Genomic DNA, 114091 nt, shown 5'->3' on the forward strand with positions numbered 1-114091 from the left:
TCTGCTCCGGCGCCAGCGACTCGGAAATGCTGATCGCCTCGGCCGTCGATGAAAGTGCCGGCGGCAAGTTGTTGATCGCCGCGATTCCCAGCGGGCGCAGCGGCATCACGTTGCACAATGACTGGAACAACATGGGCCAGCGCCAGACCGACAGTGGCAGCGCAACGTTTGAGCGGGTGCGGGTCGAAGAGTCGGAATTGCTGCTGGACCCTGGCCCGCTGAGCACACCGTTCGCCTGCCTGCGCCCATTGATCGCCCAGCTCACGTTCACCCACATGTTCCTCGGCATTGCCGAAGGTGCCTTTGAAGAGGCGCGGCAATACACCCTCACCGAGACCCGTCCATGGCACAAGTCCAGCGCTCCGGATGTGCGCCAGGATCCTTACATACTCGGTCATTACGGCGAGTTCTGGGTGGCCCTCGAAGGTGTTCGTTTGCTGGTGGAACGGGCCGCCGAATTGCTCGACAGGGCTTGGACCAAAGGGCCGAATCTGAGCGCCGAGGAACGCGGACATCTGGCTACCGCGATCGCCACCGCCAAGGTCGCCGCCACGCGCAATGGCCTGGAGTTGTGCAGCCGGTTGTTCGAAGTGACCGGCGCCCGCTCGACTCACGCCTCACTACGACTGGACCGTCACTGGCGCAACCTGCGCACGCAAACCCTGCACGACCCGGTGGATTACAAACTCCATGAACTGGGCGAGTGGGCGCTGAATCAGTCCCTGCCGATCCCGACCTTCTATTCATAGTTTTCCATTCAGGGAGTCTGCCCATGCAACTGCTGACCTTACCACCCTCGCCCGCCCTGGCCACCTCGATTCGCGCCACGGCGCAGGTGTTCGAAGACCCGAAATCCCAGGCCCTGCTCGCTCATTTGCAACAGGTCGCGCCGAGTGAAGCCAGCGTGCTGATCATCGGCGAAACCGGCACCGGCAAAGAACTGGTGGCGCGGCATATCCACAACCTCAGCGCCCGCCGCAACCGCCCGTTCGTTGCGGTGAACTGCGGTGCATTCTCCGAATCGCTGGTGGAGGCCGAGCTGTTCGGCCACGAGAAAGGCGCCTTCACCGGGGCACTGAGCGCCAAGGCCGGCTGGTTCGAGGAGGCCGATGGCGGCACTTTGTTCCTCGACGAAATCGGCGATCTGCCGATGGCTATCCAGGTGAAATTGCTGCGGGTGCTGCAGGAGCGCGAAGTGGTGCGACTGGGATCGCGCAAGAGCATTCCGATCAATGTGCGAGTGCTGGCGGCGACCAATGTGCAACTGGAGAAAGCCATCAATGCCGGGCACTTTCGCGAAGACCTGTATTACCGTCTCGACGTGGTCAGCCTGGAACTGAGCCCGTTGCGCGAGCGCCCTGGCGACATCCTGCCGCTGACCCGGCATTTCATCGAAGCCTACAGCCAGCGCCTGGGTTACGGCAGCATCACCATCAGCAAAGAGGCCGAACACAAACTGCGCAGCTACAGCTGGCCGGGCAACATCCGCGAACTGGAAAACGTCATTCATCACACCCTGCTGATCTGCCGCAACGGAGTGATCGAGCGCGATGACTTGCGCCTGTCGAACATGCGCATCGAGCGTCAGGACGACTACCACGCCAGCATCGACGACTCACCGGAAGCCTTGCTCGATCGGGCCTTTCAAAAGCTCTTTGAGCAACAGGCCGGCGCGCTGCACGAGAAAGTCGAAGATGCGTTGTTGAGGGCGGCTTATCGCTTCAGTCATTACAACCAGGTGCACACCGCCGCGCTTCTGGGATTAAGCCGCAATGTGACGCGCACGCGACTGATCAAGATCGGTGAACTGGCGGTGAATAAACGCCGTCCCACGGAAAACCTGCAGGGTGAGCGTTTAATGCAGTTGTCGATTTAGCCGATCAGTGTGCAGTGCAGCGCGCTGTCGTGGCTCAGGGCCGCGCCGGCTACTCGTCGGGCACTCGGTTGCGGTGAAGGGGTTGACCTATAGTTAATCGACCGGAAAACGGCGAAGGAACACCCTAACTCCACAACAAAACAGGGAGAACCGTCATGAGCGTCAAACCCATTCCAGAGGGCTATCACAGCATCACGCCTTATCTGGGCATTCAGAAAGCTGCCGAAGCCATCGACTTCTACAAGAAAGCCTTTGGCGCCACCGAAGTCATGCGCCTGGCCATGCCCGATGGCGGCATCGGGCATGCCGAACTGCGTATTGGCGACTGCCCGATCATGCTGGGCACACCCTGCGACCAGGGCCCTTTGAGCAACCCGGACAAGTCGCCGTCCGTGGGCCTGCATTTGTATGTGAACGATGTGGACAAGTCCTATAAACAGGCCATCGATGCCGGTGCCACGGTGGTGTCCGAGGTCAAGGATCAGTTTTATGGCGACCGTTCGGGGACGTTGAAGGACCCCTATGGGCATCTGTGGTTTTTGGCCACGCGCAAGGAGGATTTGACTCAGGAACAGATCGAACAGCGGGCTAAGGAGATGTTCAAGCAGGGTTGAGAGCTTCGGTAGGTGATCGGGCCCCCATCGCGGGCAAGCCCGCTCCCACAGGGTTTACGCAATCCTTGTGGGAGCGGGCTTGCCCGCGATGGGGCCATCACATTCGCCATCAATGTTGACCGTCAGACCGCGCCAGCAACCTGCCACCCCACAACGCAGAAACACGAAACATTTACTTTCATATCCCCTTTCGGGATTTCCGATGCTCATACGTCTTATTTAGATGCAGTCGGTCGCGTAGGCAAAAGCCACGACCGACTTTCATGGACCATAACGCTGGGAAGCCCGCAGCAGAGGTCCTCTCATCGAAACAAGACCTTTAATCATGTCGAAGAAATCCCGCTCAAAACTCTGGTTTCTGGTCCATAGCTGGCTGGCCCTGCCCATCTGGTTTTTTGTATTGATCGTCTGCGTGACCGGTACGCTGGCAGTGGTCAGCCAGGAAATCGTCTGGCTGGCCAACCCGCAAATGCGCGCCAGCCCGCCTTCGGATGACGCGCCACTGCTCAGCTATGACCAGATCATCGCCGCCATCAAGAAGGCCGAGCCCCAGACGCTGGTCGAGCGTATCAACCGTCCCGACGAGTCGCATTTCGCCCTGGACGTGAAGGTCAGTTACCCGGACGGACGCTCGGTGACGGTCTATGTAAACCCCTACAGCGGGGTGATTCAGGGCACCGCTCCACCCTTCAACTTCCAGGCCTTTACTCGCGCACTGCATGGCTGGTGGCTGGTGCCGTTCACCAATGGCTACAGCTGGGGCTGGTATCTGGTGTCGTTCCTCGGGTTGCCGATGCTGGCGTCGCTGGTGACGGGGCTGGTGGTCTACAAACGGTTCTGGAAAGGCTTCTTGCGACCGACCCTGCGCATTCGTCATGGCGCGCGGATTTTCTGGGGCGACTTTCATCGGCTCAGCGGCATCTGGTCGATCTGGTTCATTGCGGTGATTTCCGTCACCAGCACCTGGTTCATGTTTGAGGCAATCCTGTTCGATAACCACATTTCGATTTCCACCGCACCGGTCGCCCCCGTCGTCCCGCGTGAGAGCGTGCCACTCACCGTCGATGGCGCACCGGCACCGATGATCAGCCTGGAAAGCGCGATCCGCGAGGCCAAGGAACGCATTCCCGGCCTGGAAGACAGCTCTGTCAGCCTGCCCGCCAATGCCTATAGCCACCTTTCGGTGAGCGGACGCAGCGGGTACCCGTTGATCTACCAGAGCGCCGAGGTCAACCCTTACACCGGTGACATTTCCGCCATGCGCCTGCTGTCGGATCGTTCGGGTCTGGAGCTGGTGACCGAATCCATGCGTCCGCTGCACACCGGCGATTTCGGCGGTATCTGGATCAAACTGATCTGGTTCTTCTTCGGCCTGATCCTGAGCATGATGGTCCTCAGCGGCCTGTTGATCTGGACCAAACGCACCGCCCTGGCCACAGCCAACGCCCTCAAGCGCAGCAACACGCGTCCACGGGCAGCGGTGACCGCTCAGCCCGCCCCGGCCATGAGCCGCGAAGCCACCGAGGGCAGCCGATGAGCCAGGTCGCAGCAGAAAAGCCGCGCTCGCCGCTAAGCCGCTTCTGGCACACATGGCGCTTCCACATCAACGTGCTGCTGGTGCTGGTGCCGCTGGGGTTCATGCCCAAATACTTTGCCGACGCAGCGCTGTTTCGCGGAGACACCGGCCTGGGTGAGCGTGAAGTCGCTGAAGTTCAGGTCGGTCCCTGGAGCCTGCGCCTGGCTGAATTGCGCAATGCAGCCCCGGTATCCGATGGGCCGGCCGGCTACTTGAAGTTCTTCAATGCTGCGCTCTGCGACAGCTGTCGCGATCAGGTCAAGGCGACATACCTGCGCATTGGCAAACCGCGCAGCCTGCGCGCAGCCGGGGTGATTTTTTTCGGTACGCCCTACCACATGGGCGCCGCGTTGCCGGTACCCGAAAAGACCAAAAGCGACGCTGAGCTGTGGATCACCATGGAAGGTTGGGACGGCGCCATGCATCAAGCCTCCATTCCTCTGAGCCAGGCATCCCCGGCCACCATCGCATGGCTGAATAGACAAGGAGGCAAACCATGATCAGCGTTTTTCGCCCCGTTTTACTGGTGCTCAGCGCCGTCTTCAGCGCCAGCGCCCTGGCCCACAACCCGATGTGCGAATGCAAGGCCATCGACGCCGAACAGATCCGCTGCACCGGTGGTTTCTCCGACGGCAGCGGCGCACCGGGCGTGACCCTGGATGTGATCGGCTACGACGAAACCATTCTGCTGCCGGGCAAGCTCGACGCCGATTCGACCCTGACGTTCAAGAAACCCGGCGCCGAGTTCTACGTGCTGTTCGATGCCGGTCCCGGTCACGTGGTCGAGATCGACCAAGCCGACATCGAGGCGCCCTGAACATGAGCATGATCACGCCAACCACCCAAGTGGTGCGCCCGGCCGGTGCCGGCCATGAAACCCTCTATGTGTTGCTGTTGTGCCTGATGATTCTGGCGGTGGCCGGCTCGGTGGTCGCCTGGCGCGGCGAGTCCCGGGAGGTGAGCAACGTTGGCAGCCATCAACTGGATGCCCGTCGTGACTTGAGTGCATCCGAGCAAGGCATTTACGCAGACCTGCGGGTCACACTGGATGAAATCCATCTGTTGCGTCAGGAACAGCAAGCACTGCCCACACCCGCCACCCTCGCCGATGAAGGTTTCGCGCCGTTTGCCCAGGACGCCAGCTCCGTCAGCCGTGGCGGTCATGCCTGGCAGTTGCTGGACGCTAAGGCGTACTTCGGCCAGAGCCAGACACCCACCGTGGCCGGCTCGTTCCTGATGCGTTTGACCGCTGACGACGATGCGCCAGACGTCTGGCTCAATCGCGGCAAAGCCCTCACGCCCCCGACTGATCTGACTGACGCCGCGCTCGAAAGCGCCGGCTGGCAGCAGATCGTCGCGCAATTCGATGCCGGGGTCACCCGCCAGCATCGGCACTGAACCTTCGCCCTCCCCCCGAGAGAAGACCACTTTCCATGCCTAGCTCACCTCAACGTCCTTTTTTGCGCCTGCTGCTGATCGGCCTGCTTGCCTGTTTGCTGACGCCTCTGGCCAGTGCCGACGAAGCCAAGCGCCTGCGCATCGGCATCACCCTGCACCCTTATTACAGCTACGTGGCCAATATCGTCGGCGACAAGGCCGACGTGGTGCCGCTAATCCCGGCCGGTTTCAACCCGCACGCCTACGAACCCCGCGCCGAGGACATCAAACGCATCAGCGGGCTCGACGTGATCGTGCTCAACGGTGTGGGTCATGACGACTTCGCCGACCGCATGATCGCCGCCAGCGAAACCCCGAATATCAAAGTGATCGAAGCCAACGAAAACGTGCCCCTGCTGGCCGCCACCGGCGTCGCCGCTCGCGGTGCCGGCAAAGTGGTGAATCCGCACACGTTCCTGTCGATCAGCGCCTCGATTGCCCAGGTCAACAACATCGCCCGGGAACTGGGCAAGCTCGACCCGGCCAACGCCAAAACCTACACCCAGAATGCCCGCGCCTACGGCAAGCGCCTGCGGCAGATGCGCGCCGATGCCCTGGCCAGACTGACCCAGGCGCCGAACGCCGAGCTGCGCGTGGCCACGGTCCATGCCGCCTACGACTACCTGCTGCGTGAGTTCGGCCTGGAAGTCACCGCCGTGGTCGAGCCGGCCCATGGCATCGAACCCAGCCCCAGCCAGCTGAAAAAGACCATCGATCAACTGCGGGAACTGGACGTGAAAGTGATCTTCTCGGAGATGGATTTCCCATCCACTTACGTCGAGACCATCCAGCGCGAATCCGGGGTGAAGCTGTATCCGCTGTCGCACATTTCTTATGGCGAATACACCGCCGACAAGTACGAAAAAGAAATGACCGGCAACCTCAATACCGTGGTTCGGGCGATTCAGGAGTCAGGCGCATGACGGCTAAAGAAACCCTCCCGCAGGTTTCGGGACCGACGCTGGATTTCGCTGAAATCTGTCTGACCCTTGGCCGCACCACGATCCTCGACAAAGTGACCTTCGAGGTCCAGCCCGGCAGCGTACATGCCCTGGTCGGCCCCAACGGTGGCGGCAAGAGTTCGCTGATCAAGACCCTGCTCGGGCAGATGCCGCATCAGGGGCGCTTGAGCCTGCAATGGCCCGGCGAACCAGGGACCATTGGCTACGTGCCGCAAGCGTTGGAGTTTGATCGCGGCTTGCCGATGACGGTCGATGACTTCATGGCCGCCATGTGTCAGCGGCGCCCTGCGTTTCTCGGGTTGAGCAAGCATTACGCTGCGGCCATCGGCGTGGCGCTGGAACGGGTCGGTATGCAAGGCAAACGCAAACGGCGCATGGGCGCGCTGTCCGGCGGCGAGCGCCAACGCGTTTTGTTGGCCCAAGGGCTGATTCCGGCGCCACAGTTACTGGTGCTCGATGAACCGATGTCGGCGCTTGATGAGGCCGGCATCCAAGTGTTCGAACGGCTGCTGGGCGACTGGCGCCAGAGCGGCATCACCGTGCTGTGGATCGAGCATGACCTGGACGCCGTTGCACGTTTGGCGGATCGGGTCACCGGGCTCAATCGCCGAGTGTTGTTCGATGCCGCGCCGAAACAGGCACTGACCCCGGAGCGACTGCTGACCTTGTTCTCGACCCATCCCCGGAGCGCTGCCTGATGAGTTACGACGCCTTTCGTTTGATGGTCCAGGGTTGGGCCTCGTCGGGTTACCTGCCGGAAGCGCTGGCCTATGGCTTTGTGGTCAACGCCCTGCTCGCCGGATTACTGATCGGCCCGGTGCTGGGCGGTTTGGGCACGCTGGTGGTGGTCAAGCGCTTCGCGTTTTTCTCCGAGGCGGTGGGGCATGCGGCGTTGACTGGCGTGGCGATCGGCATTCTGCTCGGCGAACCCTACACCGGGCCTTACGGCAGCCTGTTCGGTTACTGCCTGCTGTTCGGGATTCTGCTGAACTACCTGCGCAACCGTACGGGACTGGCGCCGGATACATTGATCGGTGTGTTTCTGTCGGTGTCGTTGGCGCTGGGTGCCAGCCTGCTGCTGATTCTGGCGGGCAAGATCAACGTGCACATTCTGGAGAACGTACTGTTCGGCTCGGTGCTGACGGTCAACGGCAACGACCTGCTGGTGTTGGCCATCGTCGGCTCGCTGGTGATGGCACTGGCCCTGCCGCTGTACAACCGCATCATGCTCGCCAGTTTCAACCCGCAACTGGCGGCGGTACGCGGGGTGGCGGTGAAAACCCTGGATTACCTGTTCGTGATCCTGGTGACGCTGATCACGGTGGCAGCAGTGAAAGTCATCGGCGCGATTCTGGTCGGCGCCCTGTTGGTGATCCCTGCGGCGGCCGCGCGCTTGCTCAGCCAGTCGTTGAAGGGGTTCTTCTGGTGTTCGGTGCTGATTGCCACGGTGAGTACGCTGTGCGGCATTCTCGCGCCGATTGTGTTTGACCTGCCTATCCCCTCCGGTGCCGCGATCATTCTGGTGGCCGGTATCGCCTTCGCCCTGGCCGCGATCGCTCGCGGCATCGTCCCCAGTCTGAAAGGGAACCTCGGATAAATGTGTTTTTCTCTGCGTCAACTGACCCTGGCATTGACCTTCACATTGCCCCTGTGCGGCCTGGCCAATACTGGCTTTGCGGCGGACAGCGCCAAACCGCTGCACGTGCTGGCGTCCTTGCCGATCACCTATGGTCTGGGCGAAGTGTTGCTCAAAGGCACCGAAGTCAAACTGGAACGGGCCGCGCCGGACAATCTGCCCGGCAGCCGGCAGACCGCCTATTTCACTGGTCGTGGCGCTCCGGCGCTGGCCAAACTGGCGACCGGAGCCGATGCAGTGATTGGTCTGCGTTCGCTGTGGGCGGATGATCCGCTGTACCCGATATCCCGGCGCAGCAATATTCGTATCGTCGAAGTCGACGCCGCCCGCCCGGTGGACGGCGCCCTGCCCGGCATCGCCGTGCAACCGGACAACCCGGTTGATGGCTTGAACAGTCAGCAGTGGCTTTCCAGCAACAACATGGGGCGCATGGCGGATGTCATGGCGGCGGACCTGGTGCGCCTGGCGCCGGCGTCCAAACCGACCATCGAGGCCAACCTGGCGGCGCTTAAACAGCGCCTGCTCAAACTCAGTGCCGACAGCGAAGCGCGGCTGGCCAGTGCCGACAACCTGAGTGTGATGAGCCTGAGCGATCATTTCGGTTACCTGATCGGCGGCCTCAACCTGGAGCTGATCGGCCTCGATGCACGGCCGGATGCCCAGTGGACGCCTGAAGCGCTGAAGCAGTTGAGTGTGACGCTCAAGGACCATGACGTGGCGGTGGTGTTACATCATCGCCAGCCATCGGACGCGGTGAAAGCGGTGATTGCCGGGGCGGGTAGCCGGTTGGTGGTGTTGAGTGTCGATGCGGCGGATCCGGTGGCCGAGTTGGAAGGGAATGTGGATTTGGTGATCAAGGGATTGAGCGGGGTGTAACGTCAGTTGGACCGCGTTATCGTTCTTCGCGGGCAAGCCCGCTCCCACAGGGGGTTGTGCCACACCGTAGGTCCAATGTGGGAGCGGACTTGCCCGCGATGGCGATCTGACAGGCGACATATACCTCCGGGCCTGAAAAAGCCCGCTGACCTTACCGGTTCAGCGGGCTTTTCGTTCCCACGCTCTGCGCGGGAATGCAGCCAGAGACGCTCCGCGTCTCACTTGACAGCTCAGTGAGCCACGGCCGCCTGCTCTTCCATTTTCTGACGCAGGCTTAGCGGACGCATGTCGGTCCAGACCTCTTCGATGTAGGCCAGACAGTCCTTTTTCAGGCCGCTCTTGCCCACGGTGCGCCAGCCTTGTGGCACGGTTTTGTAGTCGGGCCAGATCGAGTATTGCTCTTCGTGGTTGACCACGACCTGAAAGAGGATGTCCTCACGGTCGAATACTGACGTCATGCTGTCTCTCCATCACTATCGGGTGGGCTGCACGCCGTGCGCAGCCGTTATGTAAAAAGAACGTTCGAGGCGCCGGAAAATTTAGAGGCTGGCGGTGGCCGCGACCATCGCCCTGCCGAAAATGTCGGCCACCCGATCGATTTCGGCGCCGGTGATCACCAGTGGCGGCAGAAAACGCACCACACCGCCGTGACGCCCTCCCAGCTCCAGGATCAACCCGCGCTTGAGGCATTCGCGCTGCACCAGCGGCGACAGACGACCGAAGATCGGTGGATGACCTTGAGCGTCCGGCGCACCCGTCGGATCGACCAGTTCGACACCCAGCATCAAGCCACGTCCACGAATGTCGCCCAGCTGCGGGAAGTCCCGCTGCAGGATGTGCAGGTGTTCGCTCAGGCGTTCACCCATGGCGGCGGCGTGCTCGCAAACATTGTGCTCGGTCAGGTAGCGCATCACTGCAGAGCCTGCGGCCATGGCCATCTGATTACCACGGAAGGTCCCGGCATGGGCGCCCGGCAGCCAGGTGTCGAGCCAGTCGCGATAGACCACCACCGCCAGCGGCAGACTACCGCCAATGGCCTTGGACATCACCACCACGTCCGGAATGATTCCGGCGTGCTCAAAGGCGAACATCTTGCCAGTGCGGGCAAAACCGCTCTGGATTTCATCGACGATCAGCGCCACGCCGGCCTTCTCGGTAATGCGCCGCAAACCGCGCAGCCAGTCGAGATCGGCCGGAATCACCCCGCCCTCGCCCTGCACCACCTCGACGATCACCGCAGCGGGCAATTGCACGCCTGCCTCTGGATCGTTCAGCAGGTTCTCCAGGTAATTCAGGTTGACCTGCACGCCCTGCGCGCCACCGAGCCCGAACGGGCAACGGTAATCGTAGGGGTACGGCATGAACTGCACGCCATTGCCGAGCAAGGCACCCAACGGTTTTTTCGGCCCCAGACTGCCCATCAGGCTCAGCGCGCCCTGACTCATGCCGTGGTAACCGCCCTGGAATGACAACACCGTGCTGCGCCCGGTGGCGGTGCGCACCAGTTTCAGCGCAGCTTCCACGGCGTCGGTGCCGGTCGGGCCACAAAACTGGATCTTCGCTTGCGCGGCCAACGCCGGCGGCAGCAGAGCGAACAGATCCTGGACAAACTGATCCTTGACCGGCGTGGTCAGGTCGAGGGTGTGCAGCGGCAGTTCATCGCTCAGCACCTGCTGGATCGCTTCGATCACCACCGGATGGTTGTGCCCCAGGGCCAGGGTTCCGGCACCGGCCAGGCAATCGATGAAACTGCGGCCTTCGACATCTTCCACATAAATGCCCTTGGCACGCTTGAGTGCCAGGGGAATGCGTCGCGGGTAGCTGCGGGCATTCGATTCCTGCTGGCTTTGACGGGCCAGCAGCGGCGATTCGTCGAACTGATAAAGCGTCTCGGCGGGCGTCGGGGCAATCCGGGCCGGCTGATCTTCGATAAGGCTGGTAGCGACTGACATCTCTCGACCCCTCAATACACTGTTGATAGTGACCAAAACTGCACACCGGGCAAATGCGCGTTCCGCTCACGGTGCGCACTTGCAGGTTTTCCTGTTCTGGAAACGCATCAGGACGTCAAGGATTTAGCCCCTCGCCCGGCTTTCTATGCAGGTGGCGACAGTGCCTTGTACATGGGAATAGCAAGGAGTCCCGCCACGCTGAAGGTTTCAGCGCAAGCCCGGTAACCCAAACGCCGATAGAACGCTTCGCCGGTTCGGGTGCTGTTGAGGCGCGCCTGAGGTAGCCCCTGAGCCATCAACCAGCTTTCGAGATCGTGCACCAAGGCTTGTCCGGCGCCTCGTCGAAACCATTCTGGCTGCACATAACAAAACGCGACCTTGCCGCTGATCGCCGCCATGGCGACACCAACCGGTTTGTCCTGTAACAGGGCGATATTCAGGTACAACCGCGGGTCGCCCAGCCAGGGCAGCACGTGTTCGATGGTTTTGTTGTGGGTCCAGGTGGCAACGGTTCGCGGGTCGTTACGGTGGTCGAGCGCACAGCCGACCCGAATGGTACGCTCGACGATCCGGCTGATGATGCCGGCATCGGCAGACGTTGCCTTGCAGATGTGTATCGATGCATCCATGGCGCTGTTACCTCAATCCATTGAGTCAAAGCTGCCGAGGACGATATCGCTGTGGGGATCGGGTGGCTAATGGAGAGACGTTACATTTGGTGTGTGACACAGAAACAGTGTGGGAGCGGGCTTGCCCGCGATGAGGCCATAACATCCAACATCTATGTTGACTGTTATACCGCCATCGCGGGCAAGCCCGCTCCCGCAGGGTTTTGTGTTGTTGGTTAGACCGGTTGCAACGGCATCGTCAATTCAACCCGCAACCCATCTGGCCGGCTGTCGAAATGCAACGTGCAGCCGCAGCGCTGGACGATGGCCTGGACAATCGCCAGGCCGAGGCCGCAACCGGTGCTCTGGCCGTTGCGCCAGAAGCGCTGGGTCAGGTGTTGCAAATCGTCTTTGGCAATTCCCGGGCCGTGGTCGCGGACCAGAAAGCGCACACGATTGCCATTGGTTTCCAGGCTCAACTCCACCGCGCCATCGCCCGGCGTATGGCGCAGGGCGTTGTCGAGCAAATTGCGCAATGCAGCAATCGATAGTACGGCGGGCATTTGCAACGGCGCATCGGAGAATTTGGCCGGCACCTGAAACTTGATTCGCTGACGATCGCCGCTGGCCGCATCCTGAATCGCCAGTTTCGCCACCTGCTCGGCGCTGCACTGCACGCCATCATCGAACGACAGGCTGCCCTCGACACGCGCCAGCAGCAGCAATTGTTCAAGGGTACGGTGCAGACGGTCCGCGCCCTCTTCGGCCCGGGCCAGCGACTGATCCCGAGCGGCACCGTCGGTCATGCGTGCCACTTGCAGATGGGTTTTGATCGCGGTCAGCGGGCTACGCAATTCGTGCGCAGCATCACCGGTCAGGCGCCGTTCGCGTTCGATGGTCTTGCCGATGCGCTGGAACAACTGATTCTGGGTTTCCAGCAGCGGTTGCAATTCGCTGGGCAACGGCTGGATCTGCAATGGCTCCAGAGAATCGGCGCTGCGTCGCATCAACGCATCGCGCATCCGATTGAGCGGTGCCAGCCCCTGACCGATGCCGAGCCACAACAGACACAGGCAGCCAAGCAGCGCCACGCCGACCGGCACCGAAGCCGCCAGCAGAATGGACATGTTCAGCGCTTCGCGCTCGATCTGCCGGTCAGCGGTAGTGATGCGCACATCGCCCCGCGCCAGGGTGAAGCTGCGCCATGGCGCGCCGTCGATGATCTGATCGTGGAAGCCCATTTTTTCGGCTTCCAGCGTTTGCTCGGGATTGCTGTGGCTGCGAGCCAGAATCTCGCCGCGCAACGAGCTGACCTGACAGGCCATGCCGCCGGGGATATTCAGCTGTTCAGCGCTGAAATGGGTGCCCTCGCCTTTGCTCGGCAACGCCGGCAGTTGCTCCAGTAGCCCGGCGACCATCCGCGCCGAGGCAACCAGCCGCTGGTCGAGGGAAAACATCATCTGGTTGCGCAGATCGCTGAGCATCCAGGCTGCCGCCAAGGCCCAGATCAGCGCGAATGCAGCGCCGAGGGTCAGGCTCAGGCGCAGACGCAGGCTCATCACTTCGATTGCTCCCCGCCATCGGCCGGCCCCAGGCGATAACCCAGGCCGCGTACGGTTTCGACGATGCCGTTGCCGAGTTTACGCCGCAGGTGATGGATATGGACGTTAAGGGCGTTGCTTTCCAGCTCATCGTTGAAGCCGTAGACGCAGTCTTTCAGTTGCTCGGTTGAGAGTACGCGACCCCGGTTGTGCAGCAAGGCTTGCAACAGCGATTGTTCACGGCGCGAAAGATCCACCGGCTGGCCGCCGAGCAGGGTTTCGCGGCTGCTCGGATCGTAAGTCAAACGACCGTGCTCGATCAGATTCACGCTGCGCCCCGCCACTCGTCGCAGCAAGGTGTGCAGGCGCGCAGCCAGTTCACGCAGGTCGAACGGTTTGAGCAGGTAGTCGTCGGCACCGGCTTGCAAGCCGTCGACCCGGTCGGTGACCGAATCCCGGGCGGTGAGAATCAGCACCGGGATTTCCAGGCCATGCTGGCGTAACTGCTGCAACAGCTTGAGGCCGTCTTCATCGGGCAGGCCGAGATCGAGCACCATGACGTCGAACTCCGCGACTTTGAGCATCGCTCGAGCCTTTGAGGCAGACGCAACGTGCTCAACCGTCAGACCCTGGGCGGTCAGGCCGGCAACAATACCACTGGCGATCAGCTCATCGTCTTCGCAAACCAGTACGTGCATGGGAGCTCCGTGAGCCAAAAACGCGAGTTAAACAGAGGAAGATTAAGCCGCAATTATGGCAAGCATCATCACTGACGAGAAGCAGGTCGCGAGTATCGCTCCTTTCAGAAACGCGTCAACCCATTGACTGAGGAATCGCACATTGTCGTGTTGAATCATTCAGCCGAAACAAAATGCCTTATAAATCGAATTTAACACCTCACCACTTAAAGCTAGTCTAGCCCCGCAACTAACCAACCCATATTCATTAAAAGGACTTAATTAATGCCGCAATTAAAAAACTTTGTCGCCGTCGACTGGCGCTCGGGCCCGGATCGCATTTTTTTCTTCTTCAAGAACACCAATACCTACTCTCGGTTTAACATTGGCGACAATGAAGTACCGGCAGGATATCCGACTTCTGTCGCCGGCAGGTGGGACACTATTGACCAAATTGAAGAGTTACGCTTTGGCTTCACGACTACTTCGATAGGTTGGGGTACTGGCACCGACGAGGATATTGCATGGTTGTTCTATACTAAAGACGGCACCCCCATGGTGTGCAAATACGATCAGGATACCGACAAGGTCGCCAATGTTTCCAAGGTGGCCAGTTCAATCTGGGCCCCGATCCTCCCGTACTTCAACAAAATAGTTGCCGGAACATGGTGGCAAATCACCGGACACCCGAAGTTATTTAAATTCCTTCTGAATGACGGATACTATCTAAACTTCGATTACCGCAAACAAAAGCTGACTCACGAAGCCATTACTTACAACACGATGCCTGGGCTGGAGCACTATAAAGACCGAATCATCACAGCCGCACAAAACGACCGAACTTTCGCAGACAGCTACTGGTATATCTTTCTGACCAACAACCAGTACTTGATTTACAACATCCAGCAAAACCGGCTGATCCAAGGTGCGACCACCATCACTCACTCAAACTGGCCCGGGCTGTTGCGCGACTGAATGCCGACAGAGATCCGAAACATTGGAGTGAAGACTCATCCTGTCGACGTACAAACGGGAGGTGGTTAATCATTGGTTAATCGCCGCTCGCCACTGTGCACCTCACTTGCACAGGGACGGGGTTTCATTCATGCGTCATTTTTTTCTGTTGTTGACTCTGTTGATGTCGGCCCTGGCTCAGGCCGCCAATAATCCTTTTGACACCAAACCTGAGTTTCTGCCGGTCGACAAGGCGTTCACTCTCGCCTCCGAACGTCTGGAATCCGGTGAGACCCAGCTGTTCTGGCAAATTGCCGACGGCTATTACCTGTATCAAAAGCGTTTGAAGTTGGACGGGCTCGCCATAGAAAACACTCCGGCATTGCCCGAAGGCGAGTCCCACAGTGACGAGTTTTTCGGCGAGCAACCGGTCTATCGCCAGGGACTGGAGTTGAAAATTCCGGCGACGGCCAGCGGCCAGATCAAGGTCGGTTACCAGGGCTGCGCCGACGCGGGTTTGTGTTACCCGCCGCAGACCCGGGTCATCGACCTCGGTGGCAACGCGACAGCGGCGATGAGCGGCGAAGCACCGGATCAAGCCTTGGCCAGCAACCTGCAGCAGCGGGCGCCAGGCTGGAGTCTGCTGGTATTTTTCGGCCTTGGCCTGCTGCTGGCGTTCACGCCTTGTTCGCTGCCGATGCTGCCGATCCTCGCCGGAATGATTGTCGGCAGCGGCGCCACGCCGCGACGAGGCTTCGTGCTGGCCAGCAGCTATGTGATTTGCATGGCGCTGGTGTACGCAGCGATGGGGGTAGTAGCGGTTTTGTTGGGGGCAAACCTTCAGGCATGGCTGCAGAACCCGTGGCTGCTCGGTGCTTTTGCAGCAGTGTTTGTGGTGCTGGCGCTGCCGATGTTCGGGTTCTTCGAGCTGCAATTGCCAGTGGCGCTTCGTGACCGGCTGGAACATGCTTCGCGCAGCCGCAGCGGTGGCAGTTTGATCGGTGCCGGTGTACTCGGGGCGTTATCCGGCCTGTTGGTTGGCCCGTGCATGACCGCGCCGCTGGCGGGCGCCCTGCTCTACATTGCGCAAAGCGGCAATGCGCTGCACGGCGGGCTGATTCTATTCACCATGGGCATTGGCATTGGCGTGCCGCTGTTGCTGCTGGTGACCGTTGGCAATCGCTTCCTGCCCAAACCCGGCGCGTGGATGAACCTGCTCAAGGGCGTGTTCGGCTTCCTGTTCCTCGCCACGGCTTTGCTGATGCTGCGTCCGGTGCTGGATGAATCGCTATGGCTCGGTTTGTGCGGTGCCTTGCTGTTGATCGCCGCCTACAGCGCCTGGAAGCAGTCGCAAGGGTTTGGCCGAGTTACCCACCTGTTCGGCGCCAGTTCGCTGCTGTTGGGTCTATGGGGCAGTCTGTTGGTGATCGGTGCGGCGGGGGGCAGTGATGATCCGTATCAGCCGTTGCAGGTGTACAGCGCCGGCCGTACCGGCGCTGTCGCACCGAGCGCTCATGATGCATTCACTACGATCAAGGAGCCCGCTGCCTTGCAACGTGAGCTCGACGCAGCCAAGGCTCAAGGCCAGTGGGTGCTGCTGGACTACTACGCCGACTGGTGCGTGTCGTGCAAAGTCATGGAAAAACAGGTCTTCGGCAAACCCCAGGTGCTGGAGGCGCTCAGCGATGTGCGCTTGCTACGGCTGGACGTCACCGCCGACAATGCCGCCAGCCGTGAACTGCTCGGCCGTTATAAAGTGCCGGGGCCACCCAGCCTGTTGTGGCTTGGCACCGACGGCATCGAGCGCCGCAGCCAGCGCATCACCGGCGAGGTCGATGCCGACTCTTTCCTGCAACGCTGGACCACCACCCGAGATGCTCGTTAATGCTGACCTTTACCCTCGGCACCTTTGCCATCGCGCTTAACCATTTGCTGCTGATCAGTGCCCTGGCGCTGGCGACGTTTGTCGGCTGGCGGGTGGCCAAGCGTGGCGGCGAGAACCCGGAATCGGTGCTGTTCAGCCTGTTTCTGCTGGGCATGCTGGCGGCCAGGGTCGGCTTCGTGGTCGCCTACTGGGCGCAGTATCGCAACGATCCGTGGCAGATCATCGACCTGCGCGACGGCGGTTTTCTCGCCTGGCCGGGGGTGGTGGTGCTCTTGCTGGCTGCGTTGTACCGAGGCTGGCGTCGACCGGGCCTGCGTCGGCCGCTGGGCTTCGGCGTAGCCAGCGGTTTGGCATTCTGGCTGCTGGCGACGCTCTCGCTAAGTATTTACGAACAAGGCACGCGCCTGCCGCAAATCACCCTGCGCAATGCCGCTGGCCAGACCATACAACTCAGCGACTACCAGGGCGGCCCGTTGGTCATCAACCTCTGGGCCACCTGGTGCCCGCCGTGCCGCCGGGAAATGCCGGTGCTGGAAAACGCCCAGCAACAGCGCCCGGACCTGACCTTCCTGTTCGTCAACCAGACCGAAAGCATGCAGAGCGTCGCCACCTTCCTTGAAACCCAGGGCCTGAGCCTGACCAACGTGCTGTTCGATGGCAGCGGTCGATTGAGTCAGGCCGTGGGTTCCATGGCATTGCCGACTACGCTGTTCTACAGCCCTGACGGATATCTGCTGGGAAGTCATCTGGGCGAACTCTCTGAAGCCAGCCTGGCCCGCGCCCTGGAAAGCTTCGACACCCCGAACCCGGCCACCTCGGCCACGCCTTCAAGGAAATTGCCATGCTCAGCCTCCGCCACCTGCTGACACTGACCCTGGGTGCTGCCCTGCTGCATTTGCCGTCGGTACAGGCCGAAGAACTGCCTGACGCGATCAAGAAGATCGAAGCCAAGGGCGCCAAAATCGTCGGCACCTTCGACGCGCCCGATGGCCTGCGCGGTTACGCGGCGCAGTACCAGAACCGCGGCATGACGCTGTACCTGACCCCGGACGGCAAACACGTGCTGCTCGGCAATCTGTACGACGCCGACGGCAATGACCTGAGCAGCGCGCCGTTGCAGAAACTGGTCTACGCGCCGATGGCCAAGGAAGTCTGGGGCAAGATGGAAGCGAGCAGCTGGATCGGTGACGGCAATAAAGACGCACCGCGGGTCGTCTACCTGTTCAGCGACCCGAATTGCCCGTATTGCAACATGTTCTGGGAACAGGCACGGCCGTGGGTCCAGGCCGGCAAGGTGCAGCTGCGGCACATCATGGTCGGCATCATTCGCGAAGACAGCCCCGGCAAATCCGCCGCGCTGCTGGCCGCCAAGGACCCGCAGAAAGCCCTGGAAGAACACGAAAAATCCGGCAAGGGCAGTTCGCTCAAGGCATTGAAAGACGTGCCACCGGCGGTTCAGGCGAAACTGGCGGCGAACATGAAGTTGATGGAAGACCTGGAATTGGCCGCCACCCCGGCGATTTTCTACATGGATGACAAGGGCCAGCTGCAACAACAGCAAGGTGCGCCGTCGCCGGACAAGTTGCTGAAGATTCTCGGACCGAAGTAAGTCATTCAGCCGTCGGATTTGTAGTGACGGCGATAACGCCATCGCGGGCAAGCCCGCTCCCACAGGAGGTCGTATAACCCTGTGGGAGCGGGCTTGCCCGCGATGGCGTCTGTATGACCGACTAATTTCTCTGGGCTAGAAATGCCAGCAACGCCTCACTCACAAACTGCGGATTCTCCAGATTGGAGATATGCCCCGCCTCCGGCACCAGCACATACGGACAACCGATCAACTCGGCCATCTCTCTGGTTTCCGACGGCGGCCGCGGTTTGTCCTGGTCGCCGCACATCAACAGCGTAGTTTCAGGGTTCAGCTGAGGCAGGCGCGGCAATAGATCATCACGCCCAAAGGTAATTCGCCCCATCGGCACAATGCTTTCACGCAGACGGTCGGCTGGCAGCGCCGCCAGTTTGGCGTGGAATTCCTGATACAGCGCCGACTGCGGATCGATGCCCGGCCGGAAGAAGATCGGCACAATAATGTCGAGCAGTTGCGGCGAGATTTCACCGCTGTCTTCGATCTGCTTGAACAGCGAAAAATAGTATTGGCGGGTCGGTTCCGGTTCAACACCGACGTAGGTGTCCATCAGCACCAGCCCGTTGAGCCGCTGCGGCGCCGACAGCGCCAGGCGAACGCCCCACATGCCACCGACTGAAAGACCGACCAGCGTGACGCGATCGATGCCCAGGTGATCGAGCAATGCCAGTGCCTGACGCGCCACGTCATTCAGCGACGTCATGCCCTCGGGCATCCGCCCGGATTCACCATGGCCCCACAGGTCCAGGGCAATGACCCGATAGTGCTGCGACAGGGCCACAATCTGCGGTGCCCACATGGCTTGGTCCCACAGGTAACTGCCGGCCAGCAATACCGCCGGGCCTGTGCCTTGATCTATGTAGTGAAGCGCTTGTCCATCAACCGTTACGAAGGGCATCGATTGTCTCCCTGTTGAAGTCGGATCCATTAAAAACCACGGGAAGCCTGAGCCGGCAAGACGCGGCAGTCAACGCGCAAATCGGCGAAAACTTCAATGACGCCTTCGCGCTAAAGAATCAAAGCCCCTCCAGTTCCGCCATCAGGTCATTCAACCGATCCACCTTCTCTTCGGTAATGTCGCTCGCCGCCAACCCATCGATGTACCCGGCCAACTCCGCCACCGTGCTGCACTCGAACATCACCCGCAGCGGAACATTGCGTTGCAGGGCTTTTTGTACCCGCGAGGCGATCTGCGTGGCCAGCAGCGAATGCCCGCCGAGCTCGAAGAAGTTGTCGCGCACGCCGACCTTCTCGACCTTCAACACTTGGGCCCAGATATCCGCCAGGGTTTGCTCCAGCTCATTGCCCGGCGCCTGATAGTCCTGGCTCTGCAACTGGCCGATCTCCAGTGCCGGCAAGGCCTTGCGATCGAGTTTGCCGTTGGCGTTGAGCGGCATCTTGTCGAGCCACACCCAGTGCAGCGGCACCATGTATTCCGGCAACGCGGCACGCAGACGCTGCTTGATCCGCTCCAGGCGTTCGCTTGGATTCAATGCCGAATCCGCTGCCACCAGATAGCCGACCAGATGCTTGCCGTTGACGCCCTCCTGCACCCCGACCGCCGCGTCGCGGACTTCCGGCTGTTCATGCAGACGCGCTTCGATTTCGCCCAGTTCGATGCGGTATCCGCGAATTTTCACCTGATGGTCGATACGCCCGACGTATTCCAGCACGCCATCACTGCGCCGCCGGGCCAGGTCGCCGGTGCGATACAGGCGATCCCCTGGCGCACCGAACGGGTTCGGCACAAACACCTGCGCCGTGCGCAACGGATCGCTCACATAACCGCGACCGACCCCGGTGCCGGCCACGCACAACTCACCCACCGCCCCCAACGGCACCAGCTCCAGCGCGCCATCGAGCAGGTACAAACGGTTGTTGTCGGTCGGCGTACCGATCGGCAGATAACTGCCGCGGGTCGAGGCCAGGTCGACGCGGAAGAACGCCACATCATCCGAGCATTCCGCCGGGCCATAGGCGTTCACCAAACCGATCTCCGGGTAACGCAGCAACCATTGATGCGCCAGTTCCGGCGGCATCGCTTCACCGGTCGGCAACATCCAGCGCAGGCCATCGAGGCTCATGCAGTCCTGGGCGAGCATGCCCTGAATCAGCGACGGCACACTTTCCAGCACGCTAATGCCCTGACTCCGGACGTGAGCCAGCAAGCCTTGAGGATCATGGGCGATGCTGTTCGGCACGATGTCTACCCGAGCACCGAACAACGGCGCCGCGAGGAACTGCCAGACCGAAATATCGAAGCTTTGCGAAGCGGTCTGGGCGATCACATCGGCGTCGCTCAGCTTCAGGTAAGGCACCTTGCTCAACTGGTTATTGAGCATGCCGCGCTGCTCGACCATCACGCCCTTCGGCAGGCCAGTGGAGCCCGAGGTGTAGATCACGTAGGCGAGGTTGTCCGGGCCGCTGTAAATACCCGGATTGGCCACCGAAACGTCGCTCGCCTGCACGTCTTCCCAGACCAGCAATCGAGGCCGGTTGGCACAACCGAATTCCTCCAGCAGCGCGACGGCTTGTTCACTGCACGCCCGAGTGCAAACCAGCAACGGCGTGCGGCTCAGGTCAATGATCCGACTCAGACGCTGACTCGGCAGGCCCGGGTCCAGCGGCAGGTAACCGGCACCGGCCTTGAAGCTGCCGATGATCATGCCCAACAGATCGAGGTTACGTTCGGCGAGCAGCGCCACCGGTTGATCCAGTCCGACGCCGGCTGCAATCAGCGCATGACCGAGACGGTTGCTGCGTTGGTTCAGCTCGACATAGCAGAGTTGCTGATCGAGACAACTGGCGGCAATCCGCTGCGGATGCCGGGCAACCTGCGCTTCGAACAATGAGACATAGCTCTGCTCCAGCGGATAGTCGTGTTGGCTCTGGTTGCAGCCGTGGATCAGGAAGTCCTGTTCCTCTGCGCCCAACAGCGGCAGGTCGGCCATGTCGCCATGGAAGCCTTCGACCAGCGCCAGCAACAGGCGCTTGAACTCACCGAGCATGCGCTCGACGGTAGATTCGTCGAAGTAACGCTGGTCGTAGGACAGGTGCAAACCCAGGTCATCCCCCGGATAGCAGACCGCCGTCAACGGGAAGTTGGTGTGGGTGCGGCCCGAATCCGAAGTGGCATTGAGGCTTTGCGCACGGTCCAGCACCGAGACTTCCACCGGGGCGTTTTCGAACACGAACAGGCTGTCGAACAGCGGTTGGCCTTTCGGCAGTTCGCTGTTTTCCTGGATGCTCACCAACGGCAGGTACTCGTATTCGCGCAGCTGCATGTTGCTGTCGAGCAAACCGCTGAGCCACTGACGAACGCTGCAACGCTGATCGTCCTCGGGCATTTTCACCCGCAGGGCGATACTGTTGATGAACAGCCCGACGGTGCGCTGCATCTCTGGCATCTCCACCGGACGCCCGGCCACCGTGACGCCGAACAGCACGTCGCGATCACCGCTCAGGCGGCGCAGCACCAGCGCCCACGCCGCCTGGGCGAAGGTGTTGATGGTCAACTGATGAGCTTGGGCCAGTTCGCGCAATTGCGCACCGTCACGGGCATCAAGCCTTGTGTAACGGTCGCCGACGATCATGCCGCCGCTGTCCCCGGCGTGTTCACGCAGGAACGGTCGGTCGCTCGGAATCGGTGTGGTGCGCTCGAAACCTTGCAGGTTCTGCCGCCACCACTGTCGCGCCTCGGCCAGGCTCTGGCGTTGCAGCCAGCCGATGTAATCGCGATAACGCGGTGGCACGGCCAGTTGTGCTTCGCGACCTTCGCCAAGGGCGGTGTAAATCTCGAAGAAATCATTCATCAACAACGAACGACACCAGGCATCGATGAGGATGTGGTGGTTGCTCATCATGAACCAGTAGCGCGCCGCGCCCACGCGGATCAAGCGCAGATGGAACGGTGCCTGGTTGAGCAGATCGAACCCGGCCTCGCGCTCGCTTTTCAGCAGCGCCTGCAACTTCGGCTCTTGCTCGGTTTCGGCAACCGCGCTCCAGTCCAGATACTTGATCGGCGTGCTGCCCGGTTTGTGGATCACTTGCAGCATGTCTTCGCCGACGTTCCAGCAGAACGAGGCGCGCAGGGCTTCGTGACGGGCGATCACCGCTTGCCAGGCTTGGGCGAAGCGCGCGGGGTCGAGCTCGCTGTTGATGCGGTAGCGGTCCTGCATGTAATAGAGGCCGGTGCCCGGTTCGAGCAAGGTGTGCAGCAACATGCCTTCCTGCATCGGGGTCAGCGGGTAGACGTCTTCGATCATCGCCGCCGGGACTGGCAATGCGTCGAGTTGCGGCTGAGTCAGTCGGGCCAGCGGAAAATCCGATGGCGTCAGGCCGCCCGCGTGGTCGCTCAGGCAGTGCTGAATCAGGCTGTGTAATTCGCCCAGGTACGCCTGCGCCAGGTCGGTGATGGTTTGCGGGTCGTGGCGTTCGGCGCTGAAGGTCCAGCGCAGCACCAGCTCACCGCCGTACACCTGACTGTCGACGCTCAGCTCGTTAGGCAGCGGCGCATGCGGATCATGGGCCGCGCCGACCGGCCCATCGAGCGGACGGAACAGCGCATCGCTGCCAAAGCTCTGGTCGAACTGGCCAAGGTAGTTGAAGGTGATCGGCGCCACCGGCAGCGCGGCCATGGTTTGCCGACACAAGTCATCGGCCAGGTAACGCAGCACGCCATACCCCAGGCCTTTATGCGGCACCGCGCGCAGTTGCTCCTTGATCGCCTTGATCGACGCCCCCTGCTCATTCGCCGGTGTGAGGCGCAGCGGATACGCGCTGGTGAACCAGCCGACGGTACGGGTCAGGTCGATCTCGTCGAACAGGGTTTCGCGGCCGTGGCCTTCGAGTTGAATCAATGCCGATTCATCACCGCTCCAGCGGCACAACACACGGGCCAACGCGGTCAGCAGCAAATCGTTGACCTGAGTGCGATAGGCCGTCGGCGCCTGTTGCAACAGTTGACGGGTGCGCTCGCTGTCGAGGCGCACGCTGACGGTTTGTGCGTGACGATTCTGCTGCCCGCCCTGAGGCCGATCACACGGCAATTCAGCGCTTGGGCCGGCCAGTTGCGCCTGCCACCAGCTTAATTCCTCACGCAGGGATTCGCTGCCGGCATAAGCCTGCAACCGTGCGGTCCAGTCCTTGAAGCCGCTGGTTTTCGTCGGCAATTTTACCGACTGCCGGGACTCGAGTTGCCGATAGACCGTTTGCAGATCGTCCAGCAGCACCCGCCACGACACCCCGTCCACCACCAGGTGGTGAATGGCAATGAACAGCCGTTGCTGCCCCTCGGGATCATCGACCAGCAGCGCCCGCATCAGCGGCCCTTGCTCAAGGTCGAGGCTGCGCTGGGCCTCGGCGAACAGCACCGCGCTTTTGTCCATTGTCGGCACTTGCACTTGCCACAGCACGGCGGCGTCGGAAACGGCCTGATGCTCGGCTTGCCAACAGCCGGCGACCTCAGTGAAACGCAGGCGCAAAGCGTCGTGCTGCTCGATCACCGCCAACAGCGCTTGCTCCAGGCGATGCGGTTCCAGCGCTCCGGTCGGTTCCAGCAGCAATGCCTGGTTCCAGTGCTGACGCTGCGGGATTTCAGTGTCGAAAAACCAGTGTTGAATCGGCGTCAGACGCGATTCCCCCGTGAGCAAACCTTGCTCGGCGATGACTTGCTCGGTACGAGTCGCCACCGCAGCCAGGGTCTGCACGGTCTGGTGCTGGAACAGGTCGCGCGGGCTGAAGTGAATGCCCTGCTGCCGCGCACGGCTGACCACCTGGATCGACAGAATCGAATCGCCGCCCAGCTCAAAGAAGTTGTCGTTGAGGCCTACCTGCCGCACGTTCAGCACTTCGCACCAGATGCCGGCCAGGGTCAGCTCAAGTTCGTTGCGCGGCGCCACGTATTGCTGACGATTCAACTCCGGATCCGGTGCCGGCAGTGCGCGGCGGTCGAGTTTGCCGTTGGCGGTCAGCGGCATGCTGGCCAGCAGGATCAGGTGCGTGGGCACCATGTAGTCCGGCAGTTGGGCCTTCAAGTGAGCCTTGAGGGTTTCGCGCAGTGCAGTTTGTTGCGCTTCATCCTGCTCGGCCACGTCTGTAACCAGATAGCCCACCAGTTGCTTGCCGCTCGGCGCATCGAGCGCCAGCACGACCGCTTCACGGATCGATTCATGTTCCAGCAGACGGGTTTCGATCTCGCCCAGTTCGATGCGGAAACCACGGATCTTCACTTGATGGTCGATGCGGCCGAGGTACTCGACCAGGCCATCGGCGCGCTGACGGACAAGGTCGCCGGTGCGGTACAAGCGTCCGCCGTTCGCGGCAAAAGGATCGGCGACAAACCGTTCGGCGGTCATCCCCGGACGCTGGTGATAACCCTGCGCCAGACCGGCGCCGCCGACATACAACTCGCCGGTCGCGCCTTGTGGCAGCAACGCCAGATCGGCGTCGAGAATGTACGCCACGCGCGCGCCAATTACGCTGCCGATCGGCACGCTGCCCAGCCCTTCTTCCAATTGCTCGGGCGCCAGGCTGGCGAGCGGCATGACCACGGTTTCGGTCGGGCCGTACGCGTTGAAAAACAGGCTCGGCTTGAATGCCGCGCGAATCCGCTGCAAGTGTTCGCCAGTCAGGGCTTCGCCACCGGTGATGCACATGCGCACCGGCAGGGTTTCGCCCTGGGTCGCCAGCCATTGCGCCAACTGGCTGCCGTAGCTTGGGGTGAAGCCGAGGATGTTGATGTTGTGGCGACGAATCAGCCCGCAGATTTCCTGCGCATCCCACTGGCCTTGAGCGCGAAGGACCACCTGCGCACCGCTCAATAGGGGCACCAGCAGACGCTCGGTCGCGGCATCGAAGTTGATCGAATAGAAGTGCAACTCGCAGTCATCGGGGCGCATGCCAAAACGCTCGATCACCGCACGGCAATGCATGGCGATTTCACCGTGGGACACCACCACACCTTTCGGTTTACCAGTGGAGCCCGAGGTGTAAATCAGGTACGCCTGATGCTGCGGCAAGCTGATAAACGGCAGTTCGCTGGCCGGGTAATTGGCCAGGTCCGCGGCATCGTCTTCCAGGCACCAACGACCGACGCTGGCCGGCAATTCACCGAGCACCGCGAACATCGCCGCATCGCTGAGCAGCAAACCGATACCGCTGTCTTCGATCATGTAGTGCAGGCGATCCAGCGGGTATTCCGGGTCCAGCGGCACATAGGCGCCACCCGCCTTGAGGATCGCCAGCAAACCGACAACCATCTCCAGCGAACGCGCCAGCATAAGGCCGACCCGCACCTGCGGCCCGACACCACGCTCACGCAGCATCCAGGCCAGACGATTGGCGCGGCTGTCGAGCTCGGCGTAACTCAGGGTTTGCCCGGCAAAGGTCAGCGCCGGCGCGTCCTTGCGCACCCGCGCCTGTTCGGCGAACAGCTGATGAATGCACTGGTCGAGGCGATGTTCTCCCGACTCGATGCCGAGGCTGTCGAGCAGGTTTTGCTGTTCGCTGGCGTCGAGCAACGGCAGTTCACTCAAGCGCTGTTGCGGATCGGCCAGCAACGCTTCCAGCAGATTGCGCCAGTGCCCGGCCATGCGCGCGATGCGCGGCTCGTCGAACAAATCGGTGCTGTAAGTCAGGCAGCAACCGAGGCGATGGTCGAGGTCGGTGACTTCCAGGTTGAGGTCGAACTTGGTCGCCCGCGCATCGTTGGCCAGGTACTCGACGGTCATTCCGGCCAAGGTGCGGCGCTGCTGGAATTCCCAGCGCTGCACGTTGCACATCACTTGGAATAGCGGGTTGTAAGCGGCGCTGCGCGGAGGCTGCAAGGCTTCGACCAAGTGATCGAACGGCAGGTCCTGATGGGACTGGCCTTCGATCACCGTGTGGCGAACCTGCTCGAACAACTCGCCGACGGACATCTGCCCGTCGAGCTGGCAACGCAGCACTTGGGTGTTGAGGAACGCGCCGATCAGCCCTTCGCTTTCCGGGCGAATGCGGTTGGCCACCGGCGCACCGATGCGCAAATCGCTCTGGCCGCTGTAGCGGTAAAGCAGCGCCGCCAGCGCGGCAGTCATGGTCATGAACAGGGTCAGACCGTTGTCTGCGTTGAAAGCACAAACCCGCGCCGCGAGGTCATCGCTGAGGTCGAAACGGAACAGTTCGCCCTGATGGCTTTGCACCGGCGGGCGCGGACGATCGGCGGGCAATTCCAGTAGCGGATGTTCACGGCCCAGTTGTGCGGTCCAGTAATCGAGCTGGCGCTGACGCTCGCCGGACTCCAGCCACTGACGCTGCCACACACTGTAATCCAGATACTGCACCGGCAGCGGTTGCAGCGGTGATTCGCGGTCATCGACGAACGCTTCGTAGAGCGTACTGAGTTCCCGGGCGAAGATATCCATCGCCCAGCCTTCGGTGACGATGTGGTGCAGGGTCAGCACCAGGTAATGTTCCTGCTCGGCGGTCTTGACCAGGCAGGCGCGCAGCAGCGGTCCGGCTTCCAGATCGAAAGGCTTGTGCGCCTCGCTGTCGGCCAGTTGCTGGGCGCGCTGCTCACGGGTATCGGCCGCCAGCGCGGAGAAATCCTTCCAGTCCATGCGCATACCGGTGTCCGGATGCACCTGTTGCCGGGCCACGCCGTCGACACTCGGGAACGTCGTGCGCAGGGTTTCGTGGCGCATGATCAGCGCTTGCAGTGCCGCTTCGAAACGCCCGACATCCAGCACCCCGCGCAACCGCGCCATGCCGCCGACGTTGTAGGCCGGGCTGTCCGGTTCCATCTGCCACAGGAACCACATGCGCTGCTGGGAATAGGACAACGGCACCGGTTGGCTACGGTCGACCTTCTCGATCGGTGGCTGCCGGTTGGTTTTGCCGCTGGCCTGGATCAAGCGAACCTGTTCGGCGAATGCACCCAGTTCACTGTTTTCGAACAGCGCCCGCAGCGGTAACTCGACGTCACAGGCCTGGCGGGTGCGGGAGATGATTTGCGTGGCCAACAAAGAATGGCCGCCGAGGGCGAAAAAGTCGTCGTGCAGACCGATCTGCGTCTGGCCCAGCACTTCACGCCAGATACCGGCGATTTGTTGCTCAAGGGCAGTGACCGGTTCGACGTGTTCGCGGACTTGCCAGCGAGGTTCCGGCAAGGCACGACGGTCGAGTTTGCCGCTCGGGCTCTGGGGCATTTCGTCCAGACGCATGAGTTGCGCCGGGACCATGTATTCCGGCAACTCGGCGGCCAGCGCGGCTTTCAGGCGTACGCTTTGAGCGTCGACGTCTTCAGTGGAATCAGTGGCGGTGTAGTAACCGATCAACTGCCCGCCGGCCGCCGTTTCGCGCACCAGCACCACCGCTTGGGCGACACCGGACTGTGCCAACAGCCGCGCTTCGATTTCTTGCGGCTCGACACGAAAGCCACGCAGTTTGACCTGCTGATCGAGGCGACCGAGGTATTCGATCACGCCGTCGGCGGTCCAGCGCGCACGGTCGCCGGTGCGGTACAGACGCGCGCCCTGCTCGCCCAGTGGATCGACCACGAAACGTTCGGCGGTCAGCCCCGGACGGCCCAGATAACCTCGGGCCAAACCGATGCCGCTGATGCACAGTTCACCCGGCACACCGGCCGGAACCGGGTTGAGGTCACTGTCGAGCACCCGGCACCGCACGTTGCCCAATGGCCGGCCAATCGGCGAGCGCTCGCCATCGGCGGTTGTGCAATGCCAATGGGTAACATTGATCGCGGTTTCGGTCGGGCCATAGCGGTTGTGCAATTGCACCGTTGGCAGTTGCGTCAGCACGTGGTTGCGCAGCTCAGCGGGCAAGGCTTCGCCACCGGAGAACACCCGGCGCAGGCTAGTGCATTCGGCGGTCAGCGGTTCGTCGATGAACACGGCAAGCAATGGCGGTACAAAGTGCAGCGTGGTCACGCCGTATTGCTGAACCAGTTGTGCGATGCGCTGCGGATCGCGGTGTTCGCCGGGACCGGCGATCAGCAGGCGGCACCCGGTGATCAGCGGCCAGAAACACTCCCACACCGACACGTCGAAACTGATCGGGGCTTTTTGCATCAGCACATCGGTTTCGTTCAGGCGATAGGTGTTCTGCATCCATTGCAGACGTTCAGCGAGCGCCGCGTGAGTGTTGCCAACACCCTTGGGCTGGCCGGTGGAACCGGAGGTGTAAATCACGTAGGCCAGGTTGTCGCCGTGCAAGTGCAGACCCGGCGCATGGCTTGGCCAGTTCTCCAGGTGCAGGGCGTCCATGGCGATCACACTGACGCCATCGGTGGCCGGCAAGCGGTCGAGCAATTCGGTTTGAGTCAGCAGCAACTCGACACCACTGTCGCTGAGCATGTAGGCCAGGCGCTCGGCCGGGTAATCCGGGTCGAGCGGCACATAAGCGCCGCCGGCCTTGATGATCGCCAGCAAGCCAATCAGCAACTGCGACGAACGCTCGGCGGCGATGGCCACGCACACATCCGGGCCGACGCCTTTGTCGCGCAGGTAATGTGCCAAGCGGTTGGCCTGAGTATGCAGTTCAGCGAAGTCCAGGCTGCCGCCGTCCCACAGCAACGCGGTGCGCTCCGGGGTCTGGCGTGCTTGTTCGTTGAGCAGTTCCGGCAACCACCGCTGCGCCGGGTTGCAGGGGGCAACGCTCCAGTCATTGTGCTGAGCGTGTTCGGCGGCGCTCAGCAGTTGCAGGTCGCCGATCGCTTGTTGCGGGTGCTCGCAAACGGCTCGCAGCAGGTTGGCGAAATGCTCGGCCAGACGCTCGATGGTCGGCGCGTCGAACAGTTCGCTGGCGTAGTCGAATGACAGGCTCAAACGTCCGTTGCGGTCTTCTTCGCTGTGCAGTTGCAGGTCGAACTTGGCTTGGCGGCTGTGCCACGGCAGCTCTTCGGCGAGCAGCCCCGGCAAGCGACGCAGCGCACTGAGATCCCGCTGCTGATGGTTGAACATGACCTGGAACAAGCCTTGTTCGCGGGCCTGCGGGAAAGCTTCGAGCAGTTGTTCGAACGGCAGGTCCTGATGTGCTTGCGCCTCCAAGGCGGCTTGCCGGGTTTGCGCCAGCAACTCAACGAATGGCAGTCGCGAATCCACTTCGGCACGCAGCACCTGGGTGTTAATGAAGAACCCGATCAACCCCTGAGTTTCCAGGCGTGGACGGTTGGCATTCGGCACGCCGATGCGAATGTCGCGCTGGCCGCTGTAGCGATGCAGCAGGCTCTGGAAGGCCGCGAGCAACAGCATGAACGGCGTCGACTCATGGGCCTGGGCGGTCTGGCGAATGGCGTTGCTCAGGCTCGCGTCCAACCGCAGCGTGTGGCGGGCCGCGCTGTAAGTGTGCTGCGCCGAACGTGGGTGGTCGGTGGCCAGGCTCAGGGTCAGATGCTCGTCACCCAACTGCTCTTTCCAGTAAGCGAGTTGCCGTTCGCCCTCCCCTTGCGCCAGCCACTGGCGCTGCCAACTGCCATAGTCGGCGTATTGCGTCGACAAGGCTGCAAGGCTGGCGGTCTGGCCTTGAGAGGCCGCCGCATACAGGCGCGAGAATTCATCGATCAGCACGTTCAGCGACCAGCCGTCGGCGATGATGTGATGCATCGTCACCAACAGTTGATGGTCTTCATCATCAAGGCGCACCAGGGTCACCCACAGCAGCGGGCCGTTCTCCAGATCGAACTGGGTGCGGGCTTCGTCCTCGCGGATTTGTTGCGCGTGGACTTCACGTTCAGCGGCCGGCACGTCGCTGATGTCGATCACTTGAAGATTGAATTCAGCGGCAGCATCGACCTGTTGCAGGGCCACACCGTCGCGCTCGAAAAACCGCGTGCGCAGGGATTCGTGCCGTTCGATCAGTTGCTGGAAACTGGCGCGCAAGGCGTCTTCGTCCAGTTCGCCGCGCAGGCGCAAGGCACCGGGAATGTTGTAGGCGCTGCTCTGCGGGTCGAGTTGCCAGGTGATCCACAAACGGTTTTGCGCCAGCGATTGTGGCAGGGTTTCACTGCGCGACAGCTGAGTGATCGCGCCTTGGGCGAGGCCGCCATCCTGTTGTTGCCGGGCGACTGTGGCGGCGAACGCGCCGAGGGTTGGCGCTTCGAACAACAGACGCAGATTCAGCTCCAGACCCAGCTTCTCACGCAGGCGTGCGACCACTTCAGTGGCGGCGATGGAGTTACCGCCGAGCAGGAAGAAATGGTCATCGGCACTGACTTGTTTGACGTTGAGTTGTTCGCACCATATCTGGCCGATCAAGGTCTGCAGCTCGGAGCCCGATTCAGTTTCAGAGGGGCTTGCGCTGTCTGCCGACGGGAATAGCGCATAGCTGTCGAGGCTGCCATCGGCCAGGCGATTGCGACAGGCCGAGCGTTGCAACTTGCCGCTGGAAGTCTTGGGCAGCGCCCCCGGATTAAGCAACACCACCACGCTCGGCGCTTGCTGATACGCCTCGGCCACTGCCTGGCGGATGGCTTTGATCAGCGCCTCGGGCGGCAGGGTTTTCTGCACGCTGCGGCTGATTTCCGCGGCGATGCCAATGCCTTCCTGCCCCTCAAGGTTGACCGCGAACGCGGCCACGCGACCTTTGCGCACCACCTCCACTTCGCGCTCGACGGTCTGCTCGATGTCCTGCGGATAGAGGTTGTGACCACGAACGATCAGCATGTCTTTCAGGCGCCCGGTGATAAACAGTTCGCCGTCACGCAAAAAACCCAGGTCGCCGGTGCGCAACCAGGTGCGGCTCGCGTGCTGGACGAAGGTCTCGGCCGTGGCTTCAGGGTTGCGCCAGTAGCCATGGGCGATGCTCGGCCCGGCGGCCCAGACTTCACCGACCGCGTTGTCGGCGAGTTCTTCAAGCGTTACCGAATCGACAATCAGCACCGCGTGATCCGGCTGGCTGATCCCGCAACTCATGATCGGACTGCCGTCGCCCGGCTCAGCACGGTTTTGCGCCAGGGCTTGGTCATCCACGCACAGATGTCCAATGCCCCGGCCACGAGGGCTGCCAGCCACGAACAACGTGGCTTCAGCCAAGCCGTAAGAAGCCATGAAACTGTCCGAGGTAAAACCACACGCCGAGAACTTCTCGGCGAAGCGCTCCAGGGTGTCGAGGCGAATCGGCTCGGAACCGGAATACGCCACGCGCCAGCCGCTCAGGTCGAGGCGTTCCAGAGCCGATTCGCTGACGCGCTCGCTGCACAGTCGATAGGCGAAATCCGGCCCGCCGCTGATGGTGCCGCCGTACTCGCTGATTGCTTCCAGCCAGCGCAACGGGCGACCGAGGAAGTACGCCGGCGACATCAACACACACGGCACGCCACTGAAAATCGGCTGCAACAAACCACCGATCAGCCCCATGTCGTGGTACAGCGGCAGCCAGCTGACGATCACGTCGTCAGGATTGAGGTCGATGCCAAAGCCGTGACGAATCAATCGTTCGTTGGCCACCAGGTTGCCGTGGCTGACTTGCACACCTTTAGGCAACGCGGTGGAACCGGAGGTGTATTGCAGGAAGGCGATGTGGTCGCCTTGCAGATCCGGAGCAACCCAGCGTTCGGCCAGGGCGTTGTCGAGGGTGTCGACACACAGCAGCGGCGGCGCTTCGTTGATTGGCAGCAAGGCGTCGCGCAGGTCGGCGCTGGTCAATAGCAGGCGCGGCTCGGCATCGCTGATGATCGACAACAGGCGCTCTTGATGATGACGGCGGGTCGACTCCGGCGGATAGGCCGGCACCGCGATCACCCCGGCGTACAGGCAACCAAAGAACGCCGCGACGTAATCCGGGCCACTGGGAAACAGCAGCACCGCGCGATCACCGAACGACGTCTGGGCCTGCAACGCGCCGGCAATGGTTCGCGCCCGCTGATCCAGCTCACGATAACTGAGCACCACAGCCTGATCCTGGGTTTCGGCAAGAAAACGCAAGGCCACCCGGTCCGGCGTCAGGGCCGCGCGGCGCTGGAGGGCTTGGACCAGTGTGCTGGGGAGTTCGAACGCGTCGGTCATGAGGTTTCCTGCCTGAATTCGGCTTGCAAGTGGAATCGGTTTTCGTACGTCATGCCCGTTCATGGGCATGCAGGACACGGTCTTCGCCGACCGCGCAAGGCATTGGGAATGCTGTTTTGGCCGGGGCTTGCACCCGCAGCCAGTCACCAATGAGAACGGATGAGGTCTGGAAATAATTAGTCGCCGGGCTTGAGCGCCGGCCGGCTTGCGGCCAGTGGGTGAGTCAGCGTGTCGCCGTTCTCATGCCGCACCTTCACGGAGCATTAATTCTCTTTCTCAATTGACAATCATTATCATTCAACATAATTTGTCGCTCGATGTGTAGGACGGCTCCGATCTTCCTGTCGTCCCACGACCCTATGTGCAGCAAGGTGATTTCCATGACGGAACAAGTATCCACAAGCAGGTGCGATTCACCGCTACTTCAGGCCTTCGTCGACAACCGGCTGATTCTGGTCAAGATTGCCGCCCGCATTACCGGCTGCCGATCCCGTGCCGAAGACGTGGTGCAGGATGCGTTTTTCCGGTTGCAATCGGCGCCGCAGATCACGTCATCCATCAAAGCGCAGCTCAGTTACCTGTTCCAGATCGTGCGCAACCTGGCCATCGATCACTACCGCAAGCAGGCGCTGGAGCAGAAATATTCGGGCCCGGAAGAGGAAGGTCTGAACGTGGTGATCCAGGGCGCTTCGCCGGAAACCTCGCATATCAATTTTTCGACCCTGGAAAACATTGCCGATGCGCTGACAGAGCTGCCCAGCCGCACCCGTTACGCCTTCGAGATGTACCGCCTGCACGGCGTGCCGCAAAAAGACATCGCCAAGGAACTCGGCGTCTCGCCCACCCTGGTGAACTTCATGATTCGTGATGCGCTGGTGCATTGCCGCAAGGTGTCGGGCAATCGTGCGGACACCTTCGTCCGTCGTTAAAAGCTTGACCGGCAACAGAGTATCTACAGGACTGTGTCGATTACATTATTTGTAAACGGCACAACACTGCAGGAGCGAGGCTTGCCCGCGAAGACCGATTCAAGACCGCAACAAACCTTGAGCCATACACCTCAAGCCAACGAACACCGATCAAAAAACCGTTCACGCCCCAGCATCATCAGCGCCGCGCGCTTGTGCGGAAAGTCGAACTCTTTTTCGCAGTGAAAACACTGATTATGCAGATGCCCGATCATCTTCGCGTTGTCGGCGCGAGGTTCGGCGACCACCCGTTGAGTACGCGGATCATCGAGAAACAGGTAGTGCACCAGCGCCGATAACCAGCTCGCCACCTTGTGCGGGCCGCGGTGATGTTCTTCGCCCACCAGCATGTGAATGCCCCGGTCGTAATCGCCGGTGTCATAGAACGGCGCAATGCGATCTTCCTTGGCCCAGTAAGCTTCAAAGTAGGCAAACGGCCGATCATCGAAGCAACCGATCAGCGTCAAGGTGTGCGGGTCGGCGTCAAGCTTGCCGAGGTATTCGCGATGCTGCTCAAGGCTGCCCTCCTCCTGCCAGAAACTCGCGACCCGCGGGCTGTTCTGCCAGCGGTTGAAACGCGCCAGGTCATGCTCGATTTCCACCGTGCGCAGGGAGACCCACGCACCGAGCCGCGCATCGAAGCGTCGATAGACCTCACCACGGGGTTTCGCTGCACGCAGGGGATGGCGCTTGCCATCACTGATGACCATCTGCTGTGGATAACTGCCGGTCAACGACTCGCCCAGCCAAGGCTGAGGCAATTGCCAGAACAGCGTGCGTTCACAACGATACTGACCATTGACATCGGTGGGGATCAGCAACCCGCTGAGCAAGGCTTCGGTGGACGCTTCATCGAGGTGCCAGGTCAGACGCTGACACTGCGCATCACGGGCAAACAGCCAATAACAGGCCGCCCAGAATGCTTGACCGTCAGGACGGCCAAAGCGCTCTTCCAGCCGCAGATGCAACTCGGGCTCGCGGGTCAGCCGCAGCTCGATCAGCGGCTGCCCTTCCAGGCTGAGGCTCAGGCGGCTTGCCGTTTCATCGGCTACAAGACGGTTGCCTGACGGCAGGGCCAGGGCGGTCAGGTCGTTCAGATGGGGCATGGGTCGGGCTCACGATAATCGTCGACAGTTAACTGAGGGGACGTGAGCCAACCATGAAAATTTAACGAAAAACACCGCGAACCTTAATCAGCGTTCGCGGTGGCATGCACAGCCTGGATCAGTTCCAGGCCATTGACGTTGCGCAGGTGTTAGATCGACCTGACCCAGATTTCGCGGAAGGCATAGTCGTTCCCGTTTCCGGTGGCGACATGGTTAACGATCTGCAACTCCATCTGTGATGCACTCGCGGTGAAAGTGCCTTTGAGCGGCACCCAGGCCATCGATGAAATTTCCGTCGCGGGGGCAATGACTTGCGCTCCGCTGTTGAGTGACAGCACCGGAACTGAATATTTGTCATTCCACCGGCGCACGGTCAGCCCGAACTCATAGGATCGACCCACTTCCAGCCCCTGAAAGGTCTTTTTCAACACCGTGCCAGCAGAGTTGTTGGTGTAGGTGTTGTCGAATAATACGTAGATATTCCCATCTCTGGTGATGGTGAGATCCCGTGGATCAGCCGCCGCCTCCCCCCTCATCCAGCCATTCCAGTTATTGGTACCGTCTTTTTCCGAGAAGGTCGTTGTATTGTCAAAAGGCGCCTGAACCTCAAGACACAATGTCGGGAACAGCACCGGGCTAGCACAACTGCCTCCATCCAGCGCCGCCTGAAAAACAAACGCGAGATGGCTCCCGTCCTTCAGATTTTGCAAAGACGCCCAGGCAATATTGCGACGCCAGCCCTCTTGGAACTCTTGTTGCGTGACGGGCTCGGCGTCGGCCACTCGCAGCATCACTGGCGAGCCGTCGGCTTGTTGACCGCAGACATGCAGCGTTGTCTTTTGATTGACCACCATGAACGGCCAACGCGCCACCTCGACCGTGACACCGGCCGAATCATCAGGCTTTTTCAGAACGAGTACATCGTTGACGGCTTGTGGTACCACAGGAGCGGGCACACAGGAGAGAGAAACCAACGAGGGGTTTGTCATGGCAGAAATCCTTTCTGAATGAGCGCCAACCCCTCCATGGGGTCGGACACAGGAAAGGAGCTAAGACCACGTTAGGCGAAGCGTCTACTGTCAATTCGACCATTCGAACAACAGAACATGAATACTGGATGAATGGTCATCCGCCGCCCGCCCCGTTAACGCTATCTGTCAGTGCTTGCCCACCGGCACCAGGGCAATTTTGTAGGGATTGAAAATCTTCAGCATCTGGCCGTTGTTTCGCAGGCCTTGCAGCAACTTGCCAAACGCTTCACCCGTAATCGGCGCCTCTGGACGAATCAGCGCGTAATGGTGATAGACCTGATCGATGCGTTGCGACACCAGCAACTGCTCGCCAACTTTTTCGTTGCGCAGCAGGTAATCGCTCAGATAAGAGCGTGTCACCAGGGCAATGTCCGCTCGCCCGCGCAGCACCATCAGCAGGTTGCTGTCGTGGGAATAGGTCAGCGTGGCGTTGTAGGTGTCGGCCAGATACTTGGGATCGGCGTTGAAATTGGCAAACTCGTAGTGATAGCCGCTGTACAGCGCCAGGCGCTTGCCCGCCAGATCCTTGAAGTAGTTCTCATCGCGACCGGGTTGCTTCTGCGCGACAAAGATTTCTGCATCTTCCAGGCCCATGTCGACGTCGGTATGCGGAATGTCCTTCCAGCCCCACTCCGGGTTCTCGAAAATTGCCATATCGACCCGGCCTTCCTTGAAGTCGTTGAAACGCCGGGGAATCGAGGTCGGTACCAGCACAAACTGATAATCGGTTTGCAACTGATTCAGCGCTTCTACCAGCTGCGGTAGCAGACCGGTGTCGGCACCGGACTCCGGGCGCACGGTATAAGGTGGAAAATGCGCGGCACCGACCCGCACCAGTTGCGCGGCCTGAGACGGTAACACCCAGCACACCGCAAGCGCCGCCAGCAAAAGCCGCGACGCCATTCGAATTGGCGAAGACATCAAAACAGCACACTCCCCAAAAAAAATACTCATCAATGCATACAAACTAGGCGGTTTCGTCAACTTAGCCAGTTTCTGGCCGAGTTAGACGCCTCATTACCGTTCTTCAAGCACCAGAATCAGCGCTTCATCAGCCAATTGATCGAGGCTCATGCTGCCATCAGCGCGAAACCAAGTGGTGGTCCAAGATAGCGCGCCCGTCAGGAAACGGCGGGTGATGAACACATCGCCACGGATAAAACCAGCGTCCTTGGCTTCTCCCAGCACCTGCAGCCAGATGGCTTCATAAATATCGCGCAGCGCCAGAACCTGCGCCTGGCCTTCCTCAGACAGCGAACGCCACTCATACACCAGCACCGCCATGGCCTCGCCACTGCCGCCCATGATCGACTGCAATTCGCAGCGAATCAGCGCCAGCACCCGCTCGCGCACACTGCCCGCCTCGGCCAGCGCTGCACGCATCAACGCGGTGTTGTAGCGAATGGTCTCCTCCATCACTGCCCGCAGGATCTCGTCCTTGCTCTTGAAGTGATGAAAAATACTGCCTGACTGGATGCCCACCGCACTGGCCAGATCCCGCACGGTGGTCCGTTCATAACCTTTGTTGCGAAACAGGTGAGCGGCCACTTGCAGCAGTTTGCCGCGAGCGCTGTCGGGGTCGGTCAATTGGCCGCTGTCGACCAATTCGCGCATCACCCTCAGGGCTTTTTGCTCGTCCACCGGTTCTCTCCTACAGTCGATCAATCAAATGCGCCGCTACCCGCTAAAACAGCAGGGTTGCGCGGGCAATTTAAGCTGGCGGGGGCGACCAAGCAAGCGCTCGGGTAGAAGATAATCAATGCATTTACAAACCAAGCGCTTGCTTGGTAGCCTCGAAACACTTCTGTCGCAGGTGGCTATGGAGTTGACTGTGCCGAAAACAATTCGCATCGGTTGCGCCAGTGCATTCTGGGGTGACACCTCGACCGCCGCCGCGCAGCTGGTGGAGGGCGGGCGGCTGGACTATCTGGTGTTCGATTATCTGGCCGAAATCACCTTGTCGATCATGGCCGGGGCGCGGATGAAAGATCCCGCCACCGGCTACGCCTGCGACTTCATCGAAGTCCTCACCCCCCTCCTCGAGCCGCTTGCGAAACAACAGATCCGGGTGATCAGCAACGCCGGGGGGGTCAATCCACAGGCCTGCGCCGCCGCCCTGCAAGCCGCCTGCGACAAGGCCGGGGTGGCGCTGAAGATCGCCGTGCTGTCGGGTGACGACCTGCAACCGCAGTTCAAACAGCTGAGTAGTCTTGGTATCCATGAGATGTTCAGTGGCGCGCCCCTGCCGCCGATGTGCGTATCGACCAACGCCTACCTCGGCGCACCGGGCATCGTCGAAGCCCTGCGCCTGGGCGCCGACATTGTGATTACCGGGCGCGTGGTCGACAGCGCCGTGGTCAGCGCCGCGCTGGTGCATGAGTTCGGCTGGTCGTGGCACGACTACGACAAACTCGCCCAGGCCGCATTGGCCGGGCATCTCATCGAATGTGGCGCCCAGTGCACGGGTGGTAACTTCACCGATTGGCACGACGTACCCGACTATGAGCACATCGGTTTTCCAATCGTCGAAGTCGGCGCCGACAGCCAATTCATCGTCAGCAAACCCGACGGCTCCGGCGGCCTGGTCACGCCCCTGACGGTTGGCGAGCAGATGCTCTACGAAATCGGCAACCCGCAGGCCTATTTGCTGCCCGATGTGGTGTGCGATTTCAGCCAGGTCAAACTCGTACAACAAGGCAAAAACGCGGTTCAGGTGCATGGCGCGAAAGGCTTGCCACCGACCGCTCAGTACAAGGTCAGCGCGACGTACCCGGAAGGTTTTCGCTGCACCGCCAGTTGCCTGATTGCCGGGATCGATGCCGTGCCCAAGGCCCGACGGGTCAGCCAGGCAATCATCAACAAGACCTCGGAAATGTTCAGCCAGCGCGGCTGGGCGCCCTACAGCGAAGTGAACATCGAACTGCTGGGCAGCGAAGCCACTTACGGCCCCCACGGCCAGCGCCAGGACAGCCGCGAGGTGGTCATCAAGCTCGCCGTGCGCCATCCGAGCAAACAGGCCTTGATGCTGTTCTCCCGGGAAATCGCCCAGGCCGCCACCGGCATGGCGCCGGGGTTGACCGGGATCGTCGGCGGGCGGCCGACGGTGTATCCGGTGATCCGGCTGTTTTCGTTCCTGATCGACAAAACCGCCTGCTCCCTGGCCATCGACCTTGCCGGTGAGCGCCATCCGTGTGCCCTGCCCGCCCTCGATGCGCTCAACCCGGCTGACTTGCCGCTACCGTTCGATCCGCCCAAAACCACAGAGCGCGCCGACGCCAGTGTGGCCTTGATCAAACTCGCCGTAGCGCGCTCCGGCGACAAGGGCAATCATAGCAACATCGGCGTCATGGCCCGTCACCCCGATTACTTGCCGTGGATCGCCGAAGCACTGACACCCGAGGTGATGGTCGACTGGATGAGCCATGTCCTCGACCCGATCCACGGACGCGTCGAACGCTGGTATTTACCCGGCACTCAGAGCTTCAATTTTCTTCTGGAAAACGCACTCGGCGGCGGTGGCGTGGCCAGCCTGCGGATCGATCCGCAGGGCAAGGCGTTCGCCCAACAACTGCTGGAGATCCAGATCCCGGTGCCCCGGCGCATCGCCGATCAGTTCAACTAGAGGACTGTCGCCATGGCTTACGACTCGATTTTCAAAACCGACCTGTTCGCCGGCCAAAACATCATCGTCACCGGGGGCGGCAGCGGCACCGAATCGGAAATCAGCGCGGCGATTGTGTTCCTGCTCAGCCCAGCAGCGGCGTTTGTCAGCGGCAGCACGTTGCGCATTGACGGTGCCGCCAGCCTCGGCGGGCGGGCCTGGCCAATGCACAAGGCGCAGAACAGTCACTCGTACAACGGTTTTCACCGCGCCTATTTACCCGAGGTACTTCGACCCGAAGCCTCTAAACCAGACGAGCTCAAGGACAAGGAATAACCCATGCCGGTCATCCAGTCCCAAGTCGACCCGTTCAGCGAACCGTTCGCCCGCAATCGGGCGGCCATGCTGGCCGGCATCGAGCAGGTCCGCCAGCTCGAACAGAACCTGCTGAATAAAGCCGCTGAAGCCAAACCCAGGTTCGACAAGCGCGGGCAATTGCTGCCCCGGGAGCGGCTGAACCTGCTGCTCGACCCCGGCGCACCGTTCCTCGAACTGGCGAGCCTGGCCGGCTACAAGCTGCACGATGACAAGGACGGCAGCGCGGCCGGCGGCGGTTTGATCGCCGGGATCGGTTACGTGTCCGGCGTGCGGGTGCTGGTGGTAGCGAACAACAGTGCCATAAAGGGCGGGACCATTTCCCCCAGCGGCCTGAAAAAGTCCCTGCGCCTGCAACAGATCGCCATGGAAAACAAACTGCCGGTGATCACCCTCGCCGAGAGCGGTGGCGCCAACCTCAATTACGCCGCAGAGATTTTCGTCGAAGGCGCGCGCAGCTTTGCCAATCAGGCGCGGATGTCAGCCATGGGCTTGCCGCAAATCACCGTGGTCCATGGCTCGGCCACGGCAGGCGGCGCTTATCAGCCGGGGTTGTCGGATTACGTGGTGGTGGTGCGCGGCAAGGCCAAGCTGTTTCTCGCCGGGCCGCCGTTGCTCAAGGCCGCCACCGGTGAAGTCGCCACCGACGAAGAACTGGGCGGTGCCGAGATGCACGCGCAAACCGCTGGCACCGCCGAATACCTGGCCGAGAACGATGCCGATGGCGTGCGCCAGGTGCGCGAGATCGTCAGCCTGTTGCCGTGGAACGATCAGTTGCCGTGGTTACCGGAACGTCGGTGGGAAGAACCGCTCTACCCCATCGACGAACTGCTGGGGCTGATCCCGGATGACCCGAAGAAACCTTACGACGTACGTGAAATCATCGCGCGGATTGCCGACGCTTCGAACTTCCTCGAATTCAAAGGCGAGTTCGATCAGCAGACGGTGTGCGGGCATTTGCAGATCCAGGGTCGAGCCTGCGGTTTCATCGGCAACAACGGCCCGATCACGCCCAAGGGTGCGAGCAAGGCCGCGCAGTTCATTCAACTTTGCGACCAGAGCCAGACGCCGCTGCTGTTTTTCCACAACACCACCGGCTTCATGGTCGGCACCGAGTCGGAACAGCAAGGCGTGATCAAGCATGGCGCGAAAATGATTCAAGCGGTGGCCAATGCCCGGGTGCCTAAACTGACAATCATCGTCGGCGGTTCCTACGGTGCCGGCAATTACGCGATGTGCGGCCGCGGTCTCGACCCGCGCTTCATCTTCGCCTGGCCCAACAGCCGCACCGCGGTGATGGGCGGTGCCCAGGCCGGCAAAGTGCTGCGGATCGTCACCGAAGCCAAACAACTCAAGGACGGACTGGTGCCCGACCCGAAGATGCTCGACAGGCTGGAACAGGTCACCGCGCAAAAACTCGACAGCCAATCCACCGCGCTGTATGGCAGCGCCAACCTGTGGGACGACGGGCTGATCGATCCGCGGGATACCCGCACATTGCTCGGATACTTGCTGGACATCTGCCATGAGGCCGAGGTGCGTGTGCTGCAAGCCAACAGTTTTGGTGTAGCCCGCTTCTAAGCGGCGATCAGGAGAACAATAAAAATGATCTTCACCCAGGAACACGAAGCACTGCGCCGCACCGTCCGCCAATTCGTCGATCATGAAATCAATCCTCACGTCGAGGAGTGGGAAAAGGCCGGACGCTTTCCGATCCATGAGATTTTCCGCAAGGCGGGTGAGCTCGGTTTGCTGGGGATTTCCAAACCGGAAAAATTCGGCGGCATGGGCCTCGATTACAGCTATTCGATTGTGGCGGCCGAAGAGTTCGGCACCATTCATTGCGGCGGCATTCCGATGTCCATCGGTGTGCAGACCGACATGTGCACCCCGGCTCTGGCGCGCTTCGGCTCCGATGAACTGCGCGAAGAGTTCCTGCGGCCGGCGATCACCGGCGAGCAAGTCGGCTGCATCGGAGTTTCCGAAGTCGGTGCCGGTTCCGACGTCGCCGGGCTGAAAACCACCGCCAGCAAGGACGGCGACGACTACGTGATCAACGGCAGCAAGATGTGGATCACCAATTCGCCGAGCGCCGATTTTATCTGCCTGCTGGCCAACACCTCGGACGACAAACCGCACATCAACAAATCGCTGATCATGGTGCCGATGAACAGCCCTGGCATCAGCCTCAGCTCGCACCTGGACAAACTCGGCATGCGCAGCTCGGAAACCGCCCAAGTGTTTTTCGACAATGTGCGCGTGCCGCAACGCAACCGCATCGGCCACGAAGGTGCGGGATTCATGATGCAGATGCTGCAGTTCCAGGAAGAACGGCTGTTCGGCGCGGCGAACATGATCAAGGGCCTGGAATATTGCGTCGACAGCACCATCGAGTACTGCAAGGAGCGCAAAACCTTCGGCAATGCGCTGATCGACAACCAGGTCATCCATTTTCGCCTGGCTGAACTGCAAACCGAAATCGAATGCCTGCGGGCGCTGGTCTACCAGGCCACCGAGCAATACATCACAGGCCAGGACGTCACCCGTCTGGCCTCCATGGCCAAACTCAAGGCCGGGCGACTGGGCCGGGAGGTCAGCGACAGTTGCCTGCAATACTGGGGCGGCATGGGTTTCATGTGGGACAACCCAGTGGCCCGGGCTTACCGTGATGTGCGGCTGGTATCGATCGGCGGTGGTGCCGACGAAATCATGCTGGGGATCATCTGCAAACTCATGGGCATCCTGCCGGGGAAAAACAAATGAGCACCCTCCCCCTCTGTCACACCCTGTTACTCGGACTGCATACCGGCGTGCTGCACATCACCCTCAATCGCCCGGACAGCCGTAATGCCATGAGCTTGCAGATGGTCACCGAACTGCGCGCAGTGCTGGCAGCGGTGCACGATGAGCGGCAGATTCGCGCATTGGTGATCGGTGGTGCCGGCGGGCATTTTTGTGCCGGTGCCGACATCAAGGACATGGCCAACGCCCGCGCTCAAGGCCAGCACGCCTACCGCGATTTGAACCGTGCGTTCGGCGCGCTGTTGAAAGAAACCCAATACGCGCCCCAAGTGGTCATCACCGTGCTGCAAGGCGCAGTGCTCGGTGGCGGCCTCGGCCTGGCCTGCGTCAGCGACATCGCGATGGCCGATCATCAGGCGCAATTCGGCCTGCCGGAAACCAGCCTGGGCCTGTTGCCGGCGCAGATCGCGCCATACGTGGTGCAGCGCATCGGCCTGACCCAGGCCCGTCGCCTGGCCCTGACCGCTGCACGCTTCGACGGCACTCAGGCGCGGCGCATGGGGCTGGTGCATTTTGTCGAACATGACCCACAAGCCTTGGCCGAACGCCTCGATGAGGTGCTGGCCCATGTACTGTGTTGTGCGCCGGGGGCGAATGCGGCGACCAAAAAACTGTTGCTGGCGAGTGCCGGACAACCCTCGGATGATCTGCTGGATCAGGCGGCCGAGTGGTTCAGCGACGCGGTGACCGGGGCGGAAGGGGTCGAGGGCACGATGGCCTTCGTGCAAAAACGTAAACCGGGGTGGGCGCCATAAAAGCATCGCGGGCAAGCCCGCTCCCACAGGATTTTGTGAACGACACAGATCCCTGTGGGAGCGGGCTTGCCCGCGATGGGGCCATCACATTCACCGCAAAAACCAAGGAAATACCCCATGCCGGCCCTCAAGAAAATCCTGATCGCCAACCGCGGTGAAATCGCCTGCCGCGTCCAGCGCACCGCGCAAAACCTGGGCTACCGCACCGTCGCCGTATTCAGCGACGCCGACACCGATGCGCTGCACGTGCAGATGGCCGACGAAGCTGTGAACATCGGCCCGGCCCCGGTGCAGCAGTCTTATCTGAACATCCCGGCCATCATCGACGCCGCCCGGCGCACCGGTGCCGATGCAATCCATCCCGGTTACGGCTTCCTCTCGGAAAACCCCGGTTTCGCCCTCGCCTGCCAACAGGCCGGCATCACGTTCATCGGCCCCAGCCCTGAAGCCATCGAACTGATGGGCAGTAAACGGCTGTCGAAACTCGCCATGATCAAAGCGGGCGTACCTTGCATCAAAGGCTATCAGGGCAGCAAACAGGACGACGCGACCCTGCGCCGCGAAGCCGAGCGCATCGGCTACCCGCTGATGATCAAGGCCAGTGCTGGCGGTGGCGGTCGGGGCATGCGCCTGGTGCACAGCGCAGCCGAATTGCTGGAGCAGATCCGCACCGCACGCTCCGAAGCCCTGCACGGGTTTGGCAGCGACGAACTGATTCTCGAACAAGCCTTGATCGATTCGCGTCACGTTGAAGTTCAGGTGTTCGGTGACCAGCACGGCAACCTGATCTACCTCGGCGAGCGTGACTGTTCGATCCAGCGCCGCCACCAGAAAATCATCGAAGAAGCGCCCTGCCCGGTAATGACCGCCGAGTTGCGCCAAGCCATGGGCGAAGCGGCGCTCAAGGCCGGTCGCGCGGTGAATTACGTGGGGGCGGGTACGGTGGAATTCCTGCTGGATACTCACGGCCGTTTTTACTTCCTGGAGATGAACACCCGGTTGCAAGTGGAACACCCGGTGACTGAACTGATCACCGGCCTCGATCTGGTGGCCTGGCAGTTACACATCGCCGAAGGGCAACCGCTGCCGCTACGACAAGAACAGGTGCAGTTCAACGGGCACGCCATGGAGGTGCGCCTGTATGCCGACGATCCGGCCCAAGGATTTCTGCCACAAACCGGGCGAATCGTGGTTTGGGAGCCAGCATTACAGGGCAGCGTACGGATCGACCATGGCCTGATCGAAGGCCAGTCTGTCAGACCGTTTTATGACCCGTTGCTGGGCAAGCTCATCGCCCACGGCGCCACCCGTGAAGAAGCCCGGCGCAAGTTACTGCGGGCAGTGCAGGACAGCGTGCTGCTGGGCGTGCAGAGCAATCAGCGCTTGCTCGCCAATCTGCTGGAGCATCCGCAGTTCATCCGTGGCGAGTTCAGCACCGGGTTCATCCCGATGAATTTCGCCGACCACCCCTGCCTCCATCCGCATGTACCCAGCGCCGAAGAGCTGGCCATCGCCGCAGCGCTGTTTTATCAGGCTTGCGCGCAGGTTCACCGTGCCCCGCTAGCCGGTTGGCGCAACAATGCCAGCGTTCATCTGCACTATCGGATCGGCCTGGAGGATCAGGCCTGGCCGGTAGAGCTGCACGCTGAACCTGGCGAACCCTACCGTGTGCAGGTTGGCGCCCGGACCCTCGAACTGCAGGTCATCCAGTGCGACGGACGCTGGGCCACCCTGCAAATCGACGGCATCCGCCAACGCCATGCCTACCGCCTCGAAGCCGGTCAACTCTGGTTGTTCACGCGCCCCGGCAGCCTGCGGCTGGTTGATCGGACCCGGGCGCTGGTCGGCGGCCAGGCCAGTGTCAGCTCCGGCACGCTCAAGGCGCCGATGGACGGGGCGATCGTCGACGTATTGGTCAGTGAGGGCAGCCCGGTCAGCAAAGGGCAGCTGCTGGTGGTGCTTGAAGCGATGAAAATGGAGCATCCACTCAAATCGGGTATCGACGGCGTGCTCAAGCGCTTACAGGTCAGGGTTGGCGACCAGGTAAAAAATCGTCAGATTCTGTTGGAGGTCGAATAAGCCGCTAGGCGGATCCGCCGGGTTTGGCTACGCTCAAGCCCTATCAGGATGCGGATACCAGGAAACCTGCAATGCCTCACTGGCTGGTCATTGATCTGGAAGCCACCACAGATGAGGGCGGCTGGCCAGTTACAGAAATGGAAATCATCGAAATCGGCGCCACCCTCGTGGACCGCAAAGGCCGGGAGCTGGATCACTTCCAGTGCTTCGTGCGCCCGTTGCGTCGCCCCCTGCTGACCCCGTTTTGCCGCGAACTGACCCACATCACCCAGGCCAATGTCGATGCTGCCCAGTCCCTGAGCGACGTCTGGGTTTCGTTCGAACGCTGGCTCGGCCAGCATCTCTCGCACCTGGAAGGCTGGGCCAGTTGGGGCGATTACGACCGCAAGCAGCTGCTTCAGGAATGGCAGCGGCTGCAACTCGACAGCGCCCTGAGCCGAGTGCAGCACTTGAATCTCAAACAACGTTTCGCCAAGGCCTGTCGACTGGAGCGCCCGCTGGGGCTCAATGGCGCCCTGCAACTGGCGGGCCTGCAGTTCAACGGTCAGCAGCATCGGGCGCTGGAGGATGCGCGCAATACCGCACGCCTGTTACCACTGATTTTCCCCGCCAATCCTTGAGTGCAGGAGGTGACGCCTATCGACACCTTGTGCATACTGGCCAGCCCTTTTTAGCCCTTTTCGAGGAATCGCCCATGTTTAAAGTCAACGAGTACTTCGACGGCACCGTCAAGTCGATCGCCTTTGGCACCGCTGAAGGTCCGGCGACCATCGGCGTCATGGCACCGGGCGAATACGAATTCGGCACCAGCCAGCGTGAAATCATGCACGTGGTGTCCGGCGCCCTGACCGTCAAACTGCCTGACAGCAGCGGCTGGGAAACCTTCGCCGCCGGCAGCCAGTTCAACGTGCCCGCCAACAGCAAGTTCCAGCTGAAAGTGGCCGTCGACACCGCTTACCTGTGCGAATACCGCGGCTAAAACCCGAGGGTTTTCACTGCGATAAAAAAAGCGCCCGTGTCCAAGGACACGGGCGCTTTTTTCATTCAAGGGCAGTCGTTCAAAGACTGCTATTCAAGGATCGTCACCGGCATGCCGACTTCGAGCCGACCATTACCGTCATTGACCAGGTTCTGTCCGAACATCGCGCCGTCCTCCTGGGCCCGGTACTTCTGCAAGGTCGCCAGCGGTTCACGGTCGTCACTGCGCTCGCCGGTTTGCGGGTCGATGGTGGTCAGAATGCAGCGTGAGCAAGACTTGACCACGCGCAACTCGACATCGCCAATGCGGATACGCTTCCAGCCATCTTCGGCATAGGCCTCGCTGCCCTCGATCACCAGATTGGGCCGAAAGCGCAACATTTCCAGCGGCCGACCGACCCGTTGCGACAAGTCTTCCAGTGACGCCTGGCCAATCAGCAACAACGGAAAACCGTCGGCAAAAGCCACCTGATCGTCGTCCTTGCCGTAACCGGCCTGGGTGGTCCGCGCACGATCGAGCGGCACATGCACCAGACGCGTCGGCTTGCCGATGAACTCACTGACCCAGGCTCCCGCCACATCCCCGGCATCGGGGACACGCAAAGTGTCGCGCCAGATAGTCACGCCACGTAATTCAGCGTCGCTGGCGGGCAAGGCGATATCGATCGGTGAATGGCCTTGGGCACTGAGGGTCAAGCCGCCGCTTGCATTCCACAATGCCGACAACTGACTCATTTTTGCGACCGCGCGCTGGGTCAGAAAGCGCCCGCTGGCCTCGTCCACCAGCATCCAGCGTCGGTCGCCGTCCAGCCCCAGTTTGTCCAGGCTGACCTGATTCAAGGTCTCACCCTTGCCGGATTTCAACGGAAAACGATAAAGCGCGCTCAGACGCATGGCCAGCTCCCTGGTAGGTAAAGAACGCCACCCTATACGAGCTTGATTACCGAATCAAAGGCCCTGTGGCGAGGGGGGGCTTGCGCAGAACCTGTGGGAGCGTGGCTTGCCCGCGAAGAACAATGACGCGCAATACCTGAAAAACCGCAGTGCATTCTTCGCGGGCAAGCCGCGCTCCCACAGGATTTTCGTCGCTCACAATTCTTGACTTACCCCCCGTTGGATTACGCAGTGGCCCCAAACACTGCCACCGCGCTCTTCCAGATCGTTATCAGGCGGGTACCGCGTCGAGCATCAGGCGCTGACGCACCACGTCGACGAGTTTGTCGGGCTGGAATTTGGAGAGGAAGTTGTCGCAGCCGACCTTCTTGACCATCGAGTCGTTGAAACTACCCGACAGCGAGGTGTGCAGGACCACATAGAGGCCGCGCAAACGGGGGTCGTTGCGGATCTCGGTGGTCAGGCGATAGCCGTCCATCTCCGGCATTTCCGCATCGGTGAAGATCATCAACAGCTTGTCAGTCATGTTCACGCCGGTATCAGCCCAGGCCTTGAGCATGTTCAGCGCCTTCAAGCCATCGCTGGCGATGTGCATCTTCACGCCCAACTGACCCAAGGTGTCGCGCAATTGCGACAAGGCCACGTTCGAGTCATCCACCAGGAGCACTTCACGGCCACGGGCGCGCTCCAGAACCGGATCGTCGAGTTTGTCGCGAGAGACCTTGGCGTCGTACGGCACGATTTCGGCCAGGACTTTTTCGACGTCGATGATTTCCACCAACTGATCGTCGACCTTGCTGATGGCGGTCAGGTAATGCTGGCGACCGGCGCTGGTCGGCGGCGGCAGAATGGCTTCCCAGTTCATATTGACGATGCGGTCCACGCCACCAACCAGAAATGCCTGCACCGAGCGGTTGTACTCGGTGACGATGATCGTACTGGTGGGGCTTGGCACCAGCGGACGCATGCCGATGGCCTGGGACAGGTCAATCACCGGCAGCGTCTGGCCACGCAGGTTGACCACGCCGCAAACAAAGGGGTGGCGCTGCGGCATCAGGGTCAGCTTCGGCAGCTGCAACACTTCCTGGACCTTGAAGACGTTGATCGCGAACAATTGCCGTCCGGCCAGCCGGAACATGAGAATTTCCAGGCGATTCTCACCCACCAGTTGCGTGCGTTGGTCTACCGTGTCGAGAATGCCGGCCATTAATGACTCCTGGGCTTGTTCTGATGAATTCACTAAAGAGAGTTATCGGCAGTTTTTGCCGAATCTTGACCCCTGGACAAAATGCCATGCCCAGGCATTGATGTCACATTAACATCATGCTTTACTTGGCCCGTGATTCCATCTGCTTCATCCCTTGCGGCGCGACCTCGGTTTGCACGTTAGGTTCCCCTGTGTAAGGGATTCCCCTAGGCACAATCAGGCCCAACCTGATATTCGCAATATCCAATAGCCATTAATGTGACGCCATTCTCATTGCATGAACGGAGTCAGGCTTTTGTGTGCGATCGCAGGTCAGTGACCATCCACCCTCCCGAGTTCCCCAGTCGGTGCCCAAGCCTGCCGGAGCACGATCTCACGAAGGCATGGCAGCGCCGGACACGTAAGGTTCTCGTCGACACACACGACATTCCCTCATCTGACATGACGTTGTGGAGATAAGCATGCCGAACACCCCTAAAGCGTGGGCCCAGCGATTTCCGGAGTTTCTCGTCGAGGCTGAAACACTCTTGGCCAAGTCCGAGGAGTGCCTGAGTCATTTGCAGTTGATCAGCAATGACAAGGACGCCATCGATTGCATGCTCAGCACCCTTCTCAAGCTGGCGAGCAAGGCCGATGCCCTGGCACTGGCAACGGTTTCGGAATTCTCGCTGCACATTCATGAATTGCTGAGCCACGCCCAGAATCACATGGACCTGCACGATCAGGCCCTGGATGCGCTCAAGGATTGCTTCACGTTAATGGCCTGGCAACTCGAACTCATCGACCAGACCACCGGCCAACTCGGCCTTGATGACAGTGAACAGACTTCCCTGATCGAAGCGTTTGCATTTCAAGTGGGACAAAGTCAATTTCAGCCGCCCAGCCACTCTAAACAGTTCAGGCTCGTTTCGTTCTCGGAACGGCAGGCTTAAACTCATCAACCCGATGCTGTTTTTTATTGCAACGATGCCGCCCTGTAACTTGAGTGTGTTCATGTCGCCATTGAATAGTTCATACCTGTTGGCAGCTGCTCGAAATAAATAGTTACCCCAACTTCGACTTCAGATAGTGCCTGTCAATCAGAATAAAACGCTTGGCACTCAATATCTTCGAAGATAAAAAATCAACATTTTTTCCATTATGGAACCATCGTCCAGCAACGGTATTCCCTGCTGTACAGACCTCTATACCGAACGCGACCAACGGTATCTTAAGTGGTATTATGCCGCCCATTCGTTGACGCCAAATAATGGCAGAGTGACTCCTGGCGCGAGCAAGCCCATGACATCGAAGGCTTTATTTCGAGCATTGCACTGCAGTCATTAAAGGCGACTCATACAACCTATTTTCACACACAGACCCGCCAGCCCTTATGGCCGGTCTGCCCGCAGCGAACATTCCATTGGCTCCATCCGCTATGTACGCCAGCCTCAAGTCAATCGCCCTGTGGCCACCCTCCCGAAAAAGCGCGCGCTGGTTCACGCTTTTCGTGTGTACCTGCTCGGCACTTGGCAGCCTGTTGGTCTACAGCTTGTCCATGCCACTGCCGGTGAGTCTTCTGGTGCTCAATAGCGTAGCGTTGACCTGCGTCTGGGTGGGGCATCGCCTCTCGCTCAAATCAATAAAGTTTCAGCCTCATGAACTGGCCGACCGTCTGCTGGAAGTTCAAGAAAACGAACGCCACCGGCTCAGTCGGGAGCTGCATGATGATATTGGCCAATTGCTGACCGCCGCAAAACTTCAAAGTGAATGGCTCAAACGCCGATTGCCTGAAGAACTGCAAGATCAGTGTTCGGTACTCTGCGATACGCTGGACGAAACCCTGACCAAGGTTCGTGATGTATCAGCCATCCTGAACCCACGACAGTTGACCAGCCTCGGGCTGGAAGCCAGTCTGCGTGCGCATTTACTCAGAACCCTGGCCAATACGTCCGTGAACTGGAGCCTGGAATGCCATCAACGCTTGACTGGCATACCGGAAGAAATGGCGGTGGCGGCCTTTCGCATCACTCAAGAAGCGGTTACCAATATGCTGCGCCATGCCGAAGCCAGGAATCTGTTGGTTCGCCTGCAACGTCTGCCCCAAGGCCTGACGTTGTTAATCAGCGACGATGGCCTGGGTTTCGAGCCAGCGGCAGATCCCGCTCGCGAGGGGCAACGCGGAATGGCCGGAATGTCGGAACGGATCTATCAGTTAGGCGGCACACTGACCGTGACCAGCGAGCCGGGCAAAGGCACTCAAATCGAAGCACTCTTCCCCTGGGCGCCCCGTGCGCTGGAACGGGCCAGTACGAATAAGGTTATGCGTTGACTTGTAACTTACTTCTGGTGGACGACCACTCGCTTATCAGGGCTGGCGTGCGCGCTCTGGTGCTGGATATTCCCGGCTATGCGGTCATTGGGGAGGCCAGTGACGGCTCGCAGTTACTCGAAATGGTCGAGCGACTGTCCCCGGACATCATCTTGCTGGATATCTCCATGAAGAAAACCGGTGGCCTTGAAGCCTTGCAGCGACTCAAACGAGTACGTCCGCAGTGCAAAGTGCTCATTCTGTCGATGCACACCGACCCGGCGCTCATCATGCAGGCACTCGAGTCCGGGGCTCATGGCTACCTGCTCAAAGACACCACGGCCATCGAGCTCGAACATGCCCTGGATGCCTTGCGCAATAACGAACGCTACCTGAGCCCGGCCATTGCTCACACCGTCATCAACCAGGCGCTGACCCGAACCCAGAAAAATCAGGTACCCACCCAGGACTCGCACAACCTGACGGCACGCCAGCTGGAAATCCTGCGGTTGATTGTTCGCGGAAAGTCCACCCGGGAAATCGCCAATGGCCTGGGCCTGAGCATCAAGACTGTCGAAACCCACCGCTCGCAGATCATGAAACGCTTGCAGATCTACGATGTGGCTGGCCTGGTGTTGTTCGCCGTGCGCGAGCAAATCATCAGTCTGGACGATTAGCCGGACTCGAGCCGCTCAGCAGCGGCGAGCCCTCGGGCAAATGCACCCGCAATGCCGCTGGACGTGCCGAAAAACGCAGGCTGTCACCCTCCAGAGGCTCACCATCAAGGTTGATATAAAGGCCCTCCGAGACTTTGATCTCGACCCATGGCAAACGGGCTCGCACAAACATGTTGTCGATTCCGAAGCCATCGGTCAGCAGGTCTTTCAAGGTATCGACCACCTCCTGGGGCGCGGGTAAAATGCTGATATCCAGCAGACCATCGTCAGCCAGCGCCTGCGGGCACAACATATGCCCACCACCAGCCTGTCGGCCATTGCCGATACCCAACGCCAACAGCTCGCCGGCCCAGTAAAAATCCGGCCCCTGCAACTCGCCATAGGCCGCATGTAACTCACTGAAGCGTGATAGACCGGTGAAGAGATAAGCCACGCCGCCGAGAATATTTTTCAGATCCTCGGAAGTATTGGCCGTGACCTGACTGCCAAAGCCGCCCGTGGCCATGTTCAGAAAAATCTGCCCGCCGACCTCCCCCAGATCAATGGCATGCGGGGCAGCCTCCAAAAGCTCCAGCGCCTCAGCAGGCTCCAGGGGCACACCGGCAGCGCGTGCAAAATCGTTGGCGGTGCCCAAGGGCAAAAGCACCAGGCTGGCCTGCGTCGAATGCGCCGCCATGGCTTCGGCGACATCACGCAAGGTGCCATCGCCGCCGCCAGCAATCAACTGCGTATAGCCCGCCGTCAACGCTTCCTCTACCAGCCGCTGCGCATCACCGGCCTCCCACGTCAGTCGAACAGCCAGTTCCCAGCCTTGTTGACGCTTGCCTTCGACAGCTGAACGGACCTGTTCATTGAGTGCCTGCTTGCCATGCAGAATCAACAGCGCCTTGCGCTCGCTCATTTTGATCACTCCCCTTTCCGAATCCGTATGAGAGATGTTGACCTCGCAACCCCTCATAAAAGTCGCAAGGATTTCAATTATTTCCAGGGGAAGAACACGGGAGTCCTACAGGGCGGTATTTTTTCTTACAAAACGTGAGGAATCGGCTCAATTGACCCATCAGGGCAATTGGTACACCGTTGTGTCAGCGGTTATCAGTCATCACCCGTAAATTACACAGGGACGTGCAAACAATGAATGGAACCCCTTTAAGGTCCTCAAAAATCGTAAGCAATAACAGCATCGGCCACCTGAATGGTTTTAACGTATGGAGCCAGTTATTCCATGCAAAGCCATGACCTCAGACTACCGGTAACTCCGGCCAGGCCGTTCTCAGACAATCACGCCAATCATCAGGCTGAATTCAAAAGCAGCGCAAAGCCCACCGGAGAAGTTGATATGGAACCTCGCGTCACTGAACTGGAGACACATCTCAAGTACATCCGTAGAGACTTGGATGAAGTCCGCGGCGACGTCAAATCCATCAAGCACAGGCTTGCTTATTCAGCTGGCGGAACGGCCGTGGTCCTGGGGCTTTTGAGCTGGATCTCCAACAGTCGCTTCGACCAGGTCGTGACACTTCTGGCAAATTAAGGAACGGTCATGCACGCAAGCCCCAACGCTTTCGAGCGGGCTTGCGTGGCAGAACCAGGGCCTGCATCAGCCCAGGACTTCACTCAACGGGATGAAACTCACACAATCACCCTCGATCAGCGTACGGTCCTCCAGCACTTCAACCAGACCGTCCGCCCAGGCGGCACTGCGCAGTACGCCAGAGCTCTGATTCTTGTAGATGATTGCCCGGCCATTCTCCAGACGTCCGCGCAAATACTCACGTCGGTTACCAGCCTTTGGCCAGACAAACCCTGCCGGTACCTGAAACTTCAGGGGTTCGATCTCTTTTACGCCTTGGCGACGCAAGAGGTAGGGCCTCGCCAACAGAGCAAAAGTCACCAGGGTCGACGCCGGATTGCCGGGCAAACCAATGACAGGCACGCCGCGAAAATGCCCGACCGTCAGCGGCTTGCCTGGCTTGATGGCAAGCTTCCACAGGGTCAACTCGCCCTCTTCTCGCAAGGCAATACCCAGAAAGTCGGCTTCTCCCACCGATACGCCACCGGTCGAGAGAATCAGGTCGACATCCTTCAACTCGCCGAGACGGGCACGGGTGGTCGCTAATTCATCGGGAAGAATGCCGGCATCGATCACCTCACAGCCCAAGCGCTGCAACCAGCTGCAGAGCAACACTCGATTGCTGTTGTAAATCTGTCCCGGTCCAAGGGCCTGGCCCGGCTCAATCAGCTCATCCCCGGTAGACAAGACCGCAACACGAACCTTGCGAACCACGTCCAGTTCAGCGCATCCCAGCGATGCCGCCAGCCCCTGTTCGATGGGGCCCAGGCGTGTACCAGCAGGCAAGATCAACTCACCGACGGTGGTTTCCTGGCCTTGTGGACGGATGTTCTGCCCCAGGGTCATGGTCTCGGTGAAACGTACCCGCTCATCCGCCTGAACCTCGGCGTTCTCCTGCATCTCGACACAGTCGGCACCCGCGGGCACAGGCGCGCCAGTGAAGATCCGCGCACAGGTCCCCGGCTTCAAGGGCTCCGGAGCCTGGCCCGCAAAAATCTTCTGGCTGACCGGCAACGGCTCTCCCGTCCAGTCGGCAACGCGCAAGGCATACCCGTCCATGGCACTGTTGGGCCAAGGCGGCAGATCAAGTGTCGAGAGCAGATCAGCGGCCAGTACACGCCCCTGGACCTGCGCCAACGGCAAGCGTTCGTGCTCATGAATTCTCGAGGCGTCGGCCATTTCCAGCAACCGCGCGAGCGCCACCTCGACAGCCATCAGACTGCCAGTCTTGCCTGGCTTACCCGCGGGATTCACAAGGTGCCGCCTGTTTCAGATGGGCCACGAAATTGCACGGACGGTGCCGGGAATCCAGTTGTTCGGCGAGAATGCCGTCCCAACCAGTGCGCACAGCGTTGGTCGAGCCCGGCAAGCAACAAACCAGCGTGCCATTGGCCAGACCGGCCAGCGCCCGGGACTGAACCGTGGAAGTACCGATATCCGCCACCGATATTTGCCGGAACAGTTCACCAAAACCATCGACCTGCTTATCCAACAGACAACTCACCGCTTCGGGCGTGCTGTCACGACCGGTGAACCCGGTGCCGCCAGTGATCAGCACCACTTGCACGACCTCATCGGCAATCCAGTTGGCGACTTGCGCACGAATTTTATAGAGGTCATCTTTGAGCAATACACGGGCCGCCAGGTTATGACCGGCAGCGCTCAAGCGGTCGACGAAGACCTGGCCTGAGGTATCGGTCTCCAGGGTACGGGTATCGCTGACAGTCAGCACCGCGATGTTGAGCGGTGCGAAAGGTACATCAGCCTTGGCTTTCATAGGCTCGTCCAGTTGTAGGAGAAACAGCCCGGTGTTATATCACAGCGCCTCATTTTTTCGCCGCCCCCATGGAGAAGTGCGATGACCTCGAATACACCTTTGGCGCCGTGCTCCATTCTGCTCCTGGCTGGCGGGCGTGGCCAACGCATGGGCGGTCAGGACAAGGGTTTACTGGAATGGCACGGCGAGCCACTAATCGCACATCTGCACCACAAGACCCGTCCACTGAGTGATGATCTGATCATCTCCTGCAATAGAAACCTGGAGAAATATGCGCCTTATGCGGATCAGTTGGTCCATGACGACCAAGGCGACTTTCCGGGACCATTGGCGGGTATTCGCGCAGGCCTGAAGGCCGCCCGCCATACGCACCTGCTGGTATTGCCCTGCGATGTGCCACGCATCGATGCTGCGCTGCTCCAGAGCATGCGTGAAACCGCCGCGCAGCATCCGGACAAACCGTTGATGTTGCGCCACGGCGAACACTGGGAACCGTTGCTGTGCATGATTCCCGTCATTCTTTCAGCGGCTTTCGAGACGGCCTGGAACGAAGGCGAGCGCAGCCCGGGCCGACTGATGCGCGCATTGGGCGCCACAGCCCTGCAATGCCCCGACAACGACCCTCGCCTGGCCAACCTCAATACGCCGGAACTGTTAAGCACGCATCACATTGTGTCAGACTGACACGCGAAGGAACTTGCGCGCACTGCATACGTCTCAAGCTCAGTAATCAAAAGATTTTCCATTCGGAGACACACTCATGACCCAACGGACCCTCGCCACTTTCATGCTCGCACTGGGCCTTGCAACCCTCGCCGGTTGTGCATCGCCTTCAGTGATCACCTTGAATGACGGTCGAGAAATCCAGGCCGTCGACGCGCCTAAGTACGATAAAGAATCGGGCTTTTACGAGTTTGAACAGTTGGATGGCAAGCACACCCGCATCAACAAGGATCAGGTTCGTACCGTTAAAGAGTTGTAATCTTTGCGACGACAACCAGATACAGAGAAGCCCGCTTTCACGCGGGCTTTTTCGTGGCTGAAGAAAAACAGAATCGCCTGTTATCACCACTGCAAGGTGAGGGTGCTTTCGAATTCTCTTTCCTGCCCCGTGACCGGATCGACAAATCGCAACCCCTGGGCCAGCAGCTTCAAGGGGTTGGCATAGTCGTCTTCCATGTCCTTGAGCACCTGCGGATAGAACGGGTCATTGCAGATGCCAGCCCCCAGGGCCGCCATGTGCACTCGCAACTGATGTTTCTTGCCCGTTACCGGGTAAAGCGCATAGCGCCAGAACTCACCTTTTTTTTCCCTGACCTCGACAGCCGTCTCAGTATTGCTGACGCCCGGACCTTCCTGCATGCGAAAGAACGGCTCGCCATCGATGAGTCGACTTTTATGAACCATCGGGAAGGTCAGTTCAGGCAATGCCCGAGCGATTGCTTCGTAGCGCTTTTCGATCTGGCGTGTAGGAAACAATGACTGATACGCCGACCGACTCTGAGGGTTGGCTGAAAACAGCACCAGCCCTGCCGTATGCCGGTCAATGCGATGCAAAGGCACCAGATGTGGGTTGTCCAGTCGCCGGATCAGTCGACGCAGCAATGTCTGCTCCACATACTCCCCAGCCGGCGTCACCGGTAGAAAGTGCGGTTTGTCCGCCACCACCAGATGCTCGTCGGCATAGAGGATCGACTCCACCACAGGAATGGGTTTTTCGTCCGGCACTTCACGAAAATAATGAATCCGCAAACCTTCCTTGTAAGGCAGATCCAGGGCTATCGGCATGCCTTGCCCATCGAGGACACGACCGCGAGCAATTCTGTCCAGCCATTGCTCACGACCGATGGCGCTGAAGTGTTCGCACAGGCAATCGAACACGGTCTGCCACGGACCTGGCGGCAGATAGAGCGTGCTGGCCTGGTTGTGCGCAGCAGAAAAAGATGAAGTGGACATACGAAAAGCTCTAACCCTCAATGCAGGGCAGCATTATCCAACAGTGGCCGGAACGAACCTAGAAGAGAATCCTCAGGCCGGTATCGACTGCGTTCGAGCGGCCGCTTCGGTGAATTCCTTGAGCCAGCGCAGCACATCGACCGCTTCCCAGCGACCCGGATCATAAAGCGCGTACAACAACCCCTGATAGCCCACAACATCGAGCTGCCGGTGATAACCCGCACGCTGGAACAAGGCTTCGATTTCGGCGAAGCAGGTGTTGAAATGCAGTTTGTTGAAGGGCGTTTTCCCCTCCGTGACCAGGCCATCCAGACGCAATTCGAGAACCGCCTCGCGTACCACGTCGGCCGACATCCGGTTCACACTGTTCTTCAATTGTTCGACATTGACCACATTTCATCCCTCTGACGTCCGGGATCGGCTGCCCAAACCCGAACAGGGCGAAGCATGGCAGGCAATCCGAATAACTGTATACACATACAGTAACCGAATAACCAACCTTTCGCCAATGGATGAAGCGGGGACAGCGACGGGTGGGACGTCTTCAACTGGCGTCACGGCTGAGGAACGCTACGACCTGATCCGCATCGAAGGGCCAATCAAGTTCAGCGCCGTTATCAAGACGCCGCAGCACCGGTATACGCAAACCATAGTCTTCGACCCAATCTTCGTTTTCCGCGATGTCGACCAACTCCACCAACAAACCGTTTTCGACAAAGGACATCAGAAGTGCTTCGGCGACTTCACAAAGATGGCAACCAACGGTGCCGAACAGCTGACATTCAGGAGGCATGACGACAAGACCAAACGAAGTAAGCGCTCATTCTAGGCCCGGCATCAAACGCAGTCGAGCCGACGTCCGAGCAACGGTGATTTCAAGAGGTTTCGGTAAAACTCTGACGCAAATCATTTGCCTCAACGGTCATTTGCGCGATGCTCACGTCTTTTTTATCTCTACGCTTGAGTAGCCAGAACCCCACGGAGTTTTTTGTGTTCGCCAATCTGTTGATCATCCTCGCCTCCTCCCTGGTGGTAATTGCACTGTTTCAGCGCCTGCGATTGCCACCGGTGCTGGGCTACCTGTGCGTAGGGCTGATGATCGGGCCGACAGCGTTCAACTGGGTGAATGAAAATGAAGATTTACCCGATCTGGCGGAATTAGGCGTGGTGTTTTTGCTGTTCTCCCTGGGGCTTGAGTTTTCCCTGTCGAAAATGCTCACACTGCGCCAGGTGGTATTTGGCTTGGGCAGCCTGCAGGTGCTGGGGTCCGGGATCGTGCTGGGGGCGTTGCTGATGCTGTTCGGCGTGCCGATCACACCGGCCCTGTTACTCGGCGCCGGTCTGGCGCTGTCCTCTACCGCCATTGTCAGTAAGGAGCTGAGCAGCCTCGGCGAGATTTTCAGTCGTCACGGCCAGAATGCCATCGCCGTGCTGTTGTTTCAGGACGTGATCGCGGTGTTACTGCTGACTCTGGTGCCGGTGTTCGCCGGCAGCAGCGACCAGGCCTGGTATTGGGCGCTGCCGCTGACGCTGGCCAAGACGCTGGTGCTGTTCGTCGGTCTGCTGCTGGTCAGTCGCTGGTTTCTGCCACGACTGTTCCATGAAGTCGCCGCGGCCCGGTCCGCGGAGCTGTTCGTCCTGTTGGCGTTGGTGATCGTTCTGCTGACGGCCTGGCTGACTCACTTGCTCGGCCTCTCTCCTGCCCTGGGCGCCTTTCTCGCCGGCATGCTGCTGGGGGAAAGCCACTATCGACATCAGATCGAAGCCGACATCCGTCCGTTCCGCGACATCCTGCTCGGGGTGTTCTTTGTCAGTATCGGCATGCTGATCGACTTGCGCCTGTTTGCCAGCCACGGCCTGCTGATTCTCGGTCTGACCCTGGGGTTGTTGCTGATCAAAGGCACTGTGGTCGCGCTGCTGGTCAAATGGCGCGGCAGCGATGGTGAAACCGCCTGGCGCAGCGGCCTGGCATTGGCTCAGGGCGGCGAATTCTGCTTTGCCCTGATGGCGCAGATGCAACAGAACCAACTGATGCCCGCCGACCTCGGCGGCCTGCTGCTGGCGGCCACGTTCTGCTCAATGCTGGTAACGCCTTTACTGCTGCGCGCCGCTCCCCGCATCGCCATGCGTCTGCACCGCAAACCCAACAAAGCAGCCGAGCTCGAAGAAATCAGCGCGCTCAACGCCAGCTTGCACAATCATGTAGTGATCTGTGGTTACGGCCGCGTCGGTCAGTCCATCGGGCGTTTCCTGCGTCATGTACAGCAACCGTACATTGCGCTGGACACCGACCCGGTGCGGGTCCAGGAAGCCGTCGTCAATGAAAGCTGCGTGCATTACGGCGACTCACGCCGCGGCGAGCTGCTGATCGCGATAGGGCTGGAGCGCGCAAGACTGTTGGTGGTTGCCGTGGACAAGACGGACATCGCCCTGCTGATACTCAAGGAAGCACGGCGGCTCAACCCGACCGTGCCGATCCTGGTGCGCACCCGGGATGACAGCCAGTTGGCCGAATTGAAGGCGGCCGGTGCCAGCGAAGTCGTACCCGAGTTACTGGAGTCCAGCCTGATGCTCGCCTCCCACGCGCTGATCATGCTGGGCATACCCGGCCAGCAGGTGCAGGACCGGGTCGACCAGGTACGGCATGACCGCTATCGCCTGTTGCACGGTTTCTATCCCGGCACCGGCGATGAAGAACGCTGATTCAATCCAGGCTCACGGCGCCAATCTTGTGCACCGACAAGTCCGCGCCGTAATACTCTTCTTCCTGGCTCAGGCGCAGGCCATGGACTGCCTTGATCGCGCCATACACGGCAAAACCACCGGCCAGTGCCACGGTTACCCCCAAAGAAGTGCCGATCAACTGGCTGATCAGGCTTACGCCCCCCAAACCACCCAAAGCGGTTTGACCGAAGATGCCGCAAGCGATCCCGCCCCAGACGCCACACAGCCCATGCAAAGGCCAGACACCCAACACATCGTCGATACGCCATTTGCCTTGGGCCGCGGTAAAGCACCAGACAAACAGGGCCCCGGCGATGGCGCCGGTCACCAATGCGCCCACCGGGTGCATCAGATCCGAGCCGGCGCAGATCGCCACCAAACCGGCCAATGGGCCGTTATGCAGGAAGCCTGGGTCATTGCGCCCGACGATCAACGCCGCCACCGTGCCGCCGACCAGGGCCATCAACGAGTTCACCGCCACCAACCCGCTGACGCCCTGCAGGGTCTGGGCGCTCATCACGTTGAAGCCAAACCAGCCGACGATCAGGATCCACGACCCCAATGCCAGAAAGGGGATGCTCGAGGGCGCGAATGCCACCAGTCGCCCGTCGCGATAACGACCTTGCCTTGGCCCCAGCAGCAACACCGCCGCGAGGGCCAGCCAGCCGCCCATGGCATGAACCACCACGGAGCCGGCGAAGTCATGGAAGCTGGCGCCAAAACGCTCCAGCAACCAGGCTTGCAGACCGAAATTACCGTTCCAGACCACGCCTTCGAAGAAGGGGTAGATGAACGCCACGATCAGCGCCGTCGCGCACAACTGCGGGACGAACCGGGCGCGCTCGGCGATGCCTCCGGAAATGATCGCCGGTATCGCCGCGGCAAAGGTCAGCAGAAAGAAAAACTTCACCAGCCCATAGCCATGATCGGCGGTGATCACCGCCGCCGGTTGCATAAAACTGACCCCGTAGGAAATCCAATAGCCTATAAAGAAGTAGGCCAGGGTCGAAATGGCGAAGTCGCTGAGGATCTTCGACAAAGCGTTGACCTGGTTCTTTTGGCGAACCGTACCGACCTCAAGAAAGGCGAAACCGGCGTGCATGGCCAGGACCATGACCGCACCGATAAGGATGAACAACGTGTTGGAGCTATGGACCAGACTGTCCACAGCACTTTGCAGATTTTCCATGGATTGGCAGACCTGAAGGCTGAAAAAAGCACCAAAGCAGTTCGCACAGATGACCGACGCACCAAGTTGCAGCTCATCCAGACCGCGACGCTGATCCGGATGAACCGCTTTGGCGCACAAGACCGCCGCCTCTGCGCGAGTTTTGATTGTTTGAGTTAGGGTTTTCCTGAAATCATGCCCGGCAACAGCGCAATAGCGCCGGCTGACGCACCACGACGTAGCAAAAGATGTACCAGTCATTTGTACTGAACCTTCGCGCAAGGCTCATACTCGAACGCTTCAGAAGCCACTTACGGAGATCACCAATGGCACGCATCAAGGCAAAGACTGCTCAAGAAATTCTGATGGAAGATTTTCAGACACTGGTCAGCGACACCGAACGGTTGCTGGAACACACCGCATCCCTGGCCGGTGATCAGGCCGATGAGCTGCGTGAGCAGATCCGCGACAGTCTGCTGCGCGCCCGGGAAACCCTGAAGCTGACCGAAGACTCCCTGCGCGAGCGCGGCAAAGCGGCTGTCACCGCCACGGAAGATTACGTCCAGGCCAACCCATGGCAATCGGTCGGGATCGCAGCCGGCGTGGGTTTCCTGATTGGTCTGCTGGCCACTCGGCGCTGATATGGCAATCGATGAATCCGGCTCGTCCGCGACGGGCACCCGCTCTTCATCGCGGCGCCTGGGTGCCGCATTTCTTGGATTGCTGCATAGCCATGTCGAACTGTTCGGCATCGAACTGCAGGAGCAAAAAGCACGCACCGTAAGCCTGTTGCTGTTTGCAGGCCTGACGCTGGTCTTTGCCTTGTTGTTGTTAGTGGGGTTGTCGACGCTGGTGTTGATCCTGTTTTGGGACACCAATCGCCTGGCGGCAATCATCGGGCTCTGTGTGTTCTACACCTTTGCGGCGTTGTTCTGCGCAATGCGCTTGAGGGCAGCGATTTTTGATGAGTCCTCGCCCTTCCATGGCACCCTGGAAGAGCTGGCCAACGATCGGGAGCGTCTGTTGCCATGAGCCTGCCTGAACTTCCCCGTAACAGCTCACGCACGGAAATGCGCAAGGCGTTGATCCGCCTGCGCATGGAAATGCATCGCCAGGAAATTCGCCACGAATCCCAACAACTGCTGCTGCCCCTGCAACGGGTACGTGGCATGACGCAAAACCTGCAAGACAGTTTCGGCATCAAACACGCCCCGCTCTGGGGCATCGCGGCCGTGATCGGGTTGGGCTTTCTGACCGGTAAGGGTGCCAAGAGTGGCGGTATCGGCAGCCTGACCAAACTGGTTAGCCTGGGCGCTACATTAGGGCCGCTGATCAAGCTGGTCATGCAGAACTCTTCGCGCAAACACTAATCAGTCTTGTCTGGCTGCATTCTTGCAATACCACCGGGATTAACCTCTTTATCGAGAGGTTAATCCCGCGTACCTACCTGGCGACCAGGTTTTTATCCAGAACAACACCTTAATAAGGAGGCCTCGTGATCGACGGGCAACCGCTCGCCTGTTTTCAGCCATTCATCGATACCGCTACAGGCCGTATCGCTGGTGTCGAAGCGCTGGGCCGATTGCGCCAGGCCGATGGTCAACTGATGTCGGTAGGTGCGCTGTTCGCCGATCCGCGAACCCCGGCCATCGCCCTGCGGCGTCTTGATCGCCAGATTCGCGACAACGCCCTGAGCCGTCTGCATGAAGCGCCCGCTGACTGGTTTCTCAGCCTGAACATCTCACCCCGCTGGATCAGCCGCTTGCGCCGGGACCAGGCACTGCCGAGCCTCAAGCAACTGAGCAGGCATGGTGTCGACGCACAGCGAATCGTCTTCGAGATCACCGAATTGGGCGGCGACAGCCAGCGTCTGGCTGAAGTCGTGGCCCGCTACCGGCAAGCCGGGGCGCGGATTGCCATCGATGATTTCGGTGCCGGTTACTCTCAACTCGATCGCGTGTTGGCCCTGCAACCGGACATTCTCAAGCTCGACATGCGGTTGTTTCAGGCCGCCGCGTTGGGCGGTCCCAGCAGCGATGTGGTCAAGGCGCTGGCGCAAATGGCGGAGAAAACCGGTTGCTGGATCATTGCCGAAGGCGTGGAAACCGAAGCTCAACTGAATTTTGCCCTGGAATGCGGCTCACGCTACGTACAGGGCTTTCTGTTCGCCCGAGCGCAAGCGGATTTCTTCGCCACCGACGCCTTTGTCGAGCGCTTCGCGCAATTGCGCCAGCGTTACGTACAACAAAAACTGACTGAACGTGCTCGCCTGATGATCATGCGCCAGCAACTCAGCGAACTGATGGCCATCCTGCAAGCCTGGGCTCAAGCCGACGCCCCCCTCAGCGCTTTGCCGCAACTGGAAGCGTTTCCCTGGCTGTTGCGTTTTTATCAGTGCGACCGCCATGGCACGCAACTGACCCCCAACCTGGAATGGCGCCACAACGGCTGGGAAGCCGATAACCGCTATCTGGGTCACAACTGGTCATGGCGCCCCTATTTTTATCACTTGCTGGCCGAGGGTTGGGATGAGCGCCGTCTGACGCTTTCCAACACTTACCGCGACGCCACCAGCAATCAGTATTGCCTCACTGCAGGGCAGTTTTTCGATAACGGCGAACGGCTACTGCTCATCGATATCGATGCCGCGGGGCTCTAGTTCTCCTTGCAGGTACCGGCGCGAACCGGGAAGCTAGGGGTTCAGTCAACTGACGGAGAAACCAGCCTTGGATTGGCACACCCTGCTTACCCGCGAACGCCTCGGAAAACCTGTGCACAGCCCGGAAGAACTCGGTCGCAGTCCTTTCCATAAAGACCACGACCGGATCATTTTCTCGGGTGCATTTCGCCGTCTCGGGCGCAAGACCCAGGTCCATCCGGTCTCCAGTAACGATCACATTCACACGCGCCTGACCCACTCCCTGGAAGTCAGCTGCGTCGGCCGTTCGCTGGGGATGCGCGTCGGTGAAACCATCCGTAGCGCCCTGCCCGACTGGTGCGAACCGAGTGACCTGGGGATGGTGGTGCAATCAGCTTGCCTGGCCCATGACATCGGCAATCCACCCTTCGGCCACTCTGGCGAAGACGCGATCCGCCATTGGTTCCAGCAGGCCGCCGGCCGTGGCTGGCTGGATGCCATGAGCGAAGCCGAACGCAACGACTTCCTCAACTTCGAGGGTAATGCCCAAGGCTTCCGGGTGCTCACCCAGCTTGAATACCACCAGTTCGAAGGAGGCACCCGGCTGACCTACGCCACCCTGGGCACCTACCTGAAATACCCGTGGACGGCCCGGCACGCCGACTCACTGGGCTACAAGAAGCACAAGTTCGGCTGCTACCAGAGCGAACTGCCGCTGCTGGAACAGATCGCGCATAAACTCGGGCTGCCCCAACTGGAAGAGCAGCGCTGGGCGCGCCATCCGCTGGTGTATCTGATGGAGGCCGCGGACGACATCTGCTACGCGCTGATCGATCTGGAAGATGGCCTGGAGATGGAGCTGTTGGAGTACGCCGAAGTCGAGTCTCTGCTGCTGGACCTGGTGGGCGACGATCTCCCGGAAACTTATCGCCAGCTCGGTCCACAGGATTCGCGGCGGCGCAAACTGGCGATTCTGCGGGGCAAGGCCATCGAACACCTGACCAACGCAGCAGCCCGAGCCTTCGTCGAGCAGCAGGACGCGTTGCTGTCCGGCACACTGCCGGGGGACCTTGTCGAACACATGCATGGCCCGGCCAAACGCTGCGTCCTGAATGCCAAGGACATGGCACGCAAAAAAATCTTCCAGGACAAGCGCAAGACGCTCCACGAAATCGGCGCCTACACCACCCTGGAAATCCTGCTCAATGCTTTTTGCGGCGCAGCACTGGAGCAGCACAACGGTCGTACGCCCTCCTTCAAGAACCGGCGCATACTTGATCTGTTGGGCAACAATGCACCCGATCCCCACGGTCCTTTGCACACCTCTTTCTTGCGCATGATTGATTTTATCGCCGGCATGACCGACAGCTATGCCGGTGAAATGGCGCTGGAAATGACTGGTCGTTCAAGCCACGGATAACAGCGCATCGATCAGCCGCGTCAGCGACGTCTGAACGGCTGATCGAATGTCTCGACATTCATCTGTATTTCAACATCGACAGAATCGCCCTACACCTTGTGCAGAGCTGACTGATCGATTGTTCGGCCGTCTCGCGAAACAATTGCACACCCACTGCTCGACAGATGAAGCATGAAAACTCCTACGTTCAAACACGATTGGCACATATTGCTGGTGGAAGATCATCCGTTTCAGCTGAGAGCGACTCAATACCTGCTCGAGAGTTACGGCTTCACCCAACTGACCACCACGGACAGTGCCGAAGGCGCCTTGCAACAAATGCTCAAGGCTGCGCAACCGTTCGATATTCTTCTGTGCGACCAATGCCTGCCCGACCTTCCCGGTCTTGACTTGATAGAGTTTGCCAGTCACCGGGGAATGATCAGACAGGCAATACTGCTGAGCAGCCTGACATTCGCCGAATTGGAAAAACTTAAAACAATGGCCTACGAACATGGACTTCCTTTGCTCGGCTATTTGATCAAGCCATTGAAACAATCAGACTTTAGAAACTTATTGACCTTAGCCTCACAATAAAACACGCCATTTCCTACACACTAAAACCACACCAAAAAACACAGACTAGAACTTATAACCCAACGCTTCCTCCCTCTTGACAACGCCACCCAAACTTTAACCTTTCCTCATTCAGAACCTAGTTAGTACGTAGTCCATTTCTTTTTCAATTGTAGGACTTTTCCTATATTGCTGCTATCGGCTTGTCAGTTCATGCGCCCCCTCAACTACTGAGCTAAGGTGCGCGCTTTATTTGTGCACGTATGGGATTTGATTATGAACTCCGTTTTTATTGTCGACGATCACCCTGTCATCCGCCTTGCCGTTCGAATGCTGCTGGAACATGAAGGTTACAAAGTCGTCGGCGAAACTGACAATGGCGTCGATGCCATGCAGATGGTGCGCGAATGCATGCCCGACCTGATCATCCTCGACATCAGTATCCCCAAACTGGACGGACTGGAAGTGCTCTCCCGTTTCAACGCAATGAGCACGCCATTGAAGACACTGGTGTTAACCGCTCAATGCCCGAAACTTTTCGGTATCCGCTGCATGCAATCAGGTGCATCAGGGTATGTATGCAAACAGGAAGAACTCAGTGAACTGGTGAGCGCGATCAAGGCAGTTTTATCAGGTTACAACTACTTCCCCAGCGAGGCCTTGAACCCGGTTCGCTGTGACGACGCACAGTGGGCAGACCTGGACTTGTTCAAGTCCGTTAATGATCAGAGTTGATGGTACTACAACTTTTTGCCCAAGGTCGCACCAACAAGGAAATCGCCAAAGGCATGTTTCTCAGCAACAAGACTGTCAGCACCTATAAAAAACGACTTATGCAGAAACTCAAAGCCAAATCTCTGGTTGAACTCATCGATATGGCAAAACGTAACGCGTTAGTGTGAGGAACAGGATGCCCAGTCGTTTGAAGGATTATCTAAGACTCACGGTCGCGGCTTTATACCTGAGTACCCCGGTGCTCGCGGCGCAGACAGCCAGCCAAAACTACACCCTGCTCAGTCGCTCAACGACCGGGCACATGGAAGTTCAACTGGATACCTCACAACGACAATGGGTCAAAGACAAACGTGAATTGGTCCTGGGCACGTCAGGTCCGGATTATCCGCCTTTCGACCTGACCCTCAGCGGCCACGACTACGAAGGCTTCACCGCCGACTACGCCGGCATCCTCGGCAAAGTTACGGGGTTGCCCGTCAAGGTTCAGCGCTTCGCGTCCCGAGGGGCGGCGATCGAGGCGCTGGAAAAGGGTCAGGTCGACTTGCTCGGCACCGCCAATGGGTATGAGGCCGACAATGCCGACATTGCCCTGTCCACACCTTACGCCGTGGATCAACCGGTGCTGGTGACACGGGAAGGAGAAACCAGGTCTCTGACCGATGGTCTTGCCGGCCTGCGGCTTAGCATGGTGTATCACTATCTGCCCCTGGACGAAGTCAGGGCGCTGTATCCGAAGGCAATCATCACCTCCTACCCGTCCTACCAGAATGCAATCAACGCGGTTGCCTTCGACCAGGCCGATGTTTTTCTCGGTGACACCATTTCAACTCATTACATGATCAACAAGGGGTATCTGAACAACATCCGCATGGCCAACTTCGGTAAACACGAAGCCCATGGTTTCAGCTTTGCCGTACAGAAGGGCAACCCGGACCTGCTCGGGATCATCAACGCGGTACTCAAGGCCATCCCCACCAGCGAGCGGGAAAACATCGCCAAACGCTGGAGTGCCGGCAGCGACATTCTTCTCACCGATCAAAAACTGCAACTCACTCACCACGAAGAACGTTGGCTGGCGCAACATCCGGTGGTGCGGGTGGTGGTTAATGAAGCCTTTGCGCCGCTGACGTTTTTTGACGGTGACGGCAACTTTCGGGGTGTCACGGCTGACCTGCTCGAACTGATCAGATTGCGCACCGGTTTGCGCTTCGAGATCCAGCGCAGCCGAAGCGATGACGAGATGGTCGAGCAGATCGCTAACCAGCAGGCCGACCTGATCGCCGCCCTGCTCCCCAGCGCACAGCGTGAAACGCTGTTGAACTTCAGCCGCCCTTACCTGGAAAACTCCTTTGTCCTGCTGACGCGCAAAGCGGCCGACAGCCCGACAAACCTCAACCAGCTGCAGGACAAACGCCTGGCCATTGCTCAGGGCAATCCGCTGGTGGATTACCTGCGCAGCGAGTTTCCGCGGATCAACCTGGTTGAAACTCCAGACACGTTCAGTGCCGTGGAGTTGCTCGCCGAGGGCAAGGCAGAAGGTGCGGTGAACTCATTGGTGATCGCCAATTACTTCATCTCATCGCGGATTTTCGAGCAGACACTTCAGATCACCACCACCATCGGCACCCAACAGGCGGCATTTTCCCTGGCGACCGGGCGCGACGCCAAAGAACTGAATGCCATCCTCGACAAGGCGTTGTTGAGCATTGCACCGGAAGAGCTGGGCATCATCAATAACCGCTGGCGGGGTTATTCGGCGGCTTCGCAAAGTACCTGGCGCAACTATCACCGTGTGTTCTATCAGATCGTTACCGGCGCTGGCGTTCTGCTGCTGATATCCGTTGCCTGGAACGCCTATATGAGACGCCAGATAAAACAGCGGCAGGCGGCGAAAGAACGCGCAGATGAAGCCAACCGGGCTAAAAGCACCTTTCTGGCAACCATGAGCCATGAGATCCGCACGCCGATGAATGCAATCATCGGCATGCTCGAGCTGACACTCAAACGTATCGATCACGACCATGCGGATCGACCGGCCATCGACGTCGCGTATCACTCGGCAAAAGACTTGTTGGAACTGATCGGAGACATTCTCGACATTGCGCGCATCGAATCCGGACGTCTGAGCCTGAGCCCGGAGCGCGTCAATCTGGCTGAAACCGCAGCCTCGGTGGTGCGGATCTTCGACGGACTGGCCCGGCAAAAAAATCTCGGGCTGCACCTGGCATTCAACCCTGCCAAACCGACGACCGATGTGCTGTTGGACCCGATGCGTTTCAAGCAGGTGCTGTCCAACCTGGTCAGCAATGCAATCAAGTTTACGCAACAGGGTCAGGTCAGGATCAGCCTCGAGTTGCAACCGACCGACGAGCCCGACCACGTGCAACTGCAATTGCTGGTTGAGGACAGTGGCGCCGGAATCAGCGAGCAGGATCAGCAGCGACTGTTCGAGCCTTTCGTCCAGGCCGATAACTCCGGCCAGTTACCCAGGGGCGGGGCGGGGTTGGGCCTGGTGATCAGCCGCAATCTGTGCGAAATGATGGGTGGCAACCTGCAATTGAGTAGTCAGCCAGGGGTCGGCACTCAGGTTCGGGTTTCGCTGAACCTGGCGACCCTGCCGCCTGTACAGATACCGGAAATTGCCGAGCCACAGATTCACCAGAGCGCAGCGCCCTTGAACGTTCTGGTGGTCGACGATCACCCGGCCAATCGCTTGCTCATGTGCCAGCAACTGGAGTTTCTGGGGCATCGGTTCAGCGTCGCAGCCGATGGCGAGACGGGGTTGGAGGCATGGAAGAATCAACCATTCGACCTGGTGATTGCCGATTGCAACATGCCGATCATGAATGGATATGAGATGGCTCGTGCCATTCGCCAACATGAACAGCGTCTGCAGCGCCCGCCCTGTACCGTTCTGGGTTTCACCGCCAATGCGCAGCCGGAGGAAAGACAACGCTGCAAGCAAGCCGGGATGGACGATTGCCTGTTCAAACCCCTGAGCCTGACAGCCTTGAGCCAATGGATCGAACGCATCGCGCCGAAGGTTCGTGACCCGGCGTTCAGTCTGGAGGGGCTGCACCTGTTGACCGGTGGCAACCCGACGCTGAACCGGCGATTGTTGACCGAGCTGCTCAATAGCAACCACCTGGATCACCAAACGCTGCTGACGTTGTCCCGGTCAAACGACCGGCAGTCACTCCTCGACATCGCCCACAAAATCAAGGGTGCAGCGCGAATCGTCCAGGCCTCCCGACTGATCGACAGTTGCGAGGCACTCGAAAAGGCCTGCAACAACAGGCTCCACCACGACCAAGTGGCCGATTGCAGCAAGTCCATGGAGCGCGCCATGCTCGAACTGGATCACGCGTTGCAACAACAGCTCGCACGCCACGACAAAAAGCAGAATGACGGAGCGTTAACTATGCTGGAAGGCTGAGCGTTGTGTTCATCGTCAGGGAGAAAGTTGCAATGCCCAGCCCACTGCGCCCGGATCAACGCCGGTTTCCCCTGCACATCCATATCAGCGTGATGTTCACGTTCCTGTTGTCGACCCGACAAACCTGCTGATCAAGGCCGGCTTGAAAGCCTGATCAGCAGTCGGTCAGACGCAGGAAAATTGCCGCCAGTTGCTCGATACCGGCCTGATCATCAGCGGTAAAACGCGCCAGCTTCGGGCTGTCGAGGTCCAGCACGCCGATCAGTCGACCATCCTTGACCAACGGCACGACGAGTTCACTGTTCGATGCACTGTCGCACGCGATGTGGCCGGGGAATGCGTGTACGTCTTCGACCCGCTGGGTCTGCAAGGTGGCAGCGGCAGCCCCGCACACACCGCGACCGAATGGAATCCGTACGCAGGCGATCTGCCCCTGAAACGGGCCAAGCACCAGTTCTTCGTTGCGATTAAGGTAGAAACCGGCCCAGTTCAGGTCATCGAGCTGGTTGAACACAAACGCGGAAAATTGCGCGGCGTTGGCGATAAAATCACGCTCGTCCGCCAGCAACGACTCCAGCTGTGCCCACAGCATGCCGTAGCCCTCAAGGCCCTGGCCGCTCTTTTGTAAATCGATCATGCCTTTTGCTCCAACAGCTTCAGCCCGACCCAATAGCGGGCAAATTGATACGCGCAACGTCCGTTGCGATTACCCCGGCCTGTGGCCCAGCGCACCGCGAGGATGTCCAACTCTTCGTCACGCTGCCACTTGAGGCCGGCCTTGTTGGCCAATTGGCCGATCCAGTGCTCGACGACGTTGAGGAAATGTTCCTGCGTAAACGGATAGAACGACAGCCACAGGCCAAAACGGTCCGACAGCGCGATCTTGTCTTCCACCGCTTCATTGGGATGGAGCTCGCCATCGACCCTTTTCCAGTTTTCGTTATCGCTTTCCTTTTCCGGCACCAGATGGCGACGGTTGGAGGTGGCGTACAGCAGAACGTTGTCTGGCGCCTGTTCGAGAGAGCCATCGAGTACGCTCTTGAGCACGCGATAATCACCCTCGCCCGATTCGAACGACAGGTCATCGCAGAACAGCACAAACCGTTGAGGCAGCTTGGCAATCTGCTCGACTACCCGCGGCAAGTCCGCCAGGTGGTCGCGCTCGATCTCGATCAGCCGCAGGCCGTTCTTGGCGTGTTCGGCCAGCAAGGCGCGCACCAACGACGATTTACCGGTGCCCCGCGAGCCCCAGAGCAAGGCGTGGTTGGCGGGCATGCCGTCGAGGAACTGTTGAGTATTGCGGCCCAATTGCTCAAGTTGACGGTCAACGCCGATCAGGTCGGACAGGCGCATGTCGAGGCTGACGTGCAGCGGCAACAGAAAACCATTGCGACCCTCGCGTTGCCAGCGTGCGGCCAGGCAATGTGTCCAGTCGAGCGTTTGCCGAGGCGCCGGCAGCAGCGGTTCGATACGGGCCAGAACGGCATCGGCGCGTTCAAGAAAAGCATTCAATCGGGAATCCACGTCTTCTCCTCGGGCACGTTCACAGTGATGATGGCGGTACAGCGACGAAACACAGCATCCGATGCCCGGCCAACACCCCGTACAGGTGTTTTGCGAGAACATCGGTATCCATTGATGATCGACTATGCTTGAGCAGCGAAGGGAAACGGAAGTGGTTCAACATCCCATGGATATCAAGTTCAGCCAGCGGCTGTCGTACAAGCAAGCCAAGCTTACGGTGCTGGTCGGTTTCATTCTGGGCACGCTGCTCAGCCTTGTGCAAATAGGCATCGATTATGCCAGCGAAGACGCCTCCATCAACCGCGAAATACTGTCTTTGCTGGAAATCAGCCACAACCCCGCGTCCCGCATCGCGTACAACATAGACGCCGAACTCGCCCAGGAGCTGACCCTGGGCCTGTTGCGCTCCCCGGCGATCATCGGCGCGACATTGACCGACAACAACAATACCGTGCTGGCCAACGTCAAACGCCCGGGTCTGAAAAACAATTACCGGGTGCTCAGCGACTTCCTGTTCGGCGCCAACCGACAGTTCGAAGACCGCCTCTACCTCGACCACTTGCCGGACGAGTCCCTCGGGACCTTGCACCTGGAAGTCGATACCTACACCTTCGGCAGTCGCTTCCTGCGCCGGGCCGAAGTGACCCTGCTCAACGGCTTCGCACGCAGCCTGATCCTCACGGGCATTCTGCTGGCGCTGTTTTACGTGATGCTGACCAAACCGCTGGTGCGGGTCATCCGCGAACTCAGTGGTCGTGATCCGCGCAGCGCGGAGTCGACCTGGCTGGAGTATCCGGCGGGACATGAAAATGATGAAATCGGAGTCTTGGTCAAGGTCGCCAATCAGCAGTTCGATAACATTGCCACCGAGATCCAGCAGCGGCGCAATGCCGAAAACCGTCTGACCGACTACCTCTCACAACTGGAAAATATCGTCTCGGCCCGTACTGCGGAACTCAAGGCGATCAACTCCCGACTCAGCCAATCCAACGAGGAGCTGGAAGTCGCCCGCAGGACTGCCCTGGACATGGCCGAGGCACGCTCGGTGTTCCTGGCCAACATGAGCCATGAAATCCGCACGCCCCTCAATGGCCTGCTGGGGATGATCGCACTCTCGCTGGACGGCCCGCTCAACGCCGAACAGCAGCAACAGCTGTCCATCGCCCATGACTCGGGCAAAGTGCTGGTGGAACTGCTCAACGATATTCTCGACCTGTCGAAGTTCGATGCCGGCCAGCTCGAACTCGAACACATTCCATTCGATCTCGGCTCGCTGATCGAAGACACCGCCAACCTGCTGTCCCAGAACGCCGCGCCAAGCGTCGAGCTGACGTGTCTGATCGATCCACAATTTCCCGCGCTGGTGCTCGGTGATCCGACCCGAGTCCGGCAGATCGTCAGCAACCTGCTGTCCAACGCCCTCAAGTTCACCCGCTTCGGGCGTGTCGATGTGCGTCTTTCAACGTTCGAAGACGGCGTGCGGATCGAAGTCTGCGACACTGGCATCGGCATCGCCCAGGACGCGCAGGTCAAAATCTTCCAGCCTTTCACTCAGGCAGGTGCCGGCATTACCCGACAATTCGGCGGTACCGGGCTGGGCCTGGCGTTGACGTATAACCTCTGCGAAGCCATGCAGGGGCGTCTGACGATCAGCTCGGAAGCGGGCTTCGGCAGTCAGTTCTGCGCCGACCTGCCGCTGCCCTGCCACACTCGCGCCGTTTCACCGACACGGCTGCAGGGCAACATCGTCGCGATCACCGCCGCCAGCAGTGGTCTGGCGGAACTGTTGAACAGTCTGCTGCCCGAGTGGGGGCTGGACTATCAGCAGCGTTCCATCGATGACCGATTGATCGGCCTGGAACCGGATGTGTTGATCACCGACTGCCCTGAATGCCTGTTTGGCCTGCGCCCTACTTTAACCGCGCCGATTCTGCTGGTGACCGCTTACGGCAGTTTCCTGCCCAGCGAGCAAGCCAGCGCCCTGGCACCTTTGCAGCAACAGGCGCGACCGTTGGCGCGCAATGCGCTTTACCAGACATTACGGCGGATCCTGCAACCGGAACTCAACACGATCAACGGTGCCCGCGTTGAAGTGCTCTCACCCCAGCGACGCGGGCGCATCCTGCTGGTGGAGGACAATCCGGTCAATCAATTGGTGGCCAAGGGAATGCTCGGCAAACTCGGGTGCGAGGTGAGCGTCGCCGCCCATGGCGCCGAAGCTCTGGATCAGCTCGAACAAAGCGAATTCGATCTGGTGCTGATGGACTGCAACATGCCGGTGATGGATGGCTATGAAGCCAGCCGGCAGATCCGTCGCAGCGGGCGCTGGCCACAGCTGCCCATCGTCGCCCTGACCGCCAACGCCATGTCCGAAGAACGCGAACGCTGTCGTGCGGCGGGCATGAGCGACTACCTGGCCAAACCCTTCCGCCGGGAAGAGCTGGCAGCCCTGCTCGACTTGTGGATACCCACTACGTCAGCGCTTTGATTTGCCCCAACAGGTGATCGAGACCATCGCGCAGCTCATTCAAGCGATCCAGATCGATACCGCTATCACACAACAGGCGAGCCTTGAGCGGCCCGACCTGATCGCGCAAAGCCTTGCCGGTGGGTGACAGGCTCAAGTGCACCTCGCGCTCGTCACGCGCCGAACGCTGACGCTGCACCAGTTGCAGTTGCTCAAGACGCTTGAGTAGCGGCGTGAGGGTCCCGGAATCCAGCGCCAGTCGCTCACCCAACGCCTTGACCGTCGGCTGCTCCGGCGCCGCCTCCTGCCATTCCCACAACACCAGCATCGCCAGGTATTGCGGGTAGGTCAGGCCCAGTTGATCGAGCATCGGCTTGTAGGCACGGATCACCGCCCGAGAAGCAGCGTACAGCTTGAAGCAGAGCTGACTGTCGAGCTTCAGCGAATCGACTGACAACGTGTTCATTTGAGCAGGGCTTCGATCTCGCGGCGCAGGGCTTGCGGCTTGGTGGCCGGAGCAAAGCGCTTGACCAACTGACCGTCCTTGCCGATCAGGAACTTGGTGAAGTTCCACTTGATGCCCTGAGACCCGAGCACCCCCGGCGCGCGCTTTTTCAACTGCACGAACAATGGATGAGCGCCGGCACCGTTGACTTCAATCTTCTTGAACAGCGGGAAACTCACCCCGTAATTCAGCTCGCAGAACTCGGAAATCGCCCCTTCGTTGCCCGGCTCCTGCTGGCCGAACTGATTGCAGGGAAACCCGAGCACCACCAAACCTTGATCCTTGTAGCTCTGCCAGAGCTCTTCGAGGCCTTTGTACTGCGGGGTGAAACCGCATTTGCTGGCGGTGTTGACCACCAGCACCGCTTTACCGGCGAAATCGGCCAGGGTCTTTTGCTCGCCCTTGATGGTGGTGCAAGGGATGCTCAGCAGGTTGTCGCTCATGGCACGAACTCCGAATGAAGGAAGATCAAACATAGCGAGCAATTGAATTGTGTGCAATTTAATAAATCAATAGATGCCCGACACGCGAACATCATTGCAGGAGCTGCCGGAGGCTGCTCCTGCGTACACCAGTCAGACGCACGACATCAGCAGATTATTCGCGGGGAACGAGGTCCAGGCACACCGAGTTGATGCAATAACGCAAACCGGTTGGCGGCGGACCGTCCGGGAACACATGCCCAAGGTGCGCATCGCATTTGGCGCAGACCACTTCGGTGCGGATCATTCCGTGGCTGATATCACGGATTTCGACCATCGCGCTGTCGCCGATCGGCGCGTAGAAGCTCGGCCAGCCGCAGCCGGAATCGAATTTGGTCTTTGAGTCGAACAGCGGTGCGTTGCAGCAGATGCAGTGGTAAACACCGTCGGTTTTGGTGGCGTTGTATTTGCCGGAGAACGGCCGCTCGGTGCCCTTGAGGCGACAAACGTTGTATTGCTCCGGATCGAGCATGGCCCGCCATTCTTCCAGGGTTTTTTCCAACTTTTCCATTGATACACCTCAGCAGCTGAAAAAGCCTGATCTGTATCTTTTCCACGGATCAGGCGGCACGTATGATTGCGCCTCGTCAAACGCCAGTCTGGCAGCCAGACCACGTGCATTCAAACGGATTATGAGTGCCGCCATTCGAGGCGTCAGGCCTGTGTGAATACGCAGGATTCCCAGTACGGTCGTTCATACGCCGCCTGGATCGTTCATTTTCGGGAACACATCGCCATGCAGGTCAGCAAATCGAACAAGCTCGCCAACGTCTGCTATGACATTCGCGGCCCAGTGCTCAAGCACGCCAAACGACTGGAGGAGGAAGGTCATCGTATCCTCAAGCTGAACATCGGCAACCCGGCGCCCTTTGGTTTCGAAGCGCCGGATGAAATCCTTCAGGACGTGATCCGCAACCTGCCGACCGCCCAGGGCTACAGCGACTCCAAGGGCCTGTTCAGCGCCCGTAAAGCCGTGATGCAGTACTACCAGCAAAAGCAGGTAGAAGGCGTCGGCATTGAAGACATCTACCTGGGCAACGGCGTTTCCGAGCTGATCGTGATGTCGATGCAGGCCCTGCTCAACAACGGCGACGAAGTGCTGGTGCCGGCCCCCGACTATCCCCTGTGGACCGCCGCAGTGAGCCTGGCGGGCGGTAACCCGGTGCATTACCTGTGCGATGAGCAGGCCAACTGGTGGCCGGACCTGGCCGACATCAAGGCCAAGATCACCCCGAACACCAAGGCTCTGGTGATCATCAACCCGAACAACCCCACCGGTTCGGTGTATTCGAAAGAAGTCCTGCTGGGCATGCTGGAACTCGCCCGTCAGCACAATCTGGTGGTGTTCTCCGACGAAATCTACGACAAGATCCTGTACGACGACGCCGTGCATATCTGCTCCGCCTCGCTGGCTCCAGACCTGCTGTGCCTGACCTTCAACGGTCTGTCGAAGTCTTATCGCGTGGCCGGTTTCCGTTCCGGCTGGGTCGCCATCTCCGGCCCGAAGCACCACGCTCAGAGCTACATCGAAGGCATCGACATACTGGCCAACATGCGCCTGTGTGCCAACGTGCCGAGCCAGCATGCGATTCAGACAGCACTCGGCGGCTACCAGAGCATCAATGACCTGGTATTGCCCCAAGGGCGCCTGCTGGAACAGCGCAATCGCACCTGGGAGCTGCTCAACGACATTCCGGGCGTAAGCTGCGTCAAGCCGATGGGCGCGCTGTATGCATTCCCGCGGATCGACCCGAAAGTCTGCCCGATCCACAACGACGAGAAATTCGTGCTCGACCTGCTGCTCTCGGAGAAGCTGCTGGTGGTACAAGGCACGGCCTTCAACTGGCCATGGCCGGACCACTTCCGCGTGGTCACCCTGCCACGGGTCGACGACCTGGATCAGGCCATCGGCCGAATCGGCAACTTCCTCAAATCCTACCGCCAGTAAATGGCCTGTCACCGTGCGACCCGGATAAAAGTCGCACGGTGATTAATTCAGCAACACATCTGTGTGCCCTGCCCTGCCTCGCCATTGCAAATGCTGACTGACGACACGTTTCATGCCCGCGCCCAATAACGGCGGGGGCCTGTGACGCTAATCGGCTGTCAACCGTTTCCCATGTCGACGTCAGAAATGCCCTTCAAGCAGCTAGACTGTTGCCGTAGGACACAGTTTGAAATAGTCACCCAGTTGAATAGCCCGGTGCCGCACCTTATATACCCCGCAGTACGCTACATCTTTAGCACGAGGAGATTTCTACAACCATGATGCGCATATTGCTGTTCTTGGCCACTAACCTGGCGGTCGTGCTGATTGCCAGCATCACCCTGAGCCTTTTCGGCTTCAACGGGTTCATGGCGGCCAACGGGGTTGATCTCAACCTCAATCAGCTGCTGATTTTCTGTGCGGTCTTTGGTTTCGCCGGTTCCCTGTTCTCGCTGTTCATCTCCAAGTGGATGGCGAAGATGAGCACCAGCACCCAGATCATCAGCCAGCCGCGCACCCGGCACGAGCAATGGCTGCTGCAAACCGTCGAGCAACTGTCCCGCGAAGCCGGGATCAAGATGCCCGAAGTCGGGATTTTCCCGGCCTATGAAGCCAACGCCTTCGCCACCGGCTGGAACAAGAACGACGCATTGGTCGCGGTCAGCCAGGGCTTGCTCGAACGCTTCTCACCGGATGAAGTGAAAGCCGTTCTGGCCCACGAAATCGGGCACGTGGCCAACGGCGACATGGTTACCCTGGCGTTGATCCAGGGCGTGGTGAACACCTTCGTGATGTTCTTCGCCCGGATCATCGGCAACTTTGTCGACAAGGTGATTTTCAAGAACGAAGAAGGCCAGGGCATTGCCTACTACGTGGCAACGATCTTCGCCGAACTGGTCCTGGGCATTCTGGCCAGCGCCATCGTCATGTGGTTCTCGCGCAAACGAGAATTCCGTGCCGACGATGCCGGTGCACGCCTGGCCGGTACCAGCGCAATGATCGGTGCCCTGCAGCGTCTGCGCGCAGAACAAGGGCTGCCGGTGCACATGCCGGACACCCTGAACGCCTTCGGCATCAACGGTGGTCTCAAACAAGGGTTCGCCCGCATGTTCATGAGCCACCCGCCGCTGGAAGAACGCATCGACGCATTGCGTCGCCGGGGCTGAGAGGTTCCGCGCTAAAAGAAAAGGCCCGCAGTGAATGCGGGCCTTTTTTTGTTTGCTGAGTGGCGTGGTGCTCTTCAGGGCCTCATCGCGGGCAAGCCCGCTCCCACATAGACAGCGCCCATCTGAACAACTCGGTCAACTGTAGGAGCGGGCTTGCCCGCGATAAGGCCAGCACAATCAGCAGCCTTTATCGACTGGAAACCCGATACACACGCTCCTCAAGCCGCGTGACACCGGCCTCGAGAAACTTCCAGCTCTCACCCAGGACGTCCTGGTCTTCCAGGATCTTCAGCTCCCACGAAGCCCCCAGCAGCTGTTGCACTTCGTCATCAAGCACAGCAAATGGCGGCCCGGCCATTTGCGCCTGGTCGTAATCCAGCGTAATCAAAATCCCTAAAGAATCCTTCGGCAGAATCCGAATCAGATGAGCCGCGTATTGCTCGCGCATCGCTGGCGGCAAGGCGATCAATGCAGCGCGGTCGTACAGTGCGCTGCAATCGGCAACATCGCCTGCCGTCAACTCGAAGAAATCACCGCACCACAGCTCGATAGACCCCGCCCGATAGACGTTGAAAGGCCCCTGCTCGCTGATTGCCGGGTCCAGTTGATGCTCATTGAAAAAGTCCTCGATGGCCTTTTCCGACAGCTCAATACCCAGCACCTCATGACCGCAGTGCGCCAGCCACAACAGGTCCAGGCTTTTGCCACACAACGGCACCAGTACACGAGAACCGTCATCAAGACCCAGTTGCGGCCAGAACCGTTGCAGATAGGGATTTACTTCCGGCAGATGAAAGCCGATCTGATTCGACGCCCATCGTTTGTGCCAAAACTCCGGCTGCATAATTAACCCCGAAAAATTCGATCAAAAGACTCTAAAACTTATATTAGATTTAGATCAATGATCTGACTGAAGATGCTGCCATCTTACTCTCAGGAGCTCAATTATGTTCCCCAGCCTGTATATCTCTCATGGCTCCCCCATGCTGGCCCTGGAACCTGGCGCCAGCGGGCCAGCCCTTGCGCGCCTGGCCGCCGCAATGCCGAAACCCAAAGCCATCGTGATCGTCTCTGCACACTGGGAAAGCAGCGAATTATTGGTCAGCGGCAACCCTCAACCCGAAACCTGGCACGACTTCGGCGGCTTTCCCCAGGCCTTGTTCGAGGTGCAGTACCCCGCACCCGGTAACCCGCAACTGGCGGCGCAGGTTGTCGAGCTGCTGAAGGGCGATGGCCTGCCTGCGCGTATCGACGCCAAGCGCCCGTTCGACCACGGCGTTTGGGTGCCCTTGTCGTTGATGTACCCGCTGGCCGATATCCCGGTGGTGCAGGTCTCGCTGCCCACCCGTGGCGGCCCGGCGCTGCAAACCCGCGTCGGCCATGCCCTGGCCAGCCTGCGCGAGCACGGCGTGCTGTTGATCGGCTCTGGCAGCATCACCCACAACCTGCGCGAACTGGACTGGCACGCCGGCCCGGAAAGCGTCGAACCCTGGGCCAAGGCATTCCGCGACTGGATGATCGAGAAGCTCGAAGCGAACGATGAAGCCGCGTTGCACGACTATCGACAGCAGGCTCCGAACGCTGTGCGCAACCATCCGAGTGACGAACATCTGTTGCCCTTGTACTTCGCCCGCGCAGCCGGGGGTGAGTTCAGTGTTGCTCACCAGGGGTTCACCATGGGAGCGCTGGGGATGGACATCTATCGCTTCGGCTGACAGGTAGACCGACTCCGCTCAAACACCAGACACAAAACAGCAGGCATAAAAAATCCCCGAACCAGTCGGGGATTTTTTATGTGCGATTAATCAGCCCGAGAGCGGATCAATCTTCGCGGTAGCGACGCAGCTTCAATTGCTTACCGGCAACGCGAGTGTCCTTCAGCTTGGTCAGCAAACGCTCCAGACCATCTTCCGGCAGCTCGACGAGGCTGAAGCTGTCACGCACCTGGATGCGACCGATGGCTTCACGCGCCAGACCACCTTCGTTGAGGATGGCGCCCAGCAGGTTCTTGGCAGCGATACCGTCACGCGCACCCAGCGCGGTACGGCAACGAGCACGACCTTCAGCCAACGGGATCGGAGCACGACGCTCGCGGTCACCACGGTCCGGACGATCACCGGAACGCTCTGGACGATCGCCACGCGGTGCATTGTTCGGCACCAGTGGACGCTCTTTCTCGATGGCGGCCAGGGTCAGCGCTTGACCGTTGGTAGCCTTGCGCAGCAGGGCTGCGGCCAAGGCACGTGGGCTGCAACCGATGTCGGCAGTCAGGCGATCCAGCAGATCACCGTGTGTCGATTCGGCATCAGCCACCAGCGGCGACAGGCTGTTGGTCAGTTTCTTGATGCGGGCATCGAGAACAGCCTGAGCGTCCGGCAGGCGAACTTCGGCAACTTTCTGACCGGTAACACGCTCGATCACTTGCAGCATGCGGCGCTCACGAGGAGTGACCAGCAGCAGTGCGCGACCTTCGCGACCGGCACGGCCGGTACGGCCGATACGGTGAACGTAGGATTCCGGGTCGTACGGCATATCAACGTTGAACACGTGAGTGATACGCGGAACGTCCAGGCCACGAGCGGCAACATCGGTCGCCACAACGATGTCCAGACGGCCATCCTTGAGGGATTCGATTACGCGCTCACGCTGGTTCTGAGCAATGTCACCGTTCAGCGCAGCGGCTTTATAGCCTTTGGCTTCCAGGGCACTGGCCAGGTCCAGAGTCGCTTGCTTGGTGCGCACGAACATGATCAGGGCGTCGAAATCTTCCACTTCCAGCAAGCTGAGAACGGCAGAAGTCTTCTGGTCAGCGTGAACCAACAGGTGAGCCTGTTCGATCGCGGTAACGGTCTGAGTCTTGCTCTGGATCTTCACGTGCTTCGGATCGCGCAGGTGGCGCTCGGCGATGGCACGGATCGATTGCGGCAGGGTGGCCGAGAACAATACGGTCTGACGGGTTTCCGGCATGGCCTTGAAGATAACTTCCAGGTCGTCCATGAAGCCCAGCTTGAGCATTTCGTCCGCTTCGTCGAGAACCAGGTGGTTCACGGTAGCCAGTACTTTTTCGTCGCGACGCAGGTGGTCGCACAGACGACCCGGAGTGGCGACAACAATCTGTGCGCCATTACGGATTGCTTTCAATTGTGGGCCCATCGGCGCGCCGCCGTAGACAGCCACAACAGTTACGCCCGGCATTTGCTTGGCGTAGGTTTCGAAAGCGGTTGCAACTTGTAGCGCCAACTCACGAGTTGGGGCCAGGATCAGAGCTTGCGGCTCGCGCTTGGACGGATCAATGCGGTGCAGGATCGGCAGGGCAAAGGCAGCGGTTTTACCGGTACCGGTTTGCGCCTGGCCAATCATATCGTGACCGGCGAGAATGATCGGGATCGACTGCTGCTGAATGGCCGAAGGCTCTTCATAGCCGGTAGCGACTACTGCAGCGACAATATTAGGGTGAAGTTCAAGAGCGGCGAAGCCGCCGATTTCCTGGGTCATGGGTCTGCCTCTAAGTGCATCCGCAAAGACCCATGCTCCAAAGCTGCGCATGCCGTGTTGAGACTCAAGAGTCGCCCTGGCAGCTTTGTCGGCGGGGATTTGCGAAAACGAATGAATGAAAAGAATCGTCAAGGAAGAGTTCGCGGGGCGAACGTGCAGCCGAAGCTGGCTTCGGGGAATTGCGCTACCTAAACGCGGCCCGGTTAAAGGCCGGCGCGCACTATACCGGAATTCGGCCAAAAAGGGAGCTTTTTTTATCGGAAAAAACCGGCGTACGCCGTTGTGTCACAGGCTTTGCGGATAATCGTGCAACCGTCTATTTTGCAAAGGCCCGGCCCTGCTGGCGATGGCGCTAAAACGGTTCATCCTTGTGACACAGACCTTCGGCCTGACACACCCTTCCCGCCCGAGGAAATGCTCCCATGAATCAGCCCAGCCCCAGTCGTGTAACCCGTGAACGGCATGATCATGTCCTGATGATCGGCCTGGATCGGGTGGCCAAACGCAATGCCTTCGACCTCGACCTGCTCAATGCACTCAGCCTGGCCTATGGCGAATTCGAAGCCGACAGTGAGGCGCGGGTCGCGGTGGTGTTCGGCCATGGCGAGCATTTCACTGCCAGGCTCGATCTGGTCAGTGCTGGCACAGCCCTGGCCGAAGGCTGGCAGGCACCGCCCGGTGGCTGCGATCCCTGGGGCGTATTCGTCGGCCCCCGGGTCAGTAAACCGGTGATTGTCGCGGCGCAAGGCTACTGCCTGACCGTGGGCATCGAATTGATGCTGGCCGCCGACATCAATCTGTGCGCCAGCAATACCCGTTTTGCCCAGAAGGAAGTGCAGCGCGGGATCTTCCCGTTCGGCGGCGCCACCTTGCGCCTGCATCAGGTCGCCGGCTGGGGCAATGCCATGCGCTGGCTGCTCACCGGCGATGAATTCGATGCACATGACGCCTTGCGTCTAGGCTTGGTGCAGGAAGTCATGGCCAGCGAGGACTTGCTGCCACGGGCGATCGAGCTGGCCGAGAGGATTGCGAGGCAAGCGCCACTGGGTGTCCAGGCGACGTTGATGTCTGCGCGGCAGGCGCGCTACGAGGGTGAGACCGTGGCGGCCCAGTCATTGCCGGCGCTGGTGAAAAAATTGCTCAATAGCGAGGACGCCAAGGAGGGTGTGCGGTCGATGATCGAGAAGCGGCCTGGCGTCTTCAAAGGGATTTGAGGAATGCATCGCATGTTAGGGCCTCATCGCGGGCAAGCCCGCTCCCACAGGTCTCGTGAACGACGCAAATCAGTGTGGGAGCGGGCTTGCCCGCGATGAGGCCTTCAAGAACAACCATTTTATGTCGCCGGTCGAATCGCCTTGATCAACGACTGCAATGAATACCCCAATCGCGGCGCCAGGCCTTCAGCGCGGGCGATCAGCCCCTCCATGTCCAGCTCCTGATCCAGCTCCGATGGCACGATCAGGATCACATTGCCCTCCTTCACCGGCAATTCCCAGTAATGCCGGTGATAGAGCCCGCGCAACAATGCCGCACCCAACGGTTTGCCGTCGTCGGTGGCCCACTGGTTGATCACCAGCCAGCCACCCGGATTCAAGCGCTTCTGGCAGTTTTCCAGAAAGCTCCAGGCCAGATGCCCGACACCCGGCCCGACGTCGGTATACAAGTCGACGAAAATCAGATCGGCCGGTTCAGCCGTATCGAGCAACTCCAGCGCATCGCCGACGCGGATGTACAGCCGCGGATCGTCATCCAGCCCCAGGTATTCGATGGCCAGACGCGGTACGTCAGGGCGCAGCTCGATGGCTTCGACATCTTCCAGCGGCAGGAACTTCAAGCAAGCCTGGGTCAACGTGCCGGCACCGAGCCCGAGGAACAGCGCGCTGTCCGGTTGCTCGTGGCACAGCGCGCCAATCAACATCGCGCGGGTGTAATCGTACTCGAGCCAGCTCGGGTCGGCGGTGAACACGCAGCTCTGTTCGATGGCGTCACCGAACTCCAGAAAACGGTAATCGGCCACTTCCAGCACGCGAATCACGCCGAACTCATCCTGTACCTCGGCGAGCAAATGCTCGACGCGCTCCTCAGTCATTTCGTCTCCTGATCGTTACCGGCCCCGGCAACGCGATAAACCGCAACATAAAGCAGCAAAGGCGCGATTGTCCGCGAAGCGACGGGAACAGGTCACGCACTAATTGCTGATAACATAACCGTCCGAGCGTAAAACACTAGAGACTGCGATGAGCCAACCCTGGAGCCCTGACAGCTGGCGCGCCCTGCCGATCCAGCAACAACCTCAATACCCCGACGCGGCGCATTTGCTGCACGTCGAGCAAACCCTGGCGAGCTATCCGCCACTGGTGTTTGCCGGTGAAGCGCGGGAGTTGCGCCGTCAGTTTGCCGAAGTCACCCAGGGCCGGGCGTTTCTGTTGCAGGGCGGCGACTGCGCCGAAAGCTTTGCCGAGTTCTCCGCCGCGAAAATTCGCGACACCTTTAAAGTGTTGCTGCAAATGGCGATCGTCATGACCTTCGCCGCCGGTTGCCCGGTGGTCAAAGTCGGACGCATGGCGGGTCAATTCGCCAAACCCCGTTCGGCCAACGATGAAACCATCAACGGCGTGACGCTGCCGGCCTACCGTGGCGACATCGTCAACGGCATTGGTTTCGACGAAAAAAGTCGCGTGCCGGACCCGGATCGTCTGCTGCAGTCCTACCACCAGTCCACCGCGACCCTGAACCTGCTGCGCGCCTTTGCCCAGGGCGGCTTTGCCGATCTGCATCAGGTGCACAAATGGAACCTGGATTTCATCGCCAACTCGGCGCTGGCCGAGAAATACAGCCACCTGGCTGATCGTATTGATGAAACCCTGGCCTTCATGCGTGCCTGCGGTATGGACAGCTCGCCGCAACTGCGCGAAACCAGTTTCTTCACTGCCCACGAAGCGCTGCTGCTGAACTACGAAGAAGCCTTTGTGCGTCGCGACAGCCTGACCAACGACTACTACGACTGCTCGGCCCACATGCTGTGGATCGGTGACCGTACCCGTCAACTGGACGGTGCTCACGTCGAATTCCTGCGCGGGGTGCACAACCCGATCGGGGTCAAGGTCGGCCCGAGCATGAACCCTGAAGACCTGATTCGCCTGATCGATGTGCTCAACCCGGACAACGACCCCGGTCGCCTGAACCTGATTGCGCGAATGGGCGCGAACAAGGTCGGCGATCACCTGCCGCAGCTTATTCGCGCGGTGCAACGCGAAGGCAAGCAGGTGCTTTGGAGCTCCGACCCGATGCACGGCAACACCATCAAGGCCAGCAGCGGTTACAAGACCCGCGACTTCGCGCAGATCCTTGGCGAGGTAAAGCAGTTCTTCCAGGTTCACGAAGCGGAAGGCAGCTATGCCGGCGGCATCCACATCGAAATGACCGGGCAGAACGTCACCGAATGCATCGGCGGCGCGCGTCCGATTACCGAAGATGGGTTGTCGGATCGTTATCACACCCATTGCGACCCGCGGATGAATGCCGATCAGTCGCTGGAACTGGCGTTTTTGATTGCCGAGACCCTGAAGCAAGTCCGGCGGTGAGTCAGTAGGTTTTTTATTGCCTGACAGGCCGCCATCGCGGGTAAGCCCGCTCCTACAATGACCGTGTCGTTCACAAATTATGTGTCTGGCGCTAACCCTGTGGGAGCGGGCTTGCCCGCGATGGTGTCGGTTCAACCACCCTCAATCTGTGCCAACGCCACCCTCAACCGCGCCGCACTCGCCCGCGGGCAATTCAGTTGAACCCGCTCAAGCCCCAACCAGTCCGCCATTCGCCGCAGATTGACCGCCAACGCCAGCATCCCTTCATCATTCAGCCCCGGCTCTTCCTCATGCACGGCATGCACCGCCAACCGGCCCGACGCCCGTTCGGCTCGCAAGTCGACCCGCGCAGCGATCCGCTCATTGTGCAAAAACGGCAATACGTAATAGCCGTAGACACGCTTGTGCTGCGGCGTATAAATCTCCAGCCGATAACGGAAATCGAACAATCGCTCGGTACGGCTGCGCTCCCAGATCAGCGAATCGAATGGTGAAAGCAGCGCACTGGTCTCAACCTTGCGCGGCACTTTCGACTCAGCCAGGCAATAGGCCGGTTGCCGCCAGCCTTCAACCTCACAGACCAGCAGCTCACCGCCCTCGACCAGTTCCGCCAGACGCGGCCGGCTGTCTGCCGGGCTCAAGCGAAAATAATCCCGCAGATCCTTTTCCGTACCAACGCCCAACGCCGTGGCCGCATGCAGCAACAATTCGCGCTGAGCCTCGGCCTCATTGAGCAACGGCTGCTGAAGAATCGCTGAAGGAATCACCCGCTCCGGCAAATCATAAAGCCGTTCGAACCCGCGCCGGCCGGCTACGGTCACTTCACCGGCGGCGAACAACCATTCCAGCGCATGCTTTTCGGCGCTCCAGTCCCACCACGGCCCTGCCCGTTCCTGGCGGGTCGACAGACTGCCCGCCCCCAGCGCACCGAGCTCCTGGACCGACGCCAGCACGCGGCGAATCGTGTCCTGCTGCTCACGACCGAAACGCGCCAGTTGCTGGTAGATGTCTTCGCCGCGGACTGCGCGCTGCATGCGCCAGCGCATCAAGGGGTACATCGACAACGGCAATAACGACGCTTCGTGGCCCCAATACTCGAACAACGTGCGCCGACGGCCCTGACTCCAGGCAGCCTGATCGAGCAACTCGGTTGAATAGTTACCAAGACGGGAAAACAAGGGAAGGTAGTGCGAACGCACCAACGCATTGACCGAATCGATCTGCAGAATGCCGAGCCGTTCGATCAGCCGGTTGAGCTGAACCGGTTTGATCGCCGCCGGCGGCTGGCGCCCGTTGAATCCTTGGGCAACCAGTGCCAGACGCCGAGCCTGTTTGAGGGAAAAGGACAGTGTGGCAGGCATGAGCATCTCCTTGTCTGCTCGCAACCTACCTCACCCGAAAGTGGTTTGTGTAGCGATGGCATCATCATTTATGCATCGGATCATCCCAGAACGGTCTTACTACCTCATGTTCCACATCCGCACGTGTCACGCCGATGTCCTTCAGTGCTTCATCGCTCAAACCCGCCAGCATTTCACGTTCACGGTGAAGTTCGTACCAGCGACTAAACTTGTGCAGCAGATCGGATACCGCGTGGATTGAGAATTTTTCTGCCATTACATGCTCGTTGTGACCTTTCATCGTGTAGCCCTCCTTTAGGGATGGATCCAGTCTCGCTCCAGCGTTAAGATCAATCCAACGAATGTTTCTGATGGCATACATCTCGGAGATTGATGAATGTCCGCCTACCCCAGTATCGACACCGATGTATTGCGCACCTTCGTCGCGATCGCTGATCAGGGCGGCTTTACCCGCGCCGGTGAAATGGTCAACCGCACCCAGTCGGCGGTGAGCATGCAGATGAAGCGCCTGGAAGAGGACGTGTTGCAGCGCCAGCTGTTCGAACGCGACGGGCGCCAAGTCAAGCTGACCGCCGAAGGCCAGGTGTTGCTGGGCTACGCGCGGCGCATCCTCAAACTCCACAGCGAAGTCTTTAATACCCTGCGCGAGCCGCACATGGTCGGCACGGTGCGCATCGGCACGCCCGACGATTACGTGATGCGCTTTCTACCGGGCATCCTGTCGCGCTTCGCGCAGTTCTACCCGCTGATCCAGATCGAGGTTCACTGCGAATCGACCCGGCAATTGTTGCAGCGCCAGGACCTGGACCTGTCCATCGTCACCCGCGAGCCGGGTAACGAGATCGGCCAATTGTTGCGCAAGGAGCGTTTTGTCTGGGCCGAGGCCCAATGCTTCAACGCCCACGAGCAAACACCGTTGCCGCTGGCGATGTTCAACAGTGATTGTTTCTGCCGCGCCTGGGCGTGCAATGCCCTGGACGCCATGGGCCGCGATTACCGCATTGCCTACAACAGCTCCAGTCTGTCGGCATTGATGGCGGTGGTCAGCGCAGGCCTGGCCATCACCGCGCAACTGGAAAGCCTGATCACGCCGGATATGCGCATCCTCGGCGCCGATCAGGACCTGCCCCTGTTGCCGGAAGGCAGCATCATGCTGATCCGCAACCTGAACAACCCTTCACCGATCACCGAATGCCTGGCCGAGCACATCGTCGAAGGCTTCAAACTTTAAAGGCGAGCATCACGGCGCAGCACACCAGAAATCCACAGAACAGCCCGCGCAACAGCCGCTCCGGCAGTGCGTGGGCGACTCTCACGCCCCAACTGATGCTCATCAATCCACCGACCGCCAACGGTATACCGATCGCCCAGTGCACCTGTTGGTGCACCGCATAAGTCGCCAACGTGACGCCCGTGCTCGGCAGTGCCAACGCTAGCGATAAGCCTTGAGCAACCACTTGGCTGGTGCCAAACAGACTGGTCAATACCGGCGTTGCCACCACCGCCCCGCCCACGCCAAACAACCCGCCCATAGTCCCGGAAGCCGCGCCGAGCACACCCAGCCACGGCCATGAATAATGCATCTGCGAAGACGCCGGCGCGGTGGCAGTGAACATTCGCATCAGGTTGTAGGCCGACAGCGCGACCAGGAATGCGACGAAGCCCACACGCATGGTTTGCGCATCAATGCCCACCGCCCAGATCGAACCGATCCAGGCGAAGCAGAATCCCATCGAAGCCAATGGCAGCGCATGACGCAATTCGATGCGATTGCGCTGGTGATAGCGCCACAGCGCCAGCATCACGTTCGGCACCACCATCACCAGTGCCGTGCCTTGGGCGACCTGCTGATCGAGACCGCACCATACGCCCAACAGCGGAATCGCCACCAACCCGCCACCAATACCGAAGAGCCCGCCAAGGGTGCCCAAGGCAGCGCCAAAAACCAGATACATCACGAACTCAATCACAGGCGATTTTCCTCTTGTCAGACTGTTCATCCTACGCAGTCGGCTCTGGCGGGGAAACGCACAGCAACGCACAATGGCTGTGCCAAATTCGCACAAGTGTTGATGAAGCCATGAACCCCAACCAATTGACCGAACAACTCGGGCTGTTTCTTGATGTGCTGGAAACCGGCAGTTTTTCTGCCGCATCCCGCCGTCACCCCCTGACGCCATCGGCCGTGGCACGACGCATCGACAGCCTGGAAAGCGCTGTCGGCAGTCAGCTGTTCATTCGCAGCACCCACGCGGTGCGGGCTACCCCGGCAGGCTTGGCCTTTGCCGAACGCGCGCGGCGGATCGTCGCGGAACTGCGGCTGGCCCGGGCAGAAGCGGTGTCCCTGAGCAATGCGCCGGAAGGCTTGATTCGGGTCGATGCGCCGGCAGCGTTCGGACGACGCCATCTGGCGCCGGTGATTGCCGACTTCCTGACGCTGTATCCCGGCCTCGACGTGCAATTGCACCTGATCGACAGCTTTGTCGATATGCAGGGTTCAAACCTGGGCAAGGTCGACCTGGTACTGCGTGCCGGGCAAATGGCCGATACCCGGCTGGTGGCCACGCCGTTGGCGAGCATGGTGCGCATCGCTTGCGCCAGCCCCGATTACCTGCAACGCCGTGGCGTGCCGACCGAGCCGGCGCAATTGGTCGACCACGACGGTCTGGATTGGGACGGCCTGGCTCCGCCGTTCGCCTGGCGTTTCGAGCAGAATGGGCAGATGCACTTGCACCGGCCTGCACGAATCCGCATGAGCGCCAACAATGCCGAGGCACTGGTCTGCGGCGCACTGGCCGGCTTGGGCGTCGCACACCTGCCGACCTGGCTGGCCAGCGAATATTTATTACGCGGCGAACTGCTGCCGCTGTTCTGCGAAAAAGGTCTGCCAAAACCGGAAAGCACCGGTATTTATGCGTTACGCCTGGAGCAGCAACCCAGTGCGCGTAGCCGCTTATTGCTGGAATACCTGAAGACTCGTTTCAGCCCCATCCCGCCGTGGGATCTGGCGCTGCAAACCAACCTGGACCGTCACTGATCGAGAATTATCTGGCGCATTAAAGATTCGCCCGCTAGATTCATTCAATCACTGATCAAGGCTTTGAAATGAACACCGAGCGCAACACCCCGGACCACTGCGACGAACTGCTGCTGGACAATCAGGTCTGCTTCGCCCTGCACTCCACCTCACTGCTGATGACCAAGGTCTACAAGCCGCTGCTGCAAGCACTGGGCCTGACGTATCCGCAGTACCTGGCGATGATGGTGTTGTGGGAAAAGGATGGATTGACGGTGGGCGAAATCAGCACCCGACTGCTGACTGATCCCGGTTCCCTTACCCCGCTGCTCAAGCGCCTGGAAGCCGAAGGTTTGCTGAGCCGCACCCGTAGCCGGGAAGACGAACGAGTGGTGATTGTCGAGCTCACCGAGCAAGGCCATGCGCTTCGAGACAAAGCGCGGGGCATTCCCCAATGCATCCTCGGCGCCAGCGGGCAGACGCTGGAACAGTTGAAGAAGCTGCAAGCGGAGCTTCAAACACTGCGCAGCCACCTGCAAGACAGCCTTTAGACCGCGAAGGCGTCCTCCCCGTCGCAAAAAATTCACTTCGCATAAATCCCGCACGAAAGCGTCTATCTCAAACATCTCCCGCCTGATCGAATCTTCAGGCGATGGCCAGGGTCAGTCTTTTTCAAAAATTTATATTGCGCACTAAATATTAGCGAGCTACATTCACCTCGAACTTACTTTGTGCGCAAACATTTAGCGCAAATAATCAAACCCGAACGAGGCTCACACCATGCAAACTCTCTACACCGCAATCGCAACCTCCACCGGCGGCCGTGACGGTCGTGCGATCTCCAGCGACAACATCCTCGATGTCAAACTCGCCACTCCGAAAGAACTCGGCGGTGCCGGCGGCGCGGCAACCAACCCTGAACAACTGTTCGCCGCCGGCTATTCCGCCTGCTTCATCGGCGCGCTGAAATTCGTCGCCAGCCAGACCAAACGCAAAATCCCCGACGACGCATCGATTACCGCCCATGTCGGCATCGGTCAGATCCCTGGCGGTTTCGGTCTGGACATCGACCTGCACATCAGCCTTCCTGGCCTTGAACAAGCCGATGCACAAAGCCTGGTCGAGGCCGCCCACCAGGTCTGCCCGTACTCCAACGCCACCCGTGGCAACGTCGATGTGCGCCTGCACGTTACCGTTTGATCACTGGGCAACAGATCCCGATCATTCGCCCACAAAAAAGCCCGACTCAATGGTCGGGCTTTTTCATTCCTCAAGCGGTGCTTATTTAGCACGGCCTTTGTAGGAACCGCCTTCGCGGGTATCGATCTCGATCATATCGCCGATTTCGATGAAGTCAGCAACCGACAGTTCGGTACCGTTCTTCAGTTTGGCAGGCTTCATCACCTTGCCGGAAGTGTCACCGCGAGCGGAACCTTCGGTGTAGTCAACCTGACGCACGATAGTGGTCGGCAGTTCTACGGAAACCAGACGCTCTTCGAAGAAGATCGCTTCGCAAACATCGGTCATGCCTTCTTCAACGAAAGGCAGAACGGCTTCGATGTCTTCAGCGTTCAGCTCGTACATGGTGTAGTCAGTGGTGTCCATGAACGTGTAGGAGTCGCCGCTGATGAAGGACAAGGTCGCTTCTTTGCGGTCGAGGATCACGTCGTCCAGTTTGTCGTCGGCGCTGTAAACGGTCTCGGTCTTGTAACCGGTCAACAGGTTTTTCAGCTTGGTCTTCATGATCGCGCTGTTACGACCCGACTTGGTGAATTCAGCTTTCTGAACCAGCCAAGGATCGTTGTCGATACGGATCACCATACCGGGTTTCAGTTCTTTACCAGTTTTCATTGCGAATATCCGAATTTGGATGGGATTTACAAAAATCTAGGCCGCGTATCATATCCAATTTAGGTAAAACTGTACCAGCGCTGCGGCAAGATCTGCCTGCAAGGCTTGTTCCAGACACCACGCCTCGGCATGTTTTTGCAGTTCCGGCCCGTGTTTGCGGGTTGATTTCCAGTGCTCGACCATTGTCTCACCGGCGTTCCACGCCCGCCATAGACCGCTGATCGCCTCACGGGCAGGCTCGGACAGGTCTTGGGTGTACAGAGCCAGGAACGCGTCGAGCTTGTCCAGATGGATGTCTTCGTCCTGCCGATAGATGTGCCAGAGCAGCGGCCGGCCTGCCCATTGGGCGCGAACAAAAGAATCTTCGCCGCGCACGGCGTTGAAATCGCAGCTCCACAGCAGCAAGTCGTATTGATCCTGCCGGACGAACGGCAGCACTTGCACGGTCAGGGCGTTGCGCACATGCACCGCGCCGGCCGTCAACCCGCTCACCCCGAGCCAGCGCTCGACGTCACCGAGAATCCGCCCCTCGGGCACCAGCAGATGAGTGGGTGTCGAGTCGGCAGCCATGGTGTCGAGCCAACTGGCCAGCCCGGTATTTTCGTAGGCGAACAGCGAGATCAGCTGTGCCTTCGGGGCGCGCTCAACCCCCAGGCCTTGCAGAAACTCTCGCTGAGCCTCGGGACTTTGCTGGAACTGCCGACGCCGCTCGAGCAATCCGCTTTCGCGCAGCAAACCACCGGTGCCCTTGCGGAACCCCGGAAAGAAAAAGAACTTCTGCACATTCTTGTACTTCACCGACGGCAAGCCGTGGCAACCGACGACCCAATCTTCGGCGCTCAGATAATCGAGGTTCATCCACAGCGGCGGCTTTTCCCGTTCGGCCATGGCCTCCATATAAGCACTCGGTAACTGGCAGGCGAAAGCGGCGATGACGACATCTGCGGCGTCGGTGGGTTGCCAGTCCGCCGACCACTGTCGCACCTCGACCCCCTGCTGCCACTGCTGCGCGGCGTGGATGTCGATTTGTGGACACAACCGCTCGAAGGCCCGCAGGTCATCGACCCACAAGCGCACCGTCACTGAATGTTCGGCCACCAGTTGGCGGGCCAGACGCCAGGTCACGCCGATGTCGCCAAAATTGTCGACCACGGTGCAAAAAATATCCCAGCGGGTTTTCATTTCAGGCATACCAGGTTCCCGTTGGCAAAAGCGCCGATTGTCCGCATAAATTACCCCGCGCAGAAGAGCCGACGACGATTAATCTTCGTGCGACAATCGCCACTCGCCCGCGACCACCCGCCAGGAGGCAGTCATGCCCTACCGTCCCCACCCGCGCCGCTCCATGCCAGTCCAGCTCAATGCGCTGCAACTGACCGGCAGCATCGCCCTTGGTTTGTGGCTGGGATTTATCGCGATCGCACTGACCTGTTGGCTCGCCTGGCGCCTGTTGTTCAACGAGCAATTGGCACCCTTGGCCCAGGCGGTGGAGCCACTGGCCAAACCGCCGGTGATTGCGCAACCCACCCCGCAAAATCCGATGTTCGAACAGTACGAGGAACACCTGCGCAGGAACGATCAGCAGCAAATGGTGGAACAGGCCAGAAGCAGCAAACACAATCTGGCCAATCCAAAATGCCAGTTCTGGCTGCAACAAGACCAAACTGCGCCGAGCGAAAAAAGCCGCGCCAACGTCCTGCAATTCTGCGATTGATCATGAAGCGCCCTATGCACAAGCCGACCGTCCACCAACTGATTATCGACAAGCTGCGGATCGATCTCGACATCGCCGAACGTGCCGCACAAACCGCATACGAAACCGCGACCCACGAAGAAAACATAGCCGAAAACAAGTACGACACCCTGGGGCTGGAGGCGTCTTATCTGGCGGCCGGACAGGCGAGGCGAGTGGAGGAAATCAGGCTGTCATTGACCCTTTGCCAGAACCTGACACTGCGGCCTTATGACGAACGGCGCGGCATCGAAGTCGGCGCCCTGCTCGGCCTTGAAGACGAAAAAGGTCGCGAACAATGGCTGTTCCTGGCCCCCGACGCGGCCGGGTTGAAGGTTGATCTGGTGGGGCAATTGATTACTGTCATCACCCCTCGTTCGCCGCTGGGTAAAAGCCTGCTGGGCAAGTTCGAAGGGGATGAAGTGGAGATTCTGGTGGCGGGCGCTCGGCAACAGTTTGCTGTCACCGAGGTGGTCTAGAGTCTGTTGACGCTTAATGGACCGGCAGTTCGACGCCGTCGAACAGCTCTTCCAATTCCTGTTTGTTGTGGCACTGAATGGCCTTGGCCATCACTTCGCGGGTCAGGTGCGGAGCGAATTTTTCGATGAAGTCGCACATGAACCCACGCAGGAAAGTGCCGCGACGGAAACCGATTTTGGTAATACTGGATTCGAACAACTCGCTGGCATCGAGCACCACGAGGTCGCTATCGAGCTTGGTATCGACCGCCATTTTCGCCACGATGCCCACGCCCAGACCCAGCCGAACATACGTCTTGATCACGTCGGCGTCAGCGGCGGTGAACACCACTTTCGGTGTCAGACCACGATGACTGAAAGCTTCGTCGAGTTTCGAACGGCCGGTGAAACCGAACACGTACGTCACGATCGGGTATTCGGCCAGGGCTTCGAGGGTCAGCTTCGACAGCTTGGTCAGCGGGTGGCCCTGAGGTACGACCACGCAGCGGTTCCAGCGATAGCACGGCATCATCACCAGGTCACCGAACAGCTCCAGGGCTTCGGTGGCGATGGCAAAATCGACGGTGCCGTCCGCGGCCATCTCGGCGATCTGCATCGGCGAACCCTGGTGCATGTGCAGAGCAACGTCCGGGTATTGCTTGATGAAATTGCTGATCACCGGTGGCAATGCATAACGCGCCTGGGTGTGGGTGGTGGCAATCGACAGGGTGCCCTTTTTCTCGTTGGAGAATTCCTGGGCGATCTGTTTGATGCTTTCAACTTTGCGCAGGATCTCACCGGCGGTGGTGATGATGCGCTCGCCGGCCGGGGTAACGCGGGTCAGATGCTTGCCGCTGCGGGCGAAAACCTCGACCCCCAACTCGTCTTCCAACAGACGAATCTGTTTGCTGATGCCCGGTTGCGAGGTGTAGAGGCTTTGGGCTGTAGCAGAAACGTTGAGGTCGTGGTGCGCCACTTCCCAGATGTAGCGCAATTGTTGAAGCTTCATATGAATCCCTCAAAGCAGGTAGACGCCACGGGCATCAGCGACGGTATATAACTATATTAATGGTTAGACCAATAAATCTAGAACTTTTTGTCAAAATGCCATTATTCGTGTTCTAGCGATCCTCTTTGCGGCGACGCTCCACCAGCGGCACCAGATAGACCGGCACTCTGGCCAGTTGCAACACGCGCGCAGCGGTTCGACCCAACGGCGTTTCCGCGCCAGCACCATGGCTGTGACTCCCTACGATCAGCAAATCGACAGAGAGTTTCTGCGCCTGGTCGAGAATCACCTGCGACGGATCGCCCTGCAGCACCCGCACTGCCTGAATCCGCTGCAAATCCTGCTCTCCCTCATCCCCCAGCTCTTCGCGAAAGTTGTCGAGCACCCGTTGCTGAATATTGGCGATCACATTGTTCAGACCCTGACTGTGAAATTCGTTCAAGGCCTTCTCGTCGAGATAGCTTTGCAACACGGATTCGGCAAACAGCCCCATGGGCTCTACCGCGTGCACCACATACAAGTCGGCATTGAATGTTCGAGCCAGTTCCAAAGCATGCTGCATCACCAATGGTGCGTACAGACCCAAGTCAGTGGCATACAGCATCGAACGAATCATATGACCTCCTCGAATGCCAACATGGCGGAGATTGATTCAGCTTAGCAGTGCCGTGGCGAGTGCGGCGTCCGGCGCAACGCATTGAACCACCGGGCTTTAAACCGACGGCTCGTTACTGATGCCATGGGGCACGTGCCCGGTGGCGACCACTTCACGGGCCAGCTCGCAATGGCCCGCCTGATCGTCGAAAAATACGTCGGCGGCAAAGGCTTCGAGAAAAGCCGATTTGGTCAGGCCACCAAGGAACAGCGATTCGTCCAGACGAATGTCCCATTCGCGCAAGGTACGGATCACCCTTTCATGGGCCGGGGCCGATCGCGCGGTCACCAGCGCCGTGCGGATCGGACAGGCATCATCAGGGAACTCGCGCTGCAACAAATTGAGCGCCGCGAGAAAACCTTTGAACGGCCCGCCACGCAAAGGCTCGCGGGCCGCCTCACGCTCGCTGGCCTGAAACGCCGCCAGGCCTCCCGACTGATAGACCCGCTCCGACTCGTCGGAAAACAGCACCGCGTCACCGTCGAATGCAATGCGCAATTCATCGCTGGCGGCGCGACTGGCACCGCCCGACAGAATAGTCGCTGCAGCGAATCCGGCATCCAGCGCATTGCGCACGTCTTCGGCATGGGTCGAAAGAAACAGGTCGCAACCAAAGGCCTTGAGGTACGGGTAAGGACTGCGCCCGCCGACGAATGCCGCACGCGAGATCGACAGGCCATAGTGATGAATCGAGTTGAAAACCCGCAGGCCGGTGTCGGCGCTGTTGCGCGACACCAGGATCACCTCGACCCGGGCACGGCCGAGACTGGCGTTGAGGTTCAGGAGTTTTTCCACCAACGGGAATGCATCGCCGGGCTCGAGAATTTCGTCTTCGTGTTCAATCTGGTACTGCCGATAAGCCTCGACGCCGCTCGACAGATAGACCTTGTGGCTCTCGCTCAAATCGAACAGCGCTCGCGAAGAAATCGCCAGCACCAGTTTGTCGTCTATGACATTTGCCATGCTTCCCCCTTCTCTTGACCGACTCAGTGGTTACGTCGGTCGATAAAACTCAAGCTGCGATACAAGGCCTCGATTCGCGGCAACTCACACCCCGCCGCCTTCGCCGCGGCCAGTGGCCGAGTGTAAATGGCATTCAGTTCCAGTGGCCGCTGGTGCAGAAAATCGTGGTACATGCTCGGCCAGTAGTCGGGCATTTTCTCGGTCATCATGAACAGATAATCGGCGTAACCCGGCGGCATGTCATACCCGCAGGCCTTGGCCCCCTGAACCACTTCGGCCATCAAGGCCTGAATCAGCGCGCGGCTGTCGGCATCCGCCATCAACGGTGTGGTGCTGGCCCCGAGCAGCACCGACAGACCGTTGTAGGGAATATTCCAGACCAGTTTCTGCCAGCGCGCCTGATGCAAACTCGGCATGGCCTGGGCGTCGATGCCGGCAGCGCGGAACAACCCGGCGCCCGCCTCGACGATGTTCATGCGCGCCTGTTCATTGACGGCGGGACCGCTGTGATAGCCGACATTCACCGAACCGAGCGCTTGATGGGTGACGCTCCCGGGGCCGGAGCGATGGACGCAGATCAGACAAAGCCCACCGAGCAGGTGCAGCGAATCAGGAAGCAACTCGTGCAGGCTGTCTTCGACGTCCAGGCCATTTTGCAGCAACAGCACTTTGGCATCAGGGGCCGCGGCTTGAATAATGGCCGGTGCCAGATCCGCGTTACTGGTGGTTTTGGCGCCCACCAGCAGCCAGTCACAGGGCGGCATGTCGGCCGCCGATGAATACGCCTGGACCGGGTTCAAGGTCAGCGGGCCCAACGACGCATGGTCGAGATGCAAGCCGCGTTCGGCTACCGCTGAAAACTCGCTGCGCAACAGAAAATGCACGTCGAAGCCGGCGCGCGCCAGCATCAGCCCGTAGAAACCACCGATCGCGCCGGTCCCGATAATGCCGATTGTCGGCCTGACCACTGTGCCTGTCATGGCAACTCCTCTGCTGGTCGATTCAGCGCCTGGTCCACCGCTTCGTTGAGCGCTGTGCAGGTCAGGCGCGACTGTAGCGCCCCAAAATACTCACCGTCGCGCACCACAAACAGGGCCGGCAAATGAAAGACCCGATAACGCTCGACCACCCCGCCATTGCTCCCGGCATCGATCCAGCACAGCCGATCGACCGCCAGTTCGAGCCTGGGCAACTGCTCGCGGGCAAAACGGCAACTGGCGCAGCCGACGCTGGTGAAAATCACCAGTGAAATGCCGCTCATCGCCAGCAACCGTTGGTCGGCGTCGAAATCGGTCAGTTCCGATTCGACCACTATACTGGGAGAAACAGTGTCAAGTGGCCGACACAGGGAGTCCGTGTTCATGAGACGTTATCTTCCTCATCCTGACGATGTGCCCGTCGAATTAACGTTGCTCAAACATGAGTGTATTTCGCGGCAAGAGCTGCACACTATCAGCCTCGGCGGCATGGCTTGCAATTACCACCGCGCGTGGCGACGGGGCACGGCACTGGAAGTGCGCATGCCGACCCTGAGCACCACCGTCTGTTACCTGGGCTACGTGGCATGGTGCCTGCGACGAAAACGCGGCTATCTGGTGGGGATCGCCTTCGTCGACGAACAGACACTGTTTTGCGCGCGGATGGGTGAGCAGGTCTGCCAGATCGAACGTTACTGCCGCCAGCATGAACCCCAAAGCGAACAGCAGAACAATGAGACCCTGGCCCTCGAATGGGTCCAGCAGCACGCCGACGAATTTTCCCACGATACGGTTAGCAAGGCATTTGCACAGCCAGTGCCGGGTTAGGGTGCATTCGCCATCAGTTTCCCCGCCGCGGTGGGGAAACTGATGGAGAATGCCTATTAAACCGGTGTCTGCCCATTGTCGAGCCACGGTGTAACGCGCTAAGGTTCTGCTCCCCGACGCGCTTAAATTTGCTGTGCTCCGCCGCGCGGGTTCGCTGGCGGCCGGCACCCGTGACCTGACGAGTAAACGATGGCTGATTTACCGATCAACGACCTTAACGTCGCCTCCAACGAGACCCTGATCACTCCCGATCAGCTCAAGCGTGATATCCCTCTGAGCGACGCTGCCCTGCGCACCGTCACCAAGGGTCGCGAAGTCATTCGCAACATTCTTGATGGTACCGACCACCGCCTGTTCGTCGTGATCGGGCCGTGCTCAATCCATGACATCAAGGCTGCCCACGAATACGCCGAGCGCCTGAAGGTTCTCGCGGCCGAAGTGTCCGATTCCCTGTATCTGGTCATGCGTGTGTATTTCGAGAAGCCACGCACCACCGTTGGCTGGAAAGGCTTGATCAACGATCCGTACCTCGACGACTCGTTCAAGATTCAGGATGGCCTGCACATCGGTCGTCAATTGCTATTGGACCTGGCCGAGATGGGCCTGCCGACCGCGACCGAAGCCCTCGACCCGATCTCCCCGCAATACTTGCAGGACCTGATCAGCTGGTCGGCGATCGGCGCGCGCACCACCGAATCCCAGACGCACCGTGAAATGGCTTCCGGCCTGTCCTCGGCCGTCGGCTTCAAGAACGGCACCGATGGCGGCCTGACGGTGGCCATCAACGCCCTGCAATCGGTTTCCAGCCCGCACCGTTTCCTGGGCATCAACCAGGAAGGTGGCGTGTCGATCGTCACCACCAAGGGCAACGCCTACGGTCACGTGGTATTGCGCGGCGGCAATGGCAAGCCAAACTACGATTCGGTCAGCGTCGCACTCTGCGAGCAAGCGCTGAACAAGGCCAACATCAAGCCGAACATCATGGTCGATTGCAGCCACGCCAACTCCAACAAGGACCCGGCCCTGCAACCGCTGGTGATGGAAAACGTCGCCAACCAGATCCTCGAAGGCAACCAGTCGATCATCGGCCTGATGGTCGAAAGCCACCTGAACTGGGGCTGCCAGGCAATCCCCAAAGACCTCGCCGACCTACAATACGGCGTGTCGATCACCGATGCCTGCATCGACTGGGCCGCTACCGAAAACACCTTGCGCAGCATGCATGCCAAGCTCAAGGATGTGCTGCCGAAGCGTAATCGCAGCTGATCGCTGTTTCACGCATAAAAAAACGCCAGGTTCGAACCTGGCGTTTTTTTATGCGTTGGTTTTGCTCACAGCTTGGCGGCATGCCGCTGGTGACGCTCCATGTAGCGCTCCACGTAGGAGCACGATGGAATCACCGTGTAGCCCATTTCATCAGCGTATTGCAGCGCCTGCTCGGTCAAAGCCGCCGCGATGCCGCGACCACGCAGCGCGTTGGGCACAAAAGTGCGATAAATATCCAGAGTCTGTTTTCCCAGATCCATATAGGTCAGGTAGGCACGATAACCGTCCACAGTGGTCTCGAACTGATGACCAGCCTGGTCATGGTGGATGGACAACGCCTCGCTCATCACTACTCCTCGCGGGTCTTTAATTCTGACCCCTACCTTACCGATGTTTTTCCGGCGAAGGAACAACTACGCCACCCCGTGCCTCATTGGACACCGAGAGAGCCGCACCAATCTCGCGCAATCGAGCACGTATAAATAGTAGGCACCATTGGCAAAAATGCTCAAGGGACGCTCGTCATCGTGCTTCGAGTGGCGGGTGTTGCCGCGGACTACGCAGGGACGGCTCGACCGAACGGGTCAAAACCTGAACATTGCCGGATATTGAGACTTAAGACGAGCGCCCTTTGTTTAAGTCACCTCAACATGGATAAAGATATGCGAGCGACTGCGCAAAATTCGAACAAAAGTGTGGACGAACCCATCTAGGCGGACTTTGGCCAAGACCGAAAAACAGCTACCGAGTCAGGGAACTTTTCCCCAGCGGCTCGCTCAGTTCGGGCCTCGCAGCTGGATATTTTTTATACAATGCAGTTAAAAGTTGCTCGAAAAAGAATCAACGCCTACAATTTTTTTTGCTTCTTGCGCTACGTCAGTTTACTTACTACAAGTAATGGGTAGTATGTACGCCGGCTATTTCCTCACTCTGAGGAGACAGCTACTTAATAGAAAGTCCTTGAAGGGGAACACGATGAACAACGTTCTGAAATTCTCTGCTCTGGCTCTGGCCGCAGTTCTGGCTACCGGTTGCAGCAGCGTATCGAAAGAAACCGAAGCACGTCTGACTGCTACTGAAGACGCAGCAGCTCGCTCCCAAGCTCGTGCAGACGAAGCTTACCGTAAAGCTGATGAAGCTCTGGCTGCTGCTCAAAAAGCACAACAGACTGCTGACGAAGCTAACGAGCGTGCTCTGCGCATGCTGGACAAAGCTAGCCGCAAGTAATAATCCCTCGGGATTGTTATCAAGCCGATCCATTTTTTGGGTCGGCTTTTTTATTGCCTGAGGTTTCTGCAGGCCATAAAAAACCCGCCGATGCGGCCTGCATCGGCGGGTTGCTTTAACGCGTTACTGCTGCAGGTCGATCGGCGAACTGGAGACTATTGGTGCCGACGTATTCGGCACAGCGATTTCCACCGGCAGGCCATCCTCAGCGGCGACCACATCACGCACCACATCCCAGTTCATGCGCAAGTTGTTGGTGATGTCCTCACGTTTGAGCATCGCATTGATCACGGCGGTGTGCTTGTCCACCACCGAAGGGTTGCCTTTGTCATCCAGCGGCGTGTGCGCTTCCAGATAGACCTTGCCGCCACTGAGGCCGAACTTGTACGGATCGTTGAGGATGCGTACCGACGTCCCTACCGGCACCATGCTAGCCATTTCCAGCACGTTGTTGTTGAACATGCGGAAGCAACCGTGGCTGGTGCGCATGCCAATGCCGAACTTCTTGTTCGAACCGTGGATCAGGTAGCCCGGAGTGCCCAGGGTGAATTTGAATGGCCCCAGCGGGTTATCCGGGCCGGCCGGCACTACGTTCGGCAGTGGGTCGCCATCGGCGGCATGCTCGGCCTTGATCGACGCTGGAGGGGTCCAGGTCGGGTTCGGCGTCTTGGCGATGATACTGGTGTGGGCAATCGGCGAACCCCAGCCTTCACGGCCAATACCCAACGGGAAGGTGTACACCACGTTCCGGCCCTTCGGGTAGTAGTAGAGACGGTATTCAGCCAGGTTGATGACGATGCCTTCGCGCGGGCCAGGCGGCAGGATGAAGCGCGTCGGCAGGACGACTTCGGTACCGGCGCCCGGCAGCCATGGATCGACGCCAGGGTTGGCCGCGACCATTTCCAAATAGCCCAGATCGTAGGTGGTGCCAAGGTCGGCGAAGGTGTCTTCGTATTTGGCCTTGATCACCTGCACCTGGCCGACGATGTCTTCACCGGGTGGTGGCAGGGGCAACTCCAATGCTGCAACAGGACCCGCCACGCAGAGCGCAGCAAGAGACAGGCAGCGGGTGACGGCGGGAAAGCGCGGCAACATCCGGAAAATCCTTCGCATGATCGACAAGGGTATAAAAACCCGATTGTACACCGCCGCCCGTTATTTCGGGGAGATGCAAGACCTGTGGCGAGGGAGCTTGCCCCCGTTCGGCGGCGTAGCCGTCGTGAAACCGGTAATTCGCGGTGATCGGAATTTGGGCCTGCTCCGCAGTCCGACGGGGGCAAGCCCCCTCGCCACAGGCACCCCCCCGCTCACCACAAGGGTCTACAGCTCGAACCGCAACTCAGGCCAGATTGGCGAGGTGCCGCGTTTTTGCGATTCCAGAATGGCCCGGCACAGCGAGCACAAGCGCTGGTCCTGGAACACCGTACGGTCGACGCTCGACCAGCGTGGTTGCGCCGGCAACAGGCTGCCGCACAGGGTTCGGTCCGCCGAGCCGCCCAGCTCCAGCTGACGGGTCACCAGATGCACCCGCACTTCCTGGCAGGCGAACAGATCCAGCTGTTCGTCAGGCTCGATCAGTTGATAGGCAAAAAGGGACCAGGCAGGACGCGGCATCGGGGGCTCCAAATCGGGGGCGCCACCTTAGCCGAAACACCGCCGCTAGAAAAGCGTCAAAGCAGCGGTTTCAGTGTCGGCCAGACATTTTCCAGCAACTTGCCCTGAGCCCCCGCCGCCGGGTGCAGGCCGTCGGATTGCATCAGGTCCGGATGACCGCCCACGCCGTCGAGAAAAAACGGCACCAGCGGGATTTTTTTCTCGTCGGCCACCTTGGTGAAAACTTCGGCAAATGCCTGGGTGTAACGCACGCCATAGTTGGGTGGCAATTGCATGCCCAGCAACAGCACCTTGGCGCCACTGACGCGGGAGCTGTCGATCATCGACGCAAGATTTTGTTGCAATTGTGTTGGCGGCATTCCGCGCAAGCCGTCATTGCCTCCCAACTCGAGGATGACGAGCTCAGGCTTATGCTCTGCAAGCAGCGCCGGCAGGCGTGCCCGGCCTCCGGCACTGGTGTCGCCGCTGATGGACGCATTGACCACCTTATCGTCGAAACCTTCGTGCTTGAGCCGTTGCTCGAGCAACGATACCCACCCCACCCGGGTATCCAGGCCGAAACCGGCGCTGATACTATCGCCAACGATCAGGACTGTACCCGCCGCTGCGTTCTGGGCCATGCACATCAAGGCCAGGCCAGCACTCAAAAACCACACACGCATCGGATTCTCCATGGGCGCAAGCATTCTCACCGCGAAGAACCTCAGCAAAGTGGTTCCCAGCGCGGAAGGTGAACTGACTATCCTGCACGAACTCAGCCTGGAACTGAACAAGGGCGACAGCCTGGCCATCGTCGGCGCCTCCGGTTCCGGCAAATCCACCCTCCTCGGCCTGCTGGCCGGCCTCGACCTGCCGAGCAGCGGCGAAGTCACTCTCGCCGGCCAAGGCCTGAGCAATCTCGACGAAGATCAGCGCGCGCGCATTCGCGCCGAGCACGTGGGGTTTGTCTTCCAGTCCTTTCAACTGCTCGACAGCCTCAACGCTCTGGAAAATGTCATGCTGCCGCTGGAACTCGATGGCCGCAAAGACGCCCGTGAGCGCGCCACCGAGCTGTTGCAACGGGTCGGCCTGGGTCAACGCCTGACCCACTCACCGCGCCAGCTCTCCGGCGGCGAACAGCAGCGCGTGGCGATTGCCCGCGCCTTCGCCGCCGAGCCCGACGTGCTGTTCGCCGATGAACCCACCGGCAACCTCGACAGCCACACCGGCGAGCGCATCAGCGATCTGCTGTTCGAACTCAACAAGGAACGCGGCACGACTCTTGTGCTGGTGACTCACGACGAACGCCTGGCACATCGCTGCCGGCGCCTGATCCGCCTTGAAGCCGGCCTGCTGGTCGCCCCTCTGGAGCCTTGATGGCACGCCTGCCGCTGTTACGCCTGTTCAGTCTCGCCATCCGCCAACTCCTGCGCGATGCCCGCGCCGGTGAGTTACGCGTGTTGTTCTTCGCCTTGCTGGTGGCCGTGGCGGCGAGTACCGCCATCGGTTACTTCGGTGCCCGCCTGAACGGCGCCATGATGCTGCGCGCTACCGAGTTTCTAGGCGCCGACCTGTTGCTGGAAGGCAGTTCTCCGGCGCGGCCGGAACAGATCAAGAGTGGCACCGAACTGGGCCTTGAACACGCTCAGGTGGTGGAGTTTTCCAGTGTCATCGCCACCGACAATGGCATCCAGCTGTCCAGCATCAAAGCCGCCGATGATGCCTACCCGTTGCGCGGCGAGCTGAAAAGCGCTCCCGCGCCGTTCGCGCAAGAAGCGCCCGGTGGCGGTCCGAAACCCGGCGAAGCCTGGGCTGAGGCGCGACTACTGACTGCACTGGACTTGAAGATCGGCGACAGCATCGATGTCGGCATGAAAACCCTGAAACTGGCACGGGTGCTGACTTACGAACCGGATCGCGCCGGTAACTTTTACAGCCTGACGCCACGGGTGCTGATCAATCTCAACGACCTTGAAGCGACCGGCGTGGTGCAACCCGGCAGCCGGGTCAGTTACCGCGAACTCTGGCGCGGCAACGCCCAGGCGCTGGAAACCTATCGTCAACTGATCAAGCCAGGCCTGGCCGCCAACCAACGCATCCAGGATGCCCGCGATGGCAACCGGCAGATCGGCGGAGCCTTGGGCAAGGCCGAACGTTATTTGAACATGGCCAGTCTGGTGGCGGTATTGCTGTCCGGTGTGGCGGTGGCGTTGTCGGCGACACGCTTCGCCATCCGCCGATTCGATGCCAGTGCCTTGCTGCGCTGCCTGGGTCTGTCCCGTCGGGAAACCATGGTGCTGTTCAGTCTGCAACTGACGGTACTCGGACTGCTCGCCAGCATCAGCGGCGCCCTGCTCGGCTGGCTGGCGCAGCTCGGGCTGTTTGCGCTGCTGCATGATTTACTGCCGACAGACGTTCCACCGGGAGGCCTGTTGCCGGCCATTGCAGGGATCGGCACCGGGCTGGTCGCGCTGGCCGGTTTCGCCCTGCCGCCATTGGCCGCGTTGGGGCGAGTCCCACCGCTACGGGTATTGCGCCGGGACATGCTGCCGATTCCGTCCAGCACCTGGATGGTCTATGGCGCGGCGTTGGGCGCCCTCGGCCTGATCATGTGGCGCCTGAGCCTCGACCTGGTGCTGACCTTCGCCCTGCTCGGCGGCGGCGTGATCGCGGCGCTGGTGCTTGGCGGTTTGCTCTTGCTACTGCTCAAGAGCCTGCGCCGGATGCTGGCACGGGCCTCATTGCCATGGCGTCTGGGGTTGGGCCAACTGTTGCGTCATCCTCTGGCGGCGGCGGGTCAATCCCTGGCCTTCGGCTTGATTCTGCTGTCCATGACGCTGATCGCTTTGCTGCGTGGCGAGTTGCTCGACACCTGGCAAAATCAATTGCCGAAAAATGCCCCGAACTATTTCGCCCTGAACATTTTGCCGGCGGACAAACAGGCGTTTAGCGATCGACTGATGGAGCTGTCGGCCCAATCGGCGCCGCTGTACCCGGTGGTGCCGGGGCGGCTGATCAGCATCAATGGCGAACCGGTGCAGGACATCGTCAGCAAGGATTCGGCCGGTGACCGAGCCATTCAACGCGACCTGAGTCTGACCTGGGCAGCGGACTTGCCGGCGGGCAACAAGCTCACCGCCGGTAACTGGTGGGGTCAGCAACCGGCGGATGAAGTACCCGGCGTTTCGGTGGAAGGTAAAGTCGCCGAAAGCCTCAAACTCAAGCTCGGCGATCACATGGTGTTTAGCGTTGGCGGGGTCAATCGGGAAGCGACAGTCACCAGCCTGCGGGAAATCAACTGGGACAACTTCCAGCCGAACTTTTTCATGATCTTCCAGCCCGGCACCCTGAAGGACTTGCCAGCGACCTACCTGACCAGTTTCTATCTGGCACCCGGTCACGATCAGCAGATTGTCGACCTGTCCCGCAGCTTTCCGGCAGTGACCATTCTGCAAGTCGAAGCGTTGCTGGAGCAGTTGCGCAGCATCCTCGCGCAAGTGACCCTGGCCGTGGAATACGTGCTGTTGTTCGTGTTGGCGGCGGGGATGGCGGTGTTGTTTTCCGGCTTGCAGGCAACCCTCGATGAACGCATTCGCCAAGGCGCATTGCTGCGAGCGCTGGGCGCCGAACGGCAGTTGCTGGTCAGGGCGCGGCGGATCGAGTTCGGTTTGCTCGGCGCGGTCAGCGGACTATTGGCGGCACTGGGCTCGGAATTGGTGAGTCTGGTGCTCTACCGCTACGCTTTCGACCTGCCCTGGCATCCGCATCCATGGCTGCTGATATTGCCGCTGATCGGCGCCGTGCTCATCGGCGGTGCCGGGGTCTTCGGCACGCGTCGCGCCTTGAACGCCAGCCCGCTGACAGTCTTGCGCGAGGGTTGATAAACTCAAGCACACTTGTTTAAAAAACTGATTCAAGAACTCAACCACAAGAAGTCGCCATGAGCCGTTATCGCCCTCCCCGCACCGCCGGCACCGCGCTGATCACCCCCGAAGGTGAGGCGCGGATGCGCGCCGAGTTTCATGAGCTCTGGCATGTGCGCCGACCGCAAGTGACGCAATCGGTCAGCGAAGCGGCGGCACAGGGCGATCGTTCGGAAAACGCCGAATACACCTACGGCAAAAAGATGCTGCGCGAGATCGACAGCCGTGTGCGCTTCCTCACCAAGCGGCTGGAAGCCCTCAAGGTGGTCAGCGAAAAACCCAGCGATCCTAACAAGGTCTACTTTGGCGCCTGGGTCACGATCGAAGACGAGGATGGCAAAGAGTCACGCTATCGCATCGTCGGCCCGGATGAGCTGGACTTGAAACAAGGCCTGATCAGCATCGACTCACCGCTGGCCCGCGCCTTGATCGGCAAGGCACTGGATGCCGAAGTGCGTGTGCAGACGCCGACCGGTGAGCAGTGCGTGTATATCGTGGCGATTGACTATTTTTGAGCCTCAGCAGCGGGCAATCAGCCCTTGGCGCGCAACGCGGGTCAGTTGCCTGATCACTTCAGGCGCGTCCTCGGCGCTGGGCGCCTGAATCACTGCCAGATCGAAACTGTCAGTCGCGAAACGCTCCAGCGACTCGCCATCTTCGACAAACTGGATCAGGAATGCTGCCGGACCGCCGGTGCGACGTGGCCAACCATCGAGGTAACGCAACAGCGTCGGCTGATGTTTACCGCCAAGCAGGATTTTTGGATTGCGCTGGGTGAGATGTGCCGTGATCGGCGCGGGGCGTACAACGGGGTTCAATGCATTCATTGTGTCGTGTCTCTGCCTCAAAAGTCTGCATGGCAGGTGAGAGGCAACACCGAACCAGCGCTTTAGCGGTATTTCGAAGCCTGTTTCAAGCTTCTATCGGCAACTCGATGAGTCACCTGGCGCCCCGCAAGTAGCTGTTTAAATCGGCGCATGAGCAGCATCCTAGAGAAGCTGACCGGACAGTGTCAAGAATCACCAGCAACAAAAAAAGGCCCGCACAGTGCATCACACTGCGCGGGCCTTTTCGTCGAGCCAGAGCGGTCAGCCGGCGATGGAGCGGTCGACCGAGAGCTTGCCTGCGCCTTCGATCAGCACCGCGAGGCTGCCACCGAGCAAGGCCAGGGCAAATTCATAACCGTTGTTGGCCATGAACAGACCGTTGCTGATGTGCACCGAGAGAATCGCGACCAGCGAGAGGAAGGTCAGCCCCAGCGCCGCCGGGCGTGCCAGCAGGCCGATGATCAGCGCCAGACCACCGAAGAACTCGGTACCACCGGCCAGGATCGCCATCAGGTGACCGGGTGCCAATCCAATGCTTTCCATGTATTGCGCGGTGCCGGCAATGCCGTATCCGCCGAATGCCCCGAAGAGTTTCTGTGAGCCGTGGGCCGCGAAGATGATGCCAACGAAAATTCGCAGAATCGTCAGACCGTAGCCTGCGCGGGTAGACAGTACCTTGTTGATCAGTGTGCTCATGCTGTGTCATCCATTGTGAATGTGTGTTGGTTGGCCGCTATATTAATCAATAAAACTCATGTTAAAAGCGCAAAAAACTCACCATAACAATCAGCTTAGTCGATCATTTACGTAAGGCAACTTTCTGCCCCTGGGGCTCCAACGACTCCCGCTCCCGATCAAACGCCAGGTAATACTTGTTCACGCTATTAACATAGCTGACAGCCCCCATTCCCACCTGCTCCATGGCGATTCGCTCAACCTGGAAAAACCACTGATTAGGATTCAGGCCCCGCCGCCGAGCCTCGGCGCGCATGCCCTGGACCCGCTCCGGTCCCATGTTGTAGGCCGCCAGTACGAACGCCATGCGCTCACGCTCATTGAGTTTGGGGCTGGAGAAGAATTTGCGGCGGATCATCGCCAGGTACTTGGCACCGGCTTGCACATTGGCATCGAGATTCTGAATGTCGCTGACGCCAACCCGTTGCGCGGCGGAGGGTGTTATTTGCATCAGGCCGGTGGGGCCGCTGCCACCTCTGGCGATGGGTTGCAGCGCCGATTCCTTGAAAGCCAGCGCCGCCAGGTTCAGCCAGTCCATGTCCTGGGCTTGCGCGTGTTTTTGCAGCACCGGTCGAAGTTTTTCCAGACGCTGACGATCTGCCTTGGCCAAGGGATAGTGCACTTGATACAGGCGCCGATAGATCCGCAGGAACGCCGCATCCTGGTCCGACGGTTGTTTGTAGCTGGTCAGGAAACGGTCGATGCTCGCCCGCAGCATCGAGGCATCGCGGCGCACGAACCAGTATTCCTCACCCGGCTCGCGGATGAGGACCTGTCGATCGAAGCGCAACTTCGGCAGGATCTTGCCCCAACGCTCAGCGATCGGTTGCTCGACGATGGTCAGATGGAAGATCCCGCCCTGGACCATTTCCAGCACGTCCTCGACGGCCAGGCTTGGGTCGACCCACTCGATCTTCACCGGGGGCAGTTTATGCAACGCGAGCTTCTGATTGATCTGGCTGACCGCATCCCCGGCAGCACTGCCGGTGGGCAGCGCGAGGGTTTTACCCGAGAGTTGTTCGAGGTGGGTGTAACGTCGTTCGCCTTTGATCCCCACCAGCAGCAACGGCACGTTGCTGGCAATCGGTTCACTGGTGCTGACCGCGTGGCCCGATTGTGGATCAAGCAATTCCCCCGGCGCGACCAGATCACCCTCCCCGCGCTGCAACGCGCCGAGCAGTTGATCCTTGGCTTTGGGAATGATCTTGAGGGTGATTTCCTGGCCGTCACGGGCCTGGCCATTAAGGTATTGCTCGAAAGCCCGCAGGCGGTGGTACTCGACGCCGATGGCCTGGCCCTGGATTTCGCCGGAGCTGTTGCGGCTCTGGTTGACCAGCACCCGCAGCACACGACTGCTGCGAATCTCCGACAGGTCGCGAACCTTGGCTGCCGGTACGGCTTGCAACGGCCCGGCCAGACGCGCAACCGCCGGCATCGGCAGCAGCAACGAACAACACAGCAGCAACAAAACCGAGGGACGTGTCATCCACTCTCCGGAAAGAATACTGGCCAACCTCATGAGTGATTTCATGACATCGGGCAACAGAAACAGAGCGCTTGAAGCGCTGATAAAGTGCGAGAGAGTGGCACAGTGATGGCAATTCTACCAACACGACCTGCCTCGCGGCCTCAACAGACAGCTTTAACTCGTTGTAGTTCTTGGCTTTTCTTATAAATCCACAGCTCTGATATGCTTTCCGGCCTTTGGTCCGAGGTAGCACCATGCAACTCATCGATATCGGCGTCAACCTGACCAACCCCAGTTTTGCCGACAAACACCAGGCTGTACTCGACCGAGCCTACGCTGCCGGGGTCTGCCAACTGGTGCTTACCGGGACCAGCGTCGAGGGCAGCGAACGGGCACTGGAACTGTGCCGGCAACTGGACGAAAGCGCTCAGCGACTGTTCGCCACGGCCGGCATTCACCCGCATTCAGCCAGCGACTGGAACGCCGACAGCGCCCGACGTCTGCGCAGTTTGCTCAAGGAGCCGAACGTGGTGGCCGTGGGGGAATGCGGCCTCGATTTCAATCGTGATTTCTCGCCCCGCCCGCAACAGGAAAAAGTCCTCGAAGAACATCTGGCGATGGCGGTCGAACTGCAACTGCCGGTGTTCCTGCATGAGCGCGACGCCAGTCAACGGCTGCTAGAGATCCTGCACGATTACCGTGATCAATTGCCTGCTGCCGTGGTGCACTGCTTCACCGGTGAAAAGAAGGCGCTATTCAGCTACCTCGATCTGGATTTGCACATCGGCATCACCGGCTGGATCTGCGACGAACGCCGAGGCACGCACCTGCATCCGTTGGTCAAGGAGATTAAACGAGGGCGCTTGATGCTGGAGAGCGATGCGCCGTATCTGCTGCCCCGCAGCTTGCGCCCCAAGCCGAAAAACGGTCGCAACGAGCCCGCATATCTGACTGAAGTATTGCGTGAAGTGGCGTTGCATCGAGGGGAAAGCCTGGAAGATCTCGCCGCCCACAGCACCGCCAGTGCACGGCAGTTCTTCGGGTTGCCCTCAATCCCTCAATGAACACACATCCCCCTGTGGGAGCGGGCTTGCCCGCGATGATGGAATATCAGTCGACATCGCTCGCGCCAGATACACAGCTATCGCGGGCAAGCCCGCTCCCACAGGTTGGCGGTGGTGCCCGTTGATCCACATCAAAATTCGACGCACTGAGTAGCGGCACAATACTGGCACCTTGCCAAAACTGTTTCCGCTATCAGAGAAGACCTCCATGGGTGCCTGGCTTAGCAATATCTCGCTGAAATACAAATTCTGGGCGGTCAACGCGGTCGCCTTTGTCACCACCCTGTTGCTGGTGCTATACGCTGTGCAACTCGAACAACAGGCCCGCAGTCATGCCGCTCAGGTTTCGGCCCAGGCCCAGGCACGATTGCTCAACGCCTGGCCTGTCGGGCAGCCGCTGCCCAAGGCCGACAACCTGCTGACCTTCAATCGTGGGCAGGCGCCTTTACTGAACGGGCAACCGCTTCTGGAACTGACCGATACCCTCGGTTGGGTCGAGATCGATGCCATGCCGCTATTCGGGGAAAATCCGTTGATGGGCGCCGAGGTGTTCACTCGTCCTGACGGTCAACAGGTCGCGGTAGTTGCCTACAGCCCGACCCTGAGCCAGGTGTTCGGCGAGCGCTTCACTCACTACGCGGTAGCGGTGTTCATCCTGATGCTGGCGATGCTCGGCGCGTCGCAACTGTTGATCCGTTTCCTGCTTAGCCAGCTCAACACCTTGAAAGACGTGATGCTCCACGTCGAGAAAAGCGGCGATCTGTCGGCCCGTGTGCCACTGGCCTGCAAGGACGAAGTCGGGCAGATGGCCAATGCCTTCAATGCCATGCAGGCCGGCTACCAGCGGGTGGTCAACACTGTTGCCAGCACCGCCCGGCAACTGGACGTCGGTGCCGCGCGGCTGGCCGCGAGCATGAACGAGGTGCGTCACGGCATGCTCGGCCAGCAAAGCGAAACCGATCAGGCCGCCACGGCGATCAACGAAATGACCGCTACGGTCCATCACATCGCCCAACACGCCGGCGCCACCCGCGACCTCTCGCAAACCGCCGACACCCTGGCCGGCAACGGTCAGGAAGTGGTGACTCGGGTACAGAAATCGATTGGCGGGTTGTCCACCGGCGTGCAGCAAACGGCCGAGATGATTCAGCGCCTGGCCGAGGACAGCCAGAAGATCAACGGCGTGGTCAGCGTGATTCACAGCATCGCAGAACAAACCAACCTGCTGGCCCTGAACGCGGCCATCGAAGCGGCCCGGGCCGGTGAAATGGGCCGAGGGTTTGCGGTGGTCGCCGATGAAGTGCGCAACCTGGCCAAACGGGTCCAGACGTCCACCGACGAAATCACCACCATGGTTTCAGCGCTGCAGGCCGGAACTCGGGATGCGGTGGATTTCATGCAGGAAAGTTCATACAAGGCGGACGACTGCATGCAACAGGCCCAGGAAGCCAGTGTGGCCTTGGCCGAAATCACCGGTGCGGTGGCGCAGATGCGTGAAAGCAATACGCAGATCGCGGTGGCGGCCGAGCAACAGAGTCATGTGGCGCAGGAGATGAATCGGGCCGTGGTGAGCATTCGCGACGTGACCGAAAACACCGTGCAGCAGACCGTGAGTTCGGCGATTACCAGCAATGAGCTGGCGATGTTGGCCGGGGAATTGAGCAAGGCCATCGGGCAACTGAAACTGTGACGGCCCCATCGCGGGCAAGCCCGCGATGGCGTCAGACCGAGCAACATCAATTCTGACCATTACACCTATCGCGCCGATAGCCAGCCTTGATTCGCCGCCGACTTTGGCCAGGCCTATTCTTTGTTCATGAGCCTCAACGAACCAAGGATAAGCATCATGGGCAAACGTCACCCCAATCTTCCCGCCTGGCAATGGCGAGCGTACCCGCACAATCACCAGCACCCGACCAATCTGGTGCTGCACCTGATTGCCGTGCCGCTGTTCATCGTGGCGTTTTTGCTGATGGTCTCGGGGGTGTTCAGCCTGGATCTGGCGAGCTTCGCGATTGGCGTTATCGGCCTGGTCGCGGCCCTGGGCCTGCAGCGTCACGGTCACAGCCTGGAGGTGCAAGCCAGCGAGCCGTTCAGTGATCGCAAAGACGCGGTATCACGCCTGCTGGTCGAGCAGTTCCTGACCTTTCCACGGTTTTTCTTCAGTGGCGGCTGGTGGCGCGCCTGGCGTGAGCGCCACCGTCGTCATTGATCAGGCGAAAATCGTGACGGTCTGCCGACTCATGGCGATCAACTGACCGTCTTCGCTCCACAGTTTGGCGGCGGCGTGTCCATAGCCGTCAGCGGCATGCTCGATGTCCACCAGGTACTTGCACCAGTCCAGCGTGCTCAACGCCAGTAACGGCTGGACGAACTCGATGGTCCAGGTGAGCGTGCTGCCTGCCGCCGGTTTCTTCAGATGCGACAACAAGGACGGCGGCCAGGCGTCGACCAGCGCGAGGATATGGGCTTCGCTGACCGACTCGCCCTCCCCCTCCCCACGCAAGCGCACCCAACCACCCATATCCCGCGATTTGTTACCCGTGAACGGCATGCCACCGACACTCCAGCGCATGGCCAGGTAGCGCATGAATTCCGGGGTCACGCCTTTGATGTACGGCAGTTCCTGGCAGTCGTCCCAGTGCTTCATCTCAGGAGCCGGGTTGGCCGTGACCACCACTTCGGAAGGTCGCGCAGCGCCGAAGCTGCCCTGGACCAACGTCACCACTTGCCCCTTCTGCATCGCCCGACCGAGCACCTGACTCACGGCTTTGCCTTCGCGCAATACATCGACTTCAAAACTGACCGCCACATCGGGTTCGACCGGACCGACAAAGGTGATTGCCAGCGAGCGCACCGGACGATCTGCTGGGACTTTTGCGCGCATGGCTTCGTATTGCAAGGCCGCTATCAGACCACCAAAACTCGCCCGCCCCTGGCCCCATTCGGGTGGAATAGACACTTCCTGCGGCTGGCTGCGAACAGCGTCGAGCAGATCGGAAAAGCGCATGGGAACCTCAGAGACTGGGAAATGGATGGAGCGATCTTAACCAGCCCGCAAGGCCGGCACAGCGCTTATTCCGGCCAAAATTACTGACAGATGAGCCGTGCCTGCATTGAACACACAACAATGGGGTTTCAGGATTTGAAGCAGGCTCTGCTGAGTTTGTCGAGGACGCGGTCGGCGCGCTCTTCGGCCTGGGCCATGGTGGTTTTCCAGATTTCGACACATGGCTGCAAATCAGGCTCTTCCTTGGCCCGGGCCAGCCACTGCCAGCTGTCGTGCCAATCACCCAAGGCAGCCTGGGCCGATTTCAGCCTGGGCATGGCCGCCTCCGGCAAACGATCCAGTTCAGGGTAGGCTTCGATGCCATAGCGCACACGCTTGATCAGCAGGCGCAGGAGATGGCGGTCATGGGCGGGATCGTGCAGGGCCTGGTCGAGTTTCTTCCATTGTCTGGCCAGGCGTTTTTCGATGCGCTGGCGCAAGCCCTTGAGCAAACCCTGGCGCTGGGAGGCCCGCAGGAAACGCGGAAAGGCGTCGAGGATCATCAGCAACTGCGTAAGCTCCGGGCTCATCGCCACGGCGGGATAAGCCTCAGCCATCCGCGCCATGCGACGGTGCGCGGCCTCGGGCTGATCGTGCTGGAACAAGTACGCCGCCAGCACTTCACAATCACGCAACGGTGTGGTCAGTTGGCCGACCCGGGACGACGCGGCTTCCAGCTGTTCGACCCCGGGCAAACCGCGCAAGGGCCGCAGCAGGCTGCGCAATCGGCGCACGGTGGTGCGCAGATCGTGCAACGCTTCCGGATCGGTGCGGGCACTCAAGCGAGCCTGACAGGCCAGCAAACGGACTTCCAGGCCCAGCACACGAGCCACCAACCGATCAACCAAGGCAGACATCGCGTACTCCCCGAATCGAATTACCCTGAGTACGCTCCATCATGCCTCAACGGCCGGCGCGCGACTCACGAATGTAGAAGCGGGCCTTCTCGGCCTTCCTGGTACAACCTTCGTATGCTTCGAATTGCTGCTGAGTCTTGGCACCGGTCAGCAACGACAGTGCCTTGGAGTAGCTGACGGTCCCGGCGAGACCTTCGGCCTTGGCCAGATCCAGTTCGTGCCAGGCGGCGTCGAGCTGGCTACCGCAGCTGTCACGGTAAGCGGTTTTACCGGCACAACCGGCAAGCGCCAACGCAATCAAAGGCACACAAATCCAGGCTTTCATCACTCACACCTCAAAGATAGTAGACAGTCGTGCAGGTAAGACCGCTCTGGCGCGCGAAAAGTGCCTTGGACCTGCAGTGGAAACTATAGCGCTCGCGAGGATACCCACTCGTCTTGTTTGAGTGTCAAAAAACGACGCCCGCTCCCGTCGAACGACCATAGCGATTGAAGCGCGCCCCATGATGGGTGCATTGTTGAACCTTGTCAGAGAGGTCGATTCATGAAAAAGCGTGTCGCACTGGTGTTGGGCTCGGGTGGCGCCCGGGGCTACGCCCATATCGGCGTCATTGAAGAGATCGAACGGCGTGGCTACGACATCGCCTGCATCGCCGGTTGCTCCATGGGCGCGGTGGTCGGCGGGATCTACGCCGCCGGCAAGCTCGATGATTATCGCGACTGGATCGAGAGCCTGGACTACCTCGATGTGTTGCGTCTGGTGGACGTCAGTTTTCGCCTGGGCGCGATTCGCGGAGAGAAGGTCTTCGGGCAGATCCGCAAGATCGTCGGCGAGATCAATATCGAAGACCTGCGCATCCCCTACACGGCCGTAGCCACGGACCTGACCAACCAGCAGGAAATCTGGTTCCAGGAAGGCTGCCTGCACCAGGCCATGCGCGCCTCGGCGGCAATCCCCAGCCTGTTCACGCCGGTGATGCAGGGCAATCGAATGCTGGTGGACGGCGGTATTCTCAACCCGTTGCCGATCGTGCCGGT

106 protein-coding genes and 3 pseudogenes (2 of these 109 only partly in view) are annotated in these 114091 nt (G+C 59.9%); 61 read left to right on the plus strand and 48 right to left on the minus strand.

What is annotated here, in order from left to right:
• From J3D54_RS29650 to J3D54_RS29700, 11 genes are all read left to right on the plus strand, one after another.
• Positions 1 to 749: the 3' portion of an acyl-CoA dehydrogenase family protein gene (locus tag J3D54_RS29650; RefSeq protein WP_253426192.1), read on the plus strand. 454 nt of this gene lie to the left of the window's left edge; the window shows 749 of its 1203 coding nt (coding positions 455-1203); its start codon lies off the left edge, out of view; it ends in the stop codon at positions 747 to 749.
• Positions 750 to 772: 23 nt separating this feature from the next.
• Positions 773 to 1876 carry a sigma-54-dependent Fis family transcriptional regulator gene (locus J3D54_RS29655; protein ID WP_253426194.1) on the plus strand — a complete coding sequence of 368 codons (1104 nt, stop codon included), beginning with the start codon at positions 773 to 775 and terminating at the stop codon, positions 1874 to 1876.
• A 155-nt stretch (positions 1877 to 2031) separates the two neighbouring features.
• Positions 2032 to 2490, plus strand: coding sequence for a VOC family protein (locus J3D54_RS29660; protein ID WP_223483855.1), 459 nt, complete (start codon positions 2032 to 2034; stop codon positions 2488 to 2490).
• 325 nt (positions 2491 to 2815) lie between these two features.
• Positions 2816 to 4027 (plus strand): PepSY domain-containing protein, encoded by a 1212-nt coding sequence (locus J3D54_RS29665; RefSeq protein WP_253426196.1) that lies wholly within the window; start codon positions 2816 to 2818, stop codon positions 4025 to 4027.
• Positions 4024 to 4566, plus strand: coding sequence for a thiamine pyrophosphate-binding protein (locus J3D54_RS29670; protein ID WP_253426199.1), 543 nt, complete (start codon positions 4024 to 4026; stop codon positions 4564 to 4566). The genes J3D54_RS29665 and J3D54_RS29670 overlap by 4 nt, the downstream gene beginning before the upstream one ends.
• On the plus strand, positions 4563 to 4883 hold the full coding sequence (locus J3D54_RS29675; RefSeq protein WP_253426202.1) for a hypothetical protein: 321 nt from the start codon (positions 4563 to 4565) through the stop codon (positions 4881 to 4883). Before J3D54_RS29670 ends, J3D54_RS29675 begins: the two co-directional genes overlap by 4 nt.
• 8 nt (positions 4884 to 4891) lie before the next feature.
• Positions 4892 to 5464 (plus strand): DUF6162 family protein, encoded by a 573-nt coding sequence (locus tag J3D54_RS29680; RefSeq protein ID WP_253426846.1) that lies wholly within the window; start codon positions 4892 to 4894, stop codon positions 5462 to 5464.
• Between the two features lie 35 nt (positions 5465 to 5499).
• A complete protein-coding gene (locus J3D54_RS29685; protein WP_253426204.1) occupies positions 5500 to 6426 on the plus strand; it encodes a metal ABC transporter substrate-binding protein in 927 nt (308 codons plus the stop codon).
• On the plus strand, positions 6423 to 7163 hold the full coding sequence (locus J3D54_RS29690; protein ID WP_253426206.1) for a metal ABC transporter ATP-binding protein: 741 nt from the start codon (positions 6423 to 6425) through the stop codon (positions 7161 to 7163). Before J3D54_RS29685 ends, J3D54_RS29690 begins: the two co-directional genes overlap by 4 nt.
• Positions 7163 to 8062, plus strand: coding sequence for a metal ABC transporter permease (locus J3D54_RS29695; RefSeq protein WP_253426208.1), 900 nt, complete (start codon positions 7163 to 7165; stop codon positions 8060 to 8062). The genes J3D54_RS29690 and J3D54_RS29695 overlap by 1 nt, the downstream gene beginning before the upstream one ends.
• Positions 8063 to 8977 carry a zinc ABC transporter substrate-binding protein gene (locus J3D54_RS29700; protein WP_253426210.1) on the plus strand — a complete coding sequence of 305 codons (915 nt, stop codon included), beginning with the start codon at positions 8063 to 8065 and terminating at the stop codon, positions 8975 to 8977.
• Positions 8978 to 9207: 230 nt separating this feature from the next.
• Here J3D54_RS29700 and J3D54_RS29705 read toward each other — a convergent pair whose 3' ends face one another.
• The 5 genes from J3D54_RS29705 to J3D54_RS29725 all read right to left on the minus strand — a co-directional run bounded on the left by J3D54_RS29705 (position 9208) and on the right by J3D54_RS29725 (position 13776).
• The gene (locus J3D54_RS29705) at positions 9208 to 9435 is read right to left on the minus strand and encodes an MbtH family protein (protein WP_253426212.1); all 228 of its coding nucleotides are present in this window, start codon (positions 9433 to 9435) and stop codon (positions 9208 to 9210) included.
• Positions 9436 to 9516: 81 nt separating this feature from the next.
• On the minus strand, positions 9517 to 10929 hold the full coding sequence (locus J3D54_RS29710; RefSeq protein ID WP_253426214.1) for an aspartate aminotransferase family protein: 1413 nt from the start codon (positions 10927 to 10929) through the stop codon (positions 9517 to 9519).
• A 143-nt stretch (positions 10930 to 11072) separates the two neighbouring features.
• Entirely contained in the window at positions 11073 to 11558 is a 486-nt protein-coding gene (locus tag J3D54_RS29715; protein WP_253426216.1) for a GNAT family N-acetyltransferase, read from the minus strand.
• 215 nt (positions 11559 to 11773) lie between these two features.
• The gene (locus J3D54_RS29720; RefSeq protein ID WP_253426219.1) at positions 11774 to 13099 is read right to left on the minus strand and encodes an ATP-binding protein; all 1326 of its coding nucleotides are present in this window, start codon (positions 13097 to 13099) and stop codon (positions 11774 to 11776) included.
• Positions 13096 to 13776, minus strand: a complete 681-nt coding sequence (locus J3D54_RS29725) for a response regulator (RefSeq protein WP_253426222.1) — start codon at positions 13774 to 13776, stop codon at positions 13096 to 13098. Before J3D54_RS29725 ends, J3D54_RS29720 begins: the two co-directional genes overlap by 4 nt.
• A 264-nt stretch (positions 13777 to 14040) precedes the next feature.
• Here J3D54_RS29725 and J3D54_RS29730 point away from each other — a divergent pair, with 264 nt between their 5' ends.
• From J3D54_RS29730 to dsbG, 4 genes are all read left to right on the plus strand, one after another.
• Positions 14041 to 14730: a hypothetical protein gene (locus tag J3D54_RS29730; protein ID WP_253426225.1), complete on the plus strand. Its 690-nt coding sequence runs from the start codon at positions 14041 to 14043 to the stop codon at positions 14728 to 14730.
• 130 nt (positions 14731 to 14860) lie between these two features.
• On the plus strand, positions 14861 to 16594 hold the full coding sequence (dsbD, locus tag J3D54_RS29735; RefSeq protein ID WP_253426228.1) for a protein-disulfide reductase DsbD: 1734 nt from the start codon (positions 14861 to 14863) through the stop codon (positions 16592 to 16594).
• Positions 16594 to 17460 carry a TlpA disulfide reductase family protein gene (locus J3D54_RS29740; protein ID WP_253426231.1) on the plus strand — a complete coding sequence of 289 codons (867 nt, stop codon included), beginning with the start codon at positions 16594 to 16596 and terminating at the stop codon, positions 17458 to 17460. The genes dsbD and J3D54_RS29740 overlap by 1 nt, the downstream gene beginning before the upstream one ends.
• A complete protein-coding gene (dsbG, locus tag J3D54_RS29745; RefSeq protein WP_253426233.1) occupies positions 17436 to 18203 on the plus strand; it encodes a thiol:disulfide interchange protein DsbG in 768 nt (255 codons plus the stop codon). Before J3D54_RS29740 ends, dsbG begins: the two co-directional genes overlap by 25 nt.
• A 121-nt stretch (positions 18204 to 18324) precedes the next feature.
• Here the strand turns inward: dsbG and J3D54_RS29750 are convergent, their stop codons facing one another.
• Together J3D54_RS29750 and J3D54_RS29755 are read right to left on the minus strand one after the other, a co-directional pair.
• Positions 18325 to 19137, minus strand: a complete 813-nt coding sequence (locus J3D54_RS29750) for an alpha/beta fold hydrolase (RefSeq protein WP_253426236.1) — start codon at positions 19135 to 19137, stop codon at positions 18325 to 18327.
• Positions 19138 to 19255: 118 nt separating this feature from the next.
• Positions 19256 to 32239, minus strand: a complete 12984-nt coding sequence (locus J3D54_RS29755) for a non-ribosomal peptide synthetase (protein ID WP_253426239.1) — start codon at positions 32237 to 32239, stop codon at positions 19256 to 19258.
• A 380-nt stretch (positions 32240 to 32619) separates the two neighbouring features.
• Between J3D54_RS29755 and J3D54_RS29760 the strand changes: the two genes are divergently transcribed.
• On the plus strand, positions 32620 to 33168 hold the full coding sequence (locus J3D54_RS29760) for an RNA polymerase factor sigma-70 (RefSeq protein ID WP_253426241.1): 549 nt from the start codon (positions 32620 to 32622) through the stop codon (positions 33166 to 33168).
• A 131-nt stretch (positions 33169 to 33299) separates the two neighbouring features.
• On the opposite strand, the gene J3D54_RS29765 is transcribed toward J3D54_RS29760, so the two are convergent.
• The 4 genes from J3D54_RS29765 to J3D54_RS29780 form a co-directional block, all read right to left on the minus strand.
• Complete coding sequence (locus J3D54_RS29765) at positions 33300 to 34313, minus strand: GNAT family N-acetyltransferase (protein WP_253426243.1); 1014 nt, start codon at positions 34311 to 34313, stop codon at positions 33300 to 33302.
• A gap of 149 nt (positions 34314 to 34462) precedes the next feature.
• On the minus strand, positions 34463 to 35302 hold the full coding sequence (locus J3D54_RS29770; protein ID WP_253426245.1) for a sugar-binding protein: 840 nt from the start codon (positions 35300 to 35302) through the stop codon (positions 34463 to 34465).
• A 168-nt stretch (positions 35303 to 35470) separates the two neighbouring features.
• A complete protein-coding gene (locus J3D54_RS29775) occupies positions 35471 to 36265 on the minus strand; it encodes an ABC transporter substrate-binding protein (RefSeq protein ID WP_253426247.1) in 795 nt (264 codons plus the stop codon).
• A 96-nt stretch (positions 36266 to 36361) separates the two neighbouring features.
• Positions 36362 to 36985: a TetR/AcrR family transcriptional regulator gene (locus J3D54_RS29780; protein WP_253426249.1), complete on the minus strand. Its 624-nt coding sequence runs from the start codon at positions 36983 to 36985 to the stop codon at positions 36362 to 36364.
• 190 nt (positions 36986 to 37175) lie between these two features.
• Between J3D54_RS29780 and J3D54_RS29785 the strand changes: the two genes are divergently transcribed.
• The 8 genes and pseudogenes from J3D54_RS29785 (at position 37176) to J3D54_RS29820 (ending at position 45935) form a co-directional block, all read left to right on the plus strand.
• Entirely contained in the window at positions 37176 to 38966 is a 1791-nt protein-coding gene (locus tag J3D54_RS29785; protein ID WP_253426251.1) for an acyclic terpene utilization AtuA family protein, read from the plus strand.
• An 84-nt stretch (positions 38967 to 39050) separates the two neighbouring features.
• Positions 39051 to 39281: pseudogene (locus tag J3D54_RS29790) on the plus strand (2,4-dienoyl-CoA reductase); the annotation flags it as partial.
• A gap of 3 nt (positions 39282 to 39284) precedes the next feature.
• Entirely contained in the window at positions 39285 to 40901 is a 1617-nt protein-coding gene (gene atuC / locus J3D54_RS29795; RefSeq protein WP_253426253.1) for a geranyl-CoA carboxylase subunit beta, read from the plus strand.
• A gap of 24 nt (positions 40902 to 40925) precedes the next feature.
• The gene (gene atuD / locus J3D54_RS29800; RefSeq protein ID WP_253426255.1) at positions 40926 to 42083 is read left to right on the plus strand and encodes a citronellyl-CoA dehydrogenase; all 1158 of its coding nucleotides are present in this window, start codon (positions 40926 to 40928) and stop codon (positions 42081 to 42083) included.
• Entirely contained in the window at positions 42080 to 42877 is a 798-nt protein-coding gene (locus tag J3D54_RS29805; protein ID WP_253426257.1) for an enoyl-CoA hydratase-related protein, read from the plus strand. Before atuD ends, J3D54_RS29805 begins: the two co-directional genes overlap by 4 nt.
• Before the next feature lie 117 nt (positions 42878 to 42994).
• On the plus strand, positions 42995 to 44956 hold the full coding sequence (locus J3D54_RS29810) for an acetyl/propionyl/methylcrotonyl-CoA carboxylase subunit alpha (protein ID WP_253426259.1): 1962 nt from the start codon (positions 42995 to 42997) through the stop codon (positions 44954 to 44956).
• A 71-nt stretch (positions 44957 to 45027) separates the two neighbouring features.
• Complete coding sequence (locus J3D54_RS29815) at positions 45028 to 45576, plus strand: exonuclease domain-containing protein (protein ID WP_253426261.1); 549 nt, start codon at positions 45028 to 45030, stop codon at positions 45574 to 45576.
• Positions 45577 to 45650: 74 nt separating this feature from the next.
• Positions 45651 to 45935 carry a pyrimidine/purine nucleoside phosphorylase gene (locus tag J3D54_RS29820; RefSeq protein WP_253426263.1) on the plus strand — a complete coding sequence of 95 codons (285 nt, stop codon included), beginning with the start codon at positions 45651 to 45653 and terminating at the stop codon, positions 45933 to 45935.
• An 89-nt stretch (positions 45936 to 46024) separates the two neighbouring features.
• Here the strand turns inward: J3D54_RS29820 and J3D54_RS29825 are convergent, their stop codons facing one another.
• Positions 46025 to 46828 carry an MOSC domain-containing protein gene (locus J3D54_RS29825; protein WP_253426265.1) on the minus strand — a complete coding sequence of 268 codons (804 nt, stop codon included), beginning with the start codon at positions 46826 to 46828 and terminating at the stop codon, positions 46025 to 46027.
• Between the two features lie 271 nt (positions 46829 to 47099).
• On the minus strand, positions 47100 to 48035 hold the full coding sequence (locus tag J3D54_RS29830; RefSeq protein WP_253426267.1) for a chemotaxis protein CheV: 936 nt from the start codon (positions 48033 to 48035) through the stop codon (positions 47100 to 47102).
• Positions 48036 to 48496: 461 nt separating this feature from the next.
• Between J3D54_RS29830 and J3D54_RS29835 the strand changes: the two genes are divergently transcribed.
• The 3 genes from J3D54_RS29835 to J3D54_RS29845 all read left to right on the plus strand — a co-directional run bounded on the left by J3D54_RS29835 (position 48497) and on the right by J3D54_RS29845 (position 51002).
• Positions 48497 to 48967 (plus strand): hypothetical protein, encoded by a 471-nt coding sequence (locus J3D54_RS29835; RefSeq protein WP_253426269.1) that lies wholly within the window; start codon positions 48497 to 48499, stop codon positions 48965 to 48967.
• A 485-nt stretch (positions 48968 to 49452) separates the two neighbouring features.
• Complete coding sequence (locus J3D54_RS29840; protein ID WP_253426847.1) at positions 49453 to 50346, plus strand: sensor histidine kinase; 894 nt, start codon at positions 49453 to 49455, stop codon at positions 50344 to 50346.
• A complete protein-coding gene (locus tag J3D54_RS29845) occupies positions 50343 to 51002 on the plus strand; it encodes a response regulator transcription factor (RefSeq protein WP_253426272.1) in 660 nt (219 codons plus the stop codon). Before J3D54_RS29840 ends, J3D54_RS29845 begins: the two co-directional genes overlap by 4 nt.
• Here the strand turns inward: J3D54_RS29845 and yegS are convergent.
• Complete coding sequence (gene yegS / locus J3D54_RS29850; RefSeq protein ID WP_253426274.1) at positions 50986 to 51903, minus strand: lipid kinase YegS; 918 nt, start codon at positions 51901 to 51903, stop codon at positions 50986 to 50988. The two genes, J3D54_RS29845 and yegS, sit on opposite strands and share 17 nt — an antisense overlap.
• A 324-nt stretch (positions 51904 to 52227) precedes the next feature.
• Between yegS and J3D54_RS29855 the strand changes: the two genes are divergently transcribed.
• Positions 52228 to 52536 (plus strand): hypothetical protein, encoded by a 309-nt coding sequence (locus J3D54_RS29855; protein WP_253426276.1) that lies wholly within the window; start codon positions 52228 to 52230, stop codon positions 52534 to 52536.
• A 66-nt stretch (positions 52537 to 52602) separates the two neighbouring features.
• Here the strand turns inward: J3D54_RS29855 and glp are convergent, their stop codons facing one another.
• Together glp and moaB are read right to left on the minus strand one after the other, a co-directional pair.
• On the minus strand, positions 52603 to 53829 hold the full coding sequence (glp, locus tag J3D54_RS29860; RefSeq protein WP_253426278.1) for a gephyrin-like molybdotransferase Glp: 1227 nt from the start codon (positions 53827 to 53829) through the stop codon (positions 52603 to 52605).
• Positions 53813 to 54352 (minus strand): molybdenum cofactor biosynthesis protein B, encoded by a 540-nt coding sequence (gene moaB, locus J3D54_RS29865; protein ID WP_007895059.1) that lies wholly within the window; start codon positions 54350 to 54352, stop codon positions 53813 to 53815. Before moaB ends, glp begins: the two co-directional genes overlap by 17 nt.
• An 81-nt stretch (positions 54353 to 54433) precedes the next feature.
• Here moaB and mobA point away from each other — a divergent pair, with 81 nt between their 5' ends.
• Entirely contained in the window at positions 54434 to 55036 is a 603-nt protein-coding gene (gene mobA / locus J3D54_RS29870) for a molybdenum cofactor guanylyltransferase MobA (RefSeq protein ID WP_253426280.1), read from the plus strand.
• A 76-nt stretch (positions 55037 to 55112) separates the two neighbouring features.
• Positions 55113 to 55334, plus strand: a complete 222-nt coding sequence (locus J3D54_RS29875; RefSeq protein WP_253426282.1) for a YgdI/YgdR family lipoprotein — start codon at positions 55113 to 55115, stop codon at positions 55332 to 55334.
• Positions 55335 to 55417: 83 nt separating this feature from the next.
• On the opposite strand, the gene J3D54_RS29880 is transcribed toward J3D54_RS29875, so the two are convergent.
• From J3D54_RS29880 to J3D54_RS29890, 3 genes are all read right to left on the minus strand, one after another.
• A complete protein-coding gene (locus J3D54_RS29880) occupies positions 55418 to 56308 on the minus strand; it encodes a pseudouridine synthase (RefSeq protein ID WP_253426284.1) in 891 nt (296 codons plus the stop codon).
• 72 nt (positions 56309 to 56380) lie between these two features.
• Positions 56381 to 56701: a hypothetical protein gene (locus J3D54_RS29885; RefSeq protein WP_007895054.1), complete on the minus strand. Its 321-nt coding sequence runs from the start codon at positions 56699 to 56701 to the stop codon at positions 56381 to 56383.
• Between the two features lie 151 nt (positions 56702 to 56852).
• On the minus strand, positions 56853 to 57101 hold the full coding sequence (locus J3D54_RS29890) for a glutaredoxin family protein (RefSeq protein WP_253426286.1): 249 nt from the start codon (positions 57099 to 57101) through the stop codon (positions 56853 to 56855).
• Between the two features lie 197 nt (positions 57102 to 57298).
• On the opposite strand from J3D54_RS29890, the gene J3D54_RS29895 reads away from it, so the two are divergent.
• Complete coding sequence (locus tag J3D54_RS29895; RefSeq protein WP_253426289.1) at positions 57299 to 59011, plus strand: monovalent cation:proton antiporter-2 (CPA2) family protein; 1713 nt, start codon at positions 57299 to 57301, stop codon at positions 59009 to 59011.
• Between the two features lies 1 nt (position 59012).
• Here the strand turns inward: J3D54_RS29895 and J3D54_RS29900 are convergent, their stop codons facing one another.
• Positions 59013 to 60221, minus strand: a complete 1209-nt coding sequence (locus J3D54_RS29900) for an ammonium transporter (protein ID WP_253426291.1) — start codon at positions 60219 to 60221, stop codon at positions 59013 to 59015.
• Positions 60222 to 60526: 305 nt separating this feature from the next.
• On the opposite strand from J3D54_RS29900, the gene J3D54_RS29905 reads away from it, so the two are divergent.
• The 8 genes and pseudogenes from J3D54_RS29905 to J3D54_RS29940 all read left to right on the plus strand — a co-directional run bounded on the left by J3D54_RS29905 (position 60527) and on the right by J3D54_RS29940 (position 68984).
• Positions 60527 to 60841, plus strand: coding sequence for a YqjD family protein (locus tag J3D54_RS29905; protein ID WP_253426293.1), 315 nt, complete (start codon positions 60527 to 60529; stop codon positions 60839 to 60841).
• Between the two features lies 1 nt (position 60842).
• Positions 60843 to 61232, plus strand: a complete 390-nt coding sequence (locus J3D54_RS29910; RefSeq protein WP_253426295.1) for a phage holin family protein — start codon at positions 60843 to 60845, stop codon at positions 61230 to 61232.
• Complete coding sequence (locus J3D54_RS29915) at positions 61229 to 61570, plus strand: hypothetical protein (protein WP_253426297.1); 342 nt, start codon at positions 61229 to 61231, stop codon at positions 61568 to 61570. The genes J3D54_RS29910 and J3D54_RS29915 overlap by 4 nt, the downstream gene beginning before the upstream one ends.
• A 125-nt stretch (positions 61571 to 61695) precedes the next feature.
• A complete protein-coding gene (locus J3D54_RS29920) occupies positions 61696 to 62859 on the plus strand; it encodes an EAL domain-containing protein (RefSeq protein ID WP_253426299.1) in 1164 nt (387 codons plus the stop codon).
• A gap of 67 nt (positions 62860 to 62926) precedes the next feature.
• Positions 62927 to 64258 carry a deoxyguanosinetriphosphate triphosphohydrolase gene (locus J3D54_RS29925; protein WP_007940029.1) on the plus strand — a complete coding sequence of 444 codons (1332 nt, stop codon included), beginning with the start codon at positions 62927 to 62929 and terminating at the stop codon, positions 64256 to 64258.
• 171 nt (positions 64259 to 64429) lie between these two features.
• Positions 64430 to 64834, plus strand: a complete 405-nt coding sequence (locus tag J3D54_RS29930) for a response regulator (protein WP_253426302.1) — start codon at positions 64430 to 64432, stop codon at positions 64832 to 64834.
• A gap of 255 nt (positions 64835 to 65089) precedes the next feature.
• Positions 65090 to 65715 (plus strand): annotated as a pseudogene (locus J3D54_RS29935) (response regulator).
• Positions 65716 to 65723: 8 nt separating this feature from the next.
• Complete coding sequence (locus tag J3D54_RS29940) at positions 65724 to 68984, plus strand: transporter substrate-binding domain-containing protein (protein ID WP_253426305.1); 3261 nt, start codon at positions 65724 to 65726, stop codon at positions 68982 to 68984.
• Between the two features lie 154 nt (positions 68985 to 69138).
• Here J3D54_RS29940 and J3D54_RS29945 read toward each other — a convergent pair whose 3' ends face one another.
• Both J3D54_RS29945 and J3D54_RS29950 read right to left on the minus strand, forming a co-directional pair.
• Entirely contained in the window at positions 69139 to 69621 is a 483-nt protein-coding gene (locus J3D54_RS29945; RefSeq protein ID WP_253426311.1) for a GAF domain-containing protein, read from the minus strand.
• The gene (locus tag J3D54_RS29950; RefSeq protein ID WP_253426313.1) at positions 69618 to 70508 is read right to left on the minus strand and encodes an ATP-binding protein; all 891 of its coding nucleotides are present in this window, start codon (positions 70506 to 70508) and stop codon (positions 69618 to 69620) included. The genes J3D54_RS29945 and J3D54_RS29950 overlap by 4 nt, the downstream gene beginning before the upstream one ends.
• 166 nt (positions 70509 to 70674) lie before the next feature.
• Between J3D54_RS29950 and J3D54_RS29955 the strand changes: the two genes are divergently transcribed.
• Positions 70675 to 72996, plus strand: a complete 2322-nt coding sequence (locus J3D54_RS29955) for a response regulator (protein WP_253426315.1) — start codon at positions 70675 to 70677, stop codon at positions 72994 to 72996.
• On the opposite strand, the gene J3D54_RS29960 is transcribed toward J3D54_RS29955, so the two are convergent.
• The 3 genes from J3D54_RS29960 to msrB all read right to left on the minus strand — a co-directional run bounded on the left by J3D54_RS29960 (position 72980) and on the right by msrB (position 74473).
• Complete coding sequence (locus tag J3D54_RS29960; RefSeq protein ID WP_253426317.1) at positions 72980 to 73441, minus strand: MarR family winged helix-turn-helix transcriptional regulator; 462 nt, start codon at positions 73439 to 73441, stop codon at positions 72980 to 72982. The two genes, J3D54_RS29955 and J3D54_RS29960, sit on opposite strands and share 17 nt — an antisense overlap.
• Positions 73438 to 73923 carry a glutathione peroxidase gene (locus J3D54_RS29965; RefSeq protein ID WP_018930016.1) on the minus strand — a complete coding sequence of 162 codons (486 nt, stop codon included), beginning with the start codon at positions 73921 to 73923 and terminating at the stop codon, positions 73438 to 73440. Before J3D54_RS29965 ends, J3D54_RS29960 begins: the two co-directional genes overlap by 4 nt.
• A 154-nt stretch (positions 73924 to 74077) precedes the next feature.
• Positions 74078 to 74473 carry a peptide-methionine (R)-S-oxide reductase MsrB gene (gene msrB, locus J3D54_RS29970; RefSeq protein WP_253426319.1) on the minus strand — a complete coding sequence of 132 codons (396 nt, stop codon included), beginning with the start codon at positions 74471 to 74473 and terminating at the stop codon, positions 74078 to 74080.
• A gap of 225 nt (positions 74474 to 74698) precedes the next feature.
• Between msrB and J3D54_RS29975 the strand changes: the two genes are divergently transcribed.
• Together J3D54_RS29975 and htpX are read left to right on the plus strand one after the other, a co-directional pair.
• Positions 74699 to 75910 (plus strand): pyridoxal phosphate-dependent aminotransferase, encoded by a 1212-nt coding sequence (locus tag J3D54_RS29975; protein WP_253426850.1) that lies wholly within the window; start codon positions 74699 to 74701, stop codon positions 75908 to 75910.
• A gap of 317 nt (positions 75911 to 76227) precedes the next feature.
• Positions 76228 to 77115: a protease HtpX gene (htpX, locus tag J3D54_RS29980; protein ID WP_008075669.1), complete on the plus strand. Its 888-nt coding sequence runs from the start codon at positions 76228 to 76230 to the stop codon at positions 77113 to 77115.
• Positions 77116 to 77302: 187 nt separating this feature from the next.
• On the opposite strand, the gene J3D54_RS29985 is transcribed toward htpX, so the two are convergent.
• Positions 77303 to 77959, minus strand: a complete 657-nt coding sequence (locus tag J3D54_RS29985) for a thiopurine S-methyltransferase (protein ID WP_253426321.1) — start codon at positions 77957 to 77959, stop codon at positions 77303 to 77305.
• 103 nt (positions 77960 to 78062) lie between these two features.
• Between J3D54_RS29985 and J3D54_RS29990 the strand changes: the two genes are divergently transcribed.
• Entirely contained in the window at positions 78063 to 78830 is a 768-nt protein-coding gene (locus tag J3D54_RS29990) for a class III extradiol ring-cleavage dioxygenase (RefSeq protein ID WP_253426322.1), read from the plus strand.
• A 106-nt stretch (positions 78831 to 78936) separates the two neighbouring features.
• On the opposite strand, the pseudogene J3D54_RS29995 reads toward J3D54_RS29990, so the two are convergent.
• Positions 78937 to 80644: pseudogene (locus tag J3D54_RS29995) on the minus strand (DEAD/DEAH box helicase).
• 388 nt (positions 80645 to 81032) lie between these two features.
• Here J3D54_RS29995 and J3D54_RS30000 point away from each other — a divergent pair.
• Entirely contained in the window at positions 81033 to 81824 is a 792-nt protein-coding gene (locus J3D54_RS30000) for a crotonase/enoyl-CoA hydratase family protein (RefSeq protein ID WP_253426323.1), read from the plus strand.
• A 119-nt stretch (positions 81825 to 81943) separates the two neighbouring features.
• Here J3D54_RS30000 and J3D54_RS30005 read toward each other — a convergent pair whose 3' ends face one another.
• Positions 81944 to 82699, minus strand: a complete 756-nt coding sequence (locus tag J3D54_RS30005; RefSeq protein ID WP_253426324.1) for a spermidine synthase — start codon at positions 82697 to 82699, stop codon at positions 81944 to 81946.
• A 148-nt stretch (positions 82700 to 82847) separates the two neighbouring features.
• Between J3D54_RS30005 and J3D54_RS30010 the strand changes: the two genes are divergently transcribed.
• Positions 82848 to 84194, plus strand: coding sequence for a class II 3-deoxy-7-phosphoheptulonate synthase (locus tag J3D54_RS30010; RefSeq protein WP_007899909.1), 1347 nt, complete (start codon positions 82848 to 82850; stop codon positions 84192 to 84194).
• A 131-nt stretch (positions 84195 to 84325) separates the two neighbouring features.
• Here the strand turns inward: J3D54_RS30010 and J3D54_RS30015 are convergent, their stop codons facing one another.
• Positions 84326 to 85555, minus strand: a complete 1230-nt coding sequence (locus J3D54_RS30015; protein ID WP_253426325.1) for a winged helix-turn-helix domain-containing protein — start codon at positions 85553 to 85555, stop codon at positions 84326 to 84328.
• 64 nt (positions 85556 to 85619) lie between these two features.
• A complete protein-coding gene (locus J3D54_RS30020) occupies positions 85620 to 85835 on the minus strand; it encodes a DUF1127 domain-containing protein (RefSeq protein ID WP_253426326.1) in 216 nt (71 codons plus the stop codon).
• Positions 85836 to 85931: 96 nt separating this feature from the next.
• On the opposite strand from J3D54_RS30020, the gene J3D54_RS30025 reads away from it, so the two are divergent.
• On the plus strand, positions 85932 to 86786 hold the full coding sequence (locus J3D54_RS30025; protein WP_253426327.1) for a LysR substrate-binding domain-containing protein: 855 nt from the start codon (positions 85932 to 85934) through the stop codon (positions 86784 to 86786).
• On the opposite strand, the gene J3D54_RS30030 is transcribed toward J3D54_RS30025, so the two are convergent.
• A complete protein-coding gene (locus tag J3D54_RS30030) occupies positions 86776 to 87525 on the minus strand; it encodes a sulfite exporter TauE/SafE family protein (RefSeq protein WP_253426328.1) in 750 nt (249 codons plus the stop codon). The genes J3D54_RS30025 and J3D54_RS30030 overlap by 11 nt on opposite strands.
• Before the next feature lie 110 nt (positions 87526 to 87635).
• Here J3D54_RS30030 and J3D54_RS30035 point away from each other — a divergent pair, with 110 nt between their 5' ends.
• The 3 genes from J3D54_RS30035 (at position 87636) to J3D54_RS30045 (ending at position 89771) form a co-directional block, all read left to right on the plus strand.
• Complete coding sequence (locus tag J3D54_RS30035; protein ID WP_253426330.1) at positions 87636 to 88592, plus strand: LysR family transcriptional regulator; 957 nt, start codon at positions 87636 to 87638, stop codon at positions 88590 to 88592.
• Positions 88593 to 88660: 68 nt separating this feature from the next.
• On the plus strand, positions 88661 to 89122 hold the full coding sequence (locus tag J3D54_RS30040; RefSeq protein WP_253426332.1) for a MarR family winged helix-turn-helix transcriptional regulator: 462 nt from the start codon (positions 88661 to 88663) through the stop codon (positions 89120 to 89122).
• Between the two features lie 229 nt (positions 89123 to 89351).
• The gene (locus tag J3D54_RS30045; RefSeq protein ID WP_052964019.1) at positions 89352 to 89771 is read left to right on the plus strand and encodes an organic hydroperoxide resistance protein; all 420 of its coding nucleotides are present in this window, start codon (positions 89352 to 89354) and stop codon (positions 89769 to 89771) included.
• Positions 89772 to 89852: 81 nt separating this feature from the next.
• Here J3D54_RS30045 and J3D54_RS30050 read toward each other — a convergent pair whose 3' ends face one another.
• Entirely contained in the window at positions 89853 to 90422 is a 570-nt protein-coding gene (locus tag J3D54_RS30050; protein ID WP_007940000.1) for an elongation factor P, read from the minus strand.
• A gap of 48 nt (positions 90423 to 90470) precedes the next feature.
• Positions 90471 to 91613: an elongation factor P maturation arginine rhamnosyltransferase EarP gene (earP, locus tag J3D54_RS30055; RefSeq protein WP_253426334.1), complete on the minus strand. Its 1143-nt coding sequence runs from the start codon at positions 91611 to 91613 to the stop codon at positions 90471 to 90473.
• A 124-nt stretch (positions 91614 to 91737) separates the two neighbouring features.
• Between earP and J3D54_RS30060 the strand changes: the two genes are divergently transcribed.
• On the plus strand, positions 91738 to 92136 hold the full coding sequence (locus J3D54_RS30060; RefSeq protein ID WP_253426336.1) for a hypothetical protein: 399 nt from the start codon (positions 91738 to 91740) through the stop codon (positions 92134 to 92136).
• A 14-nt stretch (positions 92137 to 92150) separates the two neighbouring features.
• Complete coding sequence (locus tag J3D54_RS30065) at positions 92151 to 92633, plus strand: GreA/GreB family elongation factor (RefSeq protein WP_033064117.1); 483 nt, start codon at positions 92151 to 92153, stop codon at positions 92631 to 92633.
• 13 nt (positions 92634 to 92646) lie between these two features.
• On the opposite strand, the gene cysB is transcribed toward J3D54_RS30065, so the two are convergent.
• The 5 genes from cysB to J3D54_RS30090 all read right to left on the minus strand — a co-directional run bounded on the left by cysB (position 92647) and on the right by J3D54_RS30090 (position 96602).
• Entirely contained in the window at positions 92647 to 93621 is a 975-nt protein-coding gene (gene cysB, locus J3D54_RS30070; protein ID WP_007899921.1) for an HTH-type transcriptional regulator CysB, read from the minus strand.
• Positions 93622 to 93733: 112 nt separating this feature from the next.
• On the minus strand, positions 93734 to 94237 hold the full coding sequence (locus tag J3D54_RS30075) for a universal stress protein (protein WP_007939995.1): 504 nt from the start codon (positions 94235 to 94237) through the stop codon (positions 93734 to 93736).
• 96 nt (positions 94238 to 94333) lie between these two features.
• Positions 94334 to 95239 carry a 5'-nucleotidase gene (locus J3D54_RS30080; protein WP_253426339.1) on the minus strand — a complete coding sequence of 302 codons (906 nt, stop codon included), beginning with the start codon at positions 95237 to 95239 and terminating at the stop codon, positions 94334 to 94336.
• Positions 95240 to 95262: 23 nt separating this feature from the next.
• A complete protein-coding gene (locus J3D54_RS30085) occupies positions 95263 to 96219 on the minus strand; it encodes a putative 2-dehydropantoate 2-reductase (RefSeq protein ID WP_253426342.1) in 957 nt (318 codons plus the stop codon).
• Entirely contained in the window at positions 96216 to 96602 is a 387-nt protein-coding gene (locus J3D54_RS30090) for a co-chaperone YbbN (protein ID WP_253426345.1), read from the minus strand. The genes J3D54_RS30085 and J3D54_RS30090 overlap by 4 nt, the downstream gene beginning before the upstream one ends.
• Between J3D54_RS30090 and J3D54_RS30095 the strand changes: the two genes are divergently transcribed.
• The gene (locus J3D54_RS30095; RefSeq protein ID WP_253426348.1) at positions 96601 to 97044 is read left to right on the plus strand and encodes a PilZ domain-containing protein; all 444 of its coding nucleotides are present in this window, start codon (positions 96601 to 96603) and stop codon (positions 97042 to 97044) included. The two genes, J3D54_RS30090 and J3D54_RS30095, sit on opposite strands and share 2 nt — an antisense overlap.
• 189 nt (positions 97045 to 97233) lie before the next feature.
• On the plus strand, positions 97234 to 98310 hold the full coding sequence (locus J3D54_RS30100) for a 3-deoxy-7-phosphoheptulonate synthase (RefSeq protein ID WP_253426351.1): 1077 nt from the start codon (positions 97234 to 97236) through the stop codon (positions 98308 to 98310).
• Between the two features lie 65 nt (positions 98311 to 98375).
• Here J3D54_RS30100 and J3D54_RS30105 read toward each other — a convergent pair whose 3' ends face one another.
• A complete protein-coding gene (locus J3D54_RS30105) occupies positions 98376 to 98657 on the minus strand; it encodes a GNAT family N-acetyltransferase (protein WP_007939987.1) in 282 nt (93 codons plus the stop codon).
• A 628-nt stretch (positions 98658 to 99285) separates the two neighbouring features.
• Here J3D54_RS30105 and oprI point away from each other — a divergent pair.
• Positions 99286 to 99537, plus strand: coding sequence for an outer membrane lipoprotei OprI (gene oprI, locus J3D54_RS30110; RefSeq protein WP_002553018.1), 252 nt, complete (start codon positions 99286 to 99288; stop codon positions 99535 to 99537).
• 123 nt (positions 99538 to 99660) lie between these two features.
• Here the strand turns inward: oprI and J3D54_RS30115 are convergent, their stop codons facing one another.
• From J3D54_RS30115 to J3D54_RS30125, 3 genes are all read right to left on the minus strand, one after another.
• Positions 99661 to 100632 carry a L,D-transpeptidase family protein gene (locus J3D54_RS30115; protein ID WP_253426353.1) on the minus strand — a complete coding sequence of 324 codons (972 nt, stop codon included), beginning with the start codon at positions 100630 to 100632 and terminating at the stop codon, positions 99661 to 99663.
• 225 nt (positions 100633 to 100857) lie between these two features.
• The gene (locus tag J3D54_RS30120) at positions 100858 to 101151 is read right to left on the minus strand and encodes a hypothetical protein (RefSeq protein ID WP_007899882.1); all 294 of its coding nucleotides are present in this window, start codon (positions 101149 to 101151) and stop codon (positions 100858 to 100860) included.
• A 56-nt stretch (positions 101152 to 101207) separates the two neighbouring features.
• On the minus strand, positions 101208 to 101813 hold the full coding sequence (locus J3D54_RS30125) for an arylesterase (protein WP_253426355.1): 606 nt from the start codon (positions 101811 to 101813) through the stop codon (positions 101208 to 101210).
• Between the two features lie 10 nt (positions 101814 to 101823).
• On the opposite strand from J3D54_RS30125, the gene J3D54_RS30130 reads away from it, so the two are divergent.
• Genes J3D54_RS30130 through greB form a run of 3 tightly spaced genes read left to right on the plus strand, consistent with a single transcriptional unit; the run spans position 101824 to position 105568 of the window.
• A complete protein-coding gene (locus J3D54_RS30130; RefSeq protein ID WP_007939984.1) occupies positions 101824 to 102507 on the plus strand; it encodes an ABC transporter ATP-binding protein in 684 nt (227 codons plus the stop codon).
• The gene (locus J3D54_RS30135; RefSeq protein WP_253426357.1) at positions 102507 to 105011 is read left to right on the plus strand and encodes an ABC transporter permease; all 2505 of its coding nucleotides are present in this window, start codon (positions 102507 to 102509) and stop codon (positions 105009 to 105011) included. The genes J3D54_RS30130 and J3D54_RS30135 overlap by 1 nt, the downstream gene beginning before the upstream one ends.
• A 59-nt stretch (positions 105012 to 105070) precedes the next feature.
• Complete coding sequence (gene greB / locus J3D54_RS30140; protein WP_007939982.1) at positions 105071 to 105568, plus strand: transcription elongation factor GreB; 498 nt, start codon at positions 105071 to 105073, stop codon at positions 105566 to 105568.
• A 3-nt stretch (positions 105569 to 105571) separates the two neighbouring features.
• Here greB and J3D54_RS30145 read toward each other — a convergent pair whose 3' ends face one another.
• The 3 genes from J3D54_RS30145 to J3D54_RS30155 all read right to left on the minus strand — a co-directional run bounded on the left by J3D54_RS30145 (position 105572) and on the right by J3D54_RS30155 (position 108101).
• Entirely contained in the window at positions 105572 to 105880 is a 309-nt protein-coding gene (locus J3D54_RS30145; RefSeq protein ID WP_007939981.1) for a hypothetical protein, read from the minus strand.
• A 261-nt stretch (positions 105881 to 106141) separates the two neighbouring features.
• A complete protein-coding gene (locus J3D54_RS30150) occupies positions 106142 to 106576 on the minus strand; it encodes a DoxX family protein (RefSeq protein ID WP_253426359.1) in 435 nt (144 codons plus the stop codon).
• A gap of 103 nt (positions 106577 to 106679) precedes the next feature.
• Positions 106680 to 108101, minus strand: a complete 1422-nt coding sequence (locus tag J3D54_RS30155; RefSeq protein WP_253426361.1) for a transglycosylase SLT domain-containing protein — start codon at positions 108099 to 108101, stop codon at positions 106680 to 106682.
• Positions 108102 to 108337: 236 nt separating this feature from the next.
• Here J3D54_RS30155 and J3D54_RS30160 point away from each other — a divergent pair, with 236 nt between their 5' ends.
• The 3 genes from J3D54_RS30160 (at position 108338) to J3D54_RS30170 (ending at position 111359) form a co-directional block, all read left to right on the plus strand.
• Complete coding sequence (locus tag J3D54_RS30160) at positions 108338 to 109147, plus strand: TatD family hydrolase (protein ID WP_253426363.1); 810 nt, start codon at positions 108338 to 108340, stop codon at positions 109145 to 109147.
• A 208-nt stretch (positions 109148 to 109355) separates the two neighbouring features.
• Positions 109356 to 110837, plus strand: coding sequence for a methyl-accepting chemotaxis protein (locus tag J3D54_RS30165; RefSeq protein ID WP_253426366.1), 1482 nt, complete (start codon positions 109356 to 109358; stop codon positions 110835 to 110837).
• A gap of 156 nt (positions 110838 to 110993) precedes the next feature.
• Complete coding sequence (locus tag J3D54_RS30170) at positions 110994 to 111359, plus strand: Mpo1-like protein (RefSeq protein ID WP_253426369.1); 366 nt, start codon at positions 110994 to 110996, stop codon at positions 111357 to 111359.
• Here J3D54_RS30170 and J3D54_RS30175 read toward each other — a convergent pair whose 3' ends face one another.
• The 3 genes from J3D54_RS30175 to J3D54_RS30185 all read right to left on the minus strand — a co-directional run bounded on the left by J3D54_RS30175 (position 111360) and on the right by J3D54_RS30185 (position 113378).
• Positions 111360 to 112157 (minus strand): acyl-CoA thioesterase II, encoded by a 798-nt coding sequence (locus J3D54_RS30175; RefSeq protein ID WP_253426371.1) that lies wholly within the window; start codon positions 112155 to 112157, stop codon positions 111360 to 111362.
• Between the two features lie 128 nt (positions 112158 to 112285).
• Complete coding sequence (locus J3D54_RS30180) at positions 112286 to 113053, minus strand: CHAD domain-containing protein (RefSeq protein WP_253426374.1); 768 nt, start codon at positions 113051 to 113053, stop codon at positions 112286 to 112288.
• A gap of 46 nt (positions 113054 to 113099) precedes the next feature.
• Entirely contained in the window at positions 113100 to 113378 is a 279-nt protein-coding gene (locus J3D54_RS30185; protein WP_018929811.1) for a hypothetical protein, read from the minus strand.
• Between the two features lie 219 nt (positions 113379 to 113597).
• Here J3D54_RS30185 and J3D54_RS30190 point away from each other — a divergent pair, with 219 nt between their 5' ends.
• Positions 113598 to 114091 carry the start of a patatin-like phospholipase family protein gene (locus J3D54_RS30190; protein ID WP_253426376.1) on the plus strand. 556 nt of this gene lie beyond the right edge of the window, so the window shows 494 of its 1050 coding nt (coding positions 1-494); the start codon lies at positions 113598 to 113600; the stop codon falls past the right edge of the window.

Origin of the sequence: Pseudomonas sp. GGS8, assembly GCF_024168645.1 — a bacterium.
GTDB lineage: Bacteria > Pseudomonadota > Gammaproteobacteria > Pseudomonadales > Pseudomonadaceae > Aquipseudomonas.

Excerpts from the sequence above, each read along its gene's own strand:
- J3D54_RS29655 (WP_253426194.1), top strand. The coding sequence starts at position 773 with ATGCAACTGCTGACCTTACCACCCTCGCCCGCCCTGGCCACCTCGATT.
- J3D54_RS29660 (WP_223483855.1), top strand. The coding sequence starts at position 2,032 with ATGAGCGTCAAACCCATTCCAGAGGGCTATCACAGCATCACGCCTTAT.
- J3D54_RS29665 (WP_253426196.1), top strand. The coding sequence starts at position 2,816 with ATGTCGAAGAAATCCCGCTCAAAACTCTGGTTTCTGGTCCATAGCTGG.
- J3D54_RS29670 (WP_253426199.1), top strand. The coding sequence starts at position 4,024 with ATGAGCCAGGTCGCAGCAGAAAAGCCGCGCTCGCCGCTAAGCCGCTTC.
- J3D54_RS29675 (WP_253426202.1), top strand. The coding sequence starts at position 4,563 with ATGATCAGCGTTTTTCGCCCCGTTTTACTGGTGCTCAGCGCCGTCTTC.
- J3D54_RS29680 (WP_253426846.1), top strand. The coding sequence starts at position 4,892 with ATGATCACGCCAACCACCCAAGTGGTGCGCCCGGCCGGTGCCGGCCAT.
- J3D54_RS29685 (WP_253426204.1), top strand. The coding sequence starts at position 5,500 with ATGCCTAGCTCACCTCAACGTCCTTTTTTGCGCCTGCTGCTGATCGGC.
- J3D54_RS29690 (WP_253426206.1), top strand. The coding sequence starts at position 6,423 with ATGACGGCTAAAGAAACCCTCCCGCAGGTTTCGGGACCGACGCTGGAT.
- J3D54_RS29695 (WP_253426208.1), top strand. The coding sequence starts at position 7,163 with ATGAGTTACGACGCCTTTCGTTTGATGGTCCAGGGTTGGGCCTCGTCG.
- J3D54_RS29700 (WP_253426210.1), top strand. The coding sequence starts at position 8,063 with ATGTGTTTTTCTCTGCGTCAACTGACCCTGGCATTGACCTTCACATTG.
- J3D54_RS29705 (WP_253426212.1), bottom strand. The coding sequence starts at position 9,435 with ATGACGTCAGTATTCGACCGTGAGGACATCCTCTTTCAGGTCGTGGTC.
- J3D54_RS29710 (WP_253426214.1), bottom strand. The coding sequence starts at position 10,929 with ATGTCAGTCGCTACCAGCCTTATCGAAGATCAGCCGGCCCGGATTGCC.
- J3D54_RS29715 (WP_253426216.1), bottom strand. The coding sequence starts at position 11,558 with ATGGATGCATCGATACACATCTGCAAGGCAACGTCTGCCGATGCCGGC.
- J3D54_RS29725 (WP_253426222.1), bottom strand. The coding sequence starts at position 13,776 with ATGCACGTACTGGTTTGCGAAGACGATGAGCTGATCGCCAGTGGTATT.
- J3D54_RS29730 (WP_253426225.1), top strand. The coding sequence starts at position 14,041 with ATGCCGCAATTAAAAAACTTTGTCGCCGTCGACTGGCGCTCGGGCCCG.
- dsbD (WP_253426228.1), top strand. The coding sequence starts at position 14,861 with ATGCGTCATTTTTTTCTGTTGTTGACTCTGTTGATGTCGGCCCTGGCT.
- J3D54_RS29740 (WP_253426231.1), top strand. The coding sequence starts at position 16,594 with ATGCTGACCTTTACCCTCGGCACCTTTGCCATCGCGCTTAACCATTTG.
- dsbG (WP_253426233.1), top strand. The coding sequence starts at position 17,436 with ATGCTCAGCCTCCGCCACCTGCTGACACTGACCCTGGGTGCTGCCCTG.
- J3D54_RS29750 (WP_253426236.1), bottom strand. The coding sequence starts at position 19,137 with ATGCCCTTCGTAACGGTTGATGGACAAGCGCTTCACTACATAGATCAA.
- J3D54_RS29755 (WP_253426239.1), bottom strand. The coding sequence starts at position 32,239 with ATGACCGACGCGTTCGAACTCCCCAGCACACTGGTCCAAGCCCTCCAG.
- J3D54_RS29760 (WP_253426241.1), top strand. The coding sequence starts at position 32,620 with ATGACGGAACAAGTATCCACAAGCAGGTGCGATTCACCGCTACTTCAG.
- J3D54_RS29765 (WP_253426243.1), bottom strand. The coding sequence starts at position 34,313 with ATGCCCCATCTGAACGACCTGACCGCCCTGGCCCTGCCGTCAGGCAAC.
- J3D54_RS29770 (WP_253426245.1), bottom strand. The coding sequence starts at position 35,302 with ATGACAAACCCCTCGTTGGTTTCTCTCTCCTGTGTGCCCGCTCCTGTG.
- J3D54_RS29775 (WP_253426247.1), bottom strand. The coding sequence starts at position 36,265 with ATGTCTTCGCCAATTCGAATGGCGTCGCGGCTTTTGCTGGCGGCGCTT.
- atuC (WP_253426253.1), top strand. The coding sequence starts at position 39,285 with ATGCCGGTCATCCAGTCCCAAGTCGACCCGTTCAGCGAACCGTTCGCC.
- atuD (WP_253426255.1), top strand. The coding sequence starts at position 40,926 with ATGATCTTCACCCAGGAACACGAAGCACTGCGCCGCACCGTCCGCCAA.
- J3D54_RS29805 (WP_253426257.1), top strand. The coding sequence starts at position 42,080 with ATGAGCACCCTCCCCCTCTGTCACACCCTGTTACTCGGACTGCATACC.
- J3D54_RS29810 (WP_253426259.1), top strand. The coding sequence starts at position 42,995 with ATGCCGGCCCTCAAGAAAATCCTGATCGCCAACCGCGGTGAAATCGCC.
- J3D54_RS29815 (WP_253426261.1), top strand. The coding sequence starts at position 45,028 with ATGCCTCACTGGCTGGTCATTGATCTGGAAGCCACCACAGATGAGGGC.
- J3D54_RS29820 (WP_253426263.1), top strand. The coding sequence starts at position 45,651 with ATGTTTAAAGTCAACGAGTACTTCGACGGCACCGTCAAGTCGATCGCC.
- J3D54_RS29825 (WP_253426265.1), bottom strand. The coding sequence starts at position 46,828 with ATGCGTCTGAGCGCGCTTTATCGTTTTCCGTTGAAATCCGGCAAGGGT.
- J3D54_RS29830 (WP_253426267.1), bottom strand. The coding sequence starts at position 48,035 with ATGGCCGGCATTCTCGACACGGTAGACCAACGCACGCAACTGGTGGGT.
- J3D54_RS29835 (WP_253426269.1), top strand. The coding sequence starts at position 48,497 with ATGCCGAACACCCCTAAAGCGTGGGCCCAGCGATTTCCGGAGTTTCTC.
- J3D54_RS29840 (WP_253426847.1), top strand. The coding sequence starts at position 49,453 with ATGTACGCCAGCCTCAAGTCAATCGCCCTGTGGCCACCCTCCCGAAAA.
- yegS (WP_253426274.1), bottom strand. The coding sequence starts at position 51,903 with ATGAGCGAGCGCAAGGCGCTGTTGATTCTGCATGGCAAGCAGGCACTC.
- J3D54_RS29855 (WP_253426276.1), top strand. The coding sequence starts at position 52,228 with ATGCAAAGCCATGACCTCAGACTACCGGTAACTCCGGCCAGGCCGTTC.
- moaB (WP_007895059.1), bottom strand. The coding sequence starts at position 54,352 with ATGAAAGCCAAGGCTGATGTACCTTTCGCACCGCTCAACATCGCGGTG.
- mobA (WP_253426280.1), top strand. The coding sequence starts at position 54,434 with ATGACCTCGAATACACCTTTGGCGCCGTGCTCCATTCTGCTCCTGGCT.
- J3D54_RS29875 (WP_253426282.1), top strand. The coding sequence starts at position 55,113 with ATGACCCAACGGACCCTCGCCACTTTCATGCTCGCACTGGGCCTTGCA.
- J3D54_RS29880 (WP_253426284.1), bottom strand. The coding sequence starts at position 56,308 with ATGTCCACTTCATCTTTTTCTGCTGCGCACAACCAGGCCAGCACGCTC.
- J3D54_RS29890 (WP_253426286.1), bottom strand. The coding sequence starts at position 57,101 with ATGCCTCCTGAATGTCAGCTGTTCGGCACCGTTGGTTGCCATCTTTGT.
- J3D54_RS29900 (WP_253426291.1), bottom strand. The coding sequence starts at position 60,221 with ATGGAAAATCTGCAAAGTGCTGTGGACAGTCTGGTCCATAGCTCCAAC.
- J3D54_RS29905 (WP_253426293.1), top strand. The coding sequence starts at position 60,527 with ATGGCACGCATCAAGGCAAAGACTGCTCAAGAAATTCTGATGGAAGAT.
- J3D54_RS29910 (WP_253426295.1), top strand. The coding sequence starts at position 60,843 with ATGGCAATCGATGAATCCGGCTCGTCCGCGACGGGCACCCGCTCTTCA.
- J3D54_RS29915 (WP_253426297.1), top strand. The coding sequence starts at position 61,229 with ATGAGCCTGCCTGAACTTCCCCGTAACAGCTCACGCACGGAAATGCGC.
- J3D54_RS29930 (WP_253426302.1), top strand. The coding sequence starts at position 64,430 with ATGAAAACTCCTACGTTCAAACACGATTGGCACATATTGCTGGTGGAA.
- J3D54_RS29940 (WP_253426305.1), top strand. The coding sequence starts at position 65,724 with ATGCCCAGTCGTTTGAAGGATTATCTAAGACTCACGGTCGCGGCTTTA.
- J3D54_RS29945 (WP_253426311.1), bottom strand. The coding sequence starts at position 69,621 with ATGATCGATTTACAAAAGAGCGGCCAGGGCCTTGAGGGCTACGGCATG.
- J3D54_RS29955 (WP_253426315.1), top strand. The coding sequence starts at position 70,675 with ATGGATATCAAGTTCAGCCAGCGGCTGTCGTACAAGCAAGCCAAGCTT.
- J3D54_RS29960 (WP_253426317.1), bottom strand. The coding sequence starts at position 73,441 with ATGAACACGTTGTCAGTCGATTCGCTGAAGCTCGACAGTCAGCTCTGC.
- J3D54_RS29965 (WP_018930016.1), bottom strand. The coding sequence starts at position 73,923 with ATGAGCGACAACCTGCTGAGCATCCCTTGCACCACCATCAAGGGCGAG.
- msrB (WP_253426319.1), bottom strand. The coding sequence starts at position 74,473 with ATGGAAAAGTTGGAAAAAACCCTGGAAGAATGGCGGGCCATGCTCGAT.
- J3D54_RS29975 (WP_253426850.1), top strand. The coding sequence starts at position 74,699 with ATGCAGGTCAGCAAATCGAACAAGCTCGCCAACGTCTGCTATGACATT.
- htpX (WP_008075669.1), top strand. The coding sequence starts at position 76,228 with ATGATGCGCATATTGCTGTTCTTGGCCACTAACCTGGCGGTCGTGCTG.
- J3D54_RS29985 (WP_253426321.1), bottom strand. The coding sequence starts at position 77,959 with ATGCAGCCGGAGTTTTGGCACAAACGATGGGCGTCGAATCAGATCGGC.
- J3D54_RS29990 (WP_253426322.1), top strand. The coding sequence starts at position 78,063 with ATGTTCCCCAGCCTGTATATCTCTCATGGCTCCCCCATGCTGGCCCTG.
- J3D54_RS30000 (WP_253426323.1), top strand. The coding sequence starts at position 81,033 with ATGAATCAGCCCAGCCCCAGTCGTGTAACCCGTGAACGGCATGATCAT.
- J3D54_RS30005 (WP_253426324.1), bottom strand. The coding sequence starts at position 82,699 with ATGACTGAGGAGCGCGTCGAGCATTTGCTCGCCGAGGTACAGGATGAG.
- J3D54_RS30010 (WP_007899909.1), top strand. The coding sequence starts at position 82,848 with ATGAGCCAACCCTGGAGCCCTGACAGCTGGCGCGCCCTGCCGATCCAG.
- J3D54_RS30015 (WP_253426325.1), bottom strand. The coding sequence starts at position 85,555 with ATGCCTGCCACACTGTCCTTTTCCCTCAAACAGGCTCGGCGTCTGGCA.
- J3D54_RS30020 (WP_253426326.1), bottom strand. The coding sequence starts at position 85,835 with ATGAAAGGTCACAACGAGCATGTAATGGCAGAAAAATTCTCAATCCAC.
- J3D54_RS30025 (WP_253426327.1), top strand. The coding sequence starts at position 85,932 with ATGTCCGCCTACCCCAGTATCGACACCGATGTATTGCGCACCTTCGTC.
- J3D54_RS30035 (WP_253426330.1), top strand. The coding sequence starts at position 87,636 with ATGAACCCCAACCAATTGACCGAACAACTCGGGCTGTTTCTTGATGTG.
- J3D54_RS30040 (WP_253426332.1), top strand. The coding sequence starts at position 88,661 with ATGAACACCGAGCGCAACACCCCGGACCACTGCGACGAACTGCTGCTG.
- J3D54_RS30045 (WP_052964019.1), top strand. The coding sequence starts at position 89,352 with ATGCAAACTCTCTACACCGCAATCGCAACCTCCACCGGCGGCCGTGAC.
- J3D54_RS30050 (WP_007940000.1), bottom strand. The coding sequence starts at position 90,422 with ATGAAAACTGGTAAAGAACTGAAACCCGGTATGGTGATCCGTATCGAC.
- earP (WP_253426334.1), bottom strand. The coding sequence starts at position 91,613 with ATGCCTGAAATGAAAACCCGCTGGGATATTTTTTGCACCGTGGTCGAC.
- J3D54_RS30060 (WP_253426336.1), top strand. The coding sequence starts at position 91,738 with ATGCCCTACCGTCCCCACCCGCGCCGCTCCATGCCAGTCCAGCTCAAT.
- J3D54_RS30065 (WP_033064117.1), top strand. The coding sequence starts at position 92,151 with ATGCACAAGCCGACCGTCCACCAACTGATTATCGACAAGCTGCGGATC.
- cysB (WP_007899921.1), bottom strand. The coding sequence starts at position 93,621 with ATGAAGCTTCAACAATTGCGCTACATCTGGGAAGTGGCGCACCACGAC.
- J3D54_RS30075 (WP_007939995.1), bottom strand. The coding sequence starts at position 94,237 with ATGATTCGTTCGATGCTGTATGCCACTGACTTGGGTCTGTACGCACCA.
- J3D54_RS30080 (WP_253426339.1), bottom strand. The coding sequence starts at position 95,239 with ATGGCAAATGTCATAGACGACAAACTGGTGCTGGCGATTTCTTCGCGA.
- J3D54_RS30085 (WP_253426342.1), bottom strand. The coding sequence starts at position 96,219 with ATGACAGGCACAGTGGTCAGGCCGACAATCGGCATTATCGGGACCGGC.
- J3D54_RS30095 (WP_253426348.1), top strand. The coding sequence starts at position 96,601 with ATGAGACGTTATCTTCCTCATCCTGACGATGTGCCCGTCGAATTAACG.
- J3D54_RS30090 (WP_253426345.1), bottom strand. The coding sequence starts at position 96,602 with ATGAACACGGACTCCCTGTGTCGGCCACTTGACACTGTTTCTCCCAGT.
- J3D54_RS30100 (WP_253426351.1), top strand. The coding sequence starts at position 97,234 with ATGGCTGATTTACCGATCAACGACCTTAACGTCGCCTCCAACGAGACC.
- J3D54_RS30105 (WP_007939987.1), bottom strand. The coding sequence starts at position 98,657 with ATGAGCGAGGCGTTGTCCATCCACCATGACCAGGCTGGTCATCAGTTC.
- oprI (WP_002553018.1), top strand. The coding sequence starts at position 99,286 with ATGAACAACGTTCTGAAATTCTCTGCTCTGGCTCTGGCCGCAGTTCTG.
- J3D54_RS30115 (WP_253426353.1), bottom strand. The coding sequence starts at position 100,632 with ATGTTGCCGCGCTTTCCCGCCGTCACCCGCTGCCTGTCTCTTGCTGCG.
- J3D54_RS30120 (WP_007899882.1), bottom strand. The coding sequence starts at position 101,151 with ATGCCGCGTCCTGCCTGGTCCCTTTTTGCCTATCAACTGATCGAGCCT.
- J3D54_RS30125 (WP_253426355.1), bottom strand. The coding sequence starts at position 101,813 with ATGCGTGTGTGGTTTTTGAGTGCTGGCCTGGCCTTGATGTGCATGGCC.
- J3D54_RS30130 (WP_007939984.1), top strand. The coding sequence starts at position 101,824 with ATGGGCGCAAGCATTCTCACCGCGAAGAACCTCAGCAAAGTGGTTCCC.
- J3D54_RS30135 (WP_253426357.1), top strand. The coding sequence starts at position 102,507 with ATGGCACGCCTGCCGCTGTTACGCCTGTTCAGTCTCGCCATCCGCCAA.
- greB (WP_007939982.1), top strand. The coding sequence starts at position 105,071 with ATGAGCCGTTATCGCCCTCCCCGCACCGCCGGCACCGCGCTGATCACC.
- J3D54_RS30145 (WP_007939981.1), bottom strand. The coding sequence starts at position 105,880 with ATGAATGCATTGAACCCCGTTGTACGCCCCGCGCCGATCACGGCACAT.
- J3D54_RS30150 (WP_253426359.1), bottom strand. The coding sequence starts at position 106,576 with ATGAGCACACTGATCAACAAGGTACTGTCTACCCGCGCAGGCTACGGT.
- J3D54_RS30155 (WP_253426361.1), bottom strand. The coding sequence starts at position 108,101 with ATGACACGTCCCTCGGTTTTGTTGCTGCTGTGTTGTTCGTTGCTGCTG.
- J3D54_RS30160 (WP_253426363.1), top strand. The coding sequence starts at position 108,338 with ATGCAACTCATCGATATCGGCGTCAACCTGACCAACCCCAGTTTTGCC.
- J3D54_RS30165 (WP_253426366.1), top strand. The coding sequence starts at position 109,356 with ATGGGTGCCTGGCTTAGCAATATCTCGCTGAAATACAAATTCTGGGCG.
- J3D54_RS30170 (WP_253426369.1), top strand. The coding sequence starts at position 110,994 with ATGGGCAAACGTCACCCCAATCTTCCCGCCTGGCAATGGCGAGCGTAC.
- J3D54_RS30175 (WP_253426371.1), bottom strand. The coding sequence starts at position 112,157 with ATGCGCTTTTCCGATCTGCTCGACGCTGTTCGCAGCCAGCCGCAGGAA.
- J3D54_RS30180 (WP_253426374.1), bottom strand. The coding sequence starts at position 113,053 with ATGTCTGCCTTGGTTGATCGGTTGGTGGCTCGTGTGCTGGGCCTGGAA.
- J3D54_RS30185 (WP_018929811.1), bottom strand. The coding sequence starts at position 113,378 with ATGAAAGCCTGGATTTGTGTGCCTTTGATTGCGTTGGCGCTTGCCGGT.